The organism is Nocardiopsis rhodophaea (genome assembly GCF_039530945.1).
GTDB classification, from domain to species: Bacteria; Actinomycetota; Actinomycetes; order Streptosporangiales; family Streptosporangiaceae; genus Nocardiopsis_C; species Nocardiopsis_C rhodophaea.
In genome coordinates, this window is record NZ_BAAAPC010000003.1 from 266,345 (window position 1) to 378,270 (window position 111,926).

At 70.5% G+C, this 111,926-nt stretch carries 94 protein-coding genes (1 of these 94 cut by a window edge); 42 read left to right on the forward strand and 52 right to left on the reverse strand.

What is annotated here, in order from left to right:
* From lpdA to ABD259_RS04845, 6 genes are all read left to right on the forward strand, one after another.
* Positions 1-1,325, forward strand: partial view of a dihydrolipoyl dehydrogenase gene (gene lpdA, locus ABD259_RS04820; RefSeq protein ID WP_344160373.1) — the 3' portion only. 52 nt of this gene lie to the left of the window's left edge; only the last 1,325 of its 1,377 coding nucleotides appear in the window; the start codon falls outside the window, past its left edge; the stop codon is at positions 1,323-1,325.
* A 72-nt stretch (positions 1,326-1,397) separates the two neighbouring features.
* Positions 1,398-2,840 (forward strand): 2-oxoglutarate dehydrogenase, E2 component, dihydrolipoamide succinyltransferase, encoded by a 1,443-nt coding sequence (gene sucB / locus ABD259_RS04825; RefSeq protein WP_425573481.1) that lies wholly within the window; start codon positions 1,398-1,400, stop codon positions 2,838-2,840.
* Between the two features lie 360 nt (positions 2,841-3,200).
* Positions 3,201-4,100 carry a TIGR01777 family oxidoreductase gene (locus ABD259_RS04830; protein WP_344160374.1) on the forward strand — a complete coding sequence of 300 codons (900 nt, stop codon included), beginning with the start codon at positions 3,201-3,203 and terminating at the stop codon, positions 4,098-4,100.
* Positions 4,101-4,292: 192 nt separating this feature from the next.
* Positions 4,293-5,021, forward strand: coding sequence for a lipoyl(octanoyl) transferase LipB (lipB, locus tag ABD259_RS04835; protein ID WP_344107228.1), 729 nt, complete (start codon positions 4,293-4,295; stop codon positions 5,019-5,021).
* A gap of 58 nt (positions 5,022-5,079) precedes the next feature.
* Positions 5,080-6,042 carry a lipoyl synthase gene (lipA, locus tag ABD259_RS04840; protein ID WP_344160376.1) on the forward strand — a complete coding sequence of 321 codons (963 nt, stop codon included), beginning with the start codon at positions 5,080-5,082 and terminating at the stop codon, positions 6,040-6,042.
* Between the two features lie 128 nt (positions 6,043-6,170).
* Positions 6,171-6,902: a DUF4191 domain-containing protein gene (locus ABD259_RS04845; RefSeq protein ID WP_344160379.1), complete on the forward strand. Its 732-nt coding sequence runs from the start codon at positions 6,171-6,173 to the stop codon at positions 6,900-6,902.
* A 233-nt stretch (positions 6,903-7,135) separates the two neighbouring features.
* Here the strand turns inward: ABD259_RS04845 and ABD259_RS04850 are convergent, their stop codons facing one another.
* On the reverse strand, positions 7,136-7,582 hold the full coding sequence (locus ABD259_RS04850; RefSeq protein WP_344160382.1) for an RDD family protein: 447 nt from the start codon (positions 7,580-7,582) through the stop codon (positions 7,136-7,138).
* Positions 7,583-7,888: 306 nt separating this feature from the next.
* Between ABD259_RS04850 and glnA the strand changes: the two genes are divergently transcribed.
* From glnA to ABD259_RS04865, 3 genes are all read left to right on the forward strand, one after another.
* Positions 7,889-9,313, forward strand: a complete 1,425-nt coding sequence (glnA, locus tag ABD259_RS04855) for a type I glutamate--ammonia ligase (RefSeq protein WP_344107236.1) — start codon at positions 7,889-7,891, stop codon at positions 9,311-9,313.
* Between the two features lie 134 nt (positions 9,314-9,447).
* Positions 9,448-9,918, forward strand: coding sequence for a DUF6247 family protein (locus ABD259_RS04860; RefSeq protein ID WP_344160385.1), 471 nt, complete (start codon positions 9,448-9,450; stop codon positions 9,916-9,918).
* 427 nt (positions 9,919-10,345) lie between these two features.
* Entirely contained in the window at positions 10,346-10,990 is a 645-nt protein-coding gene (locus ABD259_RS04865; RefSeq protein WP_344160388.1) for a nucleoside/nucleotide kinase family protein, read from the forward strand.
* A 131-nt stretch (positions 10,991-11,121) separates the two neighbouring features.
* Here ABD259_RS04865 and ABD259_RS04870 read toward each other — a convergent pair whose 3' ends face one another.
* The 5 genes from ABD259_RS04870 to ABD259_RS04890 all read right to left on the reverse strand — a co-directional run bounded on the left by ABD259_RS04870 (position 11,122) and on the right by ABD259_RS04890 (position 14,095).
* Positions 11,122-11,682, reverse strand: a complete 561-nt coding sequence (locus ABD259_RS04870) for a copper chaperone PCu(A)C (RefSeq protein ID WP_344107242.1) — start codon at positions 11,680-11,682, stop codon at positions 11,122-11,124.
* Positions 11,679-12,299, reverse strand: coding sequence for an SCO family protein (locus ABD259_RS04875; protein ID WP_344160391.1), 621 nt, complete (start codon positions 12,297-12,299; stop codon positions 11,679-11,681). The genes ABD259_RS04870 and ABD259_RS04875 overlap by 4 nt, the downstream gene beginning before the upstream one ends.
* 84 nt (positions 12,300-12,383) lie before the next feature.
* Positions 12,384-13,001, reverse strand: a complete 618-nt coding sequence (locus tag ABD259_RS04880) for a hypothetical protein (protein ID WP_344160394.1) — start codon at positions 12,999-13,001, stop codon at positions 12,384-12,386.
* 160 nt (positions 13,002-13,161) lie between these two features.
* Positions 13,162-13,731 (reverse strand): TetR/AcrR family transcriptional regulator, encoded by a 570-nt coding sequence (locus ABD259_RS04885; protein WP_344160397.1) that lies wholly within the window; start codon positions 13,729-13,731, stop codon positions 13,162-13,164.
* Between the two features lie 40 nt (positions 13,732-13,771).
* A complete protein-coding gene (locus ABD259_RS04890) occupies positions 13,772-14,095 on the reverse strand; it encodes a DMT family transporter (RefSeq protein ID WP_344107252.1) in 324 nt (107 codons plus the stop codon).
* A 261-nt stretch (positions 14,096-14,356) separates the two neighbouring features.
* On the opposite strand from ABD259_RS04890, the gene ABD259_RS04895 reads away from it, so the two are divergent.
* The gene (locus ABD259_RS04895) at positions 14,357-17,377 is read left to right on the forward strand and encodes a bifunctional [glutamine synthetase] adenylyltransferase/[glutamine synthetase]-adenylyl-L-tyrosine phosphorylase (protein WP_344160400.1); all 3,021 of its coding nucleotides are present in this window, start codon (positions 14,357-14,359) and stop codon (positions 17,375-17,377) included.
* A gap of 379 nt (positions 17,378-17,756) precedes the next feature.
* Here the strand turns inward: ABD259_RS04895 and ABD259_RS04900 are convergent, their stop codons facing one another.
* The 3 genes from ABD259_RS04900 to ABD259_RS04910 form a co-directional block, all read right to left on the reverse strand.
* Positions 17,757-19,331 carry an alpha-amylase gene (locus ABD259_RS04900; RefSeq protein ID WP_344160403.1) on the reverse strand — a complete coding sequence of 525 codons (1,575 nt, stop codon included), beginning with the start codon at positions 19,329-19,331 and terminating at the stop codon, positions 17,757-17,759.
* A 363-nt stretch (positions 19,332-19,694) separates the two neighbouring features.
* Positions 19,695-20,033, reverse strand: coding sequence for a hypothetical protein (locus tag ABD259_RS04905; protein ID WP_344107258.1), 339 nt, complete (start codon positions 20,031-20,033; stop codon positions 19,695-19,697).
* 79 nt (positions 20,034-20,112) lie between these two features.
* The gene (locus ABD259_RS04910; RefSeq protein ID WP_344160406.1) at positions 20,113-20,919 is read right to left on the reverse strand and encodes a hypothetical protein; all 807 of its coding nucleotides are present in this window, start codon (positions 20,917-20,919) and stop codon (positions 20,113-20,115) included.
* Positions 20,920-21,284: 365 nt separating this feature from the next.
* On the opposite strand from ABD259_RS04910, the gene ABD259_RS04915 reads away from it, so the two are divergent.
* Entirely contained in the window at positions 21,285-21,506 is a 222-nt protein-coding gene (locus tag ABD259_RS04915; protein ID WP_344160409.1) for a hypothetical protein, read from the forward strand.
* Positions 21,507-21,605: 99 nt separating this feature from the next.
* Positions 21,606-24,617, forward strand: a complete 3,012-nt coding sequence (locus ABD259_RS04920; protein ID WP_344160412.1) for an ATP-binding protein — start codon at positions 21,606-21,608, stop codon at positions 24,615-24,617.
* A gap of 116 nt (positions 24,618-24,733) precedes the next feature.
* Here ABD259_RS04920 and ABD259_RS04925 read toward each other — a convergent pair whose 3' ends face one another.
* Entirely contained in the window at positions 24,734-26,488 is a 1,755-nt protein-coding gene (locus ABD259_RS04925; protein WP_344160415.1) for an NAD+ synthase, read from the reverse strand.
* A 235-nt stretch (positions 26,489-26,723) separates the two neighbouring features.
* Here ABD259_RS04925 and ABD259_RS04930 point away from each other — a divergent pair, with 235 nt between their 5' ends.
* Positions 26,724-28,085: a glutamine synthetase family protein gene (locus tag ABD259_RS04930; RefSeq protein WP_344107265.1), complete on the forward strand. Its 1,362-nt coding sequence runs from the start codon at positions 26,724-26,726 to the stop codon at positions 28,083-28,085.
* Between the two features lie 49 nt (positions 28,086-28,134).
* Here the strand turns inward: ABD259_RS04930 and ABD259_RS04935 are convergent, their stop codons facing one another.
* The 10 genes from ABD259_RS04935 to ABD259_RS04980 all read right to left on the reverse strand — a co-directional run bounded on the left by ABD259_RS04935 (position 28,135) and on the right by ABD259_RS04980 (position 38,542).
* Positions 28,135-28,860 (reverse strand): response regulator, encoded by a 726-nt coding sequence (locus tag ABD259_RS04935; RefSeq protein WP_425573482.1) that lies wholly within the window; start codon positions 28,858-28,860, stop codon positions 28,135-28,137.
* Between the two features lie 322 nt (positions 28,861-29,182).
* Positions 29,183-32,182, reverse strand: a complete 3,000-nt coding sequence (locus tag ABD259_RS04940) for a helix-turn-helix transcriptional regulator (RefSeq protein ID WP_344160418.1) — start codon at positions 32,180-32,182, stop codon at positions 29,183-29,185.
* 123 nt (positions 32,183-32,305) lie between these two features.
* Positions 32,306-32,506, reverse strand: coding sequence for a hypothetical protein (locus ABD259_RS04945; protein WP_344160421.1), 201 nt, complete (start codon positions 32,504-32,506; stop codon positions 32,306-32,308).
* Between the two features lie 176 nt (positions 32,507-32,682).
* Positions 32,683-33,540: a protein kinase family protein gene (locus ABD259_RS04950; protein ID WP_344160424.1), complete on the reverse strand. Its 858-nt coding sequence runs from the start codon at positions 33,538-33,540 to the stop codon at positions 32,683-32,685.
* A complete protein-coding gene (locus ABD259_RS04955) occupies positions 33,540-34,268 on the reverse strand; it encodes an aldo/keto reductase (protein WP_344160427.1) in 729 nt (242 codons plus the stop codon). The genes ABD259_RS04950 and ABD259_RS04955 overlap by 1 nt, the downstream gene beginning before the upstream one ends.
* Positions 34,265-35,485 (reverse strand): JmjC domain-containing protein, encoded by a 1,221-nt coding sequence (locus ABD259_RS04960; RefSeq protein ID WP_344160430.1) that lies wholly within the window; start codon positions 35,483-35,485, stop codon positions 34,265-34,267. Before ABD259_RS04960 ends, ABD259_RS04955 begins: the two co-directional genes overlap by 4 nt.
* Before the next feature lie 270 nt (positions 35,486-35,755).
* Positions 35,756-36,592 carry a helix-turn-helix domain-containing protein gene (locus ABD259_RS04965; RefSeq protein ID WP_344160433.1) on the reverse strand — a complete coding sequence of 279 codons (837 nt, stop codon included), beginning with the start codon at positions 36,590-36,592 and terminating at the stop codon, positions 35,756-35,758.
* Positions 36,582-37,106, reverse strand: a complete 525-nt coding sequence (locus tag ABD259_RS04970; protein WP_344160436.1) for a DUF6879 family protein — start codon at positions 37,104-37,106, stop codon at positions 36,582-36,584. Before ABD259_RS04970 ends, ABD259_RS04965 begins: the two co-directional genes overlap by 11 nt.
* Positions 37,107-37,481: 375 nt before the next feature.
* The gene (locus ABD259_RS04975) at positions 37,482-37,697 is read right to left on the reverse strand and encodes a DUF397 domain-containing protein (RefSeq protein WP_344160439.1); all 216 of its coding nucleotides are present in this window, start codon (positions 37,695-37,697) and stop codon (positions 37,482-37,484) included.
* Positions 37,694-38,542, reverse strand: a complete 849-nt coding sequence (locus ABD259_RS04980) for a helix-turn-helix domain-containing protein (protein WP_344160442.1) — start codon at positions 38,540-38,542, stop codon at positions 37,694-37,696. The genes ABD259_RS04975 and ABD259_RS04980 overlap by 4 nt, the downstream gene beginning before the upstream one ends.
* 238 nt (positions 38,543-38,780) lie before the next feature.
* Between ABD259_RS04980 and ABD259_RS04985 the strand changes: the two genes are divergently transcribed.
* Positions 38,781-39,140, forward strand: coding sequence for a hypothetical protein (locus ABD259_RS04985; protein WP_344160445.1), 360 nt, complete (start codon positions 38,781-38,783; stop codon positions 39,138-39,140).
* Positions 39,141-39,190: 50 nt separating this feature from the next.
* Here the strand turns inward: ABD259_RS04985 and ABD259_RS04990 are convergent, their stop codons facing one another.
* Together ABD259_RS04990 and ABD259_RS04995 are read right to left on the reverse strand one after the other, a co-directional pair.
* Positions 39,191-39,802 (reverse strand): TetR/AcrR family transcriptional regulator, encoded by a 612-nt coding sequence (locus tag ABD259_RS04990; RefSeq protein WP_344160448.1) that lies wholly within the window; start codon positions 39,800-39,802, stop codon positions 39,191-39,193.
* 7 nt (positions 39,803-39,809) lie between these two features.
* The gene (locus tag ABD259_RS04995; protein WP_344160451.1) at positions 39,810-41,453 is read right to left on the reverse strand and encodes an MFS transporter; all 1,644 of its coding nucleotides are present in this window, start codon (positions 41,451-41,453) and stop codon (positions 39,810-39,812) included.
* Positions 41,454-41,734: 281 nt separating this feature from the next.
* Between ABD259_RS04995 and panB the strand changes: the two genes are divergently transcribed.
* Entirely contained in the window at positions 41,735-42,577 is an 843-nt protein-coding gene (panB, locus tag ABD259_RS05000) for a 3-methyl-2-oxobutanoate hydroxymethyltransferase (RefSeq protein ID WP_344108964.1), read from the forward strand.
* Positions 42,578-42,757: 180 nt separating this feature from the next.
* A complete protein-coding gene (locus ABD259_RS05005; protein WP_344108966.1) occupies positions 42,758-43,795 on the forward strand; it encodes an LLM class F420-dependent oxidoreductase in 1,038 nt (345 codons plus the stop codon).
* A gap of 87 nt (positions 43,796-43,882) precedes the next feature.
* Here the strand turns inward: ABD259_RS05005 and ABD259_RS05010 are convergent, their stop codons facing one another.
* The 4 genes from ABD259_RS05010 to npdG all read right to left on the reverse strand — a co-directional run bounded on the left by ABD259_RS05010 (position 43,883) and on the right by npdG (position 45,995).
* Positions 43,883-44,164, reverse strand: coding sequence for a type II toxin-antitoxin system RelE family toxin (locus ABD259_RS05010; protein ID WP_344160454.1), 282 nt, complete (start codon positions 44,162-44,164; stop codon positions 43,883-43,885).
* A complete protein-coding gene (locus ABD259_RS05015) occupies positions 44,161-44,439 on the reverse strand; it encodes an antitoxin of toxin-antitoxin stability system (protein WP_344108969.1) in 279 nt (92 codons plus the stop codon). Before ABD259_RS05015 ends, ABD259_RS05010 begins: the two co-directional genes overlap by 4 nt.
* 99 nt (positions 44,440-44,538) lie before the next feature.
* Entirely contained in the window at positions 44,539-45,312 is a 774-nt protein-coding gene (locus ABD259_RS05020; RefSeq protein WP_344108970.1) for a helical backbone metal receptor, read from the reverse strand.
* Complete coding sequence (gene npdG, locus ABD259_RS05025; RefSeq protein WP_344108971.1) at positions 45,309-45,995, reverse strand: NADPH-dependent F420 reductase; 687 nt, start codon at positions 45,993-45,995, stop codon at positions 45,309-45,311. The genes ABD259_RS05020 and npdG overlap by 4 nt, the downstream gene beginning before the upstream one ends.
* A gap of 108 nt (positions 45,996-46,103) precedes the next feature.
* On the opposite strand from npdG, the gene ABD259_RS05030 reads away from it, so the two are divergent.
* Positions 46,104-46,856 (forward strand): FadR/GntR family transcriptional regulator, encoded by a 753-nt coding sequence (locus ABD259_RS05030; RefSeq protein ID WP_344108972.1) that lies wholly within the window; start codon positions 46,104-46,106, stop codon positions 46,854-46,856.
* 116 nt (positions 46,857-46,972) lie between these two features.
* On the opposite strand, the gene ABD259_RS05035 is transcribed toward ABD259_RS05030, so the two are convergent.
* The 6 genes from ABD259_RS05035 to map form a co-directional block, all read right to left on the reverse strand.
* Positions 46,973-47,332, reverse strand: coding sequence for a hypothetical protein (locus tag ABD259_RS05035; protein WP_344108974.1), 360 nt, complete (start codon positions 47,330-47,332; stop codon positions 46,973-46,975).
* Between the two features lie 208 nt (positions 47,333-47,540).
* Complete coding sequence (locus ABD259_RS05040) at positions 47,541-48,479, reverse strand: S66 peptidase family protein (protein WP_344108976.1); 939 nt, start codon at positions 48,477-48,479, stop codon at positions 47,541-47,543.
* Positions 48,476-50,491: a prolyl oligopeptidase family serine peptidase gene (locus tag ABD259_RS05045; protein WP_344160457.1), complete on the reverse strand. Its 2,016-nt coding sequence runs from the start codon at positions 50,489-50,491 to the stop codon at positions 48,476-48,478. The genes ABD259_RS05040 and ABD259_RS05045 overlap by 4 nt, the downstream gene beginning before the upstream one ends.
* Positions 50,492-50,503: 12 nt before the next feature.
* Positions 50,504-51,916: a M20/M25/M40 family metallo-hydrolase gene (locus ABD259_RS05050; protein WP_344160460.1), complete on the reverse strand. Its 1,413-nt coding sequence runs from the start codon at positions 51,914-51,916 to the stop codon at positions 50,504-50,506.
* Positions 51,917-52,008: 92 nt separating this feature from the next.
* Positions 52,009-52,842 (reverse strand): M55 family metallopeptidase, encoded by an 834-nt coding sequence (locus ABD259_RS05055; RefSeq protein WP_344108982.1) that lies wholly within the window; start codon positions 52,840-52,842, stop codon positions 52,009-52,011.
* 97 nt (positions 52,843-52,939) lie between these two features.
* Positions 52,940-53,791, reverse strand: coding sequence for a type I methionyl aminopeptidase (gene map, locus ABD259_RS05060; protein ID WP_344108984.1), 852 nt, complete (start codon positions 53,789-53,791; stop codon positions 52,940-52,942).
* A gap of 121 nt (positions 53,792-53,912) precedes the next feature.
* On the opposite strand from map, the gene ABD259_RS05065 reads away from it, so the two are divergent.
* A complete protein-coding gene (locus tag ABD259_RS05065) occupies positions 53,913-54,110 on the forward strand; it encodes a hypothetical protein (protein WP_344108986.1) in 198 nt (65 codons plus the stop codon).
* Positions 54,111-54,123: 13 nt separating this feature from the next.
* Here the strand turns inward: ABD259_RS05065 and ABD259_RS05070 are convergent, their stop codons facing one another.
* Together ABD259_RS05070 and eat are read right to left on the reverse strand one after the other, a co-directional pair.
* On the reverse strand, positions 54,124-54,717 hold the full coding sequence (locus ABD259_RS05070) for a hypothetical protein (protein ID WP_344160463.1): 594 nt from the start codon (positions 54,715-54,717) through the stop codon (positions 54,124-54,126).
* An 82-nt stretch (positions 54,718-54,799) separates the two neighbouring features.
* Positions 54,800-56,251, reverse strand: coding sequence for an ethanolamine permease (gene eat / locus ABD259_RS05075; RefSeq protein ID WP_344160466.1), 1,452 nt, complete (start codon positions 56,249-56,251; stop codon positions 54,800-54,802).
* A gap of 303 nt (positions 56,252-56,554) precedes the next feature.
* Here eat and ABD259_RS05080 point away from each other — a divergent pair, with 303 nt between their 5' ends.
* The 4 genes from ABD259_RS05080 (at position 56,555) to ABD259_RS05095 (ending at position 61,069) form a co-directional block, all read left to right on the forward strand.
* Entirely contained in the window at positions 56,555-57,919 is a 1,365-nt protein-coding gene (locus tag ABD259_RS05080; RefSeq protein WP_344160469.1) for a glutamine synthetase family protein, read from the forward strand.
* 114 nt (positions 57,920-58,033) lie between these two features.
* A complete protein-coding gene (locus ABD259_RS05085; RefSeq protein WP_344108994.1) occupies positions 58,034-59,407 on the forward strand; it encodes an aldehyde dehydrogenase family protein in 1,374 nt (457 codons plus the stop codon).
* Between the two features lie 23 nt (positions 59,408-59,430).
* Positions 59,431-60,195, forward strand: a complete 765-nt coding sequence (locus ABD259_RS05090; protein ID WP_344108996.1) for a 3-oxoacyl-ACP reductase — start codon at positions 59,431-59,433, stop codon at positions 60,193-60,195.
* 160 nt (positions 60,196-60,355) lie between these two features.
* Positions 60,356-61,069, forward strand: a complete 714-nt coding sequence (locus tag ABD259_RS05095) for a gamma-glutamyl-gamma-aminobutyrate hydrolase family protein (RefSeq protein WP_344160472.1) — start codon at positions 60,356-60,358, stop codon at positions 61,067-61,069.
* Between the two features lie 127 nt (positions 61,070-61,196).
* Here ABD259_RS05095 and ABD259_RS05100 read toward each other — a convergent pair whose 3' ends face one another.
* Positions 61,197-62,891, reverse strand: a complete 1,695-nt coding sequence (locus ABD259_RS05100) for an alpha-keto acid decarboxylase family protein (RefSeq protein ID WP_344107775.1) — start codon at positions 62,889-62,891, stop codon at positions 61,197-61,199.
* Between the two features lie 160 nt (positions 62,892-63,051).
* On the opposite strand from ABD259_RS05100, the gene ABD259_RS05105 reads away from it, so the two are divergent.
* Positions 63,052-64,242: a PucR family transcriptional regulator gene (locus tag ABD259_RS05105; RefSeq protein WP_344160475.1), complete on the forward strand. Its 1,191-nt coding sequence runs from the start codon at positions 63,052-63,054 to the stop codon at positions 64,240-64,242.
* Positions 64,243-64,316: 74 nt separating this feature from the next.
* On the opposite strand, the gene ABD259_RS05110 is transcribed toward ABD259_RS05105, so the two are convergent.
* The 5 genes from ABD259_RS05110 to ABD259_RS05130 form a co-directional block, all read right to left on the reverse strand.
* The gene (locus tag ABD259_RS05110) at positions 64,317-65,150 is read right to left on the reverse strand and encodes a class I SAM-dependent methyltransferase (RefSeq protein ID WP_344160478.1); all 834 of its coding nucleotides are present in this window, start codon (positions 65,148-65,150) and stop codon (positions 64,317-64,319) included.
* 93 nt (positions 65,151-65,243) lie between these two features.
* Entirely contained in the window at positions 65,244-66,506 is a 1,263-nt protein-coding gene (locus ABD259_RS05115) for a Gfo/Idh/MocA family protein (RefSeq protein ID WP_344107783.1), read from the reverse strand.
* A gap of 34 nt (positions 66,507-66,540) precedes the next feature.
* Positions 66,541-67,428 carry a carbohydrate ABC transporter permease gene (locus ABD259_RS05120; protein WP_344160481.1) on the reverse strand — a complete coding sequence of 296 codons (888 nt, stop codon included), beginning with the start codon at positions 67,426-67,428 and terminating at the stop codon, positions 66,541-66,543.
* Positions 67,425-68,303 (reverse strand): carbohydrate ABC transporter permease, encoded by an 879-nt coding sequence (locus ABD259_RS05125; RefSeq protein ID WP_344160484.1) that lies wholly within the window; start codon positions 68,301-68,303, stop codon positions 67,425-67,427. The genes ABD259_RS05120 and ABD259_RS05125 overlap by 4 nt, the downstream gene beginning before the upstream one ends.
* Positions 68,304-68,386: 83 nt before the next feature.
* Complete coding sequence (locus tag ABD259_RS05130) at positions 68,387-69,649, reverse strand: ABC transporter substrate-binding protein (protein WP_344160487.1); 1,263 nt, start codon at positions 69,647-69,649, stop codon at positions 68,387-68,389.
* A 269-nt stretch (positions 69,650-69,918) separates the two neighbouring features.
* Between ABD259_RS05130 and ABD259_RS05135 the strand changes: the two genes are divergently transcribed.
* The gene (locus ABD259_RS05135; protein ID WP_344107792.1) at positions 69,919-71,223 is read left to right on the forward strand and encodes an ROK family transcriptional regulator; all 1,305 of its coding nucleotides are present in this window, start codon (positions 69,919-69,921) and stop codon (positions 71,221-71,223) included.
* 34 nt (positions 71,224-71,257) lie between these two features.
* On the opposite strand, the gene ABD259_RS05140 is transcribed toward ABD259_RS05135, so the two are convergent.
* A complete protein-coding gene (locus ABD259_RS05140) occupies positions 71,258-71,719 on the reverse strand; it encodes a hypothetical protein (protein WP_344107794.1) in 462 nt (153 codons plus the stop codon).
* Positions 71,720-72,002: 283 nt separating this feature from the next.
* Here ABD259_RS05140 and ABD259_RS05145 point away from each other — a divergent pair, with 283 nt between their 5' ends.
* The gene (locus ABD259_RS05145; RefSeq protein WP_344107796.1) at positions 72,003-72,191 is read left to right on the forward strand and encodes a hypothetical protein; all 189 of its coding nucleotides are present in this window, start codon (positions 72,003-72,005) and stop codon (positions 72,189-72,191) included.
* On the opposite strand, the gene ABD259_RS05150 is transcribed toward ABD259_RS05145, so the two are convergent.
* The 7 genes from ABD259_RS05150 to ABD259_RS05180 all read right to left on the reverse strand — a co-directional run bounded on the left by ABD259_RS05150 (position 72,188) and on the right by ABD259_RS05180 (position 80,015).
* Positions 72,188-73,297, reverse strand: coding sequence for a metalloregulator ArsR/SmtB family transcription factor (locus ABD259_RS05150; RefSeq protein WP_344107798.1), 1,110 nt, complete (start codon positions 73,295-73,297; stop codon positions 72,188-72,190). The two genes, ABD259_RS05145 and ABD259_RS05150, sit on opposite strands and share 4 nt — an antisense overlap.
* Before the next feature lie 32 nt (positions 73,298-73,329).
* Positions 73,330-73,671, reverse strand: coding sequence for an ArsR/SmtB family transcription factor (locus tag ABD259_RS05155; protein ID WP_344107800.1), 342 nt, complete (start codon positions 73,669-73,671; stop codon positions 73,330-73,332).
* A gap of 250 nt (positions 73,672-73,921) precedes the next feature.
* Positions 73,922-75,016, reverse strand: a complete 1,095-nt coding sequence (locus tag ABD259_RS05160; protein WP_344107802.1) for an ABC transporter ATP-binding protein — start codon at positions 75,014-75,016, stop codon at positions 73,922-73,924.
* A complete protein-coding gene (locus ABD259_RS05165) occupies positions 75,013-76,146 on the reverse strand; it encodes an ABC transporter ATP-binding protein (RefSeq protein WP_344107804.1) in 1,134 nt (377 codons plus the stop codon). The genes ABD259_RS05160 and ABD259_RS05165 overlap by 4 nt, the downstream gene beginning before the upstream one ends.
* Entirely contained in the window at positions 76,143-77,033 is an 891-nt protein-coding gene (locus tag ABD259_RS05170) for an ABC transporter permease (protein ID WP_344107806.1), read from the reverse strand. Before ABD259_RS05170 ends, ABD259_RS05165 begins: the two co-directional genes overlap by 4 nt.
* On the reverse strand, positions 77,030-78,154 hold the full coding sequence (locus tag ABD259_RS05175) for an ABC transporter permease (protein WP_412759459.1): 1,125 nt from the start codon (positions 78,152-78,154) through the stop codon (positions 77,030-77,032). The genes ABD259_RS05170 and ABD259_RS05175 overlap by 4 nt, the downstream gene beginning before the upstream one ends.
* Before the next feature lie 4 nt (positions 78,155-78,158).
* Positions 78,159-80,015, reverse strand: a complete 1,857-nt coding sequence (locus ABD259_RS05180; protein ID WP_412759460.1) for an ABC transporter substrate-binding protein — start codon at positions 80,013-80,015, stop codon at positions 78,159-78,161.
* 359 nt (positions 80,016-80,374) lie between these two features.
* Between ABD259_RS05180 and ABD259_RS05185 the strand changes: the two genes are divergently transcribed.
* The 6 genes from ABD259_RS05185 to ABD259_RS05210 all read left to right on the forward strand — a co-directional run bounded on the left by ABD259_RS05185 (position 80,375) and on the right by ABD259_RS05210 (position 87,448).
* A complete protein-coding gene (locus ABD259_RS05185) occupies positions 80,375-81,088 on the forward strand; it encodes a metal-dependent hydrolase (RefSeq protein WP_344107809.1) in 714 nt (237 codons plus the stop codon).
* Positions 81,089-81,161: 73 nt separating this feature from the next.
* Entirely contained in the window at positions 81,162-81,824 is a 663-nt protein-coding gene (locus ABD259_RS05190; RefSeq protein WP_344160490.1) for an O-methyltransferase, read from the forward strand.
* 51 nt (positions 81,825-81,875) lie between these two features.
* Positions 81,876-83,039 (forward strand): exonuclease SbcCD subunit D, encoded by a 1,164-nt coding sequence (locus tag ABD259_RS05195; RefSeq protein WP_344160493.1) that lies wholly within the window; start codon positions 81,876-81,878, stop codon positions 83,037-83,039.
* Positions 83,039-86,137 (forward strand): AAA family ATPase, encoded by a 3,099-nt coding sequence (locus ABD259_RS05200; RefSeq protein WP_344160496.1) that lies wholly within the window; start codon positions 83,039-83,041, stop codon positions 86,135-86,137. The genes ABD259_RS05195 and ABD259_RS05200 overlap by 1 nt, the downstream gene beginning before the upstream one ends.
* 195 nt (positions 86,138-86,332) lie before the next feature.
* Positions 86,333-87,010 (forward strand): AAA family ATPase, encoded by a 678-nt coding sequence (locus ABD259_RS05205; RefSeq protein WP_344160499.1) that lies wholly within the window; start codon positions 86,333-86,335, stop codon positions 87,008-87,010.
* A gap of 18 nt (positions 87,011-87,028) precedes the next feature.
* Positions 87,029-87,448: a hypothetical protein gene (locus ABD259_RS05210; RefSeq protein ID WP_344160502.1), complete on the forward strand. Its 420-nt coding sequence runs from the start codon at positions 87,029-87,031 to the stop codon at positions 87,446-87,448.
* Between the two features lie 15 nt (positions 87,449-87,463).
* Here ABD259_RS05210 and ABD259_RS05215 read toward each other — a convergent pair whose 3' ends face one another.
* Positions 87,464-88,369, reverse strand: a complete 906-nt coding sequence (locus tag ABD259_RS05215) for a TIGR03621 family F420-dependent LLM class oxidoreductase (RefSeq protein ID WP_344160505.1) — start codon at positions 88,367-88,369, stop codon at positions 87,464-87,466.
* A 174-nt stretch (positions 88,370-88,543) separates the two neighbouring features.
* Positions 88,544-90,595, reverse strand: a complete 2,052-nt coding sequence (locus ABD259_RS05220; RefSeq protein ID WP_412759461.1) for a bifunctional copper resistance protein CopD/cytochrome c oxidase assembly protein — start codon at positions 90,593-90,595, stop codon at positions 88,544-88,546.
* A gap of 667 nt (positions 90,596-91,262) precedes the next feature.
* Between ABD259_RS05220 and ABD259_RS05225 the strand changes: the two genes are divergently transcribed.
* The 4 genes from ABD259_RS05225 (at position 91,263) to ABD259_RS05240 (ending at position 95,974) form a co-directional block, all read left to right on the forward strand.
* On the forward strand, positions 91,263-92,567 hold the full coding sequence (locus tag ABD259_RS05225; protein WP_344107826.1) for an amidohydrolase family protein: 1,305 nt from the start codon (positions 91,263-91,265) through the stop codon (positions 92,565-92,567).
* Positions 92,568-92,693: 126 nt separating this feature from the next.
* Positions 92,694-93,812 (forward strand): alanine dehydrogenase, encoded by a 1,119-nt coding sequence (ald, locus tag ABD259_RS05230; RefSeq protein ID WP_344107828.1) that lies wholly within the window; start codon positions 92,694-92,696, stop codon positions 93,810-93,812.
* Positions 93,813-94,051: 239 nt separating this feature from the next.
* On the forward strand, positions 94,052-94,681 hold the full coding sequence (locus ABD259_RS05235) for a class I SAM-dependent methyltransferase (RefSeq protein ID WP_344160508.1): 630 nt from the start codon (positions 94,052-94,054) through the stop codon (positions 94,679-94,681).
* A 129-nt stretch (positions 94,682-94,810) separates the two neighbouring features.
* Positions 94,811-95,974, forward strand: coding sequence for an enolase C-terminal domain-like protein (locus ABD259_RS05240; protein ID WP_344107832.1), 1,164 nt, complete (start codon positions 94,811-94,813; stop codon positions 95,972-95,974).
* A gap of 19 nt (positions 95,975-95,993) precedes the next feature.
* Here ABD259_RS05240 and ABD259_RS05245 read toward each other — a convergent pair whose 3' ends face one another.
* A complete protein-coding gene (locus ABD259_RS05245) occupies positions 95,994-96,605 on the reverse strand; it encodes a Uma2 family endonuclease (protein WP_344107834.1) in 612 nt (203 codons plus the stop codon).
* Between the two features lie 211 nt (positions 96,606-96,816).
* Here ABD259_RS05245 and ABD259_RS05250 point away from each other — a divergent pair, with 211 nt between their 5' ends.
* The 3 genes from ABD259_RS05250 (at position 96,817) to ABD259_RS05260 (ending at position 101,992) form a co-directional block, all read left to right on the forward strand.
* The gene (locus ABD259_RS05250; protein WP_344160511.1) at positions 96,817-99,045 is read left to right on the forward strand and encodes a phosphodiester glycosidase family protein; all 2,229 of its coding nucleotides are present in this window, start codon (positions 96,817-96,819) and stop codon (positions 99,043-99,045) included.
* A 149-nt stretch (positions 99,046-99,194) separates the two neighbouring features.
* On the forward strand, positions 99,195-99,650 hold the full coding sequence (locus ABD259_RS05255) for a MaoC family dehydratase (protein ID WP_344107839.1): 456 nt from the start codon (positions 99,195-99,197) through the stop codon (positions 99,648-99,650).
* Positions 99,651-99,991: 341 nt separating this feature from the next.
* Positions 99,992-101,992 (forward strand): NAD(P)-binding protein, encoded by a 2,001-nt coding sequence (locus ABD259_RS05260; RefSeq protein WP_344107841.1) that lies wholly within the window; start codon positions 99,992-99,994, stop codon positions 101,990-101,992.
* A 212-nt stretch (positions 101,993-102,204) separates the two neighbouring features.
* Here ABD259_RS05260 and ABD259_RS05265 read toward each other — a convergent pair whose 3' ends face one another.
* Positions 102,205-103,248, reverse strand: coding sequence for a class I SAM-dependent methyltransferase (locus tag ABD259_RS05265; protein WP_412759462.1), 1,044 nt, complete (start codon positions 103,246-103,248; stop codon positions 102,205-102,207).
* 337 nt (positions 103,249-103,585) lie between these two features.
* Here ABD259_RS05265 and ABD259_RS05270 point away from each other — a divergent pair, with 337 nt between their 5' ends.
* The 4 genes from ABD259_RS05270 to ABD259_RS05285 all read left to right on the forward strand — a co-directional run bounded on the left by ABD259_RS05270 (position 103,586) and on the right by ABD259_RS05285 (position 111,699).
* Positions 103,586-105,397: a DUF2397 domain-containing protein gene (locus ABD259_RS05270; RefSeq protein WP_344107843.1), complete on the forward strand. Its 1,812-nt coding sequence runs from the start codon at positions 103,586-103,588 to the stop codon at positions 105,395-105,397.
* On the forward strand, positions 105,391-106,707 hold the full coding sequence (locus ABD259_RS05275; RefSeq protein WP_344160514.1) for a TIGR02678 family protein: 1,317 nt from the start codon (positions 105,391-105,393) through the stop codon (positions 106,705-106,707). Before ABD259_RS05270 ends, ABD259_RS05275 begins: the two co-directional genes overlap by 7 nt.
* Positions 106,708-106,748: 41 nt before the next feature.
* Positions 106,749-110,921 (forward strand): TIGR02680 family protein, encoded by a 4,173-nt coding sequence (locus ABD259_RS05280; RefSeq protein WP_344160517.1) that lies wholly within the window; start codon positions 106,749-106,751, stop codon positions 110,919-110,921.
* Positions 110,922-111,084: 163 nt separating this feature from the next.
* Positions 111,085-111,699 (forward strand): superoxide dismutase, encoded by a 615-nt coding sequence (locus tag ABD259_RS05285; protein WP_344107849.1) that lies wholly within the window; start codon positions 111,085-111,087, stop codon positions 111,697-111,699.
* The last annotated feature ends 227 nt before the right edge of the window (positions 111,700-111,926 follow it).

The window sequence follows — 111,926 nt, forward strand, 5'->3', positions numbered from 1 at the left end:
GCGGCTACGCGGCGGCGCTGCGCGCTGCCGAGCTCAACCTGAGCGTCCTCCTGATCGAGAAAGACAAGCTCGGCGGTACCTGCCTGCACAAGGGCTGCATCCCAACCAAGGCGCTGCTGCACTCCGCTGAGGTCGCGGACTCCGCCAAGGAGAGCGAGACCTTCGGGGTCAAGGCCACCTTCGACGGCATCGACATGGCTGCCGTCCACAAGTACAAGGACAAGGTGATCGGCGGCCTGTACAAGGGCCTGTCCGGCCTGGTCAAGGCCCGCAAGATCACCGTCGTGGAGGGTGAGGGCAAGCTCACCGGGGCCGACGAGGTCACCGTCGATGGCACGGCCTACAAGGGCCGCAACATCCTCCTCGCCACCGGTTCGCAGCCCAAGACGCTCGGCCTGGACATCGACGGCGAGAAGGTCATCACCAGCGACGACGCCCTGAAGCTCGACCGCGTGCCCAAGTCCGTGGTCGTGCTGGGCGGCGGCGTCATCGGTGTCGAGTTCGCCAGCGTGTACCGCTCCTTCGGTGCCGAGGTGACCATCGTCGAGGCCCTGCCGCACCTGGTCCCGGTCGAGGAGGAGTCCAGCTCCAAGCTGCTGGAGCGGGCATTCCGCAAGCGCGGGATCTCCTACGAGCTGAACACCCCCTTCGAGAGCGTGAAGACCACCGACGCCGGTGTCAACGTCACCCTCAAGGGCGGCAAGACGGTCGATGCCGAGATGCTGCTCGTCGCCATCGGCCGCGGCCCGGTCTCCGAGGGCCTGGGCTACGAAGAGGCCGGCGTCCAGCTGGAGCGCGGCTTCGTCAAGGTCGACGAGAACCTGCACACCGGTGTCGGCAACATCTACGCCGTGGGCGACCTCATCCCGACCCTGCAGCTCGCCCACGTCGGCTTCGCCGAGGGCATCTTCGTGGCCGAGAGCATCGCCGGGCTCAACCCGCCGGCCATCGACTACGACGGCGTGCCGCGGGTCACCTACTGCGAGCCCGAGGTCGCCTCGGTCGGCCTCACCTCCACCGCCGCCAAGGAGCGCGGCTACGACATCGTCGAGATGAACTACAACCTCGGCGGCAACGGCAAGAGCCAGATCCTGCAGACGCAGGGTGCGGTCAAGGTCATCGCCGAGAAGGACGGGCCGGTCCTGGGCGTGCACATGGTGGGCAGCCGTGTGGGCGAGCTCATCGCCGAGGGGCAGCTCATCTACAACTGGGAGGCGCTGCCCTCGGAGGTCGCGCAGCTCATCCACCCGCACCCGAGCCAGTCGGAGGCGCTCGGCGAGGCGCACCTCGCCCTCGCCGGAAAGCCGCTGCACGTCCACGACTGACACGGCGACGGGGTGGGCCGCGGCCCACCCCGTTTCTCGCGTGTCGAAGCACGTCAATTCCAAGAGGAACCCATGCCGACTTCCGTAACAGTGCCCGAGCTGGGCGAAAGCGTCACCGAGGCCACCGTCACCCAGTGGCTGAAGAAGGAGGGCGAAACCGTCGAGGCCGACGAGCCGCTCCTTGAGGTGTCGACCGACAAGGTCGACACCGAGATCCCGTCGCCCGCGTCGGGTGTGCTGACCAAGATCCTCGTCGCCGAGGACGAGACCATCGACATCGGCACGGAGATCGCGATCATCGGCGAGGCCGGTGACGTTCCGGCGGCGGAAGCTGCGCCCGCGGCCAAGGAGGCGCAGCCCGAGCCGACTGCCGAGCCCGAGCGGGCGCCCGAGCCCGCACCCGCCCCAGAGCCCGAACCGGCTCCGGCGCCGGCTCCGGCTCCGGCTCCGGCTCCCGCAGCCGCCCCGGCTCCGGCGGAGCCGGCCGCGCCGCGTGCCAGCCGCGAGGAGGCCACCCCGCCGGTGGACGTGGAGACCATCAGCGGCACCGGCCAGGCGTCGGGCACCGACGCGGTCACCGAGGCCTACGTCACGCCGCTGGTGCGCAAGCTCGCCGGCGAGCACGGCGTCGACCTGAGCCAGGTGCAGGGCACCGGCGTCGGGGGCCGGATCCGCAAGCAGGACGTCCTGGAGGCGGCCCGCAAGCTGAAGGAGGCCCCGGCCGCTCCCGCCGCCGCTCCGGCTCCGGCCGCCGCCGCGCCGAAGCGCACGGTGCAGGTCGACACCACGCTGCGCGGTCGCACCGAGCAGATGTCGCGCCTGCGCCAGGGCATCGCCGAGCAGATGGCCGAGTCGCTGCGCATCTCCGCCGAAATCACGCAGGTCGTCGAGGTCGATGTCACCAACATCGCGCGGCTGCGCGACCAGGCCGCCGAGCAGTTCGCGGCGCGCGAGGGCGTGGAGCTGGACTTCTTCCCGTTCTTCGCGCTGGCCGCTGTCGAGGCGCTGAAGTCGCACCCGAAGCTCAACGCGGTCATCGACACCTCGACCTACGAGGTCACCTACCACTCGATCGAGAACCTCGGCATCTCCGTCGACACCGAGGGGGGCCTGCTCGCTCCGGTGATCAAGGACGCCGGTGATCTCAACCTTGGCGGGCTCGCCCGCAAGATCGCCGACCTCAGCGAGCGGGCGCACACGGGTCTGCTCAACCCGGACGAGCTCAGCGGCGGCACGTTCACGCTGGCCGACACCGGAGCGTCCGGCGCGCTGTTCAACACCCCGATCATCAACCAGCCGCAGGTGGCCATCCTCGGCACCGGTGCCGTCGTCAAGCGGCCGGTCGTCATGGAGGACCCGGAGCTGGGGGAGGTCATCGCGGTCCGCTCGATGGTCTACTTCGCGCTGACGCACGACCACCGCCTGATCGACACCGGCGACGCCGGCCGGTTCCTGCAGGACGTCAAGGAGCGCCTGGAAGAGGGCGCCTTCGAGGCGGAGCTGGGCCTGGCCTAAGGAGCCGCCGCGAACCCGGTTCCCGTCCGGCGGAGCGCGCGCGGCGCGCTCGGCGGGGCGGGGGCCGGGTCGCGTGCGTGATTGGCACGCGACCGGGGGCAACGGCAGTGGGGCGGTACCCGGGTTGGGTACCGCCCCACCTTTTACCCCACCATTCACCATCCCCCTGGTGATCCCCATCACCAAAGGTCTTCGGGCTGAGGATCGGCCGCGGCTCGCGAGCACCCCGGCCGGTTTCACCCCCTGTTCGTCGCAGGGAGTTCCTTGCCCTGTACCCAAAGTAAGCCCCTGGGCGGTCGCGCGCAGGCGTTCTGCGGAACTGGGCAATGATTTTTCGTCGGCCCGGGTACGAACAGTTGCATGCGAATCGCTATCACGGGGGCATCGGGGCTGGTCGGGACGGCTTTACGCCGTTCCCTGGCCGTGGATGGGCATACGGTGGTGCGTCTGGTCCGACACACGTCGACGTCGCCGCCCGGGCACGAAGAGGCGTACTGGGATCCGGTGGGGGGCGAGGTCGAGACCGACGCGCTCCGCGCCGTCGACGCCGTGGTGCACCTCGCCGGCGCGCCACTGGGCCCCGCCCGCTGGACACCCGAGTACAAGCAGCAGATCTACGACAGCCGGGTCAACGGCACCCGCGCGCTGTGCAGGGCGCTGGCCGACATGGACAAGCCGCCGCCCCGGCTGCTGTCCGCGTCGGCCATCGGCTACTACGGGGAGACCGGTTCGACGGTCGCCGATGAGGATTCGCCGCACGGTGACGGTTTCCTCGCCGAGGTGGCCAGTGCCTGGGAGGCCGCGGCCACAGCGGCGGAGGAGGCCGGGATCTCGGTCGCCTATCTGCGCAGCGGCGTCGTGTTGTCCAGCGAGGGCGGACTGCTGGGCAAGGTGCTCCCGCTGTTCCGCATGGGGCTGGGCGGGCGCCTGGGCGACGGGCGGCAGCACATGAGCTGGATCTCCGTCGCCGACGAGGTGGGAGCGATCCGGTTTCTGCTCGAACACCCCGAGCTCACCGGACCGGTCAACCTGTGCGCGCCCGAGCCGGTGAGCAACGCCGAGTACACCGCCGCTCTGGGGCGTGCCCTGCGTCGCCCGACGTTCCTGACGGTGCCGGCCTTCGCGATGCGGTCGGCGCTGGGCGAGTTCGCCGACGAAGCCGCGCTGGTCGACCAGCGTGTGCGCCCGCGTCGGCTGCTGGAGGCCGACTACGCCTTCCGGCACCCGGAACTGGATCAGGCGTTGGCCGACATCCTCTAGTGGCGCAGGATCGCGTCTGAGCCACTCGCGTGGGCGGAGGAGTCGGCACCCGCGGATGGAGCCGCCCAGGGAAAGGCGCGGCGAACACCCGCCCGCCCTGCGTTATTCCGTTCTGGAACGCGCGAAACGGTGGCCGGGACGTGCCCTATCCGACATCGCCCGCACCACCCGCCGGGACATAAGGTGGGATCTATGAGTGAGCTCGTCTTCGCCTGGCTCGGTGATGACCCGGTCCCCTATCAGGAGGGCTGGGACCTGCAGAAGCGGATCCACGAGAACCGGGTGGCCGACAGGATCGGCGACACCGTCCTGATGCTGGAGCACGAGCCGGTGTACACCGCCGGGAAGCGCACCGGCAGGTGGGACCGTCCGCTGACCGATCCCGGAGCACCGATCTTCGACATCGACCGCGGCGGCAAGATCACCTGGCACGGCCCCGGCCAGCTCACCGTGTATCCGATCGTGAAGCTCAAGGACCCCATCGACGTCATCGCCTACGTGCGCATGCTGGAGGAAGCGATCATCCGCACCATCGCGGAGTTCGGGCTCACCGGCAAGCGCGTGGAGGGCCGCACAGGGGTATGGCTCGACGCCGACCCCGAGCGCGGCCTCACCGAACGCAAGATCGCGGCCATTGGGTGCCGGATCGCGCGCGGCGTGGGGATGCACGGATTCGCCCTGAACTGCGATACTGATCTGTCCTGGTTCGACCGCATCGTTCCGTGCGGGATTTCCGACGCCGGAGTCACGTCGATCTCCCGCGAGCTGGGACGCGATGTGCGCGTGGCCGACGTGCTGGCGATCACCGAGCGACACTTGGCCGAAGTTCTCGATGCTCCTGCCTACAGCCACCACGACGGTGTCCCCGAGCCCGCCGCGCCTGCGTCTGAGGCCGTGCCCGAGCCCGCCGCCACCGTCTGACCCCGTACGAGCATCACGACGACCTCCCCAGCGTGGATGAGGAAAGGAAGGGCCCGCGTTGACCATCGCTCCTGAGGGCCGCAAACTGCTGCGCATCGAGGCGCGCAACAGCGAGACCCCCATTGAGAAGAAGCCGCCGTGGATCAAGATCAAGGCGAAGATGGGGCCGGAGTACTCCGAGCTGCACTCGCTGGTGAAGCGCGAGGGTCTGCACACGGTCTGCCAGGAGGCGGGCTGCCCCAACATCTATGAGTGCTGGGAGGACCGCGAGGCCACCTTCCTCATCGGTGGCGACCAGTGCACGCGTCGCTGCGACTTCTGCCAGATCGCCACCGGCAAGCCGACCGCCCTGGACCGCCGCGAGCCGCTGAAGGTCGCCGAGTCGGTCCGCACGATGGAACTGAAGTACGCCACGGTCACCGGTGTCGCCCGGGACGATCTCGACGACGGCGGCGCGTGGCTGTACGCGGAGACGGTCCGCAAGATCCACGAGCTCAACCCCGGCACCGGTGTCGAGCTGTTGATCCCGGACTTCAACGCCGACCCCGACCAGCTGGCCGAGGTGTTCGGGTCGCGTCCGGAGGTGCTCGCGCACAACATCGAGACGGTGCCGCGGATCTTCAAGCGCATCCGGCCCGGCTTCCGGTACGAGCGCTCGCTGGACGTCATCACCCAGGCGCGCGCCGACGGCCTCGTCACCAAGTCCAACCTGATCCTGGGTATGGGCGAGGAGCGCGAGGAGATCTCCCAGGCCATGCGCGACCTCCACGAGGCCGGGTGCGACCTGCTGACCATCACCCAGTACCTGCGCCCCTCCAAGCTGCACCACCCGATCGACCGGTGGGTGAAGCCGCAGGAGTTCGCGGATCTGGCGGCCGAGGCCGAGGAGATCGGCTTCGCCGGTGTCATGTCGGGACCGCTGGTGCGCTCCTCCTACCGGGCGGGCCGACTGTACAAGCAGGCCATCGAGAAGCGTGAGCGAGAGGCGGCGGCCGCGTCCGGCGCCGCGGTACACGCCTAGAACACGCCCCGGACGCCGCCCCGACCCCGACTCCAACTCCGACAATCCGGACAACGTAATCAAGCTGAGACGGCGGCCCTCGGCCGCCGTTTCACGTTCGCTCCCCCGCGAGACATATCCTGGACGTCATGGCGAACAAGCCCAAGGACAACAACACACCCCAGGCCACCGACGCCAAGGGCAAGGGCGGCGCGGAGAAGCGGCCCGGCAGGTTCAAGCAGATCGGCATGGTCGCCAAGGTCGTGCACCAGCAGAGTCCGAAGACCATCCCGATCTCCGTCGGGATCTTCGTCTCCGTGCTCGCGATCTCCGTGATCGGAGGCTTCCTCACGGGGGCCTGGCTGTACTGGATCACCCTGGGCATTCCCGTCGGCTTCCTCGCCGGATTCATCTTCTTCACCCGCTCCGCGCAGCGCGTCCAGTACCAGATGCTGGACGGGCGCCTCGGCGCCGGCATGGCGGTGCTGGACAATATGCGCGGCGACTGGACGGTCGAACCGGGTGTCGCCGCCAACCGGCAGATGGACGTCGTGCATCGGGCGGTGGGCCGGCCGGGCGTCGTGCTCGTGGGCGAGGGCGACCCGTCGCGGCTGCGCGGCCTCATCGCCGGAGAGAAGAAGCGCGTGGCGCGGGTCGCGGCCACCACCCCGATCTACGACCTGCAGGTCGGTAACGGTGCGGACCAGGTCCCGGTCTCCAAGCTCCAGCGCCACGTCATGAAGCTTCCCCGTAACCTCGACAAGGCCGAGGTCGCCGAACTCCGCTACCGGCTTCGCGCGCTTCCCGCCGGCATCCAGATGCCCAAGGGGCCGATGCCCAAGGGCATGCGGATGCCGAAGGGTCCCAAGGCGCAGGGCTGATCGCCAGAACCAGCACGAGGGACAGAGCGAGCGGGTGGCGCGGATCCAATCGGATCGGCGCCACCCGCTCGCTCTGTCTTTCGCCCTCTTTCCGTGTGACGCTCTCCCCACGACCGTGTTACGCGGCTCGCCGTGTTACGCGGCGGTCGATCATCGGTTAACCGGCGGCAAGCGGTCTGCCAAAGGGCGGGCAAAATTTCCCCCTGCCGGATCCCGTCGCTCCGCCCGTACGGTCAGTACCGCCGACTCACGGTCCCGGCGGCCCGGTCGTGCAGGCCCCGCAGGTCGCGGTCGTAGATGACGGCGGGGATCACCAGGCACAGCAGCACGGTGCGCAGCGTCATCGCGACCGCCCAGGGCAGCGCCCGCTCCCCCGTGGCGGCGACGCCCACGCCTACGATGCGCTTGCCGACGGTCGTGCCGATAAGGGTCAGCAGCACGATCTTGTAGACGGCGAAGACGAGCAGGGCTAGGCCCGAGACGCTGTTGGCGGCCTGCGGGTCGGCCGGGGACACCCCGGCGACCATGGACGCCACGCCCACGCACAGGACCCAGTCCAGAAACACCCCCAGCAAGCGCCGCCCCACGCCGGGGACGGAACCCGGCCCTTCCTCCGGCATGCCCAGCCGGTTGCCCCGGTAGCGGAACTCCACGTCCTCCGTGCCGCCCATGTTTCCCATGGTGACAACGTTATCGGCGGCTCCACCCTGCTCGCGTCCGCCCTTGGTGCGGCCCACGTGGCCGCCAGCGCGTCGGCTCGGATGGGCCTACCATTATCAGGGCGTATGCCGTGTACCCGCGCATGTGCGCCTTAGGCAGGGAAAACGACCGACCCCGTAACATGCAGGAAACAGGGGAGACATGGCGGGGAAACGGCCCCCTCCTAGCGTCAAGGATGTAGCCGGGAGGCGGCGAGGTTCGAACATGCCCGCGATGGTGCGGAGGTTCTCCCCGCGCGGCCTCTTACACCTGCACGGAGGTATGTTTTGTTCAGCAGCGCCGAAGAGCTTCTGGCCTTCACCCGGACCGAGGACGTCAAGTTCCTCGACGTCCGGTTCACGGACCTGTTCGGGTCCACCCACCATTTCACGCTCCCGATCGAGAACATCGACGCGGGCACCTTCGACGAGGGCCTGATGTTCGATGGCTCCTCCATCCGGGGCTTCCAGGCCATTCACGAATCGGACATGCTGCTCCTCCCGGACTTCAGCACCGCCGTCGTGGACTCCTTCCGTGAGCACAAGACGCTGAACCTGACGTTCTTCGTGCACGACCCCTTCACCCGCGAGTCCTACAGCCGCGACCCCCGCAACGTCGCCCGCAAGGCCGAGGCGTACCTCAAGGGCACCGGCATCGCCGACACCGTGTTCTTCGGCCCGGAGGCCGAGTTCTACATTTTCGACGACGTGCGCTTCGAGACGCGTGAGAACGCGAGCTTCTACTACATCGACTCGATCGAGGGCGCCTGGAACACCGGCACCGACAATGGCCGCTCCAACCTGGGCTACCGCCCGCGCTACAAGGGCGGCTACTTCCCGGTCGAGCCGGTCGACCACTACAGCGACCTGCGGTCGACCATGGTGCGCAACCTGATCGACGCCGGCGTGAACGTGGAGATCCAGCACCACGAGGTCGGCACCGCGGGCCAGGCGGAGATCGACTTCCGCTTCGACACCATGCTCAAGTCCGCCGACACGGTGCAGCTGTACAAGTACATCGTGAAGAACACGGCGTACCAGCAGGGCAAGTCGGTCACCTTCATGCCCAAGCCCGTCTTCGGCGACAACGGCTCGGGCATGCACTGCCACCAGAGCCTGTGGAAGAACGGCGAGCCGCTCTTCTTCGACGAGACCGGCTACGCGCAGCTGTCCGACATGGCGCGCTACTACATCGGCGGCCTGCTCAAGCACGCGCCCGCGCTCCTGGCCCTGACCAACCCGACGGTGAACTCCTACCACCGCCTGGTGCCGGGCTTCGAGGCGCCGGTCAACCTCGTGTACTCGCAGCGCAACCGCTCCGCCTGCATCCGTATCCCGCTGACCGGCTCCAACCCCAAGGCCAAGCGCCTGGAGTTCCGCGTCCCGGACCCGTCGGCCAACCCCTACCTCGCGTTCTCCGCGATGCTCATGGCCGGTATCGACGGCATCAAGAACAAGGTCGAGCCGCCGGAGCCGGTCGACAAGGACCTCTACGAGCTCCCGCCCGCGGAGGCCGACGCCATCAACAAGGTGCCCGGCTCCCTCGACGCAGCCCTGGAGGCCCTGGAGTCCGACCACGAGTTCCTGCTCGAAGGCGGCGTCTTCACCCCGGACCTCGTCGAGACCTACATCGACTACAAGCGCACCGAGGAGATCGACTCCCTCCGCCTGCGCCCGCACCCGCGTGAGTTCGAGCTGTACTACGACATCTAGAGACCACGCGCTAGCCACGGTCTGACCGCAGCGACGCCGTAAAGGGCCGCTGTTCCCGCTCTGAGGGCGGGAACAGCGGCCCTTTCTACTTGAGAGCATGGACTTCAGAACACAATCTGAATAGACTATGATCCATGAGCACAAGCTGCCCGGACACCGTCAGCTTCTCTGACCTGTCCCGCAACCCACGCAGCGTGGCTGAGCGCGCCACCAGCCTCGGCCGCGTCCGCGTCACCCATCGTGACGCACCTGACTTCTATCTGATCGCCGCAGACCGCGAGGATCTGCGAGACCAGACACTCACCACGGCATCTCGAATCTTCCTCGCCATGGCAAAGCAGGATCCCGGCACTCACTCGCTGCATCTGGCCGTACGCGACGTCTTCCCGTGGGTCCGCCACCTGGAAGAGGACGAGGTCCATGAGTTCTCCGACGAACTCGTGGCAGCGTTGTCCGACGCAGCCGAACTGGACACGGACGTGAGTGTTCAAGAAGTCATCGCGGGATGGCGTGCGACTGCGCGAATCAAGGCCGATCCTGAGCAATACCGGCGCGCTCTGGAACCGATGGAGGGCGACTTCGGTCCGGTGGATGTCACCGCATGAGCCCAAAACGCGGGGACAGGGTGACTGTCCCACCCCCCAGTGATGAATGGGACGTGCGATTCGGTACGAGCGACGCGGTACGAGGTTGGGAAGAACTGTGCCGCCTGGCATTGGCCAATACGCGCCGCTGCTTTGACACGGTACGTACTGACCCCCGATCCCAAGCGCAGCCTGAACGCCAGCATCGCCTGCGGGGAAGGCGTGGAACAGGGCGGTGGAAGGGCCGCGACCTCGAACAGTGGGAGTACGCAGTCACCAGCGGCGGGCGTGTCGCTATCTGATCGACGACGAAGCGCGGACGATCTGGATCGTCTACGCCTCTCCTCGGCACCCGAAGGACACCGACCACTGAGCGGAGCCCCGACTACGGCGACGATATTTGGGGCCGTCGGTCCGCTCGTCGGTGCCGGAGCTTAGAGTGGCGGCCATGCTGGAGAAACTGGTGGCCGACGCGCGGGCGATGGCCGTCACGGCCGCTCCTCGGGCGTTCCTCGGCATCGCGGGTCCGCCGGGGGCGGGGAAGTCGGCTCTGGCACGGTATCTGGTGGAGGAGGTCCGCCAGGAGCTCGGGGCGGACAGCGTCGCCTACGTGCCCATGGACGGCTTCCACCTGTCCAACGCGCAGTTGGACCGGATCGGCCGTCGCCATCGGAAAGGCGCTCCCGACACGTTCGACGTACGCGGGTACCTGGCGCTGCTGCGGCGGTTGCACACCGAGGAGGCCCGCGTCTACGTGCCCGGGTTCGACCGCGCGCTGGACGAACCCATCGCCGCTCGGCACGTCGTCGAGCGGAGTGTCCGGCTGGTCGTGACCGAAGGCAACTACCTTGCCGACGACGCCCCTCTCTGGCGCGACGTGCGCCCTCTGCTCACCGAGCTCTGGTACGCGGATGCCGACGATGCGACGCGTGAGGCGCGGCTCGTCGAACGCCAGATGGCCGCGGGGCGCGGCGCAGAGGCGGCACGTGCCTGGGTGGAGCGAAGCGACCGGGAGAACGGGGAAGTGGTGAAGCCGACCCGCGCGAACTGCACCCGCGTCGTACGGGTCGGGGACTGCGCGCGGCTGCGCTGAGACGGAAGCGCCGCTGGTTCCCGCCGTCTCGTGCCCCCGCTCGGCGCCCGGCCGGAGGTCGCGGTCGGGCGGGAAGCGGACCGGCGGTGAAGGCACGGGTTGCCGCCATCCACCGCCGGTCCGCCGGAGGATCAGTCGCCCTCGTGGCCCATGTCCTCGTGGGAACCCGAGTCCTGGGAGTCCGTGCCCTGCATCGGGTCCTCGATGGTGGCCTCGGTCTCGATGTCGCCGGACTCCTTGAAGCTCAGGGTGAGGGTGATGGTGTCACCCGCTTCGAGGTCCGCGACCCCCGTGGGCTCCATGAGCATCAGGTGCAGGCCACCGCTTTCGAACTTCACGGTGTCATCGGCGGGGACGGAGACGGTGTCCTGCTGTTCCATCTTCATCTCACCGTCGTTGTTCACGGTGTCGTGCATCTGCACCTCCTTCGCGGCGTCCGTGGCCACGCCGGTCAGGACATCGTCGGCACCGCCGGTGTTCTCGATGGTCAGGTATCCGGCGGTGACGTCCGGGGTGGACGGGACGCGGACGGTGGCGTCCGTGACCTTGATGGAGGGCTCAGCGGAGCCACGGTCGGCCGCGGGGGTGTGCTCCGCGGCACCGCCGGCCTCCGGTCCGCCGCAGGCGCTCAGCGCGCCGAAGGCAAGCAGCGCGGCGGGCAGCAGGAGGGTGCGCTTCAACGTGGCGGTCATGGGGTGTTGTCTTCTTTCAGGAGCAGTTTCAGGTCGTCGGCGATGGCGTCGGGTTCGGTCCCGTAGTTCCACATGAGCTCGGACTCGCCCTCGGGAGAGAACACGAGGGTCTGGCTGCCGTGCCCGACCTGGTAGTCGCCCTCGCGGTCCTCGGGGCGACTGATGGAGATCCCGAGGTCGCTCGCGGCCTCGTCGGTGTCCTCCAGCGTCCCGCTGAGTCCGGTGAAGTCCGGGTTGAAGCTGCTCAGCCACATGTCGATCAGCTCGGGGTCGTCCCGATCGGGGTCGGCGGTGACGAAGACCACCTTGAACCGCTCCCGTTCGTCCGGGTCCAGTTTGTCGACGGCCTGGGCCATGTCGGCCATGGTCGTGGGGCAGATGTCCGGGCAGTTGGTGAAGCCGAAGAAGACGGCGGTGGTGACGCCCTCGGAATCCGCCTTGAGGTTGTAGTCCTTGCCCTTGTTGTCGGTGAAGGTGATGGACGGAAGGGTGAACGCGCCGTCGACCTCCGTGCCGGTGTAGGGCGAATCGTCACCCGGCTGGTTCCCCGGCCCGGAGCAGGCGGTCAGTGCCGCCAGCAGGGCCAGCCCGCCAGCGAGCGGCATGGTGATGCGCATAGTCGAATGTCCTCAGCACGATGGGCTCCGCCCCGCGGTCGGGCGCGGAGCGGAGCCGCATGACAAGTTCGGTTGATCGCTGGTTCAGGCGACGAGGGCCGGAGGTGCGCGTCCGACGACGACATGGCGCAGCACGCGCGGCCGCAGCAGCACCACGGGACTGTGCCCGTACAGGCGCGGAGGCCGGGCGGCGCGGTAGGGACCGCTTCCCAGCAGTGGCGACAGCAGGGTGGCCCGGAGCCACCGCAGCACGGCCCATAGCGCCTCCTCGCCGGAGGCCAGCCACCACCCCGTGACCAGGGCGGCCCACACGTGGGCGAGGACCATGCCGTAGCCGTAGCCGTCGCCGTTGGTGAGGCCGCCGCCGCACATGTGCCCGAGCGACCGCGCGAACGCGTCGGGGGTGAGTGCGGTGGTGGGGGTGACCGTGATCGCCGCTCCCGTGCCGGGTGCCGCGCAGTGGAAGAGCAGGTGGAGCAGGACCTGGGCGCCGAGCAGCCCGCCGATGATGGCGCCGGCCGAGCGCTGGCGCCCGGCGAAGGGGGTGAAGAGCAGTGCGCACCCCGCGACGGCGCCGCCGAGGACCAGGGGGCCCGGCAGGGACCCGCCCGCTGTGACATGCCCGATCATCGCCATGCCGACGCAGACGGCCGCGAAGAGGGCCGCCCGGAGAGCACGGAACGAGAGCTGCGGGTATGTCATGGCGCAAGACATCATCTCAGCACTTCAGGGCGGCCGCGATCGGGGGCCGCATAACGCTCGCCCCCGTGTTGACCTCGGGAAAGTGCGCGGAATTCCAGCGACTCCCTGGCGCACTTCGCCGAGATCAGCAGTGGTGGGACGGTAAGAAGGGGAAGAACGGTCAGTCGAGGCGGAGGACGTAGCGCAGGACGGCCCGTACTTGACCGAAGTCCAGCGGACGCTCCTCAAGCAGGGCCTCCATGCACAGGCCGTCGGCGACCGCGACGGCCGCGCGGATGGCCACCGGGTCGTCGGTGTAGGCCGCAGCCACCTCGGTCATGAGGTCGATCCATTTGCGCGCGATGGGGCGGAGCACGGGGCGGCGTACCGCCAGCAGGGTGAGTTCGTACTCGGCGAGGCTGCGTGCCCGCCCCGCCGCGTCCGCGCAGTCGGTCACCATGCCGGCCAGTCCGTCGAGCGGGTCCTCTCCGGCCTCGACGAGTTCGCGTAGGCGGTGCACGTAGCTGTCCGCGGCCTCGGTCAGCGCCGCGACGAGCAGGTCGTCCAGGGTCGCGAAGTAGTAGAGCGCCGAGCTCGCGGGGACCTCCGCCTCACGGGCCACCGCGCGGTGCGTGACACCGGCCACGCCGTCGCGCTCCACCACGCGGAGCGTGGCCGCGATGATCTCCGAACGGCGGCGCTCACCGCGCGCCCGCCGCCCGTCGGTCTTCTCCGCTACCTCGCCGCTCATCGCCCCGTCCCTTTCTCCGTCTATTTCCCGTGTATTCCGCTCAATGCGCGCCGCCCATCTCCAGCGCCAGGACACCCACGATGACCAGGCCGATCCCGGCCATCTGGACCCAGGTCAGGTTCTCACCCAGGAACAGCGCCCCGATGATCGCGATGAGGGCCACACCGAGCGCGGACCACACCCCGTAGGCGACGCCGATGTTCATGCCCTGCTTGAGCACCTGGGCGAGCAACCAGAACGCGGTCCCGTACCCGGCCAGCGTCACCAGCGAGGGCACCAGCTTGGTGAACCCGTCGGAGAGACGGAGCGAGATCGTTCCGGTGACCTCGGCGGCGATAGCGCCGAGCAGCAGTATCCACGGCATGGCGGAACCTCCTCGGTAGGGGCGTGCGGGGGCGTGTCGGCCGCCTGCCCGCCGTCCCTCATGTCCGCGCTCCCGGCGGGGACGTCGCGGGTGGATCGGTGGGGCTGATGGAGCTGTGGGCCGGCGACCGGCCCTTGGATGAGCCTCGGATACTAGTTGTACATCAGTTCAACAACTTCACGCCAGATAATAGTCCCGCATGCGCCGCTCCAGGTCTCGCGGGCTACGGTAGGCAGCGTGGCGACTCGCGACGGATTCTCAATGACCGCAGGCGCACTGGCCCGGCGGGGGTTCGGTGATGGTGCACGCGCGGCGCGTCTGATGACGGAGGCCGGGCTTGACCCCGGTGCCCACGCCCAGGTCATCGACGCTCTCAGCGCGGCGGCCGACCCCGACCAGGCCCTGCTGGGGCTCACCCGGCTGGTCGAGAGCGAACCGGAACCCGACGAGCTGCGCGCCGCGCTCAACGACGACCCCGATCTGCGTGCCCGGCTGATCGGCGTGCTGGGGGCGAGCACAGCGCTCACCGACCACCTGGTGCGCCACCCCGGCGACTGGCGGGAACTGCGCGGGGCGGACGCCGCACGCACGCCCAGCCCCGAGGAGCTGCGTGCCGGCCTCCTGCACACCGTCGGCGCCGACCCCAACGCCACGGCGCCGATCGCCGCGGCCGATACGGATGACGCCGACGGCGCCGCGCACGCGCTGCGTGTCGCCTACCGCCGCCGTGTGCTGCGCCTGGCCGGGCGCGACCTCACCGGAGCCATCGGCCTGGAGTCCGCCGCGGCCGAGCTCGCCGACCTCGCCGCCGCGACCCTGGACGCGGCGCTGGCCATCGCGCGGGCGCAGTCGCCTGGGGACGCCGAGCTGTGCCGCCTCGCCGTGATCGGCATGGGCAAGTGCGGCGGCCGGGAGCTCAACTACGTCAGCGACGTGGACGTCGTGTTCGTGGCCGAGCCCGCCGAGGGGGTGGAGGACGTGCAGGCCGCCATGCGCGCCGCGACCGGGCTGGCCTCCGCCATGATGCGCATCCCGGGGGCCACCGACGCCGAGGGCACCCTGTGGGAGGTCGACGCCGCGCTGCGTCCCGAGGGCAAGAACGGGCCGCTGGTCCGCCAGCTGTCGGGCCACATCGCCTACTACGAGCGGTGGGCCAAGACGTGGGAGTTCCAGGCGCTGCTGAAGGCCCGGCCCATCGCCGGAGACGCCGCTCTGGGGCGGGAGTACAGCGAGGCGATCGCGCCGATGGTGTGGCGCGCGGCGAGCCGCCCCCACTTCGTCGACGACGTGCAGGCCATGCGGCGCCGCGTCATCGCCCACATCCCGGCGGCCGAATCCGATCGGGAGATCAAGCTGGGCCAGGGCGGGCTGCGCGACATCGAGTTCTCCGTGCAGCTGCTGCAGCTGGTGCACGGGCGGACGGACCCTGCGCTGCGCTCCGGCAACACGCTCGCCGCCCTGGAGGCGCTGTCTGCGGGCGGCTACGTGGGGCGCGAGGACGCCGCCGGCCTTGCCGCCGCCTACCGCTTCCTGCGCCATGTGGAGCACATGCTCCAACTGCACCGGCTGCGCCGCACCCACCTGCTGCCCTCCCCTGATACCCCGGACGGAGCAGAGCAGCTGCGCCGGCTGGGGCGCGCTCTCGGCTACGTCGCCAATCCGGTCACCGACCTGACCGCCGCGTGGCGGCGCGTCGCCAGTGAGGTCCGGCGCCTGCACGAGAAGCTCTTCTACCGGCCGCTGCTGCACGCGGTGGCGCGCCTGCCCGGCACCGAGGCGCGGCTCACGCTGAGCCAGGCGGGAGAGCGACTGGAGGCACTGGGTTTCGCCGACCCGGAGGGCGCCCTGCGCCACCTGGAGGCGCTGACGGCCGGCGTCTCGCGCCGCGCCTCCATCCAGCGCACCCTCCTGCCGGTGATGCTCGGCTGGTTCGCCGACTCCCCCGCCCCCGATGCCGGGCTGCTGGGGTTCCGCCAGGTCAGCGACGCGCTCGGAGCCACACCGTGGTACCTGCGGCTGCTACGGGACGACGTGCGGGTGGCGGAGCGCATGGCGTGGCTGCTGGGCACCAGCAGGTACGCCACCGACCTCCTCCTGCGCGCCCCCGAAGCGGTGGCGATCCTCGCCAACGACGCCGATCTGGTCCGGCGCCCCACGGAGGCGCTCACCGCCGAGGCCTACGCCGCGCTGCGGCGGCACGACACCGCGGAGAAGGCCGTGGCGGCGGTGCGTGCGCTGCGCCGCCGCGAGCTGTTCCGCACCGCTGCCGCCGATCTGCTGGAGGTGTCGGGGATCGACGCGGTCGGCGAGGCGCTGACCGCGATCGCGACGGTGACTATCGACGCGGCCCTGCGGGCCGCCTGGGCGAAGGTGGCCGCGGATCTCGGCGAGGAGCCGTGCACGCGGCTGTGCGTGGTCGCGATGGGGCGCTTCGGCGGCAACGAGCTGAGCTACGCGAGCGACGCCGATGTCATTTACGTCCACGACCCGCTGCCCGGCGCCGACCCCGCCAAAGCCACGCACCAGGCCAACGTGATCATCCATGAGCTGCGCCGACTGCTGGAGATGCAGTCCGACGACCCGCCCCTGGTGCTCGACGCCGACCTTCGGCCCGAGGGCAAGAGCGGCCCGCTGGTGCGCACCTTCGATTCCTACGAGGCCTACTACCGGCGGTGGTCGTCGACCTGGGAGAGCCAGGCGCTGCTGCGCGCCGCCCCGATCGCCGGGGACGGGGACCTGGGTCGCCGTTTCACCGAACTGATCGACCACATCCGCTACCCCGAGGGCGGCGTGTCCGACAAGGCCGTCCTGGAAATCCGCCGCCTCAAGGCCCGAATGGAGGCCGAACGCCTGCCGCGCGGGGCCGACCCCACCCTCCACACCAAGCTGGGACGCGGCGGCCTGTCGGACGTCGAGTGGGTGGCCCAGCTCATCCAGTTGCGCCACGCCTACGAGCTGCCCGAACTGCGGACCACCAGCACGCTCAAGGCGCTGGACGCGGCCGTGGCCCACGGCCTCCTCACCGCCGAGGACGGGGCCACACTGGACGTCGCCTGGCGCATGGCCGCCCGCGTACGCGGCGCCATCATGCTGGTCCGCGGCCGAGGCGGCGACTCGATCCCCACATCGGTCCGCGACCTCTCGGCCCTGGCCGGCGCCCTGGGCTACCGCGACGACGAGGCTGAAGAGGAAGGCCCTGCGGGCCGCCTCCTCCAGGACTACCGCCAGGCCACCCGCCGTGCCCGAGCCGTGATGGAGCGGGTCTTCTACGACGAACTTTGACTGCTTCCCCTCCCTGGAGGGAGTTCAGGACCAAGCGGGGATCTCGCTCAGGCGGTCACACAAGCCAGCGCCCGGCCTGGCCGCACACCCTCGGCGCCCAGCAGCACCGGTCCCACTCCGCTGCCAAGGCGGTTCCGGAGGTGGCCGACACGCGAAGCCGATAGGTGTACCGGGCGTCCCTGGTGGCCCTGGTGGTCGGCTTTTGTATCGCCATGGCCAGCGATCTCTCCAGTGTGCGACACAACGCCGTACCGGCTGGGTGCCGGTACGGCGATGCCTGCCCCACGGAGGAGGGCTGATCAGCGCTTCCCTTGCTGTGGGCCCCACCCCCCTCTTTCTCTTTCGCGTGATGGGATTAGCCGCTCCTGGGTCGTTGGCGTCACGGCTGCGGCGAGGGGGCGGACGGTGTGGCGTCGACGTGGATGGCGAGGGTGCCGTTGGCTGGGAGGGTGGCGGTGACCTGGCCCTCGTCCACGGTGATGGCGGTGGCGGAGTCGGACGTGCACGCGGCCGGGCCGTTGGCGACGTCGCAGTAGGTGCCGTCGGGCAGGTTCGTGGGTGAGGCCATCCTCCACGCGGTATCGGTGGCGTTGAAGGCGGCGAATCCGCGGGCGCCCCGGTCGAAGGCGAGGCGGGCGTCGCCGTCGGCGGTGCGGGGCGCGGCCGGGGTGGAGCCGACCGCCGTGGGGAAGGTCGGCATCGCGTTGAGGTTTCGGTGTTCGCAGAACCAGCGGGCGTTGTCGCAGCCCGTGGTGGCCGTGAGGGCTCCGGCCGGGTTGCCGTCCTTGGTTCCGGTGCTGGGCGGGCCTTGGGCCCTTTGGGTGTAGTAGTAGCTGGACATCACCTTGGGGGTGCCGTACGGCTGCGCGAGCATGAACGTCTGGGCGAGGTCGTGCCGGGCGCCCATGCCCTGGTAGCTGATCGAGACGTCGTCGCGCTGGGTGTCGTGGTTATCGATGAACACCACGGCCTCGTCTGCGGCGACCGCCATGTCGTGGTCCACCGCGTCCAAGAGGCCGTTGAGGCGGCCGTCGCGGACTGCGGTGCCGACCGCGGCATGGAAGCGGAAGTCGGTGACGTCGCCCAGGGGGGTGTAGCCCCACGGCTTGATGGAGTCGGGGCCGCCGCCCTCCTTGACCTCCTGGTAGACGTAGGGCGGGCCGCCATAGCCGGGAACGTCGTGGAGACCAGCGTAGATGGATTGGAGGTCGGTGGCGGGAATGTGCTTGGCGGCGTCGATCCGGAAGCCCGCGACGCCGAGGTCGATTAGGCCGTTGAGGTAGTCGGTGATCTCCGTGCGCACGTTCGGTCGAGACGTTTTGAGATCCCGCAGGGCGAGCAGCTCGCAGTTCCAGACCTCGTCGGGGTCGTTCCAGTCGGCGATGTCGTGGCGGCAGTCGTTGAAGTCGCGGCTCGTGTAGGGGACGGCGGGGTAGGCGTAGGCGTCGCCCTGCCACGAGCTGCCCGCGCTGCCGGTGCCGCGGCCAGGACCGGTGGTGTGGTTGACGATCGCGTCGGCGTAGACCTTCACCCCGCTCTCGCGGCAGGTCTCCACCATCGCGGCGAAGTCAGCGGCGGTACCGCGCCGGGTGTTGTCGATCTTGTAGGAGACCGCCTGGTAGTCCTGCCACCAGGGGTACGCGGCGCCCTCGGCGCTGGGCAGGACCACGTGCTCCTGGGGCGGGGACACCTGGACGGCGCCGTATCCGTTCGGGCCGAGGACGTCGGCGCACTCCCGGGCGACGGACTCCCATCGCCACTGGAAGAGGTGGACGATGACCGAGCCCTGGGTTTCGGGGGCGATGGTCGCGGAGGCTGCGGCGAGATCGGGCGCGGGGGTGGTCGCGGTCGGGGGCAGTGCGGGGGTGGCGGAGGAGGTGACGGCCAGCAGGAGGCCGGCGCCGATGATGGTCGGGGCGGTAGCCGCGGTGAGTGGGCGTCGTCGCGGTTTCATCGCGCCTCCTAGGCGGATGGAGCGTGTGGGGGATCTACCGTGAAAACCGCGAAAGAACACGCAAGAATTTTCACGGTGCCGCGAAGATAGCAAGCGCGTCGACGGCTGTGAAGACCGGACTTCCCGCACCTTTCACGAACGAAAAGCGTCGCTTGAATACCGAACGACCTGCGGGGATCCGGCTCCGCGTAACGTTTGGCTACGCTCCGCGCATCGTACTTGGCGTGCGGAAACGCTGATCTGGCATCCGGGGTCGATCGCGCAAGATCATGACGGTGAGCGCAAAGGTGTTTCGACACGACGAAGGCCGGGTCCCGCGGGGGAGGACCCGGCCCTGGTATTCCTGCGCACCTGCGCCCGCGGCTACTGCCAGAAGACAGCGATGCCGACGTTGATGATGGTCAGCACACCCGCGGCCGTAGCGAGGTTGGCGGCGGGCTTGCGCAGGTTGATGACGGCGATGATAGCGACCACGAGCGCGACGACGAGCTTGACGCCGATCTTGATGTGGTCGAGCCCCCCGCCGTTCATCTCGGCGAGCCCGACGAGCAGCAGGCCGGTCAGCAGCTGCAGCAGCGTGCTGTGCAGGATGACCTTGGGAGACTTCTCGTTGCCGGTGATGAGCTGCATGAGGAAGCCGCTGAGAATACCGGCCATACCCAGGAAGTGCAGGAAAACGAGCGCGGAGTAAACGATGTCCATAGCGGCAAGCCTACTACGCCGCGTAGTATATGCGCGCTCGTTTCACGACATGGTGACATAACACTTCCGCAGCCTTGGTTCAGGCGTGACGACCCCGCTTGGGGATGTGGCGCGCCGCCCTGCGAACGCGCCGCCGCCACAGGAAGAACACCACTCCTAGGCCAATGACCGCGCCCACGCCTGCCCCGACCAGACTCCACTTCGGCGGCCAGCCCTCCAGCGCGGCGGCGCCCAATGACCACCCCGCCTCCTCCGACGACTCCGAGCGATCCGAGTGGTCAGCCTGGTTCTGTGGCTCCTCCCGCGGCACCAGGTTGGCGTCGGTCCCGCAGGCGACCAGGGGGCCTCCCTGCTCCAGCTGGACGCAGGCCGTGGTGCCGATGTACCGCGCTTCCTCGTCCACGTCGCCCAGCCGCACACTCGTCGTGCGCACGATCTCCTCTCCTGGGGCGAGCGAAACCTCCCACGCGACCGCACCGTCCCAGGTGGTCGCCTCCTCCCCCGCATCGACGAGCTCCATCTCCGGCATCAGGCTCTGGAACAGCAGCATGCGCTCGAACGGTTCGTCCCCGTCGTTGCGCAGAGTGATCACGTACTGCGACTCATCACCCGGGCCCATCCAGTGCAGGGAGTCGCGCACACCGACGGACAGGGCTGGCAGCTCTGAACGGTCGACCTCATTATCCGGATTATCCGGCTCGCCCTGGTCCGGCTGGTCCTGCCCCTCAGTTCCCTGCTCCTGCTGTTCCACCTCGTCCCGCGGCTCCGTACGCCCGGCCTCCGCCGGAAAGGCGAGGGCTCCGCTCAGGACCGCGACGCCCGCCAATCCGACGGCAAACCGCGCCGCCGCGCGACCCCCGCTGAGACGGGCGGAACCTCGACTCACGACCATTGACCCTCCAGCCGGTCACGTGACCCTCCCCCGCGGAGAATCCCCTGGTTACGACAACTATCCGCATCTGAGAGAACACTGAGTGCGACACGCCACCGTTCTCCGAATCGCCTGACCGGCTGACGGCGTCCACCCCCACGGTGCCCGTCCGCACCCCCGTCCCCATCGCGGCGACGACGCGGGCTTGAGCCCCGCACCGCGCCCAACCCCCCGGTCTTAGCCACCGCGCCCCACGTCACGGCCATGAATAGGGCATCCGCCCCATGTGCGCCCGGGGGACTTAGCCCGACGCTGAGGAGCGCACGGAACGGACCGCACCAGCGGCGCCGAATCGCCACGACCACCGAGGAGACGGACCCATGACACACCCCGACATCACCCGGGAGATCGCCCGGGGGCGGATGGCCGACGAGGAACGCGACCGGCGCCGCCACTGGGCCGCCGAGCACGCCGCACACGACGGCCGCAGTGCGCCCGCCGTCCCACGCACCTCGCTGCTGGCGCGGCTGGTCCAGTGGCTCGGTCGCGTCGGTGCCGCCGAATCCTGGCAGCGGCACATCGCGACGGGTCCCCGGCGCTAGGCGGTGGCCCGCGGCACATCCCCCATGCCCCCGTGGACGCGTCAGCGACACGACACGGCCGCGGACGGCGCGCCGCACGCCCCGGGCATACTCGGGGACATGACCCCCATCGGCACCAGCCCCGTTTTCGTCGGCCGACACAGCGAGCTGCGCGCCCTGCTCGACCACGCCCGCCGCGCGCGGAGCGAGGCATCCGTGACGATGCTCATCGGAGGCGACGCGGGGGTCGGCAAGTCCCGCCTGGTCAGCGAGTTCGCCGCGCAGGTAGGTCAGGGGCGCGTGGTGTTCGGCGGCTGCCTCGAACTGGGCGTGGACGGGCTGCCGTTCGCCCCGTTCGTCGCGGTGCTCCGGCATCTGCTGCGCGACCTGGGCCGCGCGCCCTTCGACGCGCTCGCGCTCGATGGGGAGCACGAGCTCGCGCGTCTCCTCCCCGAGCTCGGCCGCGCGCCGGCCGAGCGCCGCGAGGCCCGCGGCATCCTCTTCGAGCAGGTGCTGCGCCTCCTGACCGCCGTGTGCGAACCCGATGGGCTCACTGTGATCATCGAGGACCTGCACTGGGCCGACAACGCCACCCGCGACCTGCTGGTGTTCCTGCTGCGCAACCTCGACTCACCCGGGGTGCAGGTCGTCGCCACCTACCGCGCCGACGACCTGCACCGCACTCACCCCCTGCGGCGGCTGCTCCCAGAGCTGGAGCGGCTGCCCAACGTCACCCGGTTGGAGCTGGGGCCGCTCGACCGCGAGGAGGTGGCGGAGCAGGCCGCCGCCATCCGCGGCAGCGCCCTGCCGCCCGACGAGGTGACCGCGCTCTACCATCGGACCGGCGGCAACCCTCTGTTCGTCGAGTCGCTGACCGACTGCTCGGCCGTCCGCACCGACCATGTCCCGCAGGGCACCCGGGAGCTGCTGCTCGCCTCCCTGCATCGGCTGGACGACCGGGCACGCTTCGTCGTCCGCGTCGCCTCCGTCGGGGCGGTCAGCGGCGGCCGGATTTCTCACGAGCTGCTCGCGCACGTCGCCGACCTGCCCGAGAGCGAGCTCGATGCGGCGCTGCACGCGGTCGTCGACACCAACGTGCTGCGGATCGAGGGCACGGGCTACCGGTTCCGGCACGCGCTGCTACGTGAGGCCGTGCACTCAGAGCTGCTGCCCGGCCAGCGCTCCCGGCTCCACTCGCGCTTCGCCGAGGCGCTCGACACGCTGCCGGGCGTCGTCCCCGCCGACCGGCTCGCCACCGAGCAGGCCCACCACTTCTACGCCGCCAGCGACCTGCCGCGCGCGCTGAGCGCCGCGTGGTCGGCCGCGCGGCACGCGCGTGAGGCACTGGCTTACGCCGAGGAGCTGCTCATGCTGGAGCGCGTCCTCGAACTGTGGGACCGGGTCGCCGACGCCGAGGAGCGCGTGGAGGGCCATAGCCACGTCGACGTCATCAGCATGGCCGCCGCGTCCGCCGTCGAGGGCGGGCAAGTGGGCCGGGCCCGCGAACTGTGCGACATGGGGCTCGCCGGGATCCCCGAGGACGCCCTGGACGAGGAGAATCTGCTCCGCCGTGCCATCCTGCTGCGCCGCCGCGCGCAGGCCCGCATCCAGCTCTCCGACGGCGACGGCGTGGAAGACCTCTTCGCGGCGCAGGCCGTCCACCCGAAGCACGCGTACGGCTACGGCTTCCTGCTCTCCCTCCTCGCCCGCGAGACCCTGCTCCGGCAGCGGCTGCCGGCCTCCGCCACGCCGGGCCCGGGCCGCATGAACGCGGGCGACCGCGACGGGCTCCGCGCCATCGAGCTGGCCAAGGAAGCGATCCGGTACTCCGAGATGGCCCCTCGGGGCGCCGATGCGAGCGACGACTGCGCCCGAGCCGACGCGCTCATCACCCTGGGTACCGCATTGTTCGGGGATGGAGAGATCGAGGAGGGGCGGGCCGCCGTCGAGGAGGGCCTCGACCTGGCCCGACGGATGTCCGACCCGTCGTTGGAGGCCCGCGCGCTGATCAACCTCGCGCACTACCTGCGCGAGCAGGGCCAGCACGAGGAGGCCATCGAGCTTCTGGACTGCTCCTTGGAGCGGCTCCGCGAGCTCGGGCTGATGAGCGTGCGCGGCACCTTCACCGCGCTCAACCTCGCCGAGACCCACTACGACCTCGGCAACCTGGAGACCGCGCGGCAGATGGCACGCACCGGGCTCGCCTGGTCGCCCGTTCCGATGCACCGGAACCACCTGGCCCAAGCCGCCGTGCGCGCGTCCCTCGCCCTGGGAGAGGTCGAGGAGGCCCGGGAGTACGCCGCGAAGGACGGCGGGCGGGAGTCGCTCACCACCGCACGCATCCACACTGTGCAGCTCGGTGTCGCGGCCGCCGTGGAGCTCGACATAGCGGAGAACGCCCTTGACCGCGCCCTCGCCCTGGCCCGGGAGTCGCTGCGCACGGTCGATTTCGCCCTCTCCAGCGGATACGGCTGGATGCTGCTCGACCTGATCGCCGAAGCGGTGCGCCGCGCCTCGGCCGACGGCCCGGAGCGGCGCTCACCGCTGGTGGCCGAGGTGCGTGGGCTCCTGGATGAGGTGGCCGTGCCGATGCCGGAGATCGGGCCGGTCCAGACTGCCTACCGCGTCGCCTACGCCGCGCGACTGGCCGCGGCCGACCGACAGGACGCCGCGGACGTCCTCACCGCGTGGCGGAAGGCCGTGGCCGCGTGGGAGCGCACTCCCCTGCGGCTGCGGTTGGCCGACGCACGGCTGCACGCGGCCGAGGCCGCCGTCGCCGCGGGGGACCGTACGGACGTCGAGGCGTGGGTGCGGGCCGCCGCGGCGGTCGCCAAGGAGTCCGGCGCCGCCGTGCTTGCGAACCGGGCCGCCGACCTCGCCCGCCGACTGGGGATCTCGCTGGACGCCTCCCCCGCGGCCGCGCCTCCCCCTTACCCGGCTGGGCTGACACCGCGTGAGACCGAGGTGCTGCGCCTGCTCGGGCGCGGGTATACCAACGCCGAGATCGCCCGGGAGCTGTTCATCGCGGCCAAGACGGCGAGCGTGCATGTCTCCAACATCCTGGCCAAGCTGGACCTGCCGAACCGGGGCGCTGCGGGCGCCCGGGCGCGGGACCTCGGCCTGTTGGCCTGAGCACCACCGGGAAAGGACCAGCGGGAAAAAAGGCGCGGGCGGACCAACGGCCGTCCCCGTCGCCCCCAGGATGCCGGGGGCGTCGGGAACGGCCGTCGCTACGTCGGCTCAGCCCGTCACGGGGTCCAGCGGTTGGTGATCGGGACCCGACGGTCGCGGCTGAGGTTGCGGGAGCTGATCTTGGGGCCCGGCGGGTACTGGCGGCGCTTGTACTCGGCCCGGTCGACCAGCCGGATCACCTTCTTCACCAGTTCGGGGTCGAACCCGGCGATGGTGAGCTCCAGGTACCCCTTGTCGGTGCCGATGTAGGCGTCGAGGAGCGAGTCGAGCAGGTCGTAGTCGGGCAGGGAGTCGGTGTCGAACTGACCGGGGCGCAGCTCCGCGCTCGGTGCCTTGGTGATGGAGTTCTCCGGGATCGGCGGGATCTCGCCCCTCAGCTCGGCCTCGGCGTTGCGCCAGCGCGCCAGATCCCAGACCACGGTCTTCCAGCAGTCCTTGATAGGGGCGTACCCGCCCACGGAGTCCCCGTACAGCGTGGAGTAGCCCGTGGCCAGCTCGCTCTTGTTGCCGGTGGCCAGGACCAGGTGCCCCTCCTGGTTCGACAGGGACATCACCACCGTGCCGCGCACCCGCGCCTGGAGGTTCTCGGCGGCCAGCCCGTCGAGCGCGACCGCGTTGTCGAACGCCGCCACGATGGACTCGACGGGGATCGTACGCCCGTGCATGCCCTGCCGCTTGACCAGCTCCTCGGCGTCGGCCACCGAGTGTTCGCTGGAGTACTTGCTGGGCATTAGCACGCAGTGCACGTTCTCGGCGCCCACCGCGTCGGCGGCGATGGTCGCCGTCACCGCGGAGTCGATACCGCCGGACAGCGCGACCATGGTCGTGGTGAAGCCGTTCTTGGCGACGTAGTCCCGCAGACCGGTGACCAGCGCGTGGTAGACCTCGCCGATGTCGTTCGTGGGGTCCGGACGCGGGGTCAGCACCGGCTCCATCGGCTCGTACGGGGCGACCGGGCGGCTGGAGACGGTGTGCCGGACGATGCGGATGCCGTCTATCGGGCTGGAGGGGGGCGACACCTGGGTCGCCTCGGGCAGCCGCAGGTCGGTGACGAGCAGCGCGTCCTCGAACTGCGGGGCGCGCGCCACCAGTTCGCCGTCGGAGTCCACGATCAGCGAGTCGCCCTCGAAGATCAGCTCGTCCTCGGCGCCGCTCATGTTGACGTAGGCGACGGCCGCGCCGATCTCGCGGGCCCGCTGCTGGCACAGTTCGAGCCGGACGTTGTCCTTGTCCCGCTCGTAGGGCGAACCGTTGAGGGTGATGAGCATGCCGGCCTGTGCCTCGCGCACGGCCTTGACCGGGCCGCCCTCCTGCCACAGGTCCTCGCAGATCGCGAACGCGATGTCGACGCCGTGCAGCCGCACCACCGGCAGGGTGTCGCCCTGGACGAAGTTGCGGAACTCGTCGAACACCCCGTAGTTGGGCAGGTGGTATTTGGCCGAGGTGAGCTGCACCCGGCCGTGGTGGAGCAGCGCCGCGGAGTTCTGCGGCGCGCCCGCGGGCTGGCCGAAGCGCGCGCCCAGCCCCTCGCGCCGGTTCAGGAACCCGACCATGACCGGCAGGTCGCCCAGGCCTTCGGCGGCGAGCCGCTCGGCGAGGTCGTGGGTCGCCTTCACGGAGGCGGAGACGAACGACTTCCGCAGCGCGAGGTCCTCCACCGGGTAGCCGGTGACGATCATCTCGGGGAACACTACGAGATGGGCGCCTGCCTCGGCGGACCGACGCGCGTAGTCGACAACGAGCCGACAGTTACCTTCCAGGTCACCAACTGTGGGGTTGACCTGCGCCATTGCAATCCTCAACTGTGCCACACCTTGAGACTACGGTGTCGGCGGCCGGGCCGCGCACCCCCGCTGCGGGCCGAGCTGTGATAATGCGTACACGGGCGCGATCTCCGCACATGTCGCACGTGGGAGCTGCGTTAATGTGCCGGAAACCTCGGCAAGGCAGACTGGACCATACAGGTGTCTCCTGCTCCCGTTCGCCCCGGAGACGCGACGCGGGGGCTCAGGGACGCCGTCGGAGCGAACACGAGGAAGGTGAGCCGTGAATCGACAGCAGGAGTTCGTGCTCCGGACCTTGGAGGAGCGCGATATCCGGTTCGTCCGGCTGTGGTTCACCGATGTGCTCGGGTACCTCAAGTCGGTTGCGGTCGCTCCCGCGGAACTGGAGGCGGCGTTCAGCGAAGGCATCGGGTTCGACGGCTCCGCCATCGAGGGTTTCGCCCGGGTCTACGAGGCCGACATGCTGGCGCAGCCCGACCCCTCGACCTTCCAGGTGCTGCCGTGGCGCAACGAACCGCACGGCACCGCCCGCATGTACTGCGACATCCTGATGCCGGACGGCAGCCCCAGCTACGCCGACCCGCGCCACGTCCTCAAGCGCCAGCTCAGCAAGGCCTCCGACCTCGGGTTCACCTTCTACACGCACCCCGAGATCGAGTTCTACCTGCTGAAGAACAAGCCGGAGCCGGGCGCGTTCCCCGAGCCCAACGACTCCGGCGGGTACTTCGACCACACGCCGCACAACAGCGCGCACGACTTCCGGCGCAACGCCATCAACATGCTGGAGGCCATGGGCATCTCGGTGGAGTTCAGCCACCACGAGGGCGGCCCGGGACAGCAGGAGATCGACCTGCGCTACGCCGACGCGCTCACCACCGCCGACAACATCATGACCTTCCGGCTGGTCATGAAGGAGGTGGCGATGGAGCAGGGCGTCTACGCCACCTTCATGCCCAAGCCGTTCACCGAGTTCCCGGGCTCGGGTATGCACACCCACATGTCGCTGTTCGAGGGCGACCGCAACGCCTTCCACGAGCCGGGCGCCGAGTACCAGATGTCGAAGGTGGGCCGCGGATTCACCGCGGGGCTGCTGCGGCACGCGGCCGAGATCACCGCGGTGTGCAACCAGTGGGTCAACTCCTACAAGCGGCTGTGGGACAACGCGGCCGCGTCGGCGGGCGCCGGCGGCGAGGCCCCGGCCTACGTCTGCTGGGGGCACAACAACCGCTCCGCGCTGGTGCGGGTGCCGATGTACAAGCCGACCAAGAGCAACTCCAGCCGGATCGAGTTCCGCTCGGTGGACACGGCGTGCAACCCGTACCTGGCCTACGCGGTGATCCTCGCCGCCGGGCTGAAGGGCATCGAGGAGGGCTACGAGCTGCCGCCCGGAGCTGAGGACGACGTGTGGGCGCTGACCGACGCCGAGCGCCGCGCGCTGGGCATCGCGCCGCTTCCACAGAGCCTGGACGAGGCCATCCGCGCGATGGAGAACAGCGAGCTGGTCGCCGAGACGCTCGGCGAGCACGTGTTCGACTTCTTCCTGCGCAACAAGAAGGCGGAGTGGGAGTCCTACCGCCGCCAGGTCACGCCCTACGAGCTGCAGCGCTACCTGCCGACGCTGTAACGCCTGTCCGCGGCCGGGTGGCGCCGCTCGGCGGTGCCACCCCGCGGGCTCATGGGTCGCTGTCGAGGATCTTCTCGCGCACGGCGTACACCGCCGCCTCCGTGCGCGAGTGCAGCTGGAGTTTCTCCAGGATGTTGCGCACGTGGTTCTTCACGGTGTGCTCGGAGATGAAGAGCTCGTCGGCGATCTCCTTGTTGTTCAGGCAGCGGGCGACCAGGCGCAGCACTTCGGTCTCGCGATCGGTGAGCTGCGGGGCCGGGAGTCCTCGGGAGCGCCCGCCGTCCTTTTTCGCCAGAGCGGTGAACTCACCGATGAGCTTGGTGGCCATCGACGGGTTGATGAACGACTGACCGTCGGCGACGGCGCGCACCGCGTCGGGCAGCTCGTCGATGGAGATCTCCTTGAGCAGGTAGCCGGTGGCCCCCGCTTTCAGCGCATCGAAGAGGTCGTCCTCCTCGTCGCTCATCGTCAGCATGACGATCTTGGCGTCCGGAACGCTGCTCTTGATGCCGGTGCAGGCCTCGATGCCGTTGCCGTGGGGCATCCACACGTCCATCAGCACGACGTCGGGCAGCAGGTCGGCTGCCTGGCGCACGGCCTGTTCCCCGTCCCCCGACTCCCCGATGACGTCGATGTCGGGCTCCTCCTCCAAAACGGACACGAGCCCGCGCCGGAAGAATGCGTGATCATCGACGACGAGGACTTTAATCGGGGCGCCTGTGATCCGTGCGCCCACGGTCAACGTTGGTTCTGGGGTGGGGGGGTGCCCACTCACAACGGATTTCCTTCCTGGCGCGTCGTGGCCGGATATCGGTCAGCACGCGTTCCGCTCGCTCGGAACCCGCGCGATGCGCACCGCCGCACAGAAACTTCGGCTGCCGCGGATGTGCATCGAGAGGCCGTTGCTGCCTCTACTTTATTCCATACATGGTCCGCGCTACAGCCTCGATCCACGGCCTGGAGGGGATTTGCGCGCCTCATCCCCGTGTGCGTCGCGCTCGCATCGGCCCATAACATAGCGATCACTCGGCACCCCCGAGACGTTTTCGGGGGATTCAACCGATTTGGCTTTTATCTCGTTATTCCACTGCCGGAATTCACGTCATTCCCGCGTCCCGCGCCCGCACCGCCGCGGCGTTGCGATTCGACACACCGAGTTTGGCCAGCACATTCGAGACATGCACGCTCACAGTCTTGATGGAGATCATCAGTTCATTGGCGATCTCCCGATTGGTGCGCCCGCGAGTGATCATGGCCAATACCTCGGTCTCGCGCGGGGTGAGAGCGGCGAGGGGATCATTCCGGTGATCAGTGCTGGTCCCACCCGAGGAGGCAGGCGAAGCCGCCCTGTCGCGTCCGCAACCGGGAGACGGCAGCGCCACTCCCGCTTCCTCCGAGACTCGGATGACCTCACGGAGTAGAGCCCCGGCAGAGCACTCCTCGGCCAGCTCGCGCGCCTCGGCCAGGCTCTGTTCGGCCGTCTCCCGGTCACCAAGCTCTGCCGCGCACGCACCGAGCCCGGTCAGGGAGCGGATCAGTTCGATCCGCGCGCTGAAGCGACGTGTTCCGGTCACGGCCGTGCGCCAGTGCTCGAACGCCTCCCCGTGATCCTCCGCGAGCACCGCACGGGACATCGGCAGTGCGACATGCTCAACCAGACAGCGCGTGCGGCCGCCCTCCTGATCGATACGGTCGATGTGGCGTCGCAGGGCTGCCGATACTGCCGTTGCCACTTCCACATAGGCCGGGTTGCTGACCGCCTCCACACGCAGCCGTGCAGCGACCTCCGCGATCGGCACCAGTAGCAGGGCCAGCCAGATCCAGCGCCCCATCCATGGACGTTCCTCGTTGAGGAGGTCGAGTGCGCGTTCGGCTGCCTCGTCCAGACGCCCGGATATGAGCGCCAGCTCCATCTGCAGTCCGCGCATGCCAACGAACTCCACTGGGGCAGACGTCCGCTCCGGCAGCACACGGTAGAACTCGTCGATCGCCTCGCGTGCCTTGGAATGCGCCCCTTGCAGGAGGTGGATGCACACCGTCGCATTGAGCATGCGGGCCCGGCCCAGCGGGTTCTCTGTCACCGAGGCACTCTGCAAAAGTGCGCGGGCGTCTTCCAACCGCCCGAACATGGTGAGGCCGTCGGCGACCCCCGCAAGGAAAAGGGCACCCTGAGCCCGCAACAGGCCGAGCTGGCGGGCCCGTTCCAGGCCAGAGCGCCAGGTCTGCACCGCGTCTCCAAACCGGCCACTGAACTTGAGGTTCGAGCCGAGGTTCACCAGTCCGCGGAACTCCACGATCGGACGATCGATCCCACGCGCGATCCGGGCACCCTCCTCCAGCATGCGGCGCCCTTCGGCCGCGGTGCTGTGGTCGTGGCTGTAGACGGTCCCAAGCGTAATGAGCGAGTCTGCCTCACTCCTCTGGTCGCCCACATTCCTCGCGAGGTCGAGGGCACGTCGTGCTCCGCGCGCCGCGTCGTCGTCATGGCCACGCATCAACAGTGTCGATGCCATCGCCGCCAAGACCTTGGCCCGCTCCCGGTGTTTGTCGGGCATCACGCGCAGCGCCCGCGCCAGATCTTCCAAGGCGCCGTCTCCTGCCATCTCTCGACGCGCCTCGCCGCGGGCGTGGAGCAGGTCGGCCAGGAGGACTCGATCCTCTTCGGAAAGGTCGTCAGAGCCCGAGAAGTCGGCGGTGGGGCGAGAGGGCACGAGCTGGCCCAGGGCCTCACTCGCGTACTCGATAGCGCGCACGGGTAGCCCAAGTGCGCGGGCACTACGGGAAGCGCGCCACAGTACCCGGGGGTAGGAGGTACCAATGCGCCAAGCCGCGTCGGGGACCTGGTCCCACAGCTCCAGGACGCGCTCCACCATGGCCAGGGCCTCGGGGTGAGCGAGGGCACCGCGAGCGTGGTAGGCGGCCCGCCAAGCCGCTTCCAGCGCCCGGGGTAGATCATGTGCGGCGTAGGCGTGGTGTGCGAGCCGTGTGGCCGCCGCACGGGAGCCAAGCCCAGGAACTCCGTCCTCCAGCGCATCGGCGAAGCGCCGGTGCAGCCGGACGCGCTCACCGGGGAGCAGGTCCTCCTGGACGGCTTCCGCCAGAAGGGCGTGCCGGAACACGTAGTACTCGCCGCTGGTACGCAGCACGTTGGCGTCGATCGCCGCGCGCAGCGCGGAGTCGAGTTCGTCAGAGGGAAGCCCCGTGACGGTGGCCAGCAGCTCGTGGCTGACCTGCTCACCTCCGAGAGAAACGGACTTCAGCACGGAGCGCGCTGTGTCGTCGAGCGGGCGCAGCGCGCCCAGCAGAAGCTCGCGCGGGCCTTCGGGCACGGGCGCGGTGGCGAGGTCGCCGTACTCCATGAAGGACTCGACGAACAGAGGGTTGCCGCCACTGCGCTCGTAGACGAGGTTGACGTCGTTCGCGGGCAGGTCCTCACCGCGAATCCCGGCGGCCTGCCGGGCGACCTCGTCGCGGTTCAGCGGGGCAAGGTCGAGCCGACCCACCGACGGCAGGCGTTCCAGCTCGGGCAGCAGGCGGCGCAGCGGGTGACCGCGGTGCAGGTCGTCGGTGCGGAGGCTGATGAGTAGCTGCACAGGCGCGGTGTGCAGGTTGCGCAGCAGGAACACCAGGAGGTCGCGGGTGGAGGTATCGGCCCAGTGCAGGTCTTCGAGGATGACGGTGAGCCCGCCCGGCTCGGCGGCGGCCTCGAAGAAGGTCAGGATCTCCTCGAACAGCCGGGCGCGGCCTTCGTCCGCCGAGTCGGGCACGTTTCCGAGCTCGGGGAGCAGTCGCGTCATCTCTCGTGGCCGCCGTTCCCCGACCACACCGGTCTCTCGGGCGAGCAACCGCAGCACCGTGATGAACGGGGCGAACGGCACCCCTCCGACACCCAGCTCCAGACAGCCGCCCGTCACCACCCGGCCCATGGCCGCCCGCTCCGCGTACTCACGCAGCAGCCGCGACTTGCCCACCCCGGCCTCACCGGTGATCAGCACCGCTGTCGACGCCTCGCGTCGGGCGAGGTCCGCGTCGTCGAGCAGTTCCTTCAACTCGGCCTCACGGCCGACGAACACGGGGCTAGGGTCACGCCGTTCCATGGCGCCCAGTATGTCGCTTCTGCCCAACCGCCACTCACCTCGACCACACCCACATCGCCCACGCCGTAGGCGTTGTGGGTGGTCGGGGTACACGCAATTGGGGATCCAGCGCCGCGCCCGCGCTCAGGCGGCCGGGCCGACGTCCCGTTCACGCGTTCCCGTTCGAGCGGGACGAAACGACGCTGCAGGTGGGTCATCTCCGGCGTCCCTGTCCTTCTTGCTCCGCCGCTCGGCGTCGCGCAGCATCCGCCGCCGCTCCGCCTCGGCCCGCGCCTCCTCTTGGCGCTGCCGGGCGAGTTCCGCGGCGTGGTCCGGGTGCGTCATGGAGCCTCCTCCGATGTGGTTCCTGCCGGGGCCGGATGGCCTCGGCAGAAACCACATTCGGCCTAAGGCCCCTGCCGCCGGTATCGGAAAAGCACCCGAGATTCCTTGCCCAGAGGCATAGGGAAAGGAAGACGCATCCCTAGGACTGGCCAGTAATCCAGCTCACTAGGCACCCACTAGACGAGTTTCGCTAGCAACGTATCGGCGGCTTCGGCCATCGCCGTAGTGAGAGGGGAGGTTCTCCCCGTTCGCTTAGCGGCTCGGGCAGTGTTGGCGCACAGCAACAGTCGGCACAGACGGCCCGCTCGCGTGGACAGATCATCGGAGAACTGTGCGAGAACCTGCTCGGCGACCTCCGGGACGCCGAGCGACGCCGACCAGAGGCAGGCCGCATCCCAGCCCTGGGGTGCCATTCCCCAGCTCTCCCAATCCAGGAGGGCCAGCTCGGGCCCAGTGAGGTTGGCGTATCCCAGGTCGCCATGGGCACAGCGCCATTCTCGGTCCGGCACGCGCGTGTCAATATCGGAGCCGTACACCTCATGGATGCGCCGACTCAGGTGATCCTGCTCCAACGCGATGCGGTCAGTGGTGTGATCGGCCAGGGTGTCCAGAGCGGTCATGAGGTCAGCCCACCATCGATCCGGCAGGCTGGGCGCGATGGTGATCTCGGCGACCGCCGCGACGGCGGGGGCGGGAGCAAGGCTGGTCTCCTCGGCCTTCCAAATCACTGCCCGATCGACGTCGTTCCACGTGGCAGCGGCGATCCACTGCGGTCGTGGTACACCGCGGATCGCCGCGGCCGCTTCAGTTCCAGTCCAGGACCGCATATCGAACCGTGACGGCCGGCGCCAGGACAGGCGCACCCAAGTACCGGCATCGGTCGGAAACCCAGCCGTACCGTTGACGCGGCTGAAGTGTGATTCGTCAGCGGTGAAGCGGCGCCCGAGCCGTTGCTGGGCTTGTTCCACGACGTCGCCGATGTCCAGCGCCGACAGGTCGTCCAGTTGGATGAGCCGCGCAGATTCTGACGGCATTAGGCGCTATTCCCCCCGTCAACCCTGCGGCGCAACAAGGCACGGTACCGCTCCACCACCTGAGTTGAGGTGGTCAATGATTCAGCTTGCACTATCTCGGTCAGATGCGCAGGCGAAGAGGTACCTACAGCGAGCCGTTCCACTGTCGGGATGTCGAAGGCTGCCGCCACGGCCGCTTGCCGATGTGTTGCCTGCTGGCCCGGAGCCAAGAATAGAGATGTGTCAGTCTTCGACCAGACAGGGTCTTTCGCGTTCCCGCCAAAAGGCGCCATGCCCCACACGCTCGGGACAGCCAACTGAACGGTGAACCGCTCGGCCGCGCCGAGAACGTGAGCTGGAACGGTGAGTCCGGATCGCACCATGACTACATCCGGCCGGGGAACCACCCAGGAGCGTTCGGCCAGTTTCCGGGGATCCCATGTAGAGATCCCCCATGCCCGGCAGAGCCCTTCGTCACGCACCAGCATCAGCGCTTCACAGGCCTTCTCGAAGCCATCGATGGAGCACTCAGGGTTATGCAGAAGGACGGTGTCAGGGATTCGACCGAGATCCTCGGCCGTTCTCTGGACGGCTACTCGGAGCCTCTCGGGAGTCAGGTCGTGGCCATCGGGGAAGAACCCAACCTTCGTCGTGATCTCGAACAGGTCCAGCAAGCCCGCAGCGACGGAGGCCAAGACTTGGTGGGAACGGTACCGCTGGTAGTTGTAAGCGGTATCCAGGCTGGTCACACCGAGTTCGGTTGCCCTCCGGAGAACGTCGCGGACGGGACCAGACCGGTATAGCCCGAGGACAATCCTTCGGTCAGAGGAGCGCATAGGCCTTCCTTGATCAACTGAGCGGCCACAGCCACGAGGGCTGCACTACCGCTTGTCAGGTCCACGGGCTGTCCCGAGAGCAGCGCGCGCAGGGCTGACTCGGCCCGAGTGTGAAAGGTGAGCCTTTTGCCGCCAGCGGAGACCTGAACCGCACCACCTGCCACAGTGATGTCCGGTGGAAACTCGGTCACCGCGACCACCGACATCGCCTCCAGGTCTCCGAAGGCCGTGACCAAGGGCATGTGTCGCTGGGGCGAGGTACTCACGCGGAGCCGATCCAGGTAGCGCGACGGCGGGTTGGCGCGGGCCAGATCAGTGACCTTGCTGAGAAGTCGCTCGTCATGGATGGGATTGCGGCTGCTCTCTAGGTCTGTGCGGAACTCACGATCAGCTCGGGCCGCATCGGAGAGGAAGTTGATCCAGGTGATCCCCGTGCGCTTGGTGATGCCGAACGTCACGTGCAGCGAATGCCCTTCGCTGCCAGACCCCAGCCGGGTTGCTGTGTGCCACCAGCCGCGCGGGATGTGCATGACGTCCCCGGCCGCCATCGTCCCCGACCAGATGAGGTCGTCGGATGGCTCTATGTTCTGTTCGGCGTCCCTGTGCATCGGTACTGGGCGGGAAGGACCTCGCACCTCCCAAGACTTCTCTCCGGACAGTTGCACAGCGATCACATCGTGGTCATCCCAATGGAGATGAAAACCATCGGTGTCACCCACAGCCAGGTAGCAGTTGGCGGAGACGAGTTCACCCGACCACCATCCCAGCGCCCGGCAGGCCACCTCCATGACCGGATCGAAGAAATCAACGCTGTCCAGAACGACGGTCCCGCCGTTGTTCAAGATAGCGCCCAACGCAGCCATATCCCCTTGCTGGACTGCTTGACGGCGACGATTGACGACGGTGGAGAGGTAGCCGGAAGGATGCATTTCTTGGCCTTCGGCGTAGCAGCGCAACTGTGGGTTCGATAAGTGGCGGCGTTGAATTATCTCAAGCAGCCGATAGGGCGTCATCAACCGAGAGAGCAGATCAGGATCGGCCAGGGTTCCGCGAGCGAATATGACGCCGACGAAACCCGGCCCGTTCCAGTCGAGCGCTTTCTCTATACTGGTAACGAGCCGGTGCTCCATAAGATACCTCCTACTCCTTAGGAAGGTTCAGGTCGCGATTCTCACCATCGTCACCAGCACTGTTCTGCGAACTGGTAATGTCAGAATGCTCTGAACGCTGACGGTCGTGCGCTACGCCCAAGTGCTCAACCGCGAGCAGAAGCCCCTCGGGGTCCTCAGTGGTTTGTCCACACGAGGCGGAGTTACCCATTTTTCCTCCTTGGTTCGACCACGGTTACGCTACCCCATGGGAACCAAATCGGGAACAGAGTTTCTCGTGGGAGAAAATATTCAGCTTCCAGACCGGACCATCTGAGATGCGAGATCAGCGAGGAATACTCGCGTGGCTTCTTCTCCCAGCGCAAGCTGACGCATCTCCTCAAAAAATTCGATGTAGATGCCGATGTCCTTAGGATCTCGGGTGGAGATCTCAGCGTGAAGAGTCTCAACAGTGACAAGCCGCTGATCAAATATACAAAAGGCCGTCATAGGGAAATCAGTCTTCATCCCAGAGAAGGGAATGACGTCGACTGAAACACTGGACAGCCGAGACAGGGACTCTAATCTGTCCAGCTGTGTCGCCATCGCAGGAGGTGGTATGGTCAGCCACCTCAACGCCGACTCGCACACAATGAAGTGGAATTTCTTCCCCTGGTCATAGAGGGCGCACTGTCGACGCAGCCTGTTATCAACCGTCCGAGCACGCTCCTCGTCACTCATCCCGCTTTGGCGGTCGAAGATCGACTGGACGTATTCAGCACTCTGCAACAGACCAGGAATCATCGCAGGCTGGAAAAGGCGCACGGTTGAGCATTGAGCTTCAATGGCGGATATCTCGACCTGCTTCTTATGGAAGCCGAGCTGCTTGTAGACGCGCCAGGCACGCTGCTCGGTCACGGCCTCCTGAGCGAGAGCCATCAGCTCTTCCCTGATAGCGTCCGGAGTCCTGAGAGCAGTCAGAAGACGTTCGACATCGGCCACGCTAGGAAGTACGCGCGCATTCTCCAGCTTGGACAGCTTGGCCGTTGACATGCCAGCCCGCCGGGCTACCGTGGCGCTCGTAAGTCCGCTCTCCGCGCGCAGGCCACGGAGAGCAGATGCCAGGTCCTGATGGCGGCTATTCGACACGCTTCTGGTAACGACTCCAGAACTCGGTGTACGGCGTGGCCGTGCTCAGCGCAAAATCTCGGTAAGCGATGTACTCGGGCGCGCGGCTCGGGGAAAGATGTTCGGCACCCTCAAACGTTCCATCGTCCGCGTAGTACATTCGCAGGACATCGACCTCATCGAACAGCCAGAAGTCATGGTCGGGCAACCCAGATATTTCGCGTTCGGACAAATCGATGATTCCGATGTCTTCTCCGTCGTGCACGTTTCCCGGGTAGCCCCAGCCAAGCTGGAACCTCAGGTAGTCGCTCAAGGGAGTACGCAGGACATGCACTCGGTGGAGTTTCCTACCACTCTCGGTGATCGAGCGGACCCATGGGTTGTCATGCCAGTCCTCTGGGAACTCCCCTCCGGCCATGAACCGTTCGAAGTATTCAGTCTCATCATCGACACGGTAGACGTCCAGCGTTTCCAGGCGGAACGCTGATGACGTGAAGTTCATGAAGTATTCCGCCAGCTCAGTTTCGGATATCATCCGCGACCTTCCGGAAGAGTTCCCCAGGAATCTCGACAGCGGCTTCCCCCTCAGGAAGATTCAACTGCCCTGATACTTCACCTTGTCTAACGACATACCCCTGAACGACATACGTTCCTCGGTCAGTCGCATAGATGGTCGGGCACGTTCCGTTTCGGCAGGTTCCGTCAATCCGCTTGAGCCGAAGCATGGACCCTCGATCCGCCTCGATGTGGTCACCTGAACTGACCGTAGACAGTGCCCATCGAGTCTGGCAAGGACGAATGTTTTCCCGGACGGGAAACTCGGCCTCTCAAGCATGGAGCAGGTTTTCCGCCTCCACCCGAGACTGCCCTCAGTCGGCGCACCTCCACTGACTTGTGTACGCGGTCGGTCCTAGGAGTCCTCCACCGCCACGCCAGCGAGGAAGGCCGCCCACTCAGGTGCGGTGAAGGTCAGGCAGCCCAGGTCTCGGTGCCGCGAGTCGCGCACGGCGAAGCGCGCCGAGCCGTCAGTCAGCGGTCCGGCCTCCACACAGTCACCTGAAGTACTTGAGCTGTAGCTACTAATGTGCCAGTCGGCATCACTTCCGTTGGGCCGCACGCCTGTCATGACAACTCCTCTTCCACCGCCGTGAGAAATGCGACGGAATCATCCGCACTGAGGCATTTGCCCTCCAAGCGACGGTACAGCCCGGAAACCTGAGTGACGTCTTCCCCCTCAAGGAAGTTCGTGCCTGCAGCGCTCTCCACACACACGATCTCCGGGAAGGGGTCGGGTAGCTTGAACAGCGTGGCGTCACACGCTTTGAAGGGATAGCTACCAGCAGAGAACGGCACGATACGGATCTGCATGTTAGGGCGCTGAGACAGTCTCGTAAGGTGACGCAGCTGCCCCAGCATCACATCCCTGCTTCCAACTGGGCGCCGAAGAACCGCCTCATCGAGGATCATGGTCATCGCAACCGGATCATCCCCCGTCAGAATCTGCTGCCGTCTCATACGGACCGATAGCCAGCGCTCCACCTGCTGCTTCGACGCTTCAGGGTGCCACTCGGCCAAAATCGCTTCGGCGTACTGAGATGTCTGGGCTAGGCCATTGACGACCAAGGGGTTAAAGGTTCGGATCCGATCCGAGCGGTTCTCCAGCCAGACGTAATCGATCGTCCGCGAGATGTCCTTGGCATATTTGTCCCACCAGCCGGTCTGCGTGATCTCCTCAGCGAGCCGCAGTAGGGCTGTGCGCTGGTGTTCTCCGTCAACCCCGTAGAGGTCGATGAGCCTCTCGACATCGGATCTACTGATCGTGAGTAGACCGGCTTCGAAGCGACTCAGGGAAGAAGCCTTCTTGTCCAGGTGCTCCGCCGCATCCTTGAGGGTGAGCCGGTTCTCTTCGCGCAACTCCTTGAGCATCTTGCCCAGCCACTGCCCTCGCAGGGTAGCGGTCGATCTCGCCACCACGATGGTCTCCTCGAAATCGTTGGGGCAATATTGCCCTAATCCTTGCGCCAGCCTCTGATGGGTGCCACTCTAGCAACTACGTGGTTCAGGTCACACAAAAGGTCAATCGGCCCAGAGGCTTCGCGAGCAGCTCGACCTGCCACGTCCAAACAGAACACCGCCCGGGGCGCTGAAATGAGTTTGCCCTCTCAGGTACGCCTCGGGCGGTGTCTTCCTCAGGAGAGGGGATCCATCCATGCCAGATGTCCACGCACTCCCGGCCCCGATTGTCCCCCAGGACTGGGGCAACGTCGACACCTCAATCGACGGGGAGGCCCCCGAGTGGCTCAGTGAGAGCCAGTTCGACCGCTACACCGAGACCGTCCGCAACCTACTGGCAACGGCAGGGCTGGAGGTCGAAGACCCCGACCCGCGCGACCCCGCCCACATCGAGGCGTCAAGTCCTCACAGCGGCTTCAAGGCCGAGATCGACATTCATGAGGACCGCACCGCCGAGTGGATCATCACCGGATTCGATGAGACCCCCGAGGGCACGCGTGCGCTCGCACTCGCGTCTCTGATAGTCCGACTGCTGAACGTCGAAACCGACGTTTGAGCAAGGGAGCGACCGCCCGGGACGGGCCCCCGTGCCGTTCCGGGCGGTGGTCACACGCCGATCCGGTCGTCGGCGTTCTGCTGGTAGATGCCCTGGCACACCGTGTCCACCAGCTGCTCGGCGCACTGTTCAGGGGCAACATCGGTGGCGTTGCGGGCGTAGGTCAGCGCGCCCCCGACCAGCAGGTACAGCACGGTGGTGGGCTCCAGCCCGGGGCGCAGCTCGCCTCGTTCGATGCCCCGCTCGATCGCTCGGAACACGGCTTCGTGCCGAGGGGCCACCACCTGCTGTTTGACCCGCTTCCCGATCTCGGGGTGGGTGTCGCTCATCATCAGCGTGTTGATGGCCTGCTGCAGCGGGCTGTCCATTTCGTCGCAGATCTGCGCCACGATCTTCACCAGGTCGTCGCGTGCGCTGCCGACGCCGAGTTCGGGTAGCGGGGAGCGCAGCGTAGCCACGGCGTCGGTGAACAGCTCGACCTTCCCCGGCCAGCGGCGGTAGATGGTGGCCTTGCCCACTCCTGCGCGGGCAGCGATCGCCTCGACCGATATCCCGGCGACGTCCTTCCGCTCGGCCAGCAGGTCCAGGGCCGCGGAGAGGATGGCGTCGTCGGCCTTGACGCTGCGGGGTCGACCGCGGGGCGGGCAGGCTGTCGGGTCCATGATCTTCTCACTCGCTCGATCCGGTGCGGATCCGTTCGGGGGGCCGGTCGGAGCCACGGGAGTCCAGTGCCTCCTTACTCTGCCCGATCGGAGCGGGCGCCTCGTCGCGGCCCCCGTGCGCGCCGCCTTCGGCGCGTCCGACGCGCCGGGGCAGCCAGACCGCGACGATGACCAGGCACACCAGCCCGATGGACATGGAGCACAGGGCCGCCAGGTGCATACCGGACAGGAACGCGTCCTTGGCGGGGGCCACCAGGGCCTGGCCCTCCGAGCCGAGTCGTCCGACCAGACCCATCGTCCCCTCGATCGACTCGCCCGCGGTGTGCCGGGCCTCCGGGGACAGGGGCAGGTCGGAGAGGCGCGGGCTCATGCTCGAACGGTAGATGGTGGAGATGACCGCACCGAGAACGGCCACTCCCATGGCCGTGGCTACCTGCCGGACGGTGTTCTGCACGGCCGAAGCCGCTCCGGCCTGCTCCGGTGGGACCGCCGCCATGATCGACGACGTGGCCGGCGTCATGACCATCGCCATCCCGCAGCCCTGCAGGAAGAAGGCGAGCTCGATGAACCAGACCGGGGTGTTCAGGCCCAGCGTCGAGTAGAAGCCGAGGACGCCCACCATCAGCAGCACGCCGACCGTGCCGACCGCCTTGGGGCCGAACTTGCCGACCAGCGTGGGGCTGAGGGGAGCGACGATGACCTGCGCCGCTGCGATCGGGAGGACCAGCAGCCCGGCCTGCAGAGGGGTGAACTCGCGCACGCTCTGCCAATAGAAGCTGATGAAGAACATCACCCCGGCCATCGCGAAGAACATCATCATGATGGCCACGATCGCGACGGACATCTGGGGGTTGCGGAACAGCCGGACGTTGAGCGCGGGGTGGTCGCTGCGCGCCTCGTGGATGACGAACAGGACCAGGACGACGATCCCGCCCAGGATGGCCCCCGCGACGTCGATGTCGGTCAGGGAGCTGCGCTCCCCCGCGGTGATGATGCCGTAGACGAGCAGCACCAGGCCGACGATCGACAGCAGCACGCCGAGCGGGTCGAGTCCTCCGGCGGTCTCGTTGCGGGATTCTGGGGCCAGGACCACCAGCAGCACCATGCCGAGGACGACGATCGGCACGTTGATCAGGAACACCGAGCCCCACCAGAAGTGCTCCAGCAGCAGCCCGCCCACCGGCGGTCCGATGCCCAGTGCGAGCCCGACCGCGCCCGCCCAGATTCCGATGGCCCGGGAGCGCTCCTCGCTCGGGAAGACGTTGGTGATGATGGACAGTGTCTGCGGCATGACGGCCGCGCCGCCCAGTCCCATCACCACGCGCGCCCAGATGAGCTGGTCGGGCGACTGCGCATAGGCCGACGCGAGGGAGCCCAGGCCGAAGACGGCCAGGCCGATCAGCAGGGTGCGCTTGCGACCGAACCGGTCGCCGATGACACCGCAGGTGAACAGCAGTCCGGCGAACACGAGCGTGTAGGAGTTGATCGCCCATGCCAGCTGGCTCTGGCTGGCGCCGAGGCCCTCGTCCGGATCGGAGATCACCCGCAGCGCGACATTCAGGACGGTGTTGTCCAGGACCACCACTAACAGGCTGATGACGAGTACGCCGAGAATGGCCCAGCGGCGCTTGTGCGCCACAGTCGGATCCACGTGGCCTCCGCAAATCGGTGTGAGTCGGACGTCCTCCATTGCAATACGAGACGGTATCGTTTCGCAACTCGGTATCCCTGTGGCGCCTGCCCCATCGAAGATCGGGAATACGCCGGTGCTCATCCGGGATGACGTGGGGATACGCGATGGTTATGCCTCGACGGAACGGCCATAGGGCCGCCGTGCGATGATGGCTGTACCGGCGGCGCCACGCCGCCGGAACCGTTACCTACAACGTCCGGGGACGCCGCGAGGCGCTTCGAGACACCGGAGGAACGCACATGAGCACCACTACGTCCACAGCCTCCCTGTACGGGGGCGCCAGCACCCGTCGCGTGACCGTACGCGACATCGGGCGGGCCAAAGAGCACGGCGAACGCTGGCCGATGCTGACCGCCTACGACGCGCTCACCGCGCGCATCTTCGATGAGGCCGGTATCCCCGTCCTCCTCGTCGGCGACTCCGCCGCGAACGTCGTCTACGGCTACGACACCACCGTCCCGGTCACCGTCGACGAGCTGCTGCCCCTCACCGCGTCGGTCGCCCGTTCCACAAAGCGGGCGATGATCGTCGGCGACCTTCCCTTCGGTTCCTACCAGGCGTCGCCGGAGCAGGCCCTGACCACGGCGGCGCGCTTCATGAAGGAGGGCGGCGCCCAGGCCGTCAAGCTGGAGGGCGGCCGGAGGGTCGTCCGCCAGGTCGAGACCCTGGTCGCGGCCGGGATCCCGGTGATGGGCCACCTCGGGCTGACCCCGCAGTCGGTCAACACGCTGGGCGGCTACCGCGTCCAGGGGCGCGGCGAAGCTGGGGCGGACCTGCTTGCCGACGCCAAGGAACTGGAGCACGCGGGCGCCTTCGCCGTGGTCCTGGAGTGCGTTCCGACCGACCTCGCCGCCACCGTCACCGAGCAGCTGTCGATCCCCACGATCGGCATCGGCGCCGGCGCGGTGACCGACGCCCAGGTGCTGGTCTGGCAGGACATGGCCGGGCTCAGCCCGCACGTGGCCAAGTTCGTCAAGACCTTCGCCGACCTGAACGCGTCGCTCACCGAGGCGGCCAAGAGCTTCGCGGAAGAGGTCGTCGCGGGCACCTTCCCGGACAAGGAGCACTCCTACTCCTCCTGATTCCTCCGAGGAGCAGCGTCGCATGTCGCGCCCGGGTCCGGCCCTGACCGGCCCGGGCGGTCGCGTTTACGCACGCCACTGGTCATGCGGCGCCGTAGGCGACGGGCACCCGAACAGGCAACCGAACGTTACTCGGTAGTAGAGTGCGTCACATCAGGAGGTCCGACCAACGGAGGCACGATGCGCATCTCCATGCCGCTGCAATACGCCGGTGAGCCCAAACCCGCCGTCGACCAGGTTGTCGAGCTCGAAAAGGCCGGCCTGGACACCGTGTGGGTCGCCGAGGTCTACGGCTACGACAGCCCCACGCTCATGGGCTACATCGCGGCGCGCACCGAGCGCGTCCAGATCGGTTCGGCCATCCTCCCGCTGTACTCGCGCACCCCGTCCCTGATCGCGCAGACGGCGGCCGGGCTGGACTACCTGTCCGACGGCCGCGCCGTCCTCGGACTGGGCGCCAGCGGCCCGCAGGTGATCGAGGGGTGGCACGGCGTCCCCTACACCAAGCCGCTCGCCCGCACCCGCGAGGTCGTGGAAATCTGCCGCAAGGTGTGGGCGCGCGAGGAGCGGCTCACCCACGACGGCAAGATCTTCACCCTCCCGCTCCCGCCCGACCAGGGCACCGGGCTGGGCAAGCCGCTGAAGATGATCAACCACCCGGTGCGCAGCTCCGTGCCGATCTACGTGGCCGCGCTCGGCGAGAAGAACGTGCAGATGACCGCCGAGATCGCCGAGGGGTGGCTGCCGCACCTGTTCATCCCGGAGAAGGCCAACGAGATCTGGGGCGACGCACTGGCCGCGGGCAAGGCCAAGCGCGACCCCAAGCTGGGCGAACTGGAAATCTCCGCCGGAGGCCTGCTCGCCATCGGCGAGGGCGAGGAGACCCGCAAACTCGCCGACTTCACCCGCCCGATGATCGCCCTCTACGTCGGCGGCATGGGCGCCAAGGGCAAGAACTTCTACAACTCCCTGGCCCGCCGCTACGGCTACGAGGAGGCCGCCGAGAAGATCCAGGACCTCTACCTCGACGGCAAGAAGGACGAGGCCGCGGCGGCGGTCCCGGACGAGATGGTCGAGCTCACCAACCTCTGCGGCCCCGAGTCCCATGTCCGCGAGCGCGTCGAGGCGTTCCGGGCGGCCGGTGTCACGCACCTCAACGTCACCCCGGTCGGCGGCGACCCGGTCAAGCTCATCGAGAAGCTCAAGAGCTGGCTGTAGAAAGAACCATGGGGGTTCAGGGGTACCCCTGAACCCCCATCAGCGTCTGAATCGTGGATCGGCACGTGTCTCGCCTCACACAGCCACTCAATACTTCCGAAACACCTCGCGTCGATGCGCGACACGCAGTGCCAAAACAGTGAGGCGACCGTCATCGATCCTGTACACCACCCGATACCCACCTACTCGGCTGCGCCACATCCCGGGGTAACCCTTCAGCTGACGACATCCGCGGGGGCGCGGATCTTTCGCCAAAGCCAGAACAGCCGCATGCACTCGGCGTGCGGATGACTTATCGAGTCTGGAGAGCTCCTTCCGCGCCAAGCTGTCGTACGCGACGTGGTAGACGATGGGGTTATCGTCGCTCACAGATCCAGTTCCCTAGCTACGTCATCAGCAGGGACGGGTTCAGCTCGGCCCGCACGAATCTCCTCCCAACGCTGTTGAGCAATCCGACCGTCCTCACGATCGATGAGGTCCTCGTAGGCCTCGACCAGCTCGATCGGCACGATGGCGGCGGCACGCTCATGCGTGCGCCCACGCGTCACGTAGGTGACCTCGCCGCCGAACGCCGCTCGGTTGACCGCATCAGAAAAGTGGTCGCGGGCTTTCGCAACACTCAGTTCCACAGGTTCTGCGCTCATACCGACGAAGATACCGCCAACTTAGCCAATTTGGCCAACTTCCTTGGCCGGTCACCGAAGTGTGGCCGAATCATTGGCCAAGTTGGGCTCTCACAAAATTCACGCCCTCTCAAGCGCACAAGTAAGGACCTTCCGAGCTCGGGCGAGGGAGGGGCCGTACCAGGTGAGGTGGCGGCCGCTGACGAGTGCCGCAGGGAGGTTCGGGAAGGCCTCGGGGCCGTCGGTGGCGGTGAACGCGTAGGGCTCGTCCGGGAGCACGACCAGGTCGGCGTCGGTGCCGGTAAGTTCGTCCAGCGGAACCTTCGGATAGCGCTCGGCGGCGTCGGCGTAGAGGTTGGCGACACCGAGCCGGGCGAGCACGTCCCCCGCGAACGTGCCGCGGCCGAGGACCATCCACGGCCGGCGCCACACCGGGACGATCGCCCGGAATCGTGGTGGGGGCGGTGCGTCGAGAAGGCCGGACCAGGCCGTGCGGGCCTCCCCCAACCAGTGCGGCGGGACCGCGCCGCAGGCCGCCAGCATCCGTTCCAGGCTCTCCAGTGCCTCGGGCAACGTGCGGATGACCGTCACCCAGACGGGGACCCCGGCGGCGCGCAGCGCGTCCAGGTCGGCCGGGCGGTTCTCCTCGAAGTTGGCGAGCGCGAGGTCCGGGCGGAGCCCGATGACGCGTTCGACATCGGGGTTCTTGGTGCCGCGTACCCGCACCACGTCCAGGTCGGGCGGATGGGAGCACCAGTCGGTCGCCCCGACCAGGAGATCGGGCGCCGTCAGCGCGACCGCCTCGGTCAGGGACGGCACCAGTGACACGACGCGGCGGACCGGGGCGGCGATGGCCACCGCCGCCCCGGTGTCGTCTATCGCGTGCGAGATCACACGTCGGTGATGCGCAGCCCGGCGTGGGCCTTGTAGCGGCGGTTGATGGCGATGATGTTGGCCGTGAACGCCTCGACCTGGTGGGCGTTGCGCAGACGGCCGCCGTAGATGCCGCGGACGCCCGCGATGCGGCTCGCCAGGGCCCGCACGATGTCGGTGGCCTCGCGGTCGTCACCGAGCACGAGGACGTCGAGGTCGATCTTGTCGACCTCCGGGTCGAGCAGGGTGACGGCCGAGACGTGGTGGAACGCGCCCACGACGCGGCTGCGCGGCAGGACGGCCTCGGCCTGCTGCGCGGCGCTGCCCTCCTCCACGGCCAGGGCGTAGGGGCCCTTCTTGTCGAAGCCGAGGGGGTTCACGCAGTCGACGACGATCTTGTCGGCCAGCTGGTCGGCCAGGGCCTCCAGCAGCTCCTTGTGGCCGTCCCAGGGAACGGCCACGATGACGATGTCGCCCCGCTCCGCCGCCGCGGCGTTGTCCGCCCCGCGCACTCCGAGGTCGGCGCCCAGGCCCTCGGCCGCGGTCTGGGCGCGCTCCGCGCTGCGGGAGCCGATGATGACGTCGTGTCCGGCCAGCGCGAAGCGCCGGGCCAGGCCCCGGCCCTGGTCGCCGGTGCCGCCCAGCACCGCCACCGACAGGCCGCTGACGTCCGGGAGGTCGTGGGGGTTCTTCTGTTCTGCCATGGTTCGATCATTCCACGCAGGTGGGTGGCGGTGGTGCGCCGGGACCTCCCAATAGAGTGGTGTCGTCCATAAGCCGCGACGTGGAGCAGAGCGGGGATCGAGGTGAGCGTGTCCGAGCCGGAGGCCAGGTCCACCGGTGAGTTCGGAGAACCGGCGGCCGACGCCGTCTTCCGGGCGGTGCGGGCCGGTAACGCGTTCGAGGAGACCGTCGAGCGCCTGCTGTCCGCGATCAAGCTCGGGGTCGTGGCCCGCGGCGAGCGGTTTCCTCCCGAGCGCGAGCTCGCGAGCCGCCTGGGGGTCAGCCGGATCACCCTCCGCGAGGCCATCCGCGCACTGCAGGAGTCCGGCTATGTCGAGTCGCGGCGCGGCCGGTTCGGCGGCACGTTCGTCACCTATGTTCCGCCCCGGCCGAGCAAGGCGGAGGCCCAGCGGCTGCTCGCCCGCATGGACGGTTCACTGGACGACCTGTTCGTCTTCCGCGAGGCGCTGGAGGTCGGCGCGGCGGTCCGGCTGGCCACGGCCGGGCTCACCGCGGAGCAGGAGGAGCTGCTGCTTGCCCGCCTGGCTGAGGTGGATGCCGCCTCGACCGACGACTACCGCCGCTGCGACACGGTCTTCCACCTGACGCTGGCGGAGCTGACCGGATCGCCGTCGCTGTCCTCGGCGCTGGCCGACACCCGCATGCGGATCAACGACCTGCTCAACGCGATGCCGATTCTCGCGCGCAACCTGGAACACAGCAGCCGCCAGCACCGGGCGATCGTGGACGCGGTCCGCGCCCGCGAGCCCGATGCCGCGCGACGGGCGGTCGCCGAGCACCTGGACGGCACCGCGGCACTGCTGCGCGCGTTTCTTGGATAGCCGGATCGGGGGTCGGTGTGCGGTGGTTCTGGGAGAAAGGGGCGGGGGACGGAACAGGAGACGGGTGGAAATCCCCCGCGCCCGCGTCGGTGTCGGTGGATAAGTCCTCGAAGAGATCAGGCGAGACCGAGTTCGCGCAGTTCCCGACGCTGCCGCGCCACCCTGGCCAGGGCGGAGATCGTGCGGCCGTCCGCGTGTCCGTCGGCCCGGAGATCGTTGGCCAGCTGGAACGCGATGAGTGCCGGGCGCCGTTCACCCGGCAAAGCCGCCGCGTCGAGGTACCCGGCCTCGATGAGCAGCGTGCGGACCTCCTGCGGATCGGCTTCGGGGAGCACCAGCTCGGCGTCGAACATCGCGCCCAGCACCCCCCGGACGAGGTGAACAAGGCGCCGCGGCCCGGTGGGAGCGCTGCCCGTCGCGCCCGCCACGCCGACGCACTGCCATGCACTGTTCCGATGCGTTGAGACCGTCACCATGTCGACCACCTACTCCCCTTCGCCTCGCGATCTCTCCCGTCCTCTCTCCGAGTATGGGTGGCCGACCTTAAGCGCACATCATCCACACGGTTAGAGTCCGGATAGGCCGAAAGTAGGTAGGCGTTCCCTGAGGTGAGGCGATCGGCCGTGGCGAACCACGGCCGATCGGCCCATCACAGGCCCCGGAGCAGCCCGGATCCGCCGCGGTTCAGGCGAGCGCGGGCTCGTCGAGGGTCAGGGTCCGGGCGTCGGCGTCCAGCGTGGCACCCGCCCCCAGCGGCACAGTGAGCTGTCCGGGGAGGTGACCAAACCCGAACTCTCCGACCACCGGGACGCCCAGCGGCGCCAGCCGGTCGAGCATCAGCTCGCGGATCGACTCGGGCCCCGGCTCGCACTCCGTCCAGGACCCCAGCACCACACCGGCGACCCCGCGCATCCAGCCGGTCCGCAGCAGCTGGGTCAGCATCCGGTCGATCCTGGTGACGTGCTCCCGGATGTCCTCCAGCAGCAGGATGCAGCCCGCGGCCGAGGACCTGCTGTAGGGAGCGCCCAGGCCGCCGCACAGCAGGCTCAGGTTGCCGCCGGTCAGGACGCCGTGCGCGGTGCCGCCGACGAGGGTGTCGGCCGTGGGCGAGGTGAGCTTGAGCCGCGATTCCGGCTCGAACAGGGTGGCCCGCAGCTCCTCCTGGGCCGCCTGGTCTTCCACGAAGTACTGGGTCGCGATGACCGGGCCGTGCAGGGTGGTCGTCCCCAGCTCTACCGCGAACGCCTCGTGCAGCGCGGTGACGTCGCTGAACCCGACGAGGAGCTTGGCCGGGCCGCGCCGCAGCTCCTCGAAGTCCAGCAGGTCCAGCGTCCGGTGCGCGCCGTCACCGCCGCGGGCGCACAGCACCGCGGCGGTGTCGGGGTCCGCCCAGGCCGCCTGGAGGTCGGCGGCGCGGTCGGCGTCGTGTCCGGCCAGGTAAGGCAGGGAGGGATGGCGGTCGCGCAGGTGGGTCCCGCAGACGACCTCCAGCCCCCACCCGCGCACGGTCTCCAGCGCGGCGTCGAGCCGATCGGGCGTGACGGGGCTGCAGGGAGCGACGACCGACACCCGGTCGCCGGGCCTCAGCCGCGGCGGCCGGGTGGTCCGGGTGGCTCGGGTCATGGACGCAGCTCCAGGCGGGGGACGTCGGTCTCGAATCCGAAGACCTGGGCGTACAGCGACAGCTCGGCCTCGATGGCGGTGCGGATGGTCTCCTCGCGGCGGAAGCCGTGCTGCTCCCCTTCGAAGGTCAGATACGCGTGCGGGACGCCGCGGATGCGCGACAGGAAGCGCTCGCACTGCACCGGCGGGCAGATCTCGTCCTCCAGACCCTGCAGCAGCACGAAGGGGGCCGTGATGTCCTCGGCGTGGTCCACCGGCGAGTTGCGCGCGTAGACGTCCTTGGCCGACGGCCAGGGGCCGACGATGCTCTCGGGGTACTGCGACTCGAAGTCGTGGGTCTCTCCGGTGCGCCACCCGGCCAGGTCGACGATGGGGAACTGGATCGCGGCGCACCGGAAGAGCTCGCTGAAGGCGAGCGCGGCGGCGCTGGTGAAGCCGCCCGCGCTGCCGCCGCGGATGGCCAGCCGCGCCGGGTCGGCCAGCCCCTCATCGACGAGTCCCTGTGCGACGGACACACTGTCCTCGACGTCCACGACGCCCCAGCTGCCGCGCAGCCGCTCCCGGTAGGCGCGGCCGAACCCGGTGGAGCCGCCGTAGTTGACCTCGACCACGCCGATACCGCGGCTGGTGAAGTAGGCGATCTCCTGGTCGTAGATCATCGGGGTCCGGCTGGTGGGACCGCCGTGCACCCACACGACATAGGGCGCCGCTTCCCCTTCGGGGCCGGTGACCTCGGGGTGGAAGGGCGGGTAGAGGTTGGCGTGGACCTCGCGCCCGTGCGGTCCGGCGAACACGCGTGCCTCGGGACGGGGGAGGTAGTCGGCGAAGGGCACCGCGCCGGTGGCGGCGTCGGCGCCCCCGGCCAGCTCGCGCCATGAGCCGTCGCGCAGGTCGACGGCGACCACGGCCACCGGGCGGTCGGGAGCTGCGGCGAGCCCGACGAGCGTGGTGCCGTCCGCCCCGGCCAGAGCGAGCTTGCCCGACCACTCGGTGTGCGGCGTGTCCACGTCGGTGATCTCCCCGGTCTCGGGGCGCAGCAGCCCCATGCGGGTGTCGGCCGTGCCGTGCACCGCGGCGATGCGGCCGTCGGGCACCGGGGTCATCCAGCACGCGCCGAGCTGCCACAGCGGGCCGCCGAACTCCTCGGCGCGGACGCCGACGAGGGGGTCGGGGCCGCTCGCGACCGCGCCGTCGGCATCCAGGGTGACGCGGTGCGGGTTCCACCAGCCGTCGGGGTCGGTGACGCAGTACAGCGTGGTGGCGTCGGCCCATTCGGCCTGGACCACGGCCTCGTCCGCCCCGCCCGCGACGGTCCGCGTCCCCGTGGCGCGGCCGTCTCTCAGCTCGGCGAGTCTGAGGTGGGTGGAGTCCCACGGCATGTTCGGGTGGTCCCAGCCGATCCAGGAGAGGAAGCGGCCGTCCGGGGAGATCCGGGGGCAGGCCAGGAAGTGGTGGCCGACGGCGACGACGGTGACGGCGTCGGGGTCCGCCGCCGCGGAGCCGTCGAGGGGAACCGCGACGATGGCGCGCCGCACGCCCGCCTCGGCGTCGTCAGTGTGCTCCTCGCGGACGCACAGGACGTGGCCGCCCTCCGGGCTGATCACCGGCTCGACGTAGCGCAGGGCGCTGGGGGTGTCAGGCGGCGGGGTGAGTGGGGCGGGTTCGCCGCCCGCGCCGGGGTCGAGAAGGTAGAGCCGCTGGTCGCTGAACTCGCTGAAGACCACCGCCGCGCCGGTGGTGCCGGGGAGGAGCGCGTAGGCCCGGCCGCCGTACTCGTGCACGCGGCTGCGCGCGTTCCACGGCGCGGGCAGGACGGTCTCGGTGCCGCGGGCGGGAGCGTCCAGCCGGGTCCGGCACAGGGCGACGCGGCCGGACTCACTGGGTCGCGGCTCGGCCCACCAGACCTCCTCCCCCAGCGCGACGGGCCAGTTGGGGGCGCCTTCGTGGCGGGCGAGGTCGGTGGCCGTGATGGGCGAGGGCCAGGTGCCGAAGGGGAGGGAGCGCTTGGACAACGGTGCCTGCTTTCATGACTCGACGGTGGTGAGAAAGCGGTCCATGACCCGCGCGCCGAACCGCAGTGCGTCCACGGGAACGCGTTCGTCCACGCCGTGGAAGAGCGTGCCGTAGTTCAGCTCGGGCGGGAGCCGTAACGGGGTGAAGCCGTAACCGGTGATACCGAGCACCGAGAACTGCTTAGCGTCGGTACCCCCCGACAAGCACACGGGCACCACGTGTGCTTCGGGGTCGTGGGCGAGGAGAGCGGCGCGCATCGCCGCGTACGTGGGCGACTCGACCGGCGCTGTCAGCGGAACGGAGCGGTGGTGGTAGTCCCACCGCACGCGCGGTCCGGTGAGGCGGTCGAGGGTGGCCCGGAACTCGTCCTCGGCGCCGGGCAGGACGCGGCCGTCCACGCCGGCCGTCGCCGTCTCGGGGATGACGTTGACCTTGTAACCGGCCTCCAGCATGGTCGGGTTGGTGCTGTTGCGGACGATGGGACGCAGCAGGTTGGCCGCCGGCCCCAACCGCTCCAGCAGGGTGTCGACGTCGCGGTCGGGGTCGAAGTCCGTGGCGTCGAGGTCGGTCTTGATCCCGACGGCCGCCGCGATCTCGGTGATGGCGGCCCGGGTGACGGGGGTGAGCCGCACCGGCCACCGGTGGGACTGGATACGGGCGACCGCGGCCGCCAGCGCGCCCACCGCGTTGTCGTGGTTGGGCTTCGCGCCGTGTCCGGCCCGCCCGTTGGCGGTGAGCGTCAGCCAGGCGCTGCCGCGCTCGCCCGCCCCGATGGGGTACAGCCGCACGGGCTCGCCCCCCTCGGCGCGAGTGTGGAAGGTGTAGGCGCCGGATTCGCCGATGCCCTCGGTGCAGCCCTCGAACAGCCCGGCGTGCTCGCGCGCCAGCCACTCGGCGCCGTAGCCGCCGGTGCCCTCCTCGTCGGCGGTGAAGGCGAACACGATGTCGCGCCGCGGCCGCCGTCCGGTGCGCGCCCACGAGCGCACCAGCGCCACCATGGTGGCGACGGCGTTCTTCATGTCGATGGCACCGCGGCCCCAGAGCAGGCCGTCGCGCACCTCGCCGGAGAACGGGTGCACGGTCCACTGGGCGGGGTCGGCGGGCACGACGTCGAGGTGGCCGTGGACGAGCAGCCCGGGTGCCGCCGGGTCCGATCCGCTCACTCGGACGACGACGTTGGCGCGGCCGGGGGCCGATTCCAGGACCGCCGGGCCCAGCCCGGCCTCGCCGAGGCGCTCGGCGACGTACTCGGCGGCGGGCCGCTCCCGGCCGTCGCCGCCGCCGCGGTTGGTGGTGTCGATGCCGATAAGTTCGGAGGTGAAGCGAACGACCTCGTCGTCCACGACCGCCCAGTCCGCCGCCTCGGCGGTCGGCCGCGCCCCGGTGTCTCCCCCGCCGTCGGCGCTGGCGTTGTCTCGCACCATCGTGCCCCCGTTCGTCGACCGGTCGTTATCCTCCGCCGGGGACCCGCGCGGGTGCCCCCTCCGGTCCCCCGGACCGGTGCCGTCCTTTGTGTTTACCCGTAGGGCATCTCCACCGCGTTGGAGATGAGGGTGCAGACGACTTTGAAGCAGCGGATCATCTCGTAGGCGTCCGGCGAGGTGGTGCGGACCCGCCGCTCGGCGACCTGCTCGACACCGGGGACGGTCGCGGCGGCCCCGGCCAGGTGCGCGGCGTCGACCTCGACCTCAAGGGTGAGCGGGTCGTGGCGGACGGGGTCGACGCGGCCGGCGAGGTCCATCGCCGCCTCGGCCCCGGCGGCGATGTCGGCGGACGTGCGGGCCGGCGGGCGGCAGACGGCCGCGTAGCGCGAGACGTATTCCTTGACGGCGACCGTGCGGGCGCGCGGCGCGTAGGTCGCGGCGTCGGCGCAGGCCCGGTCGTCGCCGGTGACCAGCACGACGGGGGCGCCGTACTCGGCCACGACGTAGGAGTTGAGGCGCCCTTCGCTGGCGGGTTGCCCGTTGAGCCACACCCCGGTGATGGAGTTGGGCAGGTAGGTGTGGGCGAGGACGCCCTCCGCCCCGGCGCCGCAGTGGTAGCCGAGGAACGCCACGCCGTCGATGTCGCCCCGCTGCACGCCCTCGACCATGGACAGGTCCTTGTGCCGCCCGGTGAGCATCTCGGCCCGCTCGTCGAGCCGCTCCAGCAGCAGGTTGCGCATGGTGGCGTGGGCCTCGTTCACCAGGACCTCGGTGGCCCCTCCGGCGAAGAACCCGGCGATGGCGCCATTGACGTCGGAGGTGAACATCGACCGGCAGCGCTGCCACTGCTCGGTCCCCGGCTCGACGTCCGCGGACCAGGTGACCCCGGTGGCGCCTTCCATATCGGCGGAGATGAGGATCCTCACGAGCCCGACCCTATTGCCTGGGGCCCCGCCGCCGCACCCGTTTCCCCGGGGATGGGGCGCGACGCGTGCGGCCGTGAGACCCGCGGCGACGAAGGCGCTACGGAAGGGTGAGGATCTCGGCCCCGTCCTCGGTGATGACGAGGGTGTGCTCGAACTGGGCGGTGCGCTTGCGGTCGGCGGTCACGGCGGTCCAGCCGTCGTCCCACAGGTCGTACTCGATCGTGCCGAGGGTGATCATCGGCTCGATGGTGAACGTCATGCCCGGCTGCATGACCGCGGTCGCGCGCGGGTCGTCGTAGTGCGGGATGACCAGGCCGGAGTGGAACTCGGGGCCGACGCCGTGCCCGGTGAAGTCGCGCACGACGCCATAGCCGAAACGCTTGGCGTAGGACTCGATGACGCGGCCGATGACGCTGATCTGGCGCCCGGGACGGCAGGCCTTGATGGCGCGCGTGGTGGCCTCGCGGGTCCGCTCGACCAGCAGCCGCGACTCCTCGTCGACGTCACCGGCGAGGAAGGTGGCGTTGGTGTCCCCGTGCACGCCGTTGATGTAGGCGGTGATGTCGATGTTGACGATGTCGCCGTCGGAGATGACGGTGTCGTCGGGGATGCCGTGGCAGATGACCTCGTTCAGCGAGGAGCACAGCGACTTGGGGTAGCCCTTGTATCCGAGGGTGCTCGGGTAGGCGCCGTGGTCGATGAGGAACTCGTGTCCGACGCGGTCGAGCTCGTCGGTGGTCACGCCCGGCCGGACGTGCTTGCCGACCTCCTCCAGCGCTTGGGCCGCGATGCGCCCGGCCACCCGCATCGCCTCGATGGTCTCGGGGGTCTGGATGTCCCCGCGCACCCCCTCGACCGGGTGTTTCTTCCCGACATACTCCGGCCGCACGATGCGAGAGGGGACCGAACGTGGCGGCGAGATGCGCCCGGGAACCAGCGGAGTCGTCATGACTGGGAAGTGTAGTTCCTGCTCTCCACTTCCCGATCCGCGTCACGCCACCGGTGCTGGGGTAAGGATCCGGATGCGAGGACTGTGGAGTGGGAACGGATCATCCCCCAGGAGCGAACACATGAGCGACCCGGAGAACGTTAGCGGCGAGCTGAACTGGTGGTACTGCCTCAAGCACAGTAAGCCCGAGAGGGGACCGGGATGCCCCAACAAGTACCGTCTCGGCCCCTACCCTGATGAGGCCACCGCCACCAACGCGCTGCATATCGCGGAGGAGCGGAACGAGGCCTGGGACGAGCAGGACGAGCGCGACTTCTAGCCGCTAGCCGCGATCAGTCGAGCACGCGCGGACCGCTGACCACGTCCAGGAAGCGGGAGAGCCGCTCGCGTAGGGTGCCGCCCTTGCGGCGCTCCTCCTGCTGTCCGGCCGCGCTGCTGACCAGGTGCTGCAGTCCTTCGAAGGTCAGCGGGGCGCTATCGGGCGCCAGGCTGATGGCGTCGTGCGCCAGTGAGGTGAGCTCGCGGTCGCCCTGGTCGAGAGCGAGCACGGTCGCCCCCGTGCGGCGGGCGTCGTCGACGCGCTCCAGGAGCGGGACAGGGGCTTCTTCGTCAGGGCTGACCACGAAAAGCGTCTCGCCGCGCCCGGCCTCGGCCAGCCGCTCCATGCCGATACTCAGGTGCGCCGGTGCTCCGGGCGGCGGCTGCCACCGCACCAGGCTCGGTGCCAGCTGCGGAAGCCCGGCGTAGCGGCTCTCGTCGTCCAGGTGCGCCGCGAGGTGCCACGGCTCTTCCTCGGGCGTGCCCACGAGCAGCAGGCCGCCGGGCGTACGGGTGCGGCGCAGAGCGCGAGCGAAGTCCTCGGTGCGCTCGACCCACGGGGTCGACGCCAGGATCTCGCGCAGTACCTCCACGTGTTGAGCGTCCACCCGTCCATGGTGCCCGATACCGGACGCGCGGCGCAGGTGTTCGCGGTTACCCACGCCGCCGGCGTCCGGTACCGGCCCGTTCTCAGTTGAGCTGCGATTCCGCCTGTTCCAGCAGGGCGAACTCCTCCTCCGGCGCGTTGGCCACCAGCCGGTGGCGCGAGTACAGCCAGAAGTAGGCCAGGAAGGCGAGCAGGATCGCGGCGGCGATACCGGCACCCAGCATGTCCACGAAGAACGTGGCCACCACCGCGCACAGCGCCAGGACCAGCGCGATGCCGGTGGTGAGCGTCCCTCCGGGGGTGCGGTAGGGGCGCTCCAGATCCGGCTCACGGCGGCGGAGCGCGATGTGCGACACCATCATGAGCGCGTAGGACACGGTCGCACCGAAGACGGCGATGTTGATCAGCTGGTCGCCGTTGGCCACCACCGCCGCCAGCACGAAGCCGATGGTTCCGGGGACGATCAGCGCCATGTAGGGGGTCTTGCGCCGCCCTGTGACCGAGAGCCAGCGGGGCAGGTATCCGGCCCGGGACAGCGCGAACAGCTGCCGGGAGTAGGCGAAGATGATGGAGAAGAACGAGGCGACGAGCCCGGCCAGGCCGACGTAGTTGACGATGTCGGCGAGGATCGTGTCGCCGCCGTAAGCGGCGCGCAACGCCGCGGGCAGCGGGTTGGTGGACTCGGCCAGCGCGGCGGCTCCGGCGCCGCCGGGGGCCAGGAGCAGCATGGCGAAGGCGGTCACCAGCAGCACGGCCATCGCGGCGATGATGCCGCGCGGCATGTCGCGCTTGGGGTCGCGGGCCTCCTCGGCGGCCAGCGGGACGCCCTCGATCGCGAGGAAGAACCAGATCCCGAAGACGAACGCGCCGAGCACGCCCATGTACCCGTAGGGCAAGAACGCGCTGGCGCCGACGGCGTCGGTGGGGGCGATGTCGACGAGGTTGGCCACGTCGAACTTGGGGAGCATGCCGATCACGAAGACGGCCAGGGCCGCCACCGCGACGCCGGTGATCACGAACATGACCCGCAGCGCCTCGCCGACGCCCCACAGGTGGATGCCGACGAAGGCGAGGTAGCAGACCAGGTAGACGGGCCAGGCGTTGGTGACCCCGAACAGGCCCAGCGCCTCGACGTAGCCGCCGATGAACACGGCGATCGCGGCCGGGGCGATGGCGTACTCGATGAGGATGGCCGTCCCGGTCGCGAACCCGCCGAGGGGGCCCAGCGCGCGCCGGGCGAAACCGTACCCGGCTCCGGCCGTGGGCAGGGCGGAGGCGAGTTCGGCCAGGCCCAGCACCATGAAGAGGTACATCGCGCCCATGAGCACGGTGGCGATGAGCAGGCCGCCCCAGCCGCCCTCCGCGATACCGAAGTTCCATCCGGCGAAGTCGCCGGAGATGACGTAGGAGACGCCGAGCCCGGCGAGCAGCAGCCATCCGGCCGCGCCGCGCCTGAGCTGCCGCTGTCGCAGGTATTCGGCGCCGACGTGGGCGTAGTCGGCGCCTTGGACGTGTGTTCTGGGTTGCTCCGCCACGGATGTTCCCCTCACTCAGACGCGTGCAGTGCCGGGGACCGTTTCCCCCGCCCTCCACCTCCGGCCACCAGGCGCGAAAGGTATTAGGTCGGTCCTTTTGGTGTTAAGCGGTGACTATGGGCCGGGCCCGGGAGCGGTGTCAAGGGGGGCCGGCGGACTTTCGCCCCAGCGTGAGCGGGGTTCACCGACCGCGCATGACGTGCGCGTTTCGCCCCGGTGTCGATCGACCGCACCCATTGACACGCCGCCGCCCGGCTGCTTCTATGCGTGAAATGGTCTGCTATTGAACCAAAGGAGCTCGACGTGCGAGCGAACGACGGCGATCCCCCTCTGACCACGGCGCGGCTGCGCGCCGACATCGAGTCAGGCGCCATCGACACCGTGCTGGTGGCGTTCACCGACATGCAGGGGCGCCTCCAGGGCAAGCGGCTCTCCGGGCGGTACTTCCTGCGGGAGGTGCTCGACCACGGCACCGAGGGGTGCAACTACCTGCTCGCCGTGGATGTAGACATGAACACGGTCGACGGCTACGCCATGTCGTCGTGGGACACCGGCTACGGCGACTTCGTCATGCGCCCCGACCTGGCCACGCTGCGCCGCACCCCCTGGCAGGACGGGCAGGTGATGGTCAACGCCGACCTCACCTGGCACGACGGCTCCCCTGTAGCCCCTTCGCCGCGGCAGATCCTCAAGCGGCAGACCGAGCGGCTCGCCGAGCGCGGCTGGCAGGCCATGGTCGGCACCGAGCTGGAGTTCGTAGTGTTCCGCGACTCCTACGAGGACGCCTGGAACCGCGGTTACCGCGATCTCACCCCGGCCAACCAGTACAACGTCGACTACTCGGTGCTGGGCGGCGCCCGCGCGGAGCCGCTGCTGCGCCGGATCCGCACCGAGATGTCCGAGGCGGGCATGTACGTGGAGTCGGCCAAGGGCGAGTGCAACCTCGGCCAGCACGAGATCGCGTTCCGCTTCGACGAGGCCGTCGCCACCTGCGACAACCACGCCGTCTACAAGAACGCGGCCAAGGAGATCGCCGCACAGGAGTCCATGGCCATCACCTTCATGGCCAAACCGAACCAGCGCGAGGGCAACTCCTGCCACATCCACATCTCGCTGCGCGGCCACGACGGGAGCCCCGCCATGGCCGAGGGCGCGGGACTGTCGAAGCTCGGCCGCCACTTCCTGGCCGGTCAGATCGCCGCGCTACGCGACCTCACGCTCTTCCTCGCGCCCAACATCAACTCCTATAAACGCTACGTGCCGGGCAGCTTCGCGCCCACCGCCGTCGCCTGGGGCGTGGACAACCGCACCTGCGCGCTGCGGCTCGTCGGGCACGGGCCGTCCCTCCGGGTGGAGAACCGCGTGCCGGGCGGCGACGTCAACCCCTACCTGGCGACGGCCGCGCTGATCGCCGCCGGGCTCGACGGCATCGACCGGGAACTGGAGCCCGGTGAGCCGCTGCACGGCAACGCCTACACCTCCGGCCTGCCGACCGTCCCCGCCACCATGCGCGACGCCCTGGAGCTGTGGGAGAAGAGCGAGCTGGCGCGCACCGCCTTCGGCGACGAGGTCGTGGCCCACTACGCCAACTACGCCCGGGTGGAGATGGCCGCCTACGACTCCGCGGTGACCGACTGGGAGCTCTACCGCGGCTTCGAACGCCTGTAACCCGACCCGACCGCCACTCCCGTTTCCGTTGATCTCGGCGATATCGACCGAATACTCGCCGGTATCACGTCGATATCGCCGAGATCAACGAAACATCCGAGGGGAACACACGCGATGAGCACAGCTTCGTCCCATGCCGTGATCGACCCGGCCACGGAGGAGGTGATCACCACCGTCGAGCTGGCGTCGGTCGTGGAGACCGACGCCGCCGTGGCGCGCGCCCAGGCCGCCTTCCCGGCGTGGCGGGCCATGGCGCCCGGCGACCGGGCGCGCCTGCTGCGCGCCCTCGCCGCCACGATCGACGCGCACGCCGAGGAGCTGGCCGCCCTGGAGGTCCGCAACGCGGGCCACCCCATCGGGCAGGCCCGGTGGGAGGCAGGCAACGCCCGCGACGTCGTCGAGTACTTCGCCGCCGCCCCCGAGCGCAACACCGGGCGGCAGATCCCGGTACCCGGCGGCTGGAGCGTCACGTTCGCCGAACCGCTCGGCGTGGTGGGCGTGATCGTGCCATGGAACTTCCCGATGCCGATCCTCGCCTGGGGCGCGGCCCCCGCGCTCGCGGCGGGCAACACCGTCATCGTCAAACCGGCGGAACTGACCCCGCTCACCGCGATGCGCATCGGCGAACTCGCCCTGGAGGCCGGGATTCCCGAGGGCGTGCTGCAGATCCTTCCCGGAGCCGGTTCGGTCGCCGGGGAGCGCCTGGTGCGCCATCCCGGCGTCGCCAAGATCGCGTTCACCGGGTCCACGGCGGTGGGCAAGCGCATCATGGCGGCCTGCGCTGACGACGTGAAGCGGGTGACGCTGGAGCTCGGCGGCAAGAGCGCCAACATCGTCTTCGCCGACGCCGATGTGGAGCAGGCCGCGGCGGCCGCCCCGGGCGGGGTGTTCGACAACGCCGGGCAGGACTGCTGTGCCCGGTCCCGGCTGCTGGTGCAGCGCGACGTGTTCGACCGCTTCATGGAGCTGCTCGAACCCGCGGTCACCGGGGTCGTGGTGGGAGATCCCGGTGACCCGGCCACCGAGATGGGGCCGCTGATCTCGGCGGCGCAGCGCACGCGGGTCGCCGCGTACGTGCCCGACGGCGCGCCCGTGGCGTTCCGCGGCCATGCGCCGCAGGGGGCGGGGTTCTGGTTCCCGCCGACCGTGCTGATGCCACCGGGGCCGGACGACCCGGCGTTCACCGAGGAGATCTTCGGCCCGGTGGTCTCGGTGCTGCCGTTCGACGACGAGGCCGACGCCGTCCGCATCGCCAACGCCACCCCCTTCGGGCTGGCCGGGTCGGTCTGGACCCGCGACGTGGGCCGCGCGCTACGGGTCGCCCGCGCGGTCGACGCCGGGAACCTGTCGGTCAATTCGCACTCCGCCGTCCGGTTCTGGACCCCCTTCGGCGGGTTCAAGCAGTCGGGGATCGGCCGCGAGCTCGGCCCCGACGCACTCGACGCCTTCACCGACACCAAGACGGTGTTCGTTTCCGACGACACCTGAGACGACCAGGGAGAACACACCACATGCAGCGATTCGAGGGCCGCGTCGCCGTCATCACCGGGGCGGGCAGCGGGATCGGGAAGGCCACCGCTCTGCGGCTGGCGTCCGAGGGCGGGACCATCGTCGCGGTCGACCTCGACCGCGATGCCGGAGGGGCGGTCGCCAAGGAGACCGGCGGCCTGTTCATCGCCGCCGACGTCACCCACGAGGAGGCCGTCCGGGCGGCCTTCGCCGAGGTCAAGGAGGTCTACGGCCGGGTGGACGTGGCCTTCAACAACGCGGGCATCTCGCCGCCCGAGGACGACTCGATCCTGGACACCGGCATCGAGGCCTGGCGCAAGGTGCAGGAGGTCAACCTGACCTCGGTCTACCTGTGCTGCAAGTACGCGCTGCCCCACATGCGCGAGCAGGGCAAGGGCGCGATCGTCAACACGGCCTCGTTCGTGGCCACGATGGGCGCGGCGACCTCGCAGATCTCCTACACCGCGAGCAAGGGCGGGGTGCTGGCGATGAGCCGGGAGCTGGGCGTGCAGTTCGCCCGCGACGGGGTCCGGGTCAACGCGCTGTCCCCGGGGCCGGTGAACACACCGCTGCTCAAGGAGCTGTTCGCCAAGGACCCTGAGCGCGCGCAGCGGCGGCTGGTGCACGTCCCGTTCGGCCGGTTCGCCGAGCCGGAGGAAATCGCGGCCGCCGTGGCGTTCCTGGCCAGTGACGACGCCTCGTTCATCACCGCCTCCAACTTCCTGGTGGACGGTGGGATCTCCGGGGCCTACGTCACGCCGCTGTAGCCGCACCCGGCCGCCTCCGCGTCCGGATCAGCGGAATCCGGGACCGGAGGCGGCCACCCGTGACCAGCGGGACCTGCGATTCTGAAGGGCAGAACTCCCCGCCGCGTTCAGGACGCCGCAGACTACGTCCGGGACCCACGACCAGACGAGAGGACATGCGATGGCCCGGCCGATCATCGGCATCTCCGCCTACGCCGAGCAGGCACGCTGGGGCGAGGCCTGGGACCTTCCGGCCACGCTTTTGCCCCAGGCCTATGTCGACGCGGTGGCCGCCGCCGGTGCGGCGCCCGTTCTGCTGCCGCCGGTCGAGGGGACGGCCGCCACTGTCGCGCGGCTGGACGGGCTGGTGCTGGCCGGGGGCGGCGACATCGACCCGGCGCGCTACAGCGCCGAGACCGCCGAACGCACGGCGGGGGTGCGCCCGGCCCGTGACACCGCCGAGTTCGCGCTGCTGGACGCCGCCCTGGAGCAGGGCATCCCCGTGCTCGGGATCTGCCGGGGCATGCAGGTGATGAACGTGGCCCGGGGCGGAACGCTTCACCAGCACCTGCCCGATGTCGTGCGCAGCGACGTCCACCGGCAGCGGCTCGCCGTATTCGACCCGCACCCGGTCAAGGTCGCCCCGAACGGCCGCCTCGCCGGGATCCTGGGGCGCACGGCGCTGGACGTGCCGACCTACCATCACCAGGGCCTGGCCGACCTCGGTCATGGCATCGCGGCCGAGGCGTGGGCGGACGACGGCATCGTCGAGGCCATCACCTACACCGACCGGCCCGAGGCGCTCGGCGTGCAGTGGCACCCGGAGATGGGCGACGACCCGAGCCTGTTCGCCTGGCTGACGGAACAGGCCCGGGACGTGGCGTCGCGGCGCTGAGCTACTGAGCCTTCACGCGCGATGTCGGTTTCCGCCTCACCTCCGTTGATCTCGGCGATATCGACCGAGTCTTGGCCGATATTCGGTCGATATCGCCGAGATCAACGGAGGTTTCGGTGGTGAAACGTCAGTGGTCGGCGTTGGCCTCGGCGATGGCCGCGCTGACCCCGTTGAGCAGGTCGGGCAGGCCCAGCTTGGGCAGGACCGCCTCCACCAGGGTGAAGCGGTCGGCGGAGTCGGCCGCCGCCAGTGCCTCGGCGAGTTCGCCGGGGGTGGTGGCGCGCAGCGTCAGGGCGTCGCTGCCCGCGCCCATGGCCCGGGGCACCAGCTTCCAGTCCCACTTGGGGATGTCGTTGTAGGGCTCGTGCGGGCCGTGGATGGCGCGCTCAACGGTGTAGCCGTCGTTGTCGATGACGACGATGACCGGCTGCTGGCCGTCGCGGACCATCGATCCGATCTCCTGCGCGGTGAGCAGGGCCGAACCGTCGCCGATGAGGAGGACGACGCGGCGGTCGGGCGCCGCGTGCTGCGCTCCGAAGGCCGCTGGCAGGGTGTAGCCGATCGAGCCCCACAGCGGCTGGCCGATGAACGTGACGCCGCTGGGCAGCGGGACCGTGCACGCCCCGAAGAACGCGGTGCCCTGCTCGGCCACGACGACGTCGCCCGGCCGCAGGAAGCCGCGCACCGCGCGCCACAGGTGGGCTTGCCCGAGTTCACCGTCGAGCTCGCCGTCGAGCGCGGCGGTGGGGGCCGCGGTGTCGGATACGGACTCGGGGACGGATGCCGGCATCCGGCTCCAGTCGCGGCCCAGCGAGGTGACCAGGTCGGCCAGTCCCTCCAGCGCCGTGCCCAGGGGCAGCGGGGCGTAACGCCGCTCGCCGATGCTCGCGGAGAAGGGCTGGAGATCGATCATCCGGGCGGGGTCGATGTCGTGGCTGAACCCGGCGGTGATGGTGTCGGTGAACCGCACCCCGGCCGCGATGAGCACGTCCGCCTGTTCGACGGCCGAGCGCACCCGCGCGTCGCCCACCCCGCCGGTGTAGACGCCGACGAAGCGGGGGTCGCTCTCGTCGAGCACGCCCTTGCCCAGGGACAGCGTCGCCTGCGGGAAGTTCCCGGCGTCGCACAGCGCGCGCAGCTCGCCGCGCGCGTCGAAGCGGTCGGCGAGGAAGTCGGCCAGGACGGTGGCGCTGTCGGCGCCTTCCAGCAGGCGGCGGGCGTCGGCCAGGAAGTCGCGCAGGACGCGGGCGGAGGTGTCGGCGGCCGGGACGGCCAGTGGGGCGGCCGGCGGATCGATCGGCGCGGCGGCGACGTCGGTGGGGATCGCGATGTAGCCGGGGCGGCGCTCGCGCAGGCTGGTGGCGATCACGCGGTCGATCTCGGCGGCCGCGTTGCCGCGGGTCAGGTAGGCCTGGGCGACGGTGACCTCGGCCTGGGCGCGGGCGAAGTGGCCGTAGTCGCCGTCGCCGAGCGTGTGGTGGTTGAGCGCACCGGCCGCCTGGGCGGTGGTGGAGGGGGCGCCCACGATGTGCAGGACGGGGAGGTACTCGGCGTACGATCCGGCGATCCCGTTGATCGCGCTGAGCTCTCCCACGCCGTAAGTCGTCACCAGCGCTGCGACGCCGTTGACACGGGCGTAGCCGTCGGCCGCGTAGGCCGCGTTGAGCTCGTTGGCGCTGCCGGTCCAGCTGATGCGCTCGTCGGCGATGACGTGGTCCAGGAAGGCCAGGTTGTAGTCGCCCGGGACACCGAAGAGGGTTCCCACCCCGGCTTCGGCCAGCCGGTGGAGCAGGTAGTCCCCGACGGTCATGTCCTCTGCCATGTTCGCCTCCAGTCCTTGGCGGTGCGGGCGGGGACGGCCCCGGCCGCATCCGTGGAAATCTGCGTGATATTTCCAGTTTTCACCGAGGAGACCCGCGAAATCTGCCAGGAAAGCCCGAATTTCGGGGTGTGGTATTCGTGGAATCAACGAAGGGGGCATAGTGACCGAGCAGCTGAGCGCGGACGTCCGGCGTCGGATCTCCCGTATCTGCCACGAGGTGGCCGAGGACGCCGCCGGCCTGGTGCCCGATGTCGTGGACACCATCCGCGCCGAGATTCCCGACTACGCCCTGGTCCCGCTGGCCGACCACCGGGCGTGGGTGCTGGAGCAGTTCCGCGAGCTGCTCCACGACATCGCCGAGCAGCGCGCGCCCCGGCCCGCGCAGGTGGAGGGCATTCGGGAACTGAGCCGCGCCCGGGCGCGCCAGGGACTCCCGATCGAGATGCTGCTCGACGCCGTCCACATCACCAGCCGGGAGACGTGGAACCGCGTCCTGCTGCACACCCGTGAGCGCGATCCTGAGCTCGTCGGGCACCTGGTGTACATGGTCGACCTGGTGTGGACGTGGGTGCGTGTGGTGACGGGGGCGGCCTCCGACGCCTACTCGGACACCCTCCGCAGCAGCCAGGTCTCCCAGGCCAACCTGCGGCACCGCTTCCTGCGCTCGCTTACGGCCGCCGATCCGGAGGCCGACCCGCCCGCGCCCCTCGCGCTCGGTCTGGGCTTCGACCCCGAAGGGGGGTTCCTGGCCCTGTGCACGCCCGCCGGAGCGTGGCCCGAGGACCGGCTCGACCGGCTGCAGCGCGCGCTCGCCGGGGCCGGCGGCGCGGTGCACTGCGTGGCGCTGGGGGCGGCCGTCATCGTGCTGGCGCAGCGATCCAGCGAGGAGCGGATCGTGCGGCGCGTCCGCGAGCTGTCGGCGGACGAGGCCCCGATCGGCGTGGGCATGGAGCGCCCCGGGCTGGCTGGTGCCGTGGAGAGCATCACCGACGCCGAGGCGGCGCTGGCGCGGGCGTCATCGGAGCGGCCCACGGTCCGCTTCGTTGACGCGTGGCTGGCCATCGGCCTGTCCCGACAGGCCGAGCGGCTGGCCCCGCTGTTCACGGAGGCGGTGCGGACCGCCCGCCGCTCGCCGCATCTGCGCGCCGCGGTGGAGGCCTTCGCCGACAACGGGCTGTCCATCGCGGGCGCCGGCCGCGCGCTGCGGCTGCACCCCAACTCGGTGGCCTACCGGCTGGACCGCTGGAGCGAGCTCACCGGGTGGGACGTCCGCTCGGGCGAGGGGCTGGTCGCGTCGCTGACCGCGCTGCGCCTCTATGTGTCCTCGGACGGTCCGCCCGAGGACACATAAGTCCGGGCAGGCGAAAATAACGGGGGGTGCCCGCGCCCGTGCACCGGACGCGCGGACACGTCCTCGTTTTCCCGCTACGGATCGCGCCGCTCGGGCGCCTCGTACAGGTTGAAGCTGTGCTGGGGGCTGAACCGGGCCAGCAGCGGGCCCGCCACAGCTATGGCCAGGTGGAGCGGGAGGGGGAGCCGCACCCTGCGGGGAAGGTCGAGAATGGTCTGGCTGTCGAGAAGCCGCAGGCCGCACCGCTCGAACTCCCGCGGGTTCTCGCAGGCCCAGGCCAGCCGGGCGTCGACGTGGCGCAAAGGACCGCGCCTGTGCTGCATGTCGATCGTGCGGTTCCCGCACAGGTCGAAGGCGAACCGCGCTCCCGGGAAGGCTTCGGCCATGCGCCGCAGGGAGTGTTCGACCTCGGTCCGGTCGAGGTAGAAGAGCACGCCCTCGGTCACGAACAGGTAGGGGCCGGGGAACTCGCGGACGGTGGCGAACCACTCGTCGCCGAGGACCGATCCCTCCGCCATGCGGCGCCGCGGGCTCTCGGAGAAGAACTCGCGGCGCAGGGCCATGCTGTCGGGCAGGTCGAGTTCGACCCAGTGGGCGGTGCCGTTGTCGATCCGCTCGAAGCGCGTGTTCAGGCCCGCCCCGATCTCCACGATCGTTCCGGCGGGGTTGCGCCGGAGGAACGCGCGGGCCCAAGCGTCGAACATGACGGTCCGCAGCACCGAACCGGCGGCGCTTCCGCCCTCGCGGAACCGGTCGAAGTCGTAGTCCAGGGTCTCGACCATGTCGACGGCCTTGGGGTCGTGGATCAGGCCCCATCGCCCTGAGCGTGTCTGCCTGGCGCGCCCGTAAAGGGGAAGGAGCAGGGTTTCCTGCACCGTTCCCAGTTGCACTGATCGCTTCTCCGCCATAACCAGCCCCCTCAACCAATGATGGGATGTGTGGTCGAAAGGCTATCCCTCCCGCCGTACGGCCGCCAGAGAATGGGGGGCGGCGGCCCGGCGCTACGCCCCGGAGGGCTCCAGCCGCACGACGCGGCCCTCGTGGCGGGCCTGCTCGGCCGCGAAGACCATCAGGTGGGAGCGGAGCGCGTCCTGTCCGCTGGTGACGACCAGGTCCGGGTCGCCGGCGGCCACGGCGGGCAGGAAGGAGCCCAGGAGGCCCGCGTCTCCGCCTCCGTGGCCGGTGTCGATCATCCCGGAGTTGCCGGCCGCGACGTCGATGACCTCGGTCGTGTCGGTCAGGAAGTCGTAATGGGTGATGCGCTCGCCGTCGCACGCCAGTTCGCCGCGGGTGCCGTAGATCGCGGTCCGGCGGGGGCCCGCCTTGGTGAACGCGGTCATGGTGAACGTGGCGGTCACCCCTCCGGTGAACTCCAGCGCCACGACCTGGTGGTCGACCACGTCGTTGTCGCAGTGGTAGACGCAGCGGCCGTAAGGGCCGTCGCGCAGGGCGGCGTCGATGGTCTCCGGGGTGGGGGCGGGCGTCAGCACGTCCAGCGGCCATCCGGTACGGCCCCGGTTGAGGAAGCGGTGGTAGATGCGCAGCGCCGAGTAGGGGCAGTCGGGCTCGACGGCGCAGCTCACGCAGCGCTCGCCCGCGCCGGGCGGGGCGTCTTGGGGGCGGAAGTGCTTGAGCGTGCCGAACGACGACACGGCCACCGCGTCGCGCCCGATGATGTAGCGCAGCCAGTCCAGGTCGTGGCAGGACTTGGCGAGCAGCATCGGCGCGGTGTCGGCCTCGCGCCGCCAGTTGCCGCGCACATACGAGTGGGCGTGGTGCCAGAAACCCACGGGTTCAACGTGGTCGACACTGACGATCTCGCCGATGGCGCCGGAGCCGATGATCTCCCGGAGCATGCGCGTGTAGTGGGCGTAGCGGAGCACGTGGCAGACGCCGAGCAGAACGCTGTTGCGGCGCGCCGCCGCGACGATCGTCTCGCAGTCCCTCTGCGTCTGCGCCAGCGGCTTTTCGACCAGCAGGTGATAGCCGAGGTCGGCGAAGGCCACCGATGGTTCGAGGTGGGCGTCGTCCAGCGTGCACACCAGCGCCACGTCGGCCATCCGGGGCAGGGCCGCCGCGGCGCGCCAGCCGTCGAACCGCGCCTCCGGCGGCAGCCCGAGGGCGTCGGCGAGCGGCTCCCGGTACTCCGGGCGCGGCTCGGCGACCGCGACCACCTGGGCGACTTCGGGGTTGTTCTTGATCCACCGGGCGTAGCCGCCTCCGCGCGACCCGGCGCCCACGATCATCACGCGTACCGGTGACACGGCACCCCCTCCACTTGTTGGCGTCGCGCGGGCCTCAGCGGAACCCCCCGGCCGACAGTCCGCGCACGATCCGGCGCTGGAACAGCAGCACCAGGACGACGAGGGGGAGCGTGACGACGACGCCCGCCGCCATCTGCGACCCGAACGGCTGCTGGAACTCGGTGTCACCGGCGAACTTGGCGAGCGCGACGGTCACCGGGTTCGACGCCAGGGTGATGGAGACAACGCTGGAGATCAAGTACTCGTTCCAGGCCGCGAAGAAGACCAGCAGGGCGGTGGTGGCCACGCCCGGCGTTGCCAGCGGCAGGATGACCCGGGCGAACGCACCGACCGGCCCGCATCCGTCCACCCGCGCGGCCTCTTCCAGCTCCCAGGGCATCTCGCGGAAGAACGTGGTCAGCACGAAGATGGCCAGCGGCAGCGCGAAGCTGATGTTGGGCAGGACCATCGCCTGGTACTGGTCGATCCATCCCCAGTCACTGAACAGCTGGTACAGCGGGGTCACGATGGCCACGCCGGGGAACATCGAGCTGGCCAGTACCAGCCCGAGCACCACGTTGCGGCCGCGGAAGCGCAGCCGCGCCAGCGCGTAGGCGGAGAACACGGCGATGACCATGGCCAGGGTGGTGGTGGCCACCGCGATGATCAGGCTGTTGCGCACCGCGTAGCCGAAGTGGTTCTCACCCCCGAAGACGCCGCGGTAGTTGACGAGAGTGGGATCGGCGGGCCACAGGCTGTTGCTGGTGATCTCCCCCGGCCCCTTGATGCTGGAGACGAACATCCAGTAGAAGGGCGCCAGGCAGTAGAGCACGAGCAGCAGGATGCCGCCCGCGATCACCCAGGACTCCCAGCTCAGGGCTTTGCGGGGGCGCGTGCTCCGCGTGCCCGCTCTCTCCCGCCCGGCCGTGGCCGTGGTGCTCACTGTCGCGTTCCTCCCTTGGCCCGGCCGAACCCGGTGAAGACGTCGGCGCCGAACGCCTTGATCAGCAGGAAGGCGCACAGGAAGACGAACAGGAAGGTGAGCGTCGACAGCGCGCCGCCGTAGCCCTGCTTGAGCTCGCTCGTGGCCGCCTGGATGACCAGCATGGACAGGGTGTTGGTGTTGTTGGCCCCGCCGGTGAGGATCTGCGGCAGGTCGTACATGCGCAGCGCGTCCAGGGTGCGGAACAGCACCGCCACTACCAGGGCCGGTTTGACCAGCGGCAGCGTGATGGAGGTGAACCGCTTCCAGGCGGAGGCGCCGTCGATGGCCGCCGCCTCGTACAGGTGCGGCGGGATGGTCTGGAGTCCGGCGAGGATGAGCAGCGCCACGAACGGGGAGGTCTTCCATATCTCGGCGAACATGATCGACCACTTGGCGGGCCACTCGCTGCCGCCCCAGACGACCTCGGTCCCCAGCAGGGCGTTGACGATACCGCTGGGTTGGAGCATCCAGCCCCACATGACCGCGCTCACCGCCGTGGGCAGCGCCCAGGGCAGCAGCACCGCGGCGCGCACGATCCCGCGGCCGCGGAAGGCCCGGTGCATCACCAGTGCCATGATCAGCCCCAGCACGGTCTCCACGGTCACCGTGACGACGGTGAACAGCACCGTGTTGCCGAAGGCGTTCCAGAAGTCGACGCGTTCGAAGCCCCACAGGGCCTGGGCGTAGTTGGCGAACCCGACGAAGGCGGGCTCGCCCCGGATCGGGTCGTCGAACAGGGAGCGGACGACGGCGCGGGCGACCGGGTAGGCGACGACGAGGCCGAGCGCGACGAGGGTCGGCAGGAGCAGCCAGAAGGCCAGGCCCCGTTCCACAGCGCGCTCCCCGCGGCGGCGCGGCCCGCCGCGCCCGGGAGTGGCGCGCGGCCCCGTGGGTCCGGGGGCCGGGGGGCGGGCGGTCATGTGTCCCTCACCGCCCACTCCAGCTCCTCCCGCAGGTCGGTCACGGCCTCGTCGAGGCTCTTGCTCCCGCTGAGTGCGGCGTGGACGTGTTTCTGCACCGCGTTGGTGACGTCGTTGTAGCGCGGGGAGACCGGACGGGGCTGGACGTTGTCCAGGGCCCGGCGCTGCGGGACGAGGTGCGGGGCACTGGCCATCAGTTCGTCGTCCTCGTAGTTGGACTTCCAGGAGGTGGGGGTGTTGGTCTCGGCCATCCATCGGCGCTGGACGTCCTCGCTGTGCATGAACTCGATGAAGCGCAGCGCCTCGGCCTTGTGGTCGCTGTAGGCGGACAGGGCGAGGTTGTTGCCGCCGAGTGTGCCGGTGCCGGGTCCGTCGAGGCCGGGCAGCGGGACGGCGTCGAACTTGCCCTGCACCTGCGACTCGGGGCCGGGCTCCGCCATGGCGGGCCAGGCGAACGCCCAGTTGCGCATGAACAGCAACTCGCCGCGCTGGAAGGAGAGGCGGCCCTCGTCCTCCATGTAGGTGAGCGCGGCCTTGGGGATGTAGCCCTCCCTGAAGCCGTCGACCAGGAACCGCAGCCCCGCCCGGGCTTCGGGGGAGTCGACGACGACATCGCCGTTCTCGTCGATGATCCGCCCGCCCGCCGATGCGATGGCCTCGGTGGCGTTCACGGTCAGGCCCTCGTAGCGGGCGAACTGCCCGGCGTAGCAGTCCATGTCGTTGGCCTCGGCGATCGGGCAGGCCGCGATGAGCTCCGCCCAGGTGGTGGGCGGGTCGTCGATGAGGTCGCTGCGGTAGTAGAGCATGCCCGTGCCGGTGGCGAAGGGTGCCGCGTACAGCTCGCCCTGGTACATGCCGGTGGCCGCGGCGGCCGGGAGGATGCCGGGACCGGCGAAGCGCTCCTGGTCCAGCGGCTCCAGCCAGCCGCGGGCGGCGAACTCGGCGGTCCACACCGCGTCGGTGTACAGGACGTCGTAGCGCCCGGTCCGCGCTTGGAGGTCCTGCACCATGGCGTTGCGCTGGGCGTCGGCCGCGGCGGCCAGGTAGACGATGCGGACGCGGGCGTCGGGGTTGTCCTCGTTGAAGCGCTCGACGATCGCGTCCATGTCGCCGCCGGAGGCGCGGGTCACGGCGAAGGTGACGACCGCCTCGCCGCCCTCGCCGGGCAGGCTTCCGGCGCAGCCGGTGGCCGCGAGCAGGGTTCCCGCGGTGGCCAGGGCCAACGATCGGGTCCACGATCCAGGTCCGGTGGTACCCATCCGGCCTCCTGTGAGCAGGAGTGTGTTTCACAACACGATTTACAAATCGAACCGGATGGCGTGAGGTGATGTCAACACTCTGGTGCGCGGTACCACGGAGCCGCATCGCGGGGACCGCTCTCAGGTCAATCCGCGATCTTGCGGTGGGGCGCGAGCGATCATGGGAAGTGACGGGGTGAGGCCTCGGTGCGTCAGGTGGATCGACACGGCCGACCCCGAGGAGGCAGAAGAACGAAAGGCGCGGGGTGCGCGGACGCTGGGAGCCCACGATGGCCAAACCGATCGCCGGTTCGATGGCGGCGGTGCGGCGGATCAACACGTCGCTCGTCCTCGACGCGCTGCGTGCCGCGCAGGGGCCGATGCGCGTGTCGGCCCTCATGGATCGCACGGGGCTATCCCGGCCCACGGTCGAGGCACTGACCGAGGCGCTGACCGCCCAGGGCTGGCTGGTGGAGAGCGAGGGCGCACCGCAGCCGGGCCGCCGCTCCCCCGGCCGCCCCGCGCGCACCTACGAGTTCAACGCCCACGCGGGATGGGTGCTGGGAATCGACGTGGGCGCACACAAGGTCTCCGCCTGCCGCGCCGACCTGCGCGGCACGCCCCGGGCCTGGTCGCGCCGCCCGGTCACGCCGTCCACGCCCGCCGACGAGCGCCTGGAGGTGGCACGCGCGGCCGTCGACGACGTGATGGCGGACGCGGACGCCTCGGGAATGGCCCCAAACGCGGGCGGCAACGGCACGGGCGCCGGCCGCGCCGGTGGCCCCGGGGCACCATCGGCCCCGATCCTGGCCGCGTCGCTGGCGACCCCGGGCGTGGTCGGACCGCCGCCCCACCGCGTCCTCCTGGCCCCGGCGCTGCCCGACTGGGACGAGGTCGACTTCGCCCTCTGGGCGCGCGACTTCCTGCCGTGCCAGCTGCACGTGGAGAACGACGCCAACCTCGCCGTGATCGCCGAGCGCGCGGTCGGTGTGGCACGCGACCGCGAGGACGTCGTCTTCCTCCTGCTCGGTCAGCGACTGGGGGCGGGGATCATCACCGGCGGCCGCGTTCTGCGCGGCCATAACGGCGCCGCCGGGGAGATCGGCTACGCGCCCCTGCCCGGGTCCCCGTACCCCCCGGCCGGGTTCGGCCCGCTGGAGGCCCACGTCAACGCCGACGCGATCGTGGAAATGGTGACCGAGGAGTTCGCCCGCCCAGGCGCGTCCACCGACTCCCCCTTGCGCCGCCGCTTCGTCTCCGCATCCGACGGCGAACACGTCCCGGCCATCGCCACCAGCGCCAGGGAGGGAGACCCGGTCGCCCTCCGGGTCCTCTACCGGCTCTGTCAGCGCCTCGCCGAGGGCATCGCCCCCATGCTCCTGGTGCTCAACCCCGACCTGGTCGTCCTCGGCGGCGGTATCTCCGGCGTCGGCGACGCCCTGCGCGCCCCGCTCAGGTCCGCCCTCGCCGGACGCCTCCTCTTCCCGCCGGACCTCGAACTGTCCGTTCTCGGCGACCGCGCGGTCGTCCTCGGCGCCGTCCATGACGCCCTGGCCCGCTTCGAAGACACCACCCTCTCGGTCATCAGCGCCTGAACGACGCGCCGCCCCGCCACGAGGAAACGCTTCCTCACCGCGGCAGGCGCACGGTCCGGGTCTGGCCGCCGTAGCCGTTCTCGCTGTCGCGCCCCTCCACGGTGACCTCGTTCACACCCGTCGGGACGTCGACGTCGTTCTGGGTCCGGGTGAACGGCTGCTCGTTCTGGTGGTCGTGGGCCAGTTCGTGTTCGCCGTAGACGGTGCCGTCGGGCCCCGTGACGCGCCAGCCGTCGGCGTAGCGTTCGGGGGTGTCGTAGGGGGAGCTGATCGTCACGGTGACGTCGTAGGTGCCGTCCTCACCGGAGACGTCGACCTCGACGACGTCGGGGAATCGCTGTGCGTCGTCCTGATCCGCGCCGTCGGCCGCGGGATCCCCGGCGTCGTGGGCGCCCCCGGAGTCGTGGGCGCTGTCCGTCGGCTCATCCTCGCCGGCACATCCGGCCGCGAGAAACGCGAAAAGGGCGAAGAGCAGGAACAGGAGGGGTTTTCTCATGCGCCGGTTCTCCCCGCCGGAGCGCGTTCCCATACCCGCGGTCTCCGCCCGTGGAGCTCTCCGCGACGCGCGGGAGGACGGGAGCCGCGCACATTGACCGAGTGCCACGAATCGATTACCTTCCGGTTCCGACGTTTCGGGGAGGTTCGCCAACCGATCGCCCCGCCGCTGGCGACGCCGCACCCGTCGCACCACATCCCCCCATCCCTGCGCCCTCTGGAGAGGAACAATGGCGCGATCCCCCTTTTCCGCGCCGCGCCCGCGGCTCGGTCCTGCCCTGTGTGTGCTAGCCACCGTGCTCGGCGCGGCGTTGCTGCTGGTGTCGCTGTTCGCGGCGCCCCCTCCGCTCCCCGACGTCGTGCCCCGGGTGGCCGTTGACGTCTCCGTTTCCTCCGCTCCCTCAGCTGTCTCTGGTGGGGGCGATGAGGAGCCCGCCCGCGGCCTGCGCTCCGTCGCCTGCCTGGCTCCCTAGCCGAGGAGGCCCGGCAGCAGTTCGGCGCGGATGCGGCCGTCGATATCGTCGCGCACGCGCCGGACCACGGCGCGGCTCTGCCCGACCGGGTCGGGGATCGGCCAGTCGAGGTAGCGCTTTCCCGGGTAAACGGGACAGGCGTCGCCGCAGCCCATGGTGACGACGATGTCGGCGCTGTGCACGATCTCGTCGGTCAGGGGCTTGGGGAACTCGGTGCGCAGGTCGATCCCGACCTCGGCCATCACCTCGTCGACCAGGGGGTCGACGCCCTCGGCCGGGGCGGACCCCGCCGACCGGATCTGGACGCGGTCCCCGGCCAGGTTCCGCAGCAGAGCGGCGGCGATCTGGGAGCGCCCGGAATTCTGGACGCAGACGAACAGCACCTCGGGCACGAGCTTGTCGATGATGCCGTCGCGCTGGGCGACGGCTGTCAGCCGTTCGGCGGCGAACCGCTCGGTCAGGGCCGGAAGGTGGGCGGTGCCTGCCGCGCTGTGGGAGAGCAGCTCGTAGGAGTCCCGCAGGTACCGCCGCACCGTCTCCGGGCTGAACATCCCGGTGAAGCGGATGGTCAGCCGCTCCTGGACGCGGTCGAGGAGGTCCTGGGGGTCCAGCAATCCGGGCAGGGGGCGGTCGGCCGCGGCGCGCTCGGGCCGCGATGGCCGCTCCGTCCGCTCCTCGACGCGCAGTTCGTCGAGCACGCTGCGGAGCCCCTCGTGCCGGTCATCGACCGCCGGGGGACCGGGCGGTCCAGGATGGGAGAACCGGCTCAGGACGGTGTGCAGCCGCTGGGCGACGGGGGTGGAACGGTAGATGATCTGGGTTCCGCGACGTTCCCGGGCCACCAGGCCGGCTTCGCCGAGCACCTTGAGGTGGTGGCTCACGGTCGGCTTGGTGAGGTCGAACGCCGCCGACAGGTCGCCCGCGCGCATCCCTTCCTGCCCGGATGCCACCACCATGCTCAGCAGCCGCAGCCGGACGGGTTCGGCCAGGTCTTTGAGCTGGCGGGCGAGTCTGCGCGCGGTTCCGGCCGGGAGGCGCGCGGCGGCGTCGGCGGCCTCGGACGGATCGGGGGTGCGCGGGGCGTCGGTCACGTGCTCGTGGTCCATTCGGCAAGTGCACGCATCACGGCGGCTCCCGTTCAGCCCACCAGGTCGCGCACGACGTCCGTGCGGTCCGGGCGGATCGAGTACCAGGAGCGCGGGCCGCGCTTCGCGCAGTCGAGGAATCCGGCGTCGCTGAGCGTCTTGAGGTGGTGGCTCACGGTCGGCTGGGCGGTCTCCAGCGCCTCCGCCAGGTCATGGACGCAGGCCGCCCCGTCGGGCATGTTCAACAGCGTCGCGAGGAGGCGCAGCCGGGTGGGGTCGGCCACGGCCTTGATCCGCGCGGCGAGCAGGTCGGCGGCCTCGGGGCCGAACGCCGCCTCGACACTCGGCGGCGGTGCCGGCCGTTCGGGGTGCGCGGCTCTACCGGCTGTGGTCACGGAACTCACCTGAGTCACAAAAGCAGTCTAATCACCCTGGTCACCCCCTGGTTTGCAGCGAGACTGGCGCGGCAGGCCGGTGGACGCTTGTGGGGCTCGGCGGCGATCGGGGATGCGCGGATTGCGGATCGCGCGGCGTGGTGGGGCTTGTGGGCTCTGGGAGCCGGCGCCGGACCATCTCCTGGAGAAGCTCGGGTGTGCCCCCGTCGGATGCGCACTGTGTCGGGTTTGTCACTGCGTTCGGCTCGACCTACGCCGAGGCGGAGGTCGGGGCGCCGGCCCGCTGGCGCGCCCAGTGGCAGGCGACCTGGGGAGCGCTGTCCCCGTCGCCGCTGAGGACGCCCGGGTCCTCGGCCCGGCAGCGGTCGGCCACCCCGGCCCGCTCCGCCTCGCCCGAGGCGAGGATCTGGCAGCGGGCGTGGAAGCGGCAGCCGCCCGGGATCACGGTCGGGTCCGGCGGCTCGCCCGCGAGCACCACCGGCTCGTCGACACCGGCTTCGGGCAGGACGGACAGCAGCGCCTGGGTGTAGGGGTGGCGGGGTGCGGACAGCACGTCCTCGACGGTCCCGACCTCGACCACCCGGCCCAGGTACATCACGGCCACCCGGTCGGCGATGTTCCAGGCCAGGCCGAGGTCGTGGGTGACGACCAGCGCGGCCAGGCCCAGATCGTCGCGGAGGCGCAGCAGCAGACCGAGGATCTCGCCGCGCACCGAGGCGTCGAGCGAGGCCACCGGCTCGTCGGCCACGATGACCTCCGGACGCAGGACCAGGGCGCCCGCGATCACCACCCGCTGGCGCTGCCCGCCGGACAGCTCGTGCGGGTAGCGCAGGAAGAACCGCTCGGGCGGGCGCAGCCCGGCGCGCGCGAGCGCCTCGGCCACGCGCTCGCTCTCATCGGCCGTGGCGCCCTCGTGGATGCGCAGGCCCTCGGCGACCGCGTCGTAGACGGTGTGCCGGGGGTTGAGCGACCCGCTGGGGTCCTGCAGGACCAGCTGGACGCGGCGCCGGTAGGCCTTGAGCTCGCGCGTGGAGTACGCCAGCGGCTTCCCCTCGAAGTCGACCCGCCCCGAGGTGGGTTTCTCCAGACCGAGCAGGGCGCGGGCCAGGGTGGTCTTGCCGCACCCCGACTCCCCGACCAGGGCGACGATCTCACCCGCCCGCAGGTTCAGGTCCACGCCGTCCACAGCGCGGGCGGCGGCCCGGCTGCCGCGTCCCTTGAACGTCACGTGCAGGCCGGAGCAGCTCAGCAGCGGGTCCGACGCAGGGGCGACGGCGCTGGCGGCCTCGGCTCCCGACTCGGGGCCGGGTTCCCCCGCGGGGGTGGCGTCCAGGCGGGCGGTCATCGCGTCTCCTCGGGCTGGGTGTCTTCGGCCGGGGTATCCGCGGGCCGGTGCTCGGGCCGCCCCTGGGCCACCGCCGCGGGCCCGTCGGGCTCCACCGGCACCCCCGCCGCGCGCGCGGCGTCGCCGGACAGCACCCGCACACAGGCGGCGGCGCGGTCCGGGCCGGCGGGCCACAGGAGGGGGTCGACGATCGCGCAGCGCTCCTGGGCCACCGGGCAGCGGGGCCGGAAGGCGCACCCCTCGGGCAGATCGGCCGGGTCGGGCGGGTCCCCGGCCAGGCCGCGGGGGTTGCGCCGCGAGACGGGGTCGCCGACGCGCGGAAAAGCGGCGCTGAGTGCGGCGCTGTAGGGGTGGCGGGCGTCCGCGAACACCTGGTGGGCGGGCCCCTGTTCGACGATCCGGCCGGCGTACATCACCGCGAGCCGGTCGCAGGTGTCGGCGAGCACCGACAGGTCATGGCTGATCATCAGCATGCTGATGCCCGAATCGCCGACCAGTGCGTCGATCAGCCGCAGGATCTGCGCCTGGATCATCACGTCCAGCGCGGTCGTCGGCTCGTCAGCGATGATCAGCCGCGGCTCGCAGGCCAGCGCCATGGCGATCATGACGCGCTGGCGCTGCCCGCCGGACAGCTCGTGCGGGTAGGCGCGGGCACGCGCGGGCGGCAGGCCGACCTGCTCCAGCAGCGCCCCGACGCGCCGCTGCACCTCGGCCGGCGTGGCGCCGGAGGTGTGCAGCAGGACCGGCTCGGCGATCTGGTCGCCGATACGCTGCACGGCGTTGAGGGAGTGCATCGCGCCCTGGAACACGATGGACGCCCCGGCCCAGCGGACGGTGCGCAGCCGCCCCCAGCGCATGGTGAGCACGTCCTCGCCGTCGAGCAGGATCTCGCCCGTGACCCGGGCCGTCTTGGGCAGCAGGCGGAGCAGCGCCAGGGCGATGGTGGACTTCCCGCAGCCCGACTCCCCGGCCACCCCGAGCTTCCTGCCGGGTGCCAGCGAGAAGGAGGCCCCGCGCACCGCCGGGATCTCGCCCCCCGCGGTGCGGTAGGTGACGTGCAGGTCGTTGACCTGAAGGTAGTCGGTGCGCGGGGGCGTGCCCTCGCGCGGTGTGCCGTCGACGTGATTCACCGGCGCTCCCGAAGCCTGGGGTTGAACACGGCCTCCAGCGCCCGCCCGCACAGGGTGAAGGCCAGCGCGACCAGTGCGATGGCCACGCCGGGCGGAACGATGTACCACCACATGCCGGAGCTGATCGCGCCCGCGGTCCGCGCCTCCTGGAGGATGCCGCCCCAGGAGATGATCCCGGGGTCGCCCAGCCCCAGGAAGGCGAGGGTGGACTCCATGATGATGGAGCTCGACACCAGGAGGGTGGTCTGGGCCAGCACGACCGGCATGACGTTGGGCAGGACGTGCCGGAGCATGATGTGGACGTGGCCGCCGCCCAGCGCCCGCGCCCGCTCGATGTAGGGGCGCGCCTCCACGGCCAGCGTCTGCGCGCGCACCAGGCGTGCCGGGGTCGGCCAGGCGGTCACGCCGATGGCGATGATGATGGTCAGTGTGCTGCGCTCCATGACGGCGGCCAGCGCCACGGCCATGACCAGGGTGGGCAGCACCAGGAACCAGTCGGTGACGCGCATCAGCACGGTGGACGGCCAGCCGCCGAAGTGCCCGGCGGTGATACCGATGAGGGTGCCCAGCGCGACCGAGACGAACGTGGCCAGGAACCCCACGGTGAGCGAGATCCGCGCGCCCCAGACCACCAGGTCCAGGACGGAGCGGCCGAAGGCGTCGGTGCCCAGCGGGTAGGTGGGGCTCGGCGGTTCGAAGCGCCCGCCGGGGGCGCCCGTGGCGGTGAGGTGGGCGCCGTCGATGAACAGCGGGGCCGCAAGCGCGACCAGGCCGATGAACACCAGCGCGGCCAGGCCGAACATCCCGGCGCGGTTGCGCGCGTACTCGCGGCTGAACTCGGCGAACGCGCGGCGGCGCCGCTCCCAGACCAGGGTTCGGCGGCTCATGAGCGCACCCGGGGGTCGAGCAGCGGGTACACCAGGTCGGCCAGGAGGTTCATGATGATCACCGCACCGGCGAAGACGACGAACAGGGCCTGCACCATCGGCAGGTCGGGCACTTTGAGCCCGGAGTAGAAGAGCGAGCCCAGGCCGGGCCAGGCGAACACGGTCTCCACCAGGATGACGCCGCCCAGGACCCGGCCGAGCTCCAGGAAGATGAGGGTGACGGTGGGCAGCAGCGCGTTGGGCACGGCGTGCCGACGCAGCACCAGGGCGTCCCGCAGACCCTTGGCCCGGGCGGTGGTGAGGTAGTCGGAGCCCATCTCGTCCAGCAGGGACGAGCGCATGACCATCATGTACTGCGCGTAGACGACCGCGACCATGGTGGCCAGCGGGAGCACCATGTGGTGAGCGACATCCACGGCCACGTTGAACGTTCCGGTGACGCCCGGACTCATCATGCCGCTGGTGGGGAAGAGCCCGGCGCCCGAGGACAGCGCCACGATCAGCAGCAGGCCGAGCCAGAAGGACGGCACCGACCACAGTGTGAGCGCGACGCCGGTGTTGGCGCGGTCCATCACCGAGCCGCGCCGCCACGCGGCGCCCGTGCCCAGGGCCAGCCCGATGACGGCGGCGATGAGGGTCCCGCTCCCGGCCAGCAGCACCGTGGGGCCGATCCGCTCCAGGAGGAGATCGGTGACGGGCTCGCGGTACTGGTAGGAGACGCCGAAGTCGAACCTGAGCATGCCGAGGCAGTAGTCGATGAACTGCTGCCACAGCGGCTGGTCCAGGCCGAACTCGCGGCGCATGGCCTCCATCTGCTCCACGGTGACGGCCCGGTCCTGGGTGAGGGCGCGGACCGGGTCGCCCGGGAGGATGCGGAACAGGAAGAAGCTGGTGACGACCACGGCGAACAGCGACACCGCCGCGGTGACCAGGCGTCCGCCGACATGGCGCAGCAGGCGGAGCGCCTGGGCCCGATCGATGCCGCGTCCGCCTCGGCCGCCCTGGCCGCCGGCGGGGCCGACGCCGCCGCCGGTACCACCGCCGGAAGGAGACGCGTCGGGGCGCGCGGCGACCGCCTCCGGGGCGTCCCCGGCGGGCGGTGTGCTGGGAGGACCCGTCACCACGTCACTCTCGATCCTCTGCGGTGGCCGCACGTCGCCGCAGGTAGAGGTAGGCGCCGCCGCCGATCGCGGCGAGCGCGGCGGCGAGGGCGGCGATCACGACGGCGGAGGTCCCCGTGTCACGGGTGCCGGCCGCGGCGGGCGTGGCCATCGAGAACGACCAGTGCCCGTCCTGGCCCCAGAGGTTGCCGCCGGGGTCGGGCTGGACTTGGATCGAGCCGATCACGTCGGAGCGGTAGGCCTCCAGCAGGTTGGAGTAGGTCAGCGTGTTGACGACGGCCTCGTCGTACAGGATCGCCTGCATCCGCTTGACGTACTCGGCGCGCTTCTCGGGGTCGCTGTCCTCGGCGAGCTGTTTGGCGTACAGCTCGTCGTACTTTTTGTCGCAGAAGTAGGCGTCGCCGCGCATGGTGCCGGGTTTCTCGGGCAGCGCGTCGCAGGTGTGGATGTTGAGCACGTAGTCGGGGTCGGGGTTGACGCTCCAGCCGGTGAAGATGAGGTCGTACTTGCCGTTGTGCAGGGCGTCGCTGAGCACGCCGGGGTCGACGGTCCGGTTGTCGATCTCGATGCCGATGTCGGCGAGCCGCTCCTGCATGAGCCGGCCCATGCTCACGTAGTCGGGGCGGTTGTTGTGGACATGCATGCGCAGCTTGAGCCGGTCGCCGTCGGGGGAGACCCGGACGCCGTCGCCGCCCGTCTCGTACCCGGCGTCGTCGAGCATCTCGTTGGCGGCGTCGACGTCGAAGTCGAGGCGTTCATCGTCCTCGGGGGACCACGCGTAGCGCTCGTAGCGGGCCGGGATATAGCCGCCCGCGGGCTCGGCGTACCCGCCGTAGACCTTCTGGACGATCTCGTCCTTGTCGATGGCGCGCATGATGGCCTGGCGCAGGGTCTTGTCCTTCAGCGCCGGGTGGCCGTCGCCGAACTCCTCGCCGTCCTGGGTGCGGGCACCGGGGTTGATGGTGAAGGCCTGGAAGCGCTTGCCGGTGGCGTTGTTGACGGTGATGTTCTCCTCGCCCTGCAGCGCGTCGGCCTGGGCCGGGGTCAGGCCGCTGATGAGGGAGACTTCGCCGGAGCGGAGCGCCTCGACCTGGGCGTCCTTCTCCGGGATGAAGCGGAAGACGAGCTTGTCGAACTCGGGGGCGCCGCGCCAGTAGTCCGTGTTGGCCTCCAGCGTGACGGACTGGTTGGGCCGGTAGCCGGTGATGACGAAGGGGCCGCTCCCGACGACCGGGAAGTCCGTGTCGTTGTTGAAGGAGGCGAAGTCGTCGACCGTCTCCCAGACGTGCTTGGGCACGATGGGGATGTCCAGGGCGAGCATGGTGGCCTGGCGCTCGGAGAGCGTGACCTTGAGTGTGGTGGGGTCGGGCGCCTCGGCGCTCTCGAAGTTGGCGACGAAGTTGCCGTTGGCCTCGGCCGCCGCCTCGTCCTCCATGATCGTGGTGTACGTCCAGGCGATGTCCTCGGCGGTCAGCGGCTCGCCGTCGCTCCACGTGACGTCGTCGCGGATCGTGAAGGTCCAGGTGAGGCCGTCGTCGGAGGTCTCCCAGGACTCCGCGAGGGCGGGGATGGTCTCGTTGGTCTCGGGGTCGTAGTTGGTCAGGAAGTCGTAGCTCAGCCGCAGGATGTTGGTGCTGATGAGCCGCTGCGCCAGGAAGGGGCTCAGCGAGTCGACCGGCTGGGAGACCGCGATGGTCATCGTGTCGTTGTCGCCGCTGGTCTCGGCGGCGGCAGCGCTGGGCGCGGCGGCCGGCATCGCCCCGATGACGAGGGCGCCCGCGGCGGCCAGGAGGCCCGCCCACCGAGACGGGGCTGTTCGGCCGGGAGGACGTGGTCTGGGTTGGTGGTGCTGAGCGACCATCTGCGTGCCTACCCCTAGGGTGCGGACGTGAGGAGCCAGGGTGATCTCATCGTCGGGATGTTGGTTGTCTACCAGCGTGTACAGAAAAGCGTCAACGAGCTACTCCGATGGGGTCACACAACCTTCACAATCGCGGTATCCGGCACGGACACCCTGCCACAACCGCCACCACAGCCTCCCACGCCCACCAATGGCAGCATCTCACCGGACGGGTCGTTCCGCACAGCGCGGCGCACGCCCGAGGCCGGGCCGGTGGACCACGCCGACCCGACGCCGAGCGGTCCCGTGCGGGGCGCGCAGCGGGGGTGACAGTATCCGGTAATTCGCCAGAAAACCGCTCTGTCGCTAGGGTTCCCGCCATGATGGGGCACTCTCACGCCTTGAGCGGCGTGGTCGGTTGGATGGCGATCGTTCCCGTGGTCCAGGGACTGGAGTTCTACGGCGTCCGGTTCGACCTGGGCCCCGGCGAGATCATCGCGGGATCGCTGGTCTGCGCGGGCGCGGCGCTCCTCCCCGACCTCGATCACAAGAGCGCCACCATCACCACGACCTACGGGTTCTTCACCGAAACCCTCAGCGCGCTCCTCAACTGGGTGTTCGGCGGGCACCGCAACGGCACCCACTCGCTGCTGTTCGCCCTGCTCATGGGGGCGATGACGCAGGCGCTGGCGCTGTGGTCGGAGCTGGCGGTGCAGATCTTCGTCTTCCTGCTCGTCGGCATCGCGCTGCAGGGCCTCGGCTTCGGCATGGACAAGAACCGGGCGGCCGCCGGGATCATCAACGCGCTCGGGACGGCCGGTATCACGCTGGCCCTGTTCACGGCCGGTACCGACTACTCCTGGATGGGCGTCGCGGTGGCGTTCGGCTGCCTGCTGCACTTCATCGGGGACATCATCACCCACATGGGGGTCCCGCTGATGTGGCCGCTGAGCAAGTACCGCGTCGGCCAGAACGTGGGCTTCACGACCGACGGGCCGGTCGAGCGCAAGATCGTCACCCCGCTGCTGACGATGGCGGTCGTCCTCTACTCCTTCTACCTCTTCGACTGGCCCGAACTGCTCCCCAAGTCGTGACTGGTGTGACGCGGCGGGTTAGTGTGATCGCGTCGATCACCCGCCATCGCGATGCGCTGGAAAGTGGGCCCACGTGACACGAGCCACCGAGTCCCTCACCCCGGAACTGTACGAGTACCTGGTGGCGCACAGCGCGCCGGTCGACGCCGTCCTCACGGAGCTCGCCGAAGAGACGGCCCGCCGGTTCCCGGACAGCCTCATGATGCAGATCGGACCCGAACAGGGCACGTTCATGACCCTGCTGGCCCGCCTGATGGGCGCCCGCGACGCGGTGGAGGTCGGCACCTTCACCGGCTACTCCTCGATCTGCCTGGCGCGCGGACTGCCCGCTGACGGCACCCTGCTGGCCTGCGACATCAGTGAGGAGTGGACGTCGGTGGCGCGCCGCTACTGGGAGCGGGCGGGGATCGCCTCCAAGGTGACACTCAAGCTGGCCCCGGCCCGGGACACGCTGCGCTCGCTGCCCGCCGACCCCATGTTCGACCTGGCCTTCATCGACGCCGACAAGGAAGGATACGTCGGCTACTGGGACGAGCTCGTGCCGCGCATCCGCCCCGGCGGGGCGCTGCTGGTCGACAACACGTTCTCGCACGGCCGCGTCATCGACCCGTCCATCACCGAATCCGCCGTCCAGGGTATCCGCGACTTCAACGACCACGCCCTGGCCGACTCCCGGGTGGAACTCGTGATGCTGCCCATCGGCGACGGCCTCACCCTGGCCCGGAAGTTGGCCTGACACCACGCTTCGCCTGCGGCCACAGGAGCACCTTGGGTAGTCTCGCGGATCATGCGGCTCTTGCACACCTCCGACTGGCACCTGGGGCGGTCCTTCCACCGGGAGAACCTGATCGACGCGCAGGCGGCGTTCATCGACCACCTCGTCGCGACGGTCCGCAGCGAGCGCATCGACGTCGTCGTGGTATCCGGCGACCTGTACGACCGTGCGCTGCCCTCGGTGGACGCCGTGCGCCTGTTCGGCGAGGCGCTGCGCCGCATCCGCGACACCGGGGCGCGCGCCGTCCTGATCAGCGGGAACCACGACTCGATGGCGCGGCTGGACTACGCCACGGAGCTCATCGACGCCTCCGGCGTCCACCTGCGCAGCTCGCTGGAGAGCATCGGTGAGCCCGTGCTGATCGACGACGAGCACAGCGGCGCCCACGGCCCGGTCGCCTTCTACGGCATCCCCTACCTGGAGCCGGAGATCGCCCGGCACCACTGGCACCTGGAGGAGCGCGGGCACCCGGCCGCCATCGGCCGCGCCATGGAGCTCATCCGCGCCGACCTTGCCAACCGTCCCAAGGGCACGCGCTCGGTGGTGCTGTCGCACGCGTTCGTCAGCGGCGGCGCCCCCTCCGACAGCGAGCGCGACATCTCGGTCGGCGGCGCCGCACACGTGCCCGCGTCGGTCTACGACGGCGTCGGCTACGTGGCCCTGGGCCATCTCCACGGGCGCCAGCGCATGACCGAGACCGTGCGCTACTCCGGGTCGCCGCTCGCCTACTCCTTCTCCGAGGAGCACCACGTCAAGGGCTACTGGATCGTGGAGCTGGACGCCACCGGACCGGTCTCCTACGAGTTCGCCGAGGCGCCGGTACCGCGCCCCATCGCGCGGATCCGCGGTCGGATCGACGACCTGCTCACCGAACCCCGGTGGGAGCGCTACACCGGGCACTGGCTCCAGGTCACGCTCACCGACCCGGTGCGCCCCGTCTTCCCCATGGACCGGCTGCGCGAACGCTTCCCGCACACCCTGCAGCTGGAGTTCGCTCCGGAGGGCGGGCGCCGCGAGGACGAGCCCACCTGGGCACGGCGGATCGCCGACCGCTCCGAGCCCGACCTGGTCCTCGACTTCGTCGACTGGGCGCGCGGCGCGCCCGCCACCGATGAGGAACGGGCTCTGGTCGAGCGCGCCTTCGAGGAGATCCGCGCGCGGGAGGCGGCGAACTGATGCGGTTGCACACCCTGACCGTCCAAGCGTTCGGCCCGTTCGCGGGGACCGAGACCGTCGATTTCGACCGGCTCGGCGACGGCGGCCTGTTCCTCATCCACGGCCCGACCGGCGCGGGCAAGACGTCGGTCCTGGACGCGGTGGCGTTCGCGCTCTACGGGCGGGTGCCGGGCGCCCGGGAGGCGGCGCGCTCCCTGCGGAGCAACCACGCGCCGCCCGGACTCAAACCCGAGGTCAGCCTGGAGGCGACCATCCGCGGTCGGCGCCTGCGCATCACCCGCTCCCCCGCCTGGAGGCGGCCGAAGAAACGCGGGACTGGAACCACCGAGGAGAAGGCCAGCGCCACCGTCATCGAATTCGTCGACGGTGAATCACGCGGGCTGACCAACCGGCCGGACGAGGCCGGACAGATCATCAGCGACATGCTCGGCCTCACGGTGGGGCAGTTCTGCCAGATGGTGCTGCTTCCCCAGGGCGAGTTCGCCAGCTTCCTGCGTGCCAACGCCAAAGACCGCCGGGTGTCGCTGGAGCGCCTGTTCAACACGGGCATCTTCACGAAAGTGGAGGACTGGCTGATCGATCACGCGCGTGATCTCGGGCGAACAGCGGACACCGCGGAGGCGGCCGTCGGCCGGGTCGCCGACCTCATCGCCGAGGTCGGTCGCGCGCCACGGCCCGACGCCGCGGCGGTCGGCGCGGGCGGGTCCCCCAATGGCCGCGCAACCGACGGCGATATGGACGCGCTCGTGCCGTGGGCCGCCGAGCTGGCCCTGGTCACCGCTGCGACCGCCGACGACGCCCGACGGGTGGCCGCCGACTCCGCGGCGGAGCGCGACCGCGCCCGCACCGCTCTGCAGGAGGCGCGCGACCTGGAGGAGCGGCGGGAACGGCACGGCCACGCCCTGCGCAGGGAGGCCGCTCTCGCCGAACGCGCCGACGAGCGCCAGGCCCTCGACGCCGAACTCGCCGACGCCGAGCGCGCGGCGACGGTGGTGCCGCTGCTGCGCACCGAGGAGTACCGCCGCGCGCAGCTGGACAAGGCCGAGCAGACCGCCTCCGAACATCTCGCCCTGGCCGCTGGCCTCGTTCCGGGCGACCCAGCACGCTCGGGCGTGAGCGCGGTGCACAACGCGGCGGGGGAACAGGACCCCGCGCGGCCGGGCGACGCCCACCCCGGCGAGCACACGATCGCTTCCCTGCACGCCGCTGAGCGCGCCCGCCGCGACGAGATCGCGCGGCTGGAGCAGCTGCGCGGCGACGCCGAGCGCCGCGCCGCCCTGGAACGAGAGGTCGCGGCGCTGGACTCCCGCGTCGATGCCGCCCAAGGGGAACTCGACCAGTGCCGGAAGCGCGCCGGTGAACTGCCCGGGCAACGCACCGCCGTGGCCGCGGAACTGGCCCAGGCGCGGGAGCGGACGGGATCGCGAGAGGCCGCCGCCGACGCGCTCGACCTCGCCCGGCGGCGGCGGGAGGCGGCGCGGAACAGCGTCCGGCTGCGCGCCGAGCTGGCAGCGGCCGAGCAGCAGCGGATCGGGGCCGTCGACGCGGCGCAGGCCGCGCGCGATGCGCTGCTGGACGTGCGCCGCCTGCGGATCGAGGGCATGGCGGCCGAGCTGGCCGGACGGCTCGGGCCGGACCGGCCCTGCCCGGTGTGCGGGTCGCGGGAGCACCCGGAACCGGCCGTCGGCGACGCCGCGCGACCGACCCCGGAGGACGAGGAACGGGCCCAGCAGGCCGAACAGGCCGCGCGCGAGCGGCGCACGCAGGCGGAGAACACGGTCACCGTCCTAACCGAGCGACGCACCGCGGCCGAGGCGAGTGCGGGCGGCCTCACCGAGGAGGACGCCGCCGAGCTGGTCGCGGACCGGCAGCGCGCGCTGGACGAACTCGACGCCGCGGCGACGCAGATAGCCCGGATGACCGAGCGGCTGGAGGAGCTCGACACCGCGCTGGAGGAGGCGCGCACGCGGGAGAGCAGGCTCTCCCAGGAAGTGGCGGAACTCGCCGAGCGGCGTACCGCGCGGGCCGAGGAAGCGGCGCGGCTCGCCGAACGGCTCGCGGCGGCGGTCGGGACCGACCCCGACCTGCCGAGCCGTATCGCCCGTCTGGGCGGCGAGGCCGACCTGCTGGCGGCGGCGGCCGAGGCGCTGCGGCAGCGCTCCATGGCCCTGGAGGAGCTGCGCGGCGCCGAACAGGAGTCGCTACGCGGCCTTGCCGAGGCCGGGTTCGCCTCGGCCGAGCAGGCGCGTGCAGCGGACCGCGGCCCCGAGGACCGCCGTGCCCTGCGCGAACGCGCCCGAGCCTACGACGACGAACGCGCCGCCGTCCGGGCGGCCCTGGCCGACCCGGCCCTGGCGCAGGCCGCCGCGGCCCCGGCACCGGACCTCGCGGGGCTCCAGGCGGCCCTCGACACCGCCGAACAGGCCGCTGAACACGCCCTGACCTGGCGCGACCGCCTCACCGAGCGCGCCGGACGCCTGGCCGACCTCCGCACCGAACTCGACACCGGCCTGTCCGGCTCCCACCCGGCCCGTCACCGCCACGCCGTCGCCGAGGGGCTGGCCCGTCTGGCGGCGGGGACCTCCCAGGACAACCAGGAGAGCGTGCGGCTGTCGGCCTACGTGCTGGCGGCCCGGCTGGAACGGGTCGTGGCCGCGGCCAACGACCGATTGGCCACCATGTCGAGCGGCCGCTACGAGCTGCGCCACACGGTCGACAAGGTGGCGGGTGACCGCTCCCAATCCGGCGGCGGACTGGGCCTGCGCGTCGTCGACGCCTGGACCGGCCAGGAACGCGACCCCGCGACCCTGTCGGGCGGCGAAACCTTCATCGCCTCCCTGGCCCTCGCCCTCGGCCTGGGCGACGTGGCCGGAGCGGAGGCGGGCGGCACCGACATCGACACCCTCTTCGTCGACGAGGGCTTCGGCAGCCTGGACGAGGAGACCCTGGAGGAGGTCCTCGAAGTCCTCGACTCCCTCCGCGACGGCGGCCGCGCCGTCGGCGTCGTCAGCCACGTCGCCGACCTGCGCACCCGCATCACCACCCGGCTGCGGGTGATCAAGTCGGCCACGGGGTCCCGCCTGGAGCAGACCGGTTAGCCGTTCTGCCCTGAGAGGGACGCGGACCGGCGTCCGCCGGGCGGCCGTGTGGGCGTTCTGTCACACGCGCCGCAGAAGGGCGTTCATGTGTCGGCACATGGTCAGACTCCGCAGGACTCAGGATCACCATTTGTCCTCACCCACTTCTCAAGTCGCCTTTATTGCGGTCGTATGCGAGGTGTGAACAACTACCGCATGACCACCACCCCAGCGCCCACCGGTCCGCAGGCGTCGATCCCCCTGCCGACGGTCGAGCCGAGCGGTGTGCGTCCCGTCGGGCCGCTGCGGTACCCCGCGCGGTCGCTCGTGCTGCTCGGGGGCGTGCCCGGGGCGGGAAAGAGCACGCTGCTCAACCGGCTTTACGGGTTGGACGGCACCGAGACCGGCACGGTGCTCACGGACGACGGGGTGCGGATCATCGACTCGCAGCAGTCGCGCAACCGCCTCACACCGTGGCTGTGGTGGGTGCCGTATCCCGCGTGGCGGTGGGTGGTGCACCTGCTGCACTACGCCCGCCTCGTGGCGGCTCTGCGCGCCGGGGATCCGGTGATCGTGCACGAGGCCGGGACGCGGGGGCCGATCCGTCGGCTGGTGGGATGGTACTGCCGGACGTTGGGGGTCGGCGTGCACCTGCTGTTGATCGACGTCTCCCCCGACGAGGCGCTGCGCGGGCAGAAAGCGCGGGGACGGTGGGTGACCGCGCGCAGTCATCGCGCGCACGCCCGGCGGTGGCGGCGGTTGCTCGCGGCGTTGGCGGAGTGCCCTGCCACGGTGGCGCCGGGGGCGGCGTCGCTGCTGTTGATGGACCGTGAGCGCGTGGGGCGGCTCAGGGGGATCGAGTTCACTCCCGTCCCGTTCGGGGCGGCCCGCTGACAGTGACAGAATGTCGGGGTGAATTGGCTGGTCAACATCGCTGTTTTCGGAATCGTCGGCGCCGTCATAATGGCGGCCCTTATCGGGTTGCTGCTGGTCCTTGGCAGTCGGACCGGGGGGCGCGGCCCGCAGGCCGTGTTCGGGGCGGTGTCCCTGGTCGTACTCATCGCCGTCCCGGCGCTCGCTGCGGTGAACCTGCTGAACACCGCCCCCGACACCGGATTCGGCCTGATGTTCCTCGTCGCGTTCGGGGTCGCGCTGGTGATCTGCGCGGTCAACATCGCTTTCCTGCCGCTCGTCGCGCGGCGGGCCGCCGCCGGGCGCGGGGAGGAGCTGGCCGCGGGGCCGCGCCTCTCCCCCGCCCTGCTCGGCGGCGGTGTGCTGGTGTGCGCCGTGCTCGGCCTGGTCAGCGCCGGTGTGGGGCTCGTGGTCGGCTGACCGAGCGGCGGCGCGCTAGGGCTGCGGGGCCGGCTGGGGCTCTCCGGCGAGGGCGCGCACGATGGGGATGACCTCGGCGAGAGCGTCCCGGTAGGGGGCGTGGGTCGCGATGTAGCTGAAGCCGAACCGCTCGCGGTTGGCGATGATCTCCCGGGCGATCTCCTCGGCCGTGCCCACGAGCACGAAGGGGGAGTCCAGGACCGCCGCGGCGGTGTCGAGCCCGGTCCCGGCGAGCTCCCGGGCGATCTCGGCCGCGGTGCGCTCCGCGTCGTCCGTGATGCGCACCGCCTGGATGAGCACGTTCGATTCGATCGCGTCGGCGCGCGCCCCGGCCTGCTCGGCGACGAACTCGACACGCCGCAGCGTCTCCTCCGCGCCCGCCACGTGGAACGTGCCCACCTTCTTGCCTCTGACCTGGCTGAGGCCCGCGTAGCCCACGATGTCGGCGTGGCGGGCGGCCAGGGCGAGCGTGCGCTGGCCGTGTGCCCCGATGAGCAGCGGCGGGCGGGGCGTCTGCCGGGGCAGCGGCTCCTGCCCCTCGCCTTTCGAGAAGAGCCGGTGCAGCCGCGCGATGCTCCGTTCGAGCCGCTCGGCGCGCTCGGCGTGCGGCCGCCACGCGATCCCCGCGGCGTCGAACTCCGACTTCATGTACCCGCACCCCAGGCCGAGCTCCAGCCGTCCACCCGAGAGGCGGTCCACCGTGGCGGCCTCGCGGGCGAGCATGGACGGGTTGTAGAACTCGTTGTTGACGACGAGCGTGCCGACCCGGACCCGCGAGGTGACCGCGGCGGCCGTCGCCAGCATCGCGAACGGGGAGGCGGCGCCGAGATGGTCGGGGGCCAGGACGGTGTCGACGCCCAGTTCCTCGCTGGAACGGCAGAAAGCCGCCCAGTCGTCGACGTCCATGCGGCCGAAATTCACACCGAATCGAAAATTCCTCATGGGGTGCGACCCCATCGGATCCACCGGCCCCGCACCAGTCGGGTTCACCCTGGGCGAAGGAATTCTGCTTTCGGCAGAGCGCGCTTGTGCTCGTTCGGCCAGCGGACAGGGGCCGGTGGTCTCTTCCGTCGTTTTCCGTGGCTTTCGCCCCGGTTAGTTCTGGCCTTTCGCGCGGTCGTTGAGGCGCTGCAGGTAGGCGTTGTATTCGTCCATGTCGGCGTCGTCGGAACCGCCGCGCTTGCTGTGCCGTTCGCGGCGGCGCTCGGTGCGCTCCTCATCGCGCGCCCACTGCACCATCAGGGCCATGGTCACCAGCAGCGTGGGGATCTCACCCACGGCCCAGGCGATCCCGCCGCCCATGTACTGGTCGTCGCTGTTCCCGTCGCTCCACGGGACCTCGAACTGGCCGTAGTAGTCCATCGCGAGCGGCTCCGACTGCATCATGATCGAGATGCCGAAGAACGCGTGCATGCCCATGGTCAGCAGCAGCAGGACGAAGCGCAGCAGGTAGGGCAGCTTGCGCGGGGCCGGGTCCACGCCGACGACGATCCAGTAGAAGAGGAAGCCCGCCAGCAGGAAGTGCACGTTCATGAACATGTGGCCCATGTGGTCGCTCATGAGCTGCGGGAACAGCGGGCTGAAGTAGAGCGCGTAGGGGCTGATCACGAAGATGGACGTGGCCACCGCGGGATGCGTGACGACCTTCGAGTAGCGGCTCTGCAGGAACAGGTTGAGCCACTCGCGCGGCCCCCGGTCCCCGCGCCGCTCGGCGGGCTTCAGCGCGCGCAGGGCGAGCGTGACCGGCGCGCCGAGCACCAGCAGGATCGGGGTCAGCATGGACAGCACCATGTGCTGGATCATGTGCGTGCTGAACAGCACCATCGCGTAGGTGCCGACACCGGTGAGCAGCGTCGCGACGATAGTCAGCAGCCCGGCGCCCCAGGCGACGCTACGCGTCCACGGCCAGGCGTCGCCCCGCCGCCGCAGCCGGACCACGCCGGCCGCGTACAGCCCGCCCAGAACGACGACGACCAGGATGAAGAACAGGTCGGGGCGCCACAGGGTGAGCAGCGAGTTCAGGCTGATCGGCGGCGGCATGGGGAAGCCGAGCAGAGCGAAGACCGGGTCGACCTCGGAGTCCAGCGGCGGGGGCGGAGCGGTGCGGCTGAGTGCGACCGACAGCCCCATCACCGCGGCCATGATGGCGATCTCGACCCCGGCGAGGCGGGCGAACAGTGCGCGTCCGCGGTTCTCGGCGATCTTCGGCACGATCGAGCGGCGATGCCACCAGCCGATGCCGCCGAGCGCGATGAACAGGGCGATCTTGGTGAGGATGATCAGCCCGTAGGCGGTGGTGAACAGGTCCGCAACGGCGTAGAGCCGACTGATCGCGCTGGCCAGGCCGCCGATGGCGACGCCGACATAGGCCCACAGCGCCATGCGGCTGAAGCGGGTGACGGCGGTGGGCACGTCCCCGCCGTTGGTGCGCAGCCCGTGGAAGGTCACCGCCGCGAGCCCGCCGACCCACACCGAGATGGCGAGGACGTGGACGGCCAGGCCGCTGATGGCGAGCTCGTGGGAACCGGCCGAGGCCGAGTGCCCGGTCAGCGCGGGCGGGACCACGGCGGCGAGGGCGGCCGCGACCAGGGCGAAGGCTCCGGTGGCCGAGAGGACGGTGCGGCCGAACAGAGCTACGGCCGTGGCGAGCAGGATGACGAACATCAGGCCGATGCCCTGCGGGATCGACCCCGCGTAGCTGGTGAGCTCGTCGCCGAGGACGTCGCCGGGCGGTAGCCCCAGCAGGTCGGAGAGCTGGAAGACGAGCGTGGCCCCGGCCGCCGCCGCCCACGCCAGGGCGGACCAGGAGGCGGCCCGCACATAGCCCTGGGCCTGTTCGCCCAGCATCCCCTTGGCCGAGGGGAGCAGGAACGCCGCCAAGAGCAGCAGCCCGACCGTGAGCGCCGCGGCGAGGTCCATCGTGATCTTGGAGAGGGGCAGTCCCCACCGCGTGAGCGCGCCGGGGTCGGGCAGGCCGGGGATCACCTGGGCGGTCACCGCGCCCCCGGCGACCAGGGCGATGAGGAGAGCGATCAGGCAGGCGGCGACGGCCCCTACGGCGATGATGAGCGCCGTGTCGGTGCCGTTGCCGCGCCGAAGGCCCGTGCTCGGGGGGCTACTGGTCTGTTGTGCGCCAGGGGGAGCCACGCGTGCCACTCCGTCGTGGTCGGGATTGCTGTTCTGTGGTGGTCGTGCGGTGGTGACGCAGGAGCACCCCCGCGAGGGCCGCGCCGACCAGGAGACCGATGCCGCTCCACAGCCACGAGACGAGCCCCGAGGCGGCGTGAGCGGCGACGAGACCTCCGAGTTCAGGCACGGACACCACCTCGACCTAGGTTACGCGTACTACTACAACGTGTCGGACATACCCGTCGTGTGCGCTGATGCACCGGCACGGGCCCGCTCCTATGATCCGCCCGTCCGCCCGCCGCTTCACCGACGCAGCACCCGGCGGAGCTCGGGTATCGGCCTTTTCTCCGCTCACTCTCCACGAATATCCGGTTTTCACCCCGCGGGACTCACCATTACGGCCATAATCAGTGTCCGCGCCGGAAATCTCCGACGATCCCGTGGATTACTCCGGGAGGAAAACGGATCTCGCAGGCCATCGCATTGATCTCAGGACAACGACGAACATCGGGGCGAACGCACACGTCACCACCGATCAGATCACAGTATCGGCCAATCGGTGACTCCTCTCCCATCTCCCATGCCACCCCCCGCCATTCTCTCGAATCGAAAACCACACAGCGACAATTTCCGCGCTTACGGCACCTTTCCGCGACTGGGCCACCGAACTACGGAGGGGATCCCAATGCCCCAGATCGACACCGTCATCCGCTCGCGCCGCGTGGCCACCCCCGACGGGGTGGAGGCGGCGGCTGTCGGCATCAGCAGCGGGCGCATCGCCGCGCTTCTGGCCTATAACGCCTCCGTCCCCGACGCCCGGCACGAGATCGACCTTGGTCCGGTCGCGCTACTCCCCGGCTGCGTCGATCTCGACGTCGCTGTCCAGGCGCCCGGACAGCCCCTGCGCGAGGGGTACCAGCACACCACCGCGGCCGCCGTGCGGGCCGGTGTGACCAGCATCGTCGTCACCCCGGCACCGGGTCGCCCCGCCATCACGAGCGTGTCGGCGCTCAAGACCCACATGGCGGCGGCGGCCGACGCCGAGGTCAACGTGGCGTTCCTCGGCGGGATCACCCCCCGCAGCACCCCCGCTGACCTGGCCGACCTCCGGGGGGCCGGGGTGGCGGGCTTTCACTGCTCCCTCTCGGACGGCGGCGCACCGGACATCTCGGCCGTCGACGAACCCCTGCTGCGCAAGACCATGGCCGAAGTGGGCGCGATGGACGCCCCGGTGATCGTCCACGCCGAGGACGCGGGCGAGCTGGCCGTGGCGAGCCGGTCGCACGACGTGGACGATGGGTTGCCCGCCGCGCGCCCGCCCCGGGCCGAGCGGCGCGGCTTGGAGCGCGTCATCGCCGCGGCCCGGGTCACCGGGACGCGCACCCACATCTCCCCGTTCACCGCGGCCGAGTGCGCGGCGCTGCTCGCCGCCGCCCGCGCCCTCGGCGTCGCGGTGAGCGCGCAGACCTGCCCGCACTACCTGTGCCTGCCCGCCGAGACGGTGCCCGCCGACTCCCCCGCCTTCCGCTGCCGACCGCCCCTGCGCTCGGGCGCCAACCGCAACGCGCTGTGGAGCGCGTTGCTGGCCGACGGCGATTCCGCGATCAGCACGATCGGGTCCGGTCACCGTCCCGGTACGGGGGTGGCGGCGATCCCCTGGACGCTGCCCGCGCTGTGGACGGCGGCGTCCCGGCGCGGGCGCGGCCTGGACGACCTCGTGCGGTGGACGGCCTCCGGCCCGGCGGAGGTGGCGGGCATGCGCTGGAAGGGCCAGATCTCCGCCGGCTATGACGCGGACCTGCTGGCCTTCGACCCCGACGCCGAGCAGACCGTTCCCGACACCGACGTCGGCCCCTACGCCGGACGCCTCCTCTCCGGGCGGGTGAAGCGCACGTGGGTCGCGGGGCGGGCCGTCTTCCCGCGTCCCCTGCCACGCCCGAATTCGCGGCGTGATGGGCAGGACGGGTCCGCGCTGCACGTCAACACGTGATGTCCCGGGGACTGCGGCTTACACACTGTCAACAATACTTCGAATCGCTATCCATGTTGGAGATGGTTCGGCATCGTTCGAGGGGCCACAGTGAGTGGGTAGCAATGACCACGCTAGGAGGACCAAGTGCGCGTCGGCGTGCCCCGCGAGATCAAGAACCACGAATACCGAGTGGCCATCACCCCGGCCGGCGTCCACGAGCTGGTCACCCGTGGCCATGAGGTCGTCATCGAACGCGACGCCGGACTCGGATCGTCCATCAAGAACGAGGAGTACACCGCCGCCGGTGCGCGCATCCTCGACACCGCGGACGACGTCTGGGGCGAGGGCGAGCTGATCCTCAAGGTCAAGGAGCCCATCGCCGAGGAGTACCACCGGATGCGGGAGGGCCAGACCCTCTTCACCTACCTGCACCTGGCCGCCTCCCGCGAGTGCACCGACGCGCTGCTGGAGCGCAAGGTCACCGGTATCGCCTACGAGACGGTGCAGCTGCCCGACGGCTCGCTGCCGCTGCTCGCCCCGATGTCGGAGGTGGCCGGCCGACTGGCCCCGCAGGTCGGCGCCGCCACCCTCCAGCGCCCCAGCGGCGGGCGCGGCGTGCTCATGGGCGGTGTTCCGGGTGTGCGCCCGGCCAAGGTCACCGTCATCGGCGCCGGTGTGTCCGGTATGAACGCCACCCAGATAGCGGTGGGCATGGGCGCGGATGTCACGCTGCTCGACCTCAACGTCGCCAAGCTGCGGCACGCTGACGACCTGTACCAGGGCCGGGTCAGGACCGTGTCCTCCAACGCCCTCGAACTGGAGCAGGCCGTCCTGGAGTCCGACATGGTCATCGGCGCGGTGCTGATCCCGGGCGCCAAGGCCCCCAAGCTCATCTCCAACGAGCTGGTCTCCCGGATGAAGCCGGGCGCGGTGCTCGTCGACATCGCCATCGACCAGGGCGGCTGCTTCGCCGACTCCCGCCCGACCACGCACGCGGACCCGACGTTCGCCGTGCACGACGCCGTCTTCTACTGCGTCGCCAACATGCCCGGCGCCGTGCCCAACACCTCCACCTACGCTCTGACCAAGGACACGCTGCGGTACACCGTCGCGCTGGCGAGCAAGGGCTGGAAGCGGGCGCTCAACGACGACCCGGCGCTGGCCCTGGGCCTGAACACCTTCGACGGCGACCTCACCAACGACGCCGTCGCCGAGGCCCACGGCCTGAAGTCGCGCACGATCTCCGAGGTGCTGTCGGCCTAGCGGCCGCTGGGAGCGGAGGCGACGCGGTCGCGCCGTCCTCACCACGAGCGCCAGCCACGCGGGCCGCGGGGAACCGGGGTTCCCCGCGGCCCGTCCGCGTTCTCCGCCCGACCCGCGCCGCGGTTCACCCGCGCTGGTCACGGGGAAGATTCGCAGGTATCAGACCCTGGTCGCCCTCGCTCCGGCACGACACGGGGGTCGGCGGAAGCCGTTCGACGGCGAACGGGATGGGGAGCGGGATGGAGCAGCGGGACACCGAACGTCCGGGCACCCGGCACAAGGAGCTGTGGACGGGCGAGCCGCCCAGCGCCAACCCGTTCGCTCTGCCCCGCGGCCCGCTCGGCCGCGTGGCGGGGTGGCTGCTGGCCTCGGCCAACCGCGGCGCGCAGGCGGAGATCATGGACGTCCTCGACGTTCCCGAGGGAGCGCACGTCCTGGAGGTCGGGCACGGTCCCGGTGTCCTCATCGAGATGCTGGCGGCTCGCCCGGACATCACCGTGACCGGCGTCGACCCGTCCGCCGAAATGGTGCGGATGGCCCAGCGGCGCAACGCGGCGGCGGTGCGCGAGGGCCGTGTGCGCATCCGGCTCGGCGGAGCCGATTCCACCTGTACGGACGACGAGTCCGTGGATCTTGTGGTGTCCGTGAACAATGTGGCGATGTGGCCCCGCCTCGACGACGGCATCGCGGAGTTCCACCGGGTCCTGCGGCCCGGGGGCCGCGCCGTCGTCACCTGGCACCGCGTGCCGGCGCGGTTCCGCCTCACGGCAGAGGAGTTCGCCGCCATCGAGTCCGCGGTGCGGTACCGATTCGGCGGTGTCGAGCGGACTGAGCTGCCCTCGTCCGTTGTGTTTAGCGCCACCCGCTGAGCCGCGAACCCGCCGGTGGGCCGCTCCAGGCGCCGAAGCCCGAGGTGGTCGGGGCCGCGAAGACGGGATACCTTCGAGTGGAGGGACATCCCCTCACACACTCCTGAACGCTTTGGAGGCGGAGCGCGCGTGTCACGCACGGAACCGGCAACGGTCACTCGGGTCGCGACGATCGACGCGACTCTGGTCCGCCTGCCGCCGGCCCACCCCAGATCCGGGGCCCGGGCGGCGGAGAGACGACCACGCCAGGTCCAGCACGCCCTGGTCCGGGTGACCGACGATAACGGGGTCTGCGGCTGGGGCGAGATCCCGGCCGTCGATCCCAACCGGTGGCGTGCACTGGTCGACGGCTTCGCACCCGCGCTGCTCCGGCACTCCTGGATGCGCCCGACCGAGGCCGCTTTGGCCTGGGTGGACCTGCCACAGGACCCGGCCGTGGCGTCCGGCCTCGATGTCGCCTGCTGGGACCTGTGGAGCAGGCAGCGCGGCACGCCGCTCTCCCACGCGCTCGGCGGTGACCGCACCGCCATCACGGCGGGCGTCACCATAGACCGCCAGCCCTCGCTGGATTCGCTGGTCCTGGAGGTCAACCGGCAGGTCGGCGCCGGGTTCCGGCGCGTCCGGCTGGAGATCGAACCCGGGTGGGACGTGGAACCCATTCGCGCCGTCCAGGAGAGTTTTCCGTTCCTGGTGCTGCAGGTGGCGGGACGGGGACGCTACACCGAGGACCCCGCCGACCTGGAGGCCCTGCGCGCCCTGGACTCCTACGGACTGCTCGCCATCGAACAGCCCTTCGCCGATGACGACCTCGCGGCGCACGCGCGCCTCCGCCGCGACATGCGCACCACCATCGCCCTGGACACCTCGGTCTCCTCACTGGACACACTCGACGACGCCATCCGAGCGGAGGCGGCGGGCGCCCTTAACCTGCGCGTCGCCCGCATGGGCGGCCTCACCCCGGCCCGCCGCGCCCACGACCGCGCCGCCGACGCGGGATGGGACGTCTGGTGCGGCTCCGACGGTGAATCCGGGATCGGCCGCGCGGCCATCGTCGCGCTGGCCTCCCTCCCGGGCGTCAGCCTGCCCAGCGAGATGCCGGGAGCAGGCGGTATCCACGCCCGCGACGTCGCGGTCCCACCGGTACGCGCCCACGACGGCATCACCCCGATCCCGCTCACCCAACCTGGCCTGGGCCACGACATCGACGCCCGCGCCTTCCGCGCCCTCGCCGTCCGGTCAGTGACCCTCGACCACCGGGGCTCCCGGCCGGCCGACGCGGAGAGCCTGGCCTGAGAGGCGGCCGGACGGCGGATCAGCCGGGTCCCTGTTCGCCGCCGATGGATGTCTTCCACGCGCCGTCAGCGACAAGCCAGTGCGGCACGAACTTCACCGGGAACGGAGCGTCCGTCTCGAAGAGGCTCATGCCGAAGACCTGGGAGACCTCCCGATAGACGCCGGCCTCAAGCCGCAGTTCGAGAAGCTCGATCTTGTCTGCCAAGGCGTTGATGATCCAGTAGGACTCAACGCCGAACCTCTCGTATTCGGCACGTTTGGTGTGGGTATCCCGGATGACGCTCTCCGGAGAGACGACCTCGACGGCCAACAATGGGGGCCGAGTGCAGTACGGCCGACCGCAATCCTCCGCACGGAAGACTGCCACATCGGGAATCCGGTGGTGCGTGCCCTCAGAATTGAAATTCACCCCCGGGCCCGACTGCACCTCGAACCCTTCAGATGCGCACCCCTCAAGGTGATAGGCGAGTCGGTGCTCGATGCGGGTGTGGTCGAAGACCGGCGCGGGAGACACATCAAGCCTCCCGTCGACCAGCTCGTACCGTCTCCCGTCGTCGGGCATCCGCTGCAGGTCCTCCACTGTTAACGGACGCTGCCGCGGCTCCGGATCTCCAATGGTCATGACAGACATAGTGCCTCCTCGATCGCATGCGGACCAGTGTTCAGGGGCGGCGCCCGGTTACCGGCGAGTTCACGCGATAAGGATCGAAAGAGGGTTCGGAAGTGCAGTCCGGAATTCGACTACGGGCTGCGCGGCGTTCGCCTAGACACAAGAGACGCATGGTTACACTCCGCTTCGGCATCGCAACACCAGGTGGCGTCCGCCGTTCGGAGGTTGTTCTGTGTCCAGCCGTTTCGGCACGGCGCGAGTGTTCTTGTCCGCGCTGGTCATCCCCCTCCTCCTGGTTCTCCTCTCGCCCGCAGCCGTCGCCGGTGTCGTCCACGGGCCGGTTTCGGAGACGTCGCGGTTGCAGCCTGTCGCTCCGGGGATGGTGCTCACCTCGACCGAGGTGCGCGAAGAGCCCGAAGGGACGACCGGGCGTCGACAGCACTTCAGTACGCTCAGCGTCGATCTCGGGGATGGTGACGGCGCGACCATCGGGTACGTCGACAGCGGGACCGTGACCGGCGCGGCTCCCCTGCCGCAGATGGTGAAGCCCCATGACACCGCCGTGGCCGCTGTCAACGGGGACTACTTCGACATCAACCTCTCCTCCGCGCCGCTAGGCGCCGCCGTTCGTGACGGGCGCGTGTTGAAGTCGCCCACGGGGACGCATGTGAACGCCGCGACGTTTGCGTCTGATGGCACCGGGCGGATCCAGCCGGTGCGCTTTACCGGGTCTGCCACTCTGCCCAGCGGGTCGTTACGGGTCGACCGGTTGAACAGCCACGAGATCCCCGACGACGGGGTGGGCGCCTTCACCTCCGACTGGGGTGAGCAGCCGCGCGAACGCGCCACCCGGGACGCCGAGCGCGTGACCGAGCTGGAGATCACCGACGGTGTCGTGCGCGACATCCGTGACAAGCCCGGGCGCGGGGACATCGATCCCAGCACGACCATGCTCGTCGGCCTGGACGCCGCCGCCGACCGGTTGGAGCAGGTCGACGAGGGGGACGCGGTCACGGTCGGCTACGACCTCACCGACGGCGGCGTCCGGCCCCGCACCGCCGTGGGCGGGCGCCATGTCCTCCTTCGCGACGGGCGGGTGACCGCCCCTGACGACGCCTCGCGCCACCCGCGCACGGCCATCGGCTTCTCCGCCGGTGGGCGCCGGATGTACCTGATGACCGCGGACGGCCGGACGGCGCGAACACCAGGGGCGACGCTGCGCGAGATGGCCGAGCGGATGCTGCGCGCCGGGGCCGCGGACGCCCTCGAACTCGACGGCGGCGGGTCTTCGACGCTGCTGGCCCGCGAACCCGGCGCGACCGCGCCCGGCGTCCGGAACCGCACCGGGGGGCTTTTCCGCGCGGTTCCCAATGGTCTCGTCGTGCTCTCCCCTCCCGGTTCCGGCAAGGTGCGCGGCGTCTGGATCCGCCCGCGCCTCCAGTCGCGGCCGCCGCGCGGTTCGGCCCTCCCGCGTCAGGCCGACCCCTACCGCGTCTTCTCCGGCCTGCGGCGCTCTCTCACCGCCACGACGCACGACGAGGCTTTCGGCCCGGTCCGCTACCCTCCGCGCCCCGAAAGCCTGCGCTGGTCGGCGTCGAGCGGGACGGTCTCCGGAGGGAGGGATGTCCGGTACACCGCCGGCGCGCCGGGCGCGGCCACGGTCGCCGCACGCTGGGGACCGATGCGCGGGACCGTCGAGGTGGAGGTGCTGCCCGGCCCCCGGCGGATCGCGGCCACGCCCGCGTCGCTCGCCTTTCCCGACACGTCGCGCTCGGCCCGGTTCGTGCTGACCGGTGTCGCGCCCGACGGCTCCCGCGCCCCCATCGAGCCGGATGACGCCGTCCTCGATTTCGACCCCGGGCTGGTCGATGTCGCTCCCCGGGCCGACGGGACCCTGCGCGTCGAGCCTCGGGCCGAGCGCGGCACCGGCGAGATCGCGATCTCGGTCGCCGGGTCGGAGGGCCGCGTACGGACCGCCGTCCCCGTCCGCATCGGAACGGCCATCGAGCCGGTCGCCGAATTCGACGACGCGGCGCGGTGGACGGCCTCCGCCGCGCGCGGGGAGGCGTCGGTCCGCCCGGTGCCCGGCCGCTCGGGCGATGGCCTCGCCCTCACCTACGACTTCACCCGTTCCCAGGGCACGCGCGCCGCCTACGCCCGTCCACCCGCCCCGATCCGGCTCGACCGCCCGGCGTTCTCCTTCGGTCTGTGGGTGCGCGGGGACGCGCAGGGGGCCGGGACCGCCCTCACGGTCGTCGACGCTGAGCGAAGCACGCACACGCTGCGCGGCCCGGAGATCGACTGGACGGGGTGGCGGAAGATCGAGTTCCCGGTGCCGCAGGGCGTCGCCCAGCCGCTCACCCTCACGCGGCTCTACGCGTATGAGACGCGCGCGGAGCGCGCGTACCGCAGTGAGCTGGTGTTCGACGACCTCACGGGCGTGCTCGCGGTCGAGGGCTGACCAGTGGCCGATGCACCCCCGCCCCGACATATGACCCCGGTCACAAACCGCCCGGTCGGTGCGCGCTAGAGTCGGCGTCAGGCCGCGCCCGGCCGTTGTCGTCCGCGAGACCGGTAGTTCCTATCCGACCGTGGGGAGCGCAGCAGACCATGCGGAAGTTCGCCGACATCACCGAACTCGTCGCCGCCGAGGGCGAGCACCTGGGCCACAGCGACTGGCTCACCATCACCCAGGACCGCATCGACCGGTTCGCCGACGCGACCGGGGACCACCAGTGGATCCACGTCGACGCCGAGCGGGCCGCGAACGGCCCCTTCGGCCGCACGATCGCGCACGGCTACCTCACCCTCTCCCTGCTCGCCTACTTCGGACCGCGCGTCTACACGCTGGAGAAGGCGCCGAGGATGGGCATCAACTACGGCCTGAACAAGGTCCGCTTCCTCCAGCCGGTGACCGAGGGTGCGCGCGTCCGCGACGGGATCGAGCTGGTCGAGGCCAAGGAGACCGACAAGGGGATCCTCCTCACGCTGCGGCACGAGGTGGAGATCGAGAGCGGGGAGCGCCCGGCTCTTGTCGCCGAGGCCCTGGTTCTGGTGGTCCCCTGAGTCGTGGCCCACTCCCCACCCTGTTCCACGTCACCCCAGGTCACGTCGGCGTGTCGCGCCTCGGACACCGAGCGCGAACGCCGATGATGATTCACCCTTGACGGGCTAAAAATCCGGCAAATCGCCACAAACCACCCCTTGGCGAGGAACTACGCTTCTCGGGGTTCCGCGGTGCGTTCCCGCACCGCCGACCATTCCAAGACGTTCGCACCCCGCCGCCCCGGCGCGTCAACACACGGCAAAGAGCCCGAAGCTGGCGGTACGTCGTGTCGCTGCCCTGATACCCCCCGTGTTCAGCTGGCTCCGGCGAGGGTGCACGGGGGAGAACTAAAGGGGAGAACATGGCCGAGGAGCCGCGCTGTCCAGCCTCCAGTGACCGCGAGCTGGGCATGGACGCGAAGATCAGCCGACGCGATTTCTTCGACGGGGTCGCCGCGACCGCCGTCGCCGGGGCGGCGGTGACGGCACTCGCCGGATGCACACCGGGCGGAGACCGCCCGTGGGCCGCCAGCCCCGACAGGCCCGTCGCGGTGCCCGACGGCGCCGACTACCCGCCGGAGCTGACCGGCCTGCGCGGCAACACCCAGCAGGCGCTGAGCATCCCGCACGCCATCCGCGACAACCGCCTCGGCAGCGTCACCAACACCACCGACGTCGAGGACACCGGCGAGCACTACGACCTGGTGGTCGTCGGGGCCGGGATCAGCGGGCTGGCCGCCGCCTACTTCTACCGGAAGCGCAACCCCGACGCGAAGGTCCTCATCCTCGACAACCACGACGAGTTCGGCGGGCACGCGCGGCGCAACGAGTTCCGCCCCGAGGGCCGCGACCAAGTCCTCATCGGCTACGGCGGCACGCAGGCCATCGACACCCCCTCCGTCTACAGCAAGGAGGCCAAGGGCCTCCTGAACGACCTCGGGATCGACCTCAAGAAGTTCGAGACGTACTTCGACCAGAAGTTCTACGACAAGTTCAAGCTGGCCGAGGAAGGCGACACTGTCTTCTTCCGCTACGAGGACTTCGGGCGCGACCACCTCGCCGTCCGCTCCAAGGGCATGTCCACCGAGGAGTGGCTCGCCGACGCCCCACTGACCGACGAGGGCCGCGCCGACCTCATCACCCTTCTCGACAAGCCCAAGGACTGGATGCCGGGTCTGAGCGACGACGAGAAGAAGACCCGGCTCGCCGAGATGACCTACACGGACTACCTCCGCGACGTCGCCGGCATGGGCGAGGAGGCGGTGAACTTCTGCCGCTCGCTGACCAGCGACGAATGGGCCGTGCCCGCTGCCGACTGGAGCGCCCTGGACGCGTGGGGCGACGGCTACCCCGGCTTCGACGGGCTCAACCTCGACGACTCCGCGGCGCACCGGCTCAACTCCTACTCGGTGCAGCGCTTCTGGGGCCACGAGGACCCGTACATCTACCACTTCCCCGACGGCAACGCGAGCATCGCGCGGCTGCTGGTGCACCGCCTCATCCCCAACGCCGTGCCGGACCGGGAAACGCTCGACATGGACAGCGTCGTGCTCGCCGAGTTCGACTACACCGAACTCGACAAGCCGGACAACGACGTCCGGCTCCGGCTGGCCTCACCCTGCACCAACCTCAAGCACGACGGGCGCCCGGAATCCGCCGACCGGGTGTTCGTCACCTACTACAGCACCGACGGCAAGCTGCATCGGGCCACGGCCACGCACGTCGTCATGGCCGCCTGGCACGTCATGGGCCAGTTCCTCATGACCGAACTGCCCAGCACCCAGCGCATCGCCATGAAGGACGCTTCGAAGCAGCCGCTGATCTACGCCAACGTCCAGGTCAAGAACTGGCAGCCGTGGGTGGAGCTGGGCATGCGCCACATCCGCTTCTCCAGCGGCGACTGGGCCGTCGCCCAGCTCGACTACCCGGTCAGCCTGGGCGGCTACAAGCACCCGCAGGAACCGGACGAGCCCATCCTCATCCAGATGATCGGGGTGCCCTCCCCCGAGGGCCTGGCCCCGGCCAAGGCCGCGATCGCCGCCCGGCACGACATCCTGCACATCCCCTTCGCGGGCTTCGAGCGCAGCATCCGGCAGACCCTCAACCGCGCGCTCGGCGACGGCGGCTTCGACGCCAAGCGCGACATCGAGGCGATCACCGTCAACCGCTGGGGGCACGGCTACGCCCGCGAGTACGCGCGCCCGTTCGACCGGTTCTGGCCGGAAGGCCCGACCCCGGCCGAGACGGCGCGCCGGAGGCTCGGCCGCATCGCCATCGCCAACTCCGACGCCGCGCCCAACGCCTACACCGACACCGCCATCGACGAGGCGCACCGCGCGGTCGGCGAACTCCTCGACTCCTGACGCGCCCTGACCGCTCCGCGCGTGCGGCCACGGCGGTTCACGCGTCCCGACCGGGAATGATCACAGCCGGGAACGCGGTTCGGTCCGCTTGGTACCACGGGGGTGGCCGCGTCGAGAAACCGGTCGAGGACGTCGGCGGGGGTGCGGCAGGCACGGGAAACCACTCCGCTGCGCCGGGACACTCGCCGTAATCATCGGGGAGACAGGCGGGCTCAGAACGCGTGCGCGTTGCGCGTGAAGACGCGCGCGCCCTTCTCCACCGTCTCCGAACGGCAGGACAGCTCGGGGTAGGCGGCCAGCCACCGGTCGCTCAGGTCGCGCTCGGCGCGGCGCACGGTGTCGTCCAGGACGATGACGGCGTCGGTCGCGCAGTGCGGCAGCAGCGCCGGGACGGCGGGGAAGCGGGCCTGCGGGGCCGTGGCCTCGGGCGGCCCGTCCACGAAGACCAGGCCGATCTCCTCAAGGTCGGCCACCGCCTTCAGGTCGTACCAGGGCTGGGCCGCGTCGTCGGCCGCGCCCTCCTCGGGCACCCAGTCGGTCAGCGGCGCGTGCCGGATGTCGACGATGTCGTCGAGCCCGTGGGCGGTGACGAGGTCCCGGGACAGCTCCGCGAAGCGCTCCTCGTGCTCCAGCGCGACCAGGCGCCCGCCGCCCATCCGCCGCAGCGCGTAGCCGAGCCACACGCTGGAGGAGCCGCTGCCGCACTCCACCACGAGCTCCGGCCGCCGCTCGTCGATGATGCCGACCAGGAGCCGCAGCACGTCCGGCGATGCTGCCCAGCCGCGCAGCGGAGGCATGAAGGGGCCGGGCTTGAGGTAGTCGCGCAGCTCGGTCCAGGCGACCTGCTGCTCGTAGTCGTTGCGGCCCTGCGTGTTGACGGTCCGGACGATGTCGCGGGTGAGCTTCGGCAGCGTCTCGTCGCGCAGCCGCGCCAGCTCCGCCGTCACCTCCTCCAACGAGGAGCCGGTCCGGGCCTGGTGCTCCTCGACCGCCCGCACGGTCTCCCCCGTGCGCTTCTCCAGCTCCCCGCTGAGCAGGTTCACCCGCCGGGCGAGCCGCCGCACCATGACCGCCACGGCGGCCACCGCCGCCCCGACGACGCCGGTCGCGGCCAGCCCCATCGCGGTCCCCGCCCCGAGCAGCCCCAGCGCCGCGAGCGCTCCGAGCACCAGGGCGCCCAGCGCCCCCGCCCCGACCACGTAGTGCAGGAGCCGGGACCGCAGGAACCGCAGCATGTGAACCTCCAGTGTGGTCAAACCCGTCCCCAGCGGACGGCCGAACGTCGGGGGATCCCGCCGTGGCGCCGCGCACACGGGCCACCGGGCGCCTCCACCCTTCCACCGGGCGGCGCGGCACGGCGGGTACGCGGCCGACAGTAGCCCACCGGAACGCCCCCGGAGCAGCCCCCATGACCCGGGGAAACGCCCTCGCGGGGTAATTCCCCGCCTGTTCACCGACCAATCACCGGCCCCTCCCCCGCGGTCCACCGCCGGTCCATCAGCGCGGCGTGCGGCCACCCCCGGTGGGCGGGGCGGGGATCACCCGCGCTCATGGCGTCGGCGGCCAGTCGAAACCGCTAAGTTGGGGCGGGTCATGCTCAACGATGCCGACGAAACGCCTCATCTCGCCCGAGGCGAAGGGACCGCCGCGGGCGGGGAGACCGCCGCGGGCGGCGCGGACGGCCCTCGCGACGGCTCCGGGGACCTGCACCGGTTGCGGCTCTACAGCTACCTCACCGCACCGGAGCGCCAAACGTACCTGGCGATCATGCGCCTCTTCACCTCCACACTTCTGGCCGACCTCGGCGCCGGGGAGGTGGCCGCCGCCCTGGCCGCGGCCGAGCGGCGCGGCGAGATCGACGAGGGCGAGTCGCGCCTGGAAACCGTCGTGGACCGGCTGGAGCAGCTGGCCCGCTGGGGGAATCTGGTGCCCGGGCGGCGGGAACCCGCCGCGTCCATCGCCGAGTTCACCCGCAGCCGGGTCCGCTATCAGGTCGCCAAGCTCGCCATGCGCGTGCAGCGCGACGTCGACGGCGTGCTCACCGTCGCCGATGGCGCCCGCGAGGTCTCGCGCGAGCTGCTGCCCGCCATCGAGCAGGGGCTCGCCGACATCCAGCGGACCCTCGGCGAGCTGCTGGCCGCCGAGCACGGCCGCGGCCCCGAGGCGACGTCGGCGCGCACGCTGCGCGAGCAGCTCGCCCAGCAGGTCACCACGCTGTTCCTGCAGCACGACGAGTTCGCCGCGGCGGTCCGCGACTTCTACGCCTACCTCGGCTCGGTGATCGCCCGCTACGACCTCGCTCCGGCCGAGATGTCGGGCTTCAAGCACATGCTGTTGGAGTACGTCGAACTCATCGCGAAGGACGTCCTGCGCCACTCCGAGCCGATCGTGGAGCGGCTGGGCGCCCTCAACCGGCAGCGGAGCCAGCTGCTGTCCCTGCTCGGCACCGGCGAGCTCCGCACGCGCGGGGCCGACACCGCCGCGCCTGCCTCCGCCACGGACAGCTCCGGCAACGTGCTCGTGCCCCGCGAGACGCGCAGCGGCCAGACCGAGCTCATGGAGCGCTCCCCCGGTCGGCGCGCCGCCGACTGGGACGGGCTGACCGGCTGGTTCATCGGCCGCCCCGGCCGCCCCTCCGAGGTCGACGGCCTGCGTGACGCCACCAGCCGCGCTATCACCGCCCTGCTCGGCAACGTCAAGCGCGTCACCGGCGTCGGCGGCGTCGACCCTGGACGCCGCCGCGACCTGCTGACGCTGGCCGGGTGGTTCGACGCGGCGACACCCGAGACCGCGCACGACCTCTTCGCCGCGGCGTTCGGCCTGTTCTCCGCGCGGCACCTGGCCCTGGCCAACGAGGACGACACCCCCGACCCCGGCCGCACCTGGCCCGAAGGCGGGCAGGTGGAGGTCGAGGTCAACGTGCGCACGCGCGGCGAGCGCGCGCCCGCGGGCCAACTGCCGCGCCTCAGCGACGACCCCCTGGGCCGCGCCGAGCTGCTGGAGGAGGAGGACCGCCGCAAGCGCCGCCGCGACGCCGCGGTGCGCGAGCTGGCGGCGGCCAGCTCGGACCTCGCCGGGGCGCGGCTCTCCGGCGACGCCCTGGAGATGTTCTGCGAGCTGCTGACCCTGGCCGGTGCGTCCCGTGACGTGCCCAGCGAACCGGGCAGCGCCGGTGACCCGATCACCGGCCTGACGCTGCTGCTGGAGCCGCGCCCCGACGGCGGTGCCGCCCGCATCGGTTCGGCGTTGGGGACGCTCGAATTGCACGGTGTCGACGTGCGCCTGCGGGTCGGCGAGGCGCTGGAGGTGCACGAGGCCGTCGACGAGCCGCAGGCGGCGGCCGACGCCCCCGAGGCGAACGCGGTGCGGGACGCCGGTCTGCCGGACGAGGGGGCACGATGGTGAGCCGCAGGGATCCGCTGGGCTCGCCGGAGAAGGCGGCCTTGGGCGGGCTGGACGCCATCGAGGCCGCCCAGGTGCGCCGGTGCGCCCGGGTGCTGCTGCGCCGTCCACTGCTGCGCGCCGATGGCCCCGACGGCGACGCGCTTCCCGCGATGCGTCGCTACGCCGACCGGCTGCAGGCGCTGTTCGCCGGGTACCTCGGCTACCGGCTCGTCATCGAGCCGACGTTCGCCCGGCTGTACAAGACCGGCCGCACGCCCGACGGTGTACGCGGGGCCCACAAGCACAACGGCGCTCCCTTCACCCCGCGTGGCTACGCCTACCTCGCCCTGGTGCTGGCCGTCCTCACCGGCGGCGGTCGGCAGCTCCTGCTGTCGGGGCTGGTCGCCGACGTACGCGCGGCCGGCACCGAGGCCGGACTGGACCTGGGTACGGGCATCGTGGACCGGCGCGCCCTCGCTGCGGCCCTGCGCCTGCTGATCGATCTGGGTGTGCTCACCGAGACCGACGGCAGTGTCGGCCCGTGGGCCGACGACGCGAGCCGTGAGGCGCTGCTCACCGTCGACCTGGAGCTGCTCGGGCACCTGGTCGCGGCTCCGCTGGGGCGCTTCCCCTCAGCCGAGGCGCTGAGCGGGTCGGCGGGCACGGACGCCGAGGCGCGCCACCGCGTGCGCCGCCGCCTCGTCGAGGACCCGGTGGTTCTCGCCTCCGACCTCAGCGCCGACCAGTGGGACTGGCTGCGCACCAACCTGCGCTCCGAGGCGCACCTGCTGGAGGAGCTGCTGGGCCTGCGTCTGGAGGTGCGTTCGCAAGGCGTGCTGGCTATCGACCCCGAGGGCTACCTCACCGACCGCGTCTTCCCCGGGACCGGCACCATCGCCCGCATCGCGCTGCTGGCGGCGGCCGAGCTGCTGGCGGACGGGCCGTCGGACCCGGCCGAGGCGGCGGGCCCTGACGGCGACGACGACGGGGCACGGGCGCCCGGCGACTCCACCGCCGACGGCCCCTGGACCACGGTCTCCCTCGACCGCCTGGGCACGGTCGTGGCAGGCTTGGTCGAGCGGTATCCGCAGGCGTGGTCGAAGGACGCCGTCCGCGACACCCGCCGACTGGCCCGCGCGGTCGCCGACACCCTCGCCCAATCCGGGCTGGCCCGGCGGCGCCCCGGCGACCTGGTGCGGATCAGCCCCGCCGCCGCCCGCTACCGTCCCGTCCCCGACGGCCCGCCCGGCCCCGACGCGTCCGGCGAGGGCGATCCGCCCGAACCCGAACCGGCGGCCGACGACGCCCAGGACTCCCTGTTCCCCCTGTGACCCCGCCCGACGGGTACACGACGATCGATGTTAGGACCAATGTGAGCACCGGACACGCGGCCGCCCGGCCCCGCGAGCGCTGGCAGCTGCACCGCGGCGGCGTGGTCAACATTTGGCAGTACCGCGACGAAGAGTTCGACCTGTCCGGAGGCCGGGTCATCTTCAAGGGCACCAACGGCTCGGGCAAGTCGCGCACCCTGGAGCTGCTGCTCCCCCTCTGCCTCGACGGCGACCTGCGCAACATGGGCTGCAAGGGCTTCGACACCGTCAGCATGAGCCGTCTCATGCTCGACGACTACACCGAGGGCACCCTGCGCCTCGGCTACGCCTGGATCGAGCTGCGCCGCACCCTCGACGACGGGTCCGTGGACTTTTTGACCTGCGGGATCGGTGTCAAGGCCAGCGCGTCCAGCCGCCAGATCAGCGACTCCTGGCGGTTCATCACCCCGCTGCGGGTGAACAAGGACTTCGCGCTGATGGAGCAGGACCGGCCCATCACCCAGGCGCGCCTGCGCGAGCACATCGGCGAGGACGCCGTCCTCAGCACCCAGGAGGCGTTCCAGCAGCGGGTGGCGGCGGCCGTCTACGGCATCACCGGCGGCAACCGCTACACCGACCTGCTGCACCTCCAGCGGACCCTGCGCAACCCCGACATCGGCCTGAAGGTGCTCCAGGGCCAGCTGGAACAGCTCCTCTCCGACGCGCTCCCGCCCGTCGACCCCGACGTCATCGCGCGCACCGCCACCGGCTTGGACAACCTCGAAGGCGTGCGCCGTAACGTCGCCCGCCTGCGCCAGGCCGACTCGGCGCTGGACGAGTTCCTCACCGGCTACCGCGACTACGCGCGCGGCGTGCTGGCCGACCGCGCCAACCGGCTGGCGACCGCCGAGAAAGGGCGGGAGCGGGCCGCTAACCGACGCGCCAAGCGGGACCGGGAGCGTGCCGCCGCCGAGGCGGAGCTGCGCCAGGCCGAACGGGACCGCGACGCCGCGAACGAGCGGCTGGAGCAGGTGCAGACCGAGCTGGAGGCGCTGAAGGCCTCCCCCGCCTACGGCGCGCTCGGCGACCTGGAGGACAAGCAGGCCACCGTGGAGTCCCAGCGTCGGCACGTCGAGGCGGAGCTCGCCAACGCCGAGGGCCTGCGCTCCACCGAGGAGCAGTCGATCGGCGCCATCGAGCGCTCGGCCGCCCTCGCGGTCCGCATCGGCGAGCAGGTGGCGTCGAGCGCCGCCGAGGCCCGCGAGTCGCTGGGCGCGATCGGTCTCCCCTCGGCCCTGGGCGCTCTTCCTCCCCTGCGTCCGGCTCTGGACCGGGAGGAGGCGGCCCGCACGGTGCTCCTCTCCCCCGAGCCGGACGCCCGACCCGAGGAGCTGTACCGGGCCGCCGCCCCCGGCATCGACGTCGAGGCGCTGGAAAGCGGTGCCGCGCAGGCCGCCGAGAGCGTCGCGGCGGCGGCCGCGGCGGCGGCCGAACGCGCCCCGCTGCTGGGCGGCCTGCGGTCCGAGGCCGAGCGGCTGGCGGAGGAGGAGACCCGCCTGTCGCGGCTGGCCGAGGGCGCCGCGCGCAGCGCGGAGGACGCCGCCGAGGCCGGGCACCGGGCGCGGGAGAGCGAGGAGCGGCTGCTCGCGCTCGCCGGACAGTGGGCGCACGCCGTTCAGCGCTGGCACGACGAGGCACTGCCGCACGGCGACCGCCCCGCCCCCGGGGAGCTGCCGCCCGTCCCCGAGGCCGACGAGGTCGCCACCGACCCCGACGCGTTCCGCGACGCCCACCGCGAGGTCCGAGCGGCGCTCCAGCCGCGGCTGCGCGCGGTGCAGCACGCCGCCGTCATGGCCGAGCAGCGCCTCGCCGACGCCGACGCGGAGCGCACCCGGCTGCGGGCGGACCTGGCCGGGCTGCGCAAAGCCGCCGATGTGGAGCTGGCCGACCCCGCGCTGACCACGGCCGAACGCGACCCGGCCACGGGTGCCCCGTTCTACCGGGTGGTCGACTTCCGTCCCGAGATCCCCGACGCCGAGCGCGCCGCCCTGGAAGCGTCCCTGCACGCCTGCGGCCTGCTCAACGCGTGGCTCACCCGGGACGGCGGCCCCCTGCCCGACGACGGGCGGCACGACACCTGGGCGCAGCCCGGCACCCCCGTCGAGGGACCGTCACTGGCCGACGTGCTGCGTCCGGCCGTGGACACCGACGCGGCGGGCACCGTGGAGCAGGAGGTGGTGGCCGCGCTGCTGCGCTCGGTGCCCCTGCTGGACGCGGGCACCGCGGACGGCGCCTCCAACGCCCCGCTGGGTGTCGGGCCGGACGGCCACTGGCGGTCGGGGGTCCTGCGCGGGCGGCACACCAAGGCCGCGGCCGAACACATCGGCGCCGGTGCCCGCGAGCAGGCCCGCCGGAAGCGCGTGGAGGAGCTGGAGGCCGAGCTGGCCCGGCTGGAGGAGCGGATCGCTGAACTGCGCGCATCCCTGAACGGCGCCCAGCAGCTCGAACAGGCGTGGCACGGCTGCCTGGACTCCTTCCCGGACATCGCCGAGGTGCTGCGCGCCCACATCGAGACGCAGTCCCGCCGCTCGGCCGCCCGCCGCGCCGCCTCCGACGCCGAGCAGGCCGAGGCCGAGCACGCCCAGGCCCGCGCCCGGCTCGGCGCCAAGCGCGCCGAGCACCAGCGCGCCTGCGGCGAGCTGGGCGTCGGCAGCGGGTGTGCGGAGCTGCGGGAGCTGTGCGACCGCGCCCAGCGCGCGTCTACGGCCCTGGAGGACGTCGCGCGGCTGCTGCGCCGGGACCTGCCCGAGGCACTGCGGTCGGTGGCGGCGGCCCAAGCCGACCACGAGAGGACCGTGCGGGCCCGGGAGAAGGCCGAGTCCGACGCCGCCGAGACGCACCGCGCCTACGCCGAGGCGCACGCCGTTCTGGCGACGCTCCGCTCCAGCCTGGGGCGCGACGCCGAGCAGGTGAGCGAGGACGTGCGGCGGCTGGGTGAGGAGCGGCAGCGGTTGCGGGCCCAGGCGCCCAAGGCGCAGTCGGAGGTGGAGAGCCGGATCAAGGCGCTGGCCGACGCCGAGGCGCGGGTCGAGGCCACCGAGCGCGAGGTCGAGGAGGCCGAGGGCAAGGTCGCCGATGCCGAGGACGCGCTGACCGACGCCGCCGACGTCGCGGGCGTGTGGGAGGCGGCCACCGGTGGCGTCGAGCCGCCGTTCGAGCGCCCGGAGCTGCGCGCGGCCCTGGCCGAGGCGCTGGACGCGGCGGAGGACGCCCCGGGCGACCCTGCGGCGCTGGAGCGCACGCTCATCTCGCGCATCCAGCAGCTCCAGTCCGCCCTGGCCGGGACGCACGACGTGCAGGCCGACCGGGACCACGGCATCCTCACGGTCGCGGTCAGCGACGAGTCGGGAACCGCCCCGGTGGCGGCCACGGCCCGGCTCACCGCCGCCCGCCTCGCCCAGGCCGAGGAGAACCTCACCGGCAGCGAGGAGCGCATCTTCGAGGAGTACCTGCTCGGCGACATCGCCGAGGAGCTGCACCGCCAGATCGGGTCGGCCGAGTCGCTGACCCGGCGGATGAACACCGTGCTGGAGGGCGCCCACTCCAGCCAGGGCGTGCGGGTGGAGCTGGCCTGGGAGCCGGCGCCGCACCTGGACCCCGCCGAGCGCTCGGCGTTCGCCCTTGCCAAGAAGTCGGTGGCGCGGCGCACCGCCGAGGAGAACGACCGGCTGCGCCGCGCGCTGATGGACCGCATCCGCGCCACCCGCGACGAGGGGCGCAGCAGCGGCTACACCGAGGTGCTGGCCGGTGCGCTGGACTACCGGCAGTGGTACACCTACCGGGTGCGGATCCACGACACGGGCCCGGACGGCAACCCGCGCGACCGCCGCGTGCGCCAGCTGTCGTCCGGGGAGACACGGCTGGTGTCGTACGTGACGCTGTTCGCCGCCAGCGCGGCGTTCTACGACGCGCTGGAGACCGAGTTGGAGGGTCCGCTGCGGATGGTGCTGCTCGACGAGGCGTTCGAGCGGCTCGACGACCCCACGATCGCCCGGCTGCTGGAGCTGCTGGTCGACCTCGACATGGACTGGGCGATCACGTGGCCCTCGGGGTACGGCGTGTCGCCGAAAATCGACCGGATGCACATCTACGACATCCTCAAGCGCAAGGGCGCCTGGGGGGTGGCGTGCGCCCGCACCACGTGGAACGGCAGCGGATTCGAGCGTGCGGCGTGACGCCCGCCCGCGCGCTTCGCGCGGTGGCCGGGTAGCGGGTTTATTCCCGGTTCCGATTGTCGCGAGGGCGACACGGGATGACCGGGCCCTGTGCTGATAGCTTTTCAGGGGCGAGAGTCATCGCCAATCACAGCCTAGAAAATCGTCTTGGGAAGGTGCGCACATGTCCGCGCCATATTCGCTTCCGGAGCTTCCGTACGACTACGCGGCTCTGGAGCCGTGGATCTCCGGCCAGATCATGGAGCTTCACCACGACAAGCACCACGCGGCGTACGTCGGGGGCGCCAACACCGCGCTGGAGAAGCTGGCCGAGGCCCGTGAGAAGGGCGACTTCGGCACGGTCAACATGCTTGAGAAGAACCTGGCCTTCAACCTCGCCGGGCACGTCAACCACTCGGTGTTCTGGCCGAACCTGTCGCCGGACGGCGGTGACAAGCCCGAGGGTGAGCTGGGTGCGGCGATCGACGACCAGTTCGGCTCGTTCGACGCTTTCCGCGCGCACTTCAGTGCCGTGGCTACCGGCATCCAGGGCTCCGGCTGGGCGATCCTGGCCTGGGACATCCTCGGCAAGAAGCTGATCATCGAGCAGCTCTACGACCACCAGGGCAACCTCGCCGCCGGGTCCTACCCGCTGCTCCTGCTCGACATGTGGGAGCACGCCTTCTACCTGCAGTACAAGAACGTGAAGGCGGACTACGTCAAGGCGTTCTGGAACGTCGTCAACTGGGCGGACGTGCAGCGCCGCTTCGAGGACGCCCGCAAGGTCCAGCTGGCCTAAGCAGGCCGGCAGGCGAACATGCGCAAGGGGCGGTGCCGCCACGGCGGCACCGCCCCTCATGCTTCCCCGCCCCGTTGATCTCGGCGATATCGACCGAAACCCGGCGGGCCGCGTCAAGTGGTGAGTGCAACCATGGCTCACGCCACCGGGTCGGGAGCGATCAGCTCGGCCAGACGCTGGGCCGGGGTATCCCACCCCAGCGTCTGGCGCGGCCGGGTGTTGAGCTC

Excerpts from the sequence above, each read along its gene's own strand:
- sucB (WP_425573481.1), top strand. The coding sequence starts at position 1,398 with ATGCCGACTTCCGTAACAGTGCCCGAGCTGGGCGAAAGCGTCACCGAG.
- ABD259_RS04830 (WP_344160374.1), top strand. The coding sequence starts at position 3,201 with ATGCGAATCGCTATCACGGGGGCATCGGGGCTGGTCGGGACGGCTTTA.
- lipB (WP_344107228.1), top strand. The coding sequence starts at position 4,293 with ATGAGTGAGCTCGTCTTCGCCTGGCTCGGTGATGACCCGGTCCCCTAT.
- ABD259_RS04845 (WP_344160379.1), top strand. The coding sequence starts at position 6,171 with ATGGCGAACAAGCCCAAGGACAACAACACACCCCAGGCCACCGACGCC.
- ABD259_RS04850 (WP_344160382.1), bottom strand. The coding sequence starts at position 7,582 with ATGGGAAACATGGGCGGCACGGAGGACGTGGAGTTCCGCTACCGGGGC.
- ABD259_RS04860 (WP_344160385.1), top strand. The coding sequence starts at position 9,448 with ATGAGCACAAGCTGCCCGGACACCGTCAGCTTCTCTGACCTGTCCCGC.
- ABD259_RS04865 (WP_344160388.1), top strand. The coding sequence starts at position 10,346 with ATGCTGGAGAAACTGGTGGCCGACGCGCGGGCGATGGCCGTCACGGCC.
- ABD259_RS04870 (WP_344107242.1), bottom strand. The coding sequence starts at position 11,682 with ATGACCGCCACGTTGAAGCGCACCCTCCTGCTGCCCGCCGCGCTGCTT.
- ABD259_RS04875 (WP_344160391.1), bottom strand. The coding sequence starts at position 12,299 with ATGCGCATCACCATGCCGCTCGCTGGCGGGCTGGCCCTGCTGGCGGCA.
- ABD259_RS04880 (WP_344160394.1), bottom strand. The coding sequence starts at position 13,001 with ATGACATACCCGCAGCTCTCGTTCCGTGCTCTCCGGGCGGCCCTCTTC.
- ABD259_RS04885 (WP_344160397.1), bottom strand. The coding sequence starts at position 13,731 with ATGAGCGGCGAGGTAGCGGAGAAGACCGACGGGCGGCGGGCGCGCGGT.
- ABD259_RS04890 (WP_344107252.1), bottom strand. The coding sequence starts at position 14,095 with ATGCCGTGGATACTGCTGCTCGGCGCTATCGCCGCCGAGGTCACCGGA.
- ABD259_RS04895 (WP_344160400.1), top strand. The coding sequence starts at position 14,357 with ATGACCGCAGGCGCACTGGCCCGGCGGGGGTTCGGTGATGGTGCACGC.
- ABD259_RS04900 (WP_344160403.1), bottom strand. The coding sequence starts at position 19,331 with ATGAAACCGCGACGACGCCCACTCACCGCGGCTACCGCCCCGACCATC.
- ABD259_RS04905 (WP_344107258.1), bottom strand. The coding sequence starts at position 20,033 with ATGGACATCGTTTACTCCGCGCTCGTTTTCCTGCACTTCCTGGGTATG.
- ABD259_RS04915 (WP_344160409.1), top strand. The coding sequence starts at position 21,285 with ATGACACACCCCGACATCACCCGGGAGATCGCCCGGGGGCGGATGGCC.
- ABD259_RS04920 (WP_344160412.1), top strand. The coding sequence starts at position 21,606 with ATGACCCCCATCGGCACCAGCCCCGTTTTCGTCGGCCGACACAGCGAG.
- ABD259_RS04940 (WP_344160418.1), bottom strand. The coding sequence starts at position 32,182 with ATGGAACGGCGTGACCCTAGCCCCGTGTTCGTCGGCCGTGAGGCCGAG.
- ABD259_RS04945 (WP_344160421.1), bottom strand. The coding sequence starts at position 32,506 with ATGACGCACCCGGACCACGCCGCGGAACTCGCCCGGCAGCGCCAAGAG.
- ABD259_RS04950 (WP_344160424.1), bottom strand. The coding sequence starts at position 33,540 with ATGCCGTCAGAATCTGCGCGGCTCATCCAACTGGACGACCTGTCGGCG.
- ABD259_RS04960 (WP_344160430.1), bottom strand. The coding sequence starts at position 35,485 with ATGGAGCACCGGCTCGTTACCAGTATAGAGAAAGCGCTCGACTGGAAC.
- ABD259_RS04970 (WP_344160436.1), bottom strand. The coding sequence starts at position 37,106 with ATGATATCCGAAACTGAGCTGGCGGAATACTTCATGAACTTCACGTCA.
- ABD259_RS04975 (WP_344160439.1), bottom strand. The coding sequence starts at position 37,697 with ATGACAGGCGTGCGGCCCAACGGAAGTGATGCCGACTGGCACATTAGT.
- ABD259_RS04985 (WP_344160445.1), top strand. The coding sequence starts at position 38,781 with ATGCCAGATGTCCACGCACTCCCGGCCCCGATTGTCCCCCAGGACTGG.
- ABD259_RS04990 (WP_344160448.1), bottom strand. The coding sequence starts at position 39,802 with ATGGACCCGACAGCCTGCCCGCCCCGCGGTCGACCCCGCAGCGTCAAG.
- panB (WP_344108964.1), top strand. The coding sequence starts at position 41,735 with ATGAGCACCACTACGTCCACAGCCTCCCTGTACGGGGGCGCCAGCACC.
- ABD259_RS05005 (WP_344108966.1), top strand. The coding sequence starts at position 42,758 with ATGCGCATCTCCATGCCGCTGCAATACGCCGGTGAGCCCAAACCCGCC.
- ABD259_RS05015 (WP_344108969.1), bottom strand. The coding sequence starts at position 44,439 with ATGAGCGCAGAACCTGTGGAACTGAGTGTTGCGAAAGCCCGCGACCAC.
- npdG (WP_344108971.1), bottom strand. The coding sequence starts at position 45,995 with ATGGCAGAACAGAAGAACCCCCACGACCTCCCGGACGTCAGCGGCCTG.
- ABD259_RS05035 (WP_344108974.1), bottom strand. The coding sequence starts at position 47,332 with ATGGTGACGGTCTCAACGCATCGGAACAGTGCATGGCAGTGCGTCGGC.
- ABD259_RS05040 (WP_344108976.1), bottom strand. The coding sequence starts at position 48,479 with ATGACCCGAGCCACCCGGACCACCCGGCCGCCGCGGCTGAGGCCCGGC.
- ABD259_RS05050 (WP_344160460.1), bottom strand. The coding sequence starts at position 51,916 with ATGGTGCGAGACAACGCCAGCGCCGACGGCGGGGGAGACACCGGGGCG.
- map (WP_344108984.1), bottom strand. The coding sequence starts at position 53,791 with ATGACGACTCCGCTGGTTCCCGGGCGCATCTCGCCGCCACGTTCGGTC.
- ABD259_RS05065 (WP_344108986.1), top strand. The coding sequence starts at position 53,913 with ATGAGCGACCCGGAGAACGTTAGCGGCGAGCTGAACTGGTGGTACTGC.
- ABD259_RS05085 (WP_344108994.1), top strand. The coding sequence starts at position 58,034 with ATGAGCACAGCTTCGTCCCATGCCGTGATCGACCCGGCCACGGAGGAG.
- ABD259_RS05090 (WP_344108996.1), top strand. The coding sequence starts at position 59,431 with ATGCAGCGATTCGAGGGCCGCGTCGCCGTCATCACCGGGGCGGGCAGC.
- ABD259_RS05095 (WP_344160472.1), top strand. The coding sequence starts at position 60,356 with ATGGCCCGGCCGATCATCGGCATCTCCGCCTACGCCGAGCAGGCACGC.
- ABD259_RS05100 (WP_344107775.1), bottom strand. The coding sequence starts at position 62,891 with ATGGCAGAGGACATGACCGTCGGGGACTACCTGCTCCACCGGCTGGCC.
- ABD259_RS05110 (WP_344160478.1), bottom strand. The coding sequence starts at position 65,150 with ATGGCGGAGAAGCGATCAGTGCAACTGGGAACGGTGCAGGAAACCCTG.
- ABD259_RS05130 (WP_344160487.1), bottom strand. The coding sequence starts at position 69,649 with ATGGGTACCACCGGACCTGGATCGTGGACCCGATCGTTGGCCCTGGCC.
- ABD259_RS05135 (WP_344107792.1), top strand. The coding sequence starts at position 69,919 with ATGGCCAAACCGATCGCCGGTTCGATGGCGGCGGTGCGGCGGATCAAC.
- ABD259_RS05140 (WP_344107794.1), bottom strand. The coding sequence starts at position 71,719 with ATGAGAAAACCCCTCCTGTTCCTGCTCTTCGCCCTTTTCGCGTTTCTC.
- ABD259_RS05150 (WP_344107798.1), bottom strand. The coding sequence starts at position 73,297 with ATGGACCACGAGCACGTGACCGACGCCCCGCGCACCCCCGATCCGTCC.
- ABD259_RS05160 (WP_344107802.1), bottom strand. The coding sequence starts at position 75,016 with ATGACCGCCCGCCTGGACGCCACCCCCGCGGGGGAACCCGGCCCCGAG.
- ABD259_RS05170 (WP_344107806.1), bottom strand. The coding sequence starts at position 77,033 with ATGAGCCGCCGAACCCTGGTCTGGGAGCGGCGCCGCCGCGCGTTCGCC.
- ABD259_RS05180 (WP_412759460.1), bottom strand. The coding sequence starts at position 80,015 with ATGGTCGCTCAGCACCACCAACCCAGACCACGTCCTCCCGGCCGAACA.
- ABD259_RS05185 (WP_344107809.1), top strand. The coding sequence starts at position 80,375 with ATGATGGGGCACTCTCACGCCTTGAGCGGCGTGGTCGGTTGGATGGCG.
- ABD259_RS05195 (WP_344160493.1), top strand. The coding sequence starts at position 81,876 with ATGCGGCTCTTGCACACCTCCGACTGGCACCTGGGGCGGTCCTTCCAC.
- ABD259_RS05200 (WP_344160496.1), top strand. The coding sequence starts at position 83,039 with ATGCGGTTGCACACCCTGACCGTCCAAGCGTTCGGCCCGTTCGCGGGG.
- ABD259_RS05205 (WP_344160499.1), top strand. The coding sequence starts at position 86,333 with ATGACCACCACCCCAGCGCCCACCGGTCCGCAGGCGTCGATCCCCCTG.
- ABD259_RS05225 (WP_344107826.1), top strand. The coding sequence starts at position 91,263 with ATGCCCCAGATCGACACCGTCATCCGCTCGCGCCGCGTGGCCACCCCC.
- ABD259_RS05235 (WP_344160508.1), top strand. The coding sequence starts at position 94,052 with ATGGAGCAGCGGGACACCGAACGTCCGGGCACCCGGCACAAGGAGCTG.
- ABD259_RS05245 (WP_344107834.1), bottom strand. The coding sequence starts at position 96,605 with ATGTCTGTCATGACCATTGGAGATCCGGAGCCGCGGCAGCGTCCGTTA.
- ABD259_RS05255 (WP_344107839.1), top strand. The coding sequence starts at position 99,195 with ATGCGGAAGTTCGCCGACATCACCGAACTCGTCGCCGCCGAGGGCGAG.
- ABD259_RS05260 (WP_344107841.1), top strand. The coding sequence starts at position 99,992 with ATGGCCGAGGAGCCGCGCTGTCCAGCCTCCAGTGACCGCGAGCTGGGC.
- ABD259_RS05270 (WP_344107843.1), top strand. The coding sequence starts at position 103,586 with ATGCTCAACGATGCCGACGAAACGCCTCATCTCGCCCGAGGCGAAGGG.
- ABD259_RS05275 (WP_344160514.1), top strand. The coding sequence starts at position 105,391 with ATGGTGAGCCGCAGGGATCCGCTGGGCTCGCCGGAGAAGGCGGCCTTG.
- ABD259_RS05285 (WP_344107849.1), top strand. The coding sequence starts at position 111,085 with ATGTCCGCGCCATATTCGCTTCCGGAGCTTCCGTACGACTACGCGGCT.